The organism is Acinetobacter bouvetii (assembly GCF_902753875.1).
Lineage (GTDB): Bacteria > Pseudomonadota > Gammaproteobacteria > Pseudomonadales > Moraxellaceae > Acinetobacter > Acinetobacter bouvetii_A.
This window is the reverse complement of the sequence record NZ_CADDTS010000040.1, coordinates 1-115,343: the sequence shown is the minus strand read 5'-3', so window position 1 is coordinate 115,343 and position 115,343 is coordinate 1. Positions and strand designations below refer to the sequence as shown.

The window sequence follows — 115,343 nt, the reverse complement described above, 5'->3', positions numbered from 1 at the left end:
ATGGCCATCCAAAACCCCTGCTATAATTTCCAGTTGCCAAGGGGACTCTGCATCATCCATCGCGCCGACACGGAATTGTTCAATCAAGGCAAATTTTTGCTGGGCATCATCATAAATTAATACACCCGCAGCTTCAGGCCGGTGAATCAGTTCACGCTGAATAACGGGGGTAAATTCGGTTTGGTTAAATAAACGATGGCGCAGATGTACTTTTTCAACCTGAATGAAACCGCGAAAAAGGTATTCGCGTGACTGAATTTTGACTTCGTCGTTATTATAGGTGGCTTGTTGAATAATATTCATCTTATAGCCCAGTCAGGATGAAAAACATGCAGTCATCCTAACCGAGAATTTTATGAAAATAAAAGATTTTTTATCGGATTACAGCTTGTGGTACAGTTTTTGACCATGTTCCTGATAGCTGGTTTTCATACTTTCAAATCCCGCTTCAATCTCGGCATCGTTGGCTTGAGACGCAGCAGTATTCTCCTGATTTTTCGCATAATCACGAACATTTTGGGTGATTTTCATGGAGCAGAACTTTGGTCCACACATCGAACAGAAATGCGCTGACTTATGTGCTTCCTTAGGCATGGTTTCATCATGCATGCTGCGTGCCGTATCCGGGTCCAGACTCAAATTGAACTGATCTTCCCAGCGGAATTCAAAACGTGCCTTGGATAAAGCATTGTCACGTACTTGTGAACCCGGATGACCTTTGGCCAAATCGGCCGCATGCGCGGCAATTTTATACGTGATGATGCCATCTTTCACATCTTTCTTGTTTGGCAAGCCCAGATGTTCTTTCGGAGTGACATAGCAGAGCATGGCCGTACCGTACCAGCCAATCATGGCCGCACCAATCGCTGAAGTAATATGGTCATAACCCGGTGCGATATCCGTGGTTAAAGGGCCAAGGGTATAGAATGGGGCTTCCTGACAGACTTCAAGTTGCAGATCCATATTTTCCTTGATCATATGCATGGGCACGTGTCCAGGACCTTCAATCATCACTTGCACATCATGTTCCCAGGCACGGTGCGTCAATTCGCCCAAAGTGCGTAATTCGCTGAACTGTGCTTCGTCATTGGCATCTTGAATACAGCCCGGACGTAAACCATCACCAAGACTGAACGACACGTCATAGGCCTTCATGATTTCACAGATTTCATCGAAATGTGTGTAGAGGAAGTTTTCCTGATGATGCGCCAGACACCACTGTGCCATGATGGAACCGCCACGAGAAACAATACCGGTTAAACGGTTGGCTGTGAGAGGGACATATCTTAAAAGCACGCCGGCATGAATGGTGAAATAGTCCACGCCTTGTTCAGCCTGTTCAATCAGGGTGTCTTTAAAGATTTCCCAAGTTAAATCTTCGGCCACACCATCGACTTTTTCCAGTGCCTGATAGATCGGAACAGTACCAATTGGCACAGGCGAGTTACGGATAATCCATTCGCGGGTTTCATGAATGTTTTTACCGGTAGATAAATCCATGATGGTGTCTGCGCCCCAGCGGGTCGCCCAGGTCATTTTCGCCACTTCTTCATCAATGCTGGAACCTAAAGCAGAGTTACCAATATTGGCATTGATCTTGACCAGGAAATTACGACCGATAATCATCGGCTCAATTTCAGGGTGGTTAATGTTGGCTGGAATAATGGCACGACCTTCAGCCACTTCCTGACGGACAAATTCAGGGGTGATTTCAGTCAGGTTTTTTGCGCCAAAGTTTTGCCCTGCATGCTGACGGGCATCCACGTTTTCCAGCTGGCGCTGGTTTTCACGAATGGCAATATATTCCATTTCCGGGGTAATGATACCCTGACGTGCATAGTGCATTTGAGTGACATTTTTGCCGGATTTGGCACGACGTGGTTTTTGGATATGGGCAAAGCGAATATCTGCCGTGCGAATATCTTTCAGACGTTCCTGTCCAAATTTTGAGGTCAGTGTGCCTAAACGTTCCGTATCCTGACGTTCTTCAATCCAGTTTTCACGCACATGCGGCAAACCTTGATTCAGATCAATCTGCACATTCGGGTCAGTATAAACGCCCGAAGTGTCATAGACCATAATGGCTGGATTGGGTTCACCGCCCAAGCCGGTTGGTGTGTCGGTCAATGCAATTTCACGCATCGGCACTTGCAGGTCCGGACGTGAACCCTGGATATAGACTTTTTTTGACGCGGGTAAAATTCGGGTGAGATCTTTGGCATCTTGCTCGTGTTGAGCAGAAATTTCTGTTGCAGATAGATTCGTTAATTGGCTCATTGCAATGATCCTTATGAATGACATCAACGAATCAAGCACGATCAAAAACGTGGCAGGTTTATCTGCTCTATGAGGTCTGAGATCAAGTTCTCATATCCAGATACAGCGAAACCGGGGGCTTAAGTTTTTAGATGGCTTGATTCCTACGCAGGTCTTAACCTGATCAGGTTCAACGGTACTCACCATCAAATGCCATAGATATCTAAACTGGTATCAATAGTATTTAAGTGATCTCAGCGAGTTGTTACTCGCGCTCCGTCAAGCTATGGGCAAATATTAACATGCCGAACTGCTAAAAAACATTCACATTAAATATCGCTTTTAAGCCATTTATAGAAGCTGTCTGTAAGGGAAGGAGACTTATAGGCATACCGCATCACTAAAACAGTCTCGTGTTGGAGACAGGCTAAGATGTTGTAGCCCTAAATACTGTTCTAATTGTTTGCGTACCAAAAGATTTTTATTTTCAGATGGTGATTCCTGCGCACTGAGCTGGACAGATGTTTCTTTTAAGCGTTGTGGTTCCGATAATTGTAAAAATTGTAGAAATTTTTGTGCCTGAACAGCCAAATGTGAATGTTTCACCTGAGCTAACTTTTCAATTTCATCCAGTGAAGTATTTTGAATGTCATATTTGTCGAGGTAATTGTCTGAAACAGGGGAGTCCGGCAGTCCGATAAATAGAAACAGGCTATACATTTGCAGCAGATATTCTGCATCGCGACGATAGCTGCTTTTTGGATATTGTTTTAAATATTCCTCCCAAAACAGGGCGCGGGTAACAACTTCATGCGGTTCAATGGCTAAAGTTTGTTCCACAAAGACAGGATTGATGTTTTGTGTGGCCAAATTTTCAATAAACACCTGTTCTGCACGCGGCATGTAGGGGGCAAAAATCTTGGCTAGATACTCCGGGCTACGGCGATAGTGCACTAAGCCTTTACCGGCATCAAACAGTTCTACATAAGCCTGCCCCTTGTGTTTTAACAAATATTGGTCGCGTAAGGTCAGTTGTTCAAAATGCTGCTGTTGAATTGTAGGATGTTGTGATAATTCAAAAGCATAGTCTTCAAAGGCAGATTGCTGCGGTGGGGTGCGGTCTACAGTCAGAAAGTTGTCATACATCTGATTCGACAAGGCTAATAAATGTTGTTGGACTGTGAAAGTCGAAAGGGGTAAACAGAGTTTTAAATCCTGATTAATCTGTTCCAAGGCAAAAGTAGTGCGTTCCGAATTAATGGCTGCCATATTTTTTTCAATATTTTTACACAATACCGAAAGATCAACCGTTTCATCTTGCTGTTCTTGCTTTTGTACTTGTTCAGGCATAGGCTGTGGTTCAGGTTTTTGACACCCGAGTAGAAATAAAAAAAGAATAAAAGGAAAGCATCGCTTTACAGAGAATATTGTTTTTAAAGGCACAGTCATTCTATATCTGAATTCATACAGCGATAATTTGATGGATTGAAGGTATTTTATCGCTGAAAATAATTTTTTCTGTGTAGTATTGTGAAGGAGTTTAGTTACTCGCTGTGATTATTCCTTTAGATTGTATTGATAAAAATACTGCACATGAGTAGATTGTAAAAATTAATAAAAATCATACGGAAAATTGAGTGGATCATTTTAGTATTGCATGGCTTTTATTATAAATATGCGTTGTAAATGATCCGGTGTAGGGATTTACCATAAAAAATGAATATTAAAATAGTCATCAGTGCTACTGTTTTATTGCTGAGTCCATGCAGTTATGCCTTGGATTTGGTGGAAGCGTACCAGCGTGCAAAAAATACCGATCCTGACTGGCAAGCCAATCTTTTACAGTATGAAGCTGATCAACTTAATTTGGGGATTGCCAAAGGGAATTTGTTGCCTACCGTGACACTTTCTGGGAATGTGACCCGTAAAAGTCAGGACAGCAATCAAACCACCATTCCGGGATTTCCGGAAAATGCATTTTCTGCATCTTCTTCCACCACCAAGCAAATTGCCATGACAGCCCGGCAACCGATCTTTCGCTGGGATGCCTGGGAAGGATTAAAACAGGTTAAAACTTCACTGGACTTGAGTGAAATCAATTTACAGTTACAGCGTCAGGAACATATCTTAAATGTCTCTGAAACCTATTTTAATGTGCTGCGCCAGCAAAGTTTAACCGCGGCAAACCTGCAAGAAGAGCAAGCCTTGTTGCAACAGCTGAATGTGATGCAGGCCAAATTGCGAGAAGGGCTGGTGGCAAAAAGTGATGTTAGTGAAGCCAATGCACAATATGAAAGTGCGCGTGCCAACCGGATTTCGACTCATGTGCAACTGGTGCTGGCGCAGGAGCAATTGGCACAGCTGATAGGCCCTTATCGAGAAAATTTGGCGGTACTTCGGGATGATTTTCAGTTTCAAAAACCTTATCCGGCGGACCTGGATGCTTGGACGGCTTTGGCACTGAGTCAAAATCTGTCGATTCAGCAAGCCCGCATCCAGCAACATTATGCAGAAGATCAGAAACGGGTCGAGAAAGCCGCTTTGTATCCCCAGATTGAAGCGGTCGGTACCTATGGCTATAGCAAACAGTCACCGAAAAATGTCATTTCCAGTGATGGTCAATTTGACCAGATTGGTATTGAGATGAACTGGAATGTCTATACAGGCGGGCGGACTAAAAAATCCATTCAAAAAGCCGCGGTAAATGTGAAAAAAACTGAGGTGCAACTGGATGCTGCGATTCGTAAAGCCAATACCGATGTGAAAAAATCTTATCTGCAGGTCGAAACTGATCAGGCCAAATTGCAGGCCCGTAAAGCGGCCATGGATTCATCACGGATTGTTTCCCAAGCCTCCAAAGCCCAATATCAGGAAGGTTTAAAAACCATGGTCGATGTGCTGCTGGCGCAAAGAAATGCTTTTTCGGCCAAGCAGGATTATTTAAATGCCCAGTATGATTATTTGATTAATGTTTTGCGTTTAAAAGCAGCTGTAGGCAAATTAACCGAACAGGATTTGCAAGAAATGAATGCCTGGCTCATCGAAAAATCTTTGCCATCCAGCAGCTAATCTTCCTGTTTTTGTCATCAAAGCTTCATATTAGCTGTGCTTTAATATTGAGCAGAATCCGTCATTTTTAAATTGCTGTCGTGGAGTACGTCCCTTGCCAAATAATCCGGTATTAAATCACCATATTTCTTCGCAATTTAATGAAGATTTGCAGGATGTAAATACCAAGTTTATGACCATGGGTGGTCTGGTTGAGCAGCAAGTGGCCAATAGTATTCATGCCTTGCTGGATACCGATGCCACTTTGGCGATTGATGTGCAATTTCAGGACAATGTGGTCAATCGCATGGAAACCGAGATTGATGAAGCTTTAACCCTGATTTTAGCTCGTCGTCATCCTGCTGCCATTGATTTACGTATGGTGATTGCCATGTCTAAAGCCAATACTGACCTGGAACGTATTGGTGATGAAGCGGCTAAAATTGCCCGGATTGCCCAGAATTTATGTGAAGAGGGCAGTTCGCCTCGCGGTTATATGGAAACCCGTCATATTGGTAACCAAGTCCGAGTGATGATTCATGATGCTCTGGATGCCTTTGCCCGTCTAGATGTGGATCAGGCCTTACGGGTCTTGCTGGCCGATGCCGATATTGACCGTGAATATCAATCTGCTACGCGTACTTTAATGACTTATATGATTGAAGATCCGCGCCATATTTCACGTGTGATTAATGTGATGTGGGTGCTGCGTTCTCTGGAGCGGATTGGTGACCATGCACGTAACATTTCTGAACAGGTTATCTATATGGTCAAAGGTCTGGATGTACGCCATACCAGCGTGGAAGAGATTGAAGAAAAAGTTCAGCGCTAAGACTGATGCTGTTTAAAAAGCCTGTTATTTGATAACAGGCTTTTTTATTACCGATGCATTTACGGTAAGGTCATCAGCAGATGATTTATCTTGAATTCAACTACTGGTTTAATAAGGCTGTTGCTTTATATTTAACTATGTGTTTCTTCCTCCGCATCTTCTTCAAAGGTTTTGGCGATTTTTTCAATATTCAGGCTCTTGGCCATGGCATCAAAAATTTCTTTATACGCGCCGTCCTGATGATAGAGCGCATCATGTTCACCGTGTTCTGCAATCCGACCTTCTCTCATCACATAGGTATAATCGGCATCAATAATTTGCGACAAACTGTGTGAAATAATAATGACAGTACGACCTTGCTTGATCTGATCCAGACTATGTTTAATTTGTTCCGAAGCAATCGCATCTAAACTCGCCGTCGGTTCATCCAGAAAAATAATCGGTGGATTTTTCAGGAACATCCGTGCAATCGCAATCCGCTGTTGCTGACCGCCGGACAGCATCAGTGCATCGGCATCATAGCCTTGAGGGAGTTGTAAAATCTGCTCATGAATGGAGGCTTTTTTAGCTGCATCCATGACCTCTTCCAGGCTGGCATCAGTTTTACCGTATCGGATATTGTCAAAAATTGTGCCTTGAAAAATATGATTTTTCTGTAGCACCAGACCAATATGATCACGCAGATACTGGGTATCGATCTGTTCCAGATTCATGCCATCCAGCAGAATTTGTCCGGATGCCGGCTGGTAAAACTTATCCAGCAAACTGATCAGCGTGGATTTTCCCGCACCGGATAAACCGACCAAGGCAGTGATTTTATTGGGTTGAATCTGCATATTGATCTGCTTCAATGCATGGTGACCATTGGGATAATAGAACTCGACATTTTGCAGCTCGAAATTGCCATGGATAAGCGGTTTTTGCCTGCCACTGGGTTCAATTTCATGGTCGGCTTCCAAAATCCTAAAGAAACTTTCGGAGTAAATCATGGCATCATTCACTTCATCATAAATACGATGCAGCGAACGAATCGGTGCGGAAACATTATTAAATAACAGCACATGGTACATAATCATGCCAATGCTCATTTGGCCGTCCAATACAAAATAAGCGGTCAAAATGATGATCAGTACAATCCCGATCTGCTCAATAAAGGTCTTTAATCCGTCAAACAAAAAACTGGTCTGGCGGGTCTGCATCTGATTATCGGTCAGTTCTTTTTGCAGTTTCAGCTGTTTTTCGGATTCAATTGATTCACGGTTAAAAGATTTAATCACGGTAATCGAGTTGATAATGCTTAAAATGCCCTGACTTTTTTTCTCGCGTCCATCCCGTAAATTACGCCGCCATCCGCCCAGTTTCTGAGCCTGTTTATAGGTGAGCCAGAAGTAAATGGGCACAATACACAAGGCCACCAAACCAACATAGAAGTTGGCATAGAACATCAGCCCCAAAGCCACAATGGCACTGGTAAATAACGGTAAAATATCGATAAAGAAAATCTGTACCAGCCGGGTAAGGGAACCGATTCCACGGTCAATCCGGGTCTGCAATTTACCGGCCTGATTGTGATCTTCATTAAAAAACGCCAGCCGATAGGTTAGGAATTTTTCAATGATGCCTTGGGCCAAATCCTGAGAAACAAAAATCCGCAGCTTTTCACCATAAAATTTCTGTCCAAACTGCACGAAGGCATTGATGACTTCTTTGCCCAGTAAAATGACCGAAATATTGATCAGAATATGCCAGCCTTGAGCCAGTCCTTGACCTGATTCAATCAGACGGTTAATGCTGTCTACCGCATATTGTAAGGTGAGGGCATTGACCTGAGCGGTGAACGAGGCAATTAAAGTGAGCAGCAGTGTGGCAACCACCAGCAGGCGATAGGGATGCACAAAGGGGCGAAGTTTTTGAAATAAGTGCCATAAATTCATATGCAATTTTTTTATTATCAGCTGGATTTCAGTCTAAGCCGGTTGAGCCGCTGTCACAAGCGCATACAATGTTTTCAATTGTGAAGCATCACATTTCGCTAAAATAAAATTTAATCTGAGCTATATGTTTAACCATGAACTTTGAATTATTTGAGCCGGAAGCTCAGGCCAATCTATTGCCTTATGATGGGGTGGTTCAGGATTTTGGTCTGATTCTCACACCGGAACAAAGTGAGCAGTATTTACATTATTTTTTAACCCGTTTGGCCTGGCAACATGACGAAGTGATTTTGCATGGGCGTTATTATCAAACCGAGCGCAAAGTCGCCTGGTATGGCGACGAAAACTACCCATATCATTATTCGGGTACCTTTAAACAGGCACAGCAGTGGACACCCGGATTATTTCGTTTAAAGCAGCACATTGAAAAGCTGGTGGGGTATTCCTTCAATTCTTGTCTGGCCAATTTGTATGAAAATGGCACCCAAGGCGTGGGTTGGCATAGTGATGATGAACCGGCCTTGGTGTCGAAAGCCGGTTTAGAAACCGTGATCGCCTCGTTAAGTTTTGGCGCGACCCGAAAATTCAGTTTTAAGCATAAAACCACGCAGCAAAAAGTTGATCTGCTGTTACAGAGCGGACAATTGATTGTGATGTGCGGCAACACGCAGCAGTACTGGAAACATGCCTTAATGAAATCCAGCAAGATTATTCAGCCACGGGTGAATCTCACCTTTCGCTATTTTTATCCCTATGAAAAGCTGTAAATATCTGCCTTGAAGGCATAAAAAAAGCCCATACTGTGATGAGCTGATTTAAGTCTGAGGTTAGGCTTTTAGCCAAGCACCGGATTATCATGGAATAATGGATGCTGAAGAACAATAATCATATTATGAGAATAAGATGGGTATTACAACCATAAAATATCTTTTATTTCGCATAAAATGATACTGGATTGATTATTATTGAATTTTAAGCTTCGTCTTCTTCAGACAGTTCAGCAAATTTTTTCTCAATCAATGCCGCATTTTCTTGCAGAATTTCGATCAGTTTTTGCAGATTGACAAATTCAAAGCGGTTTTTTGAAGCCAGTAAGGTCAATGCCAATGGGGGTTCTTTAGCAGAAAACTTGATCGGAACTGATAAGCCAGACACATTGGGATCAAGTTCACCACTGGAATAATAATAGCCCTGTTTCTTGATCTGCTTCATTTTCAGTAAGAATTTTTCTTCACTTTCGGCAAAATCCACTTCTGAAAGTTCGGCTGAGAAACGCTGGTAATAGTCCAAAATACCCTGTTTGGGTAAATAGGACATGATTACTTTAGGCGATGAGCCGACAAATACAGGACGTGGGCAACCCCGGCCATAAGACAGCAAGGTCACATCTTTAAATAATTCATGATGAATATCGATACATGAATCACGGTTTAAATGGGTCAGCAGACAGCAAAATTCGGTTCGCTCTACAATTTGCTGCATAAATGGAATGCTAATTTGCACCAAAGGATCGGTGGTTCGGGAAATATAATCTAGGACTGCAATTTTAGAACCCAGGGTATAGTCACCTGAGGTCCCGCTCAGGCGTTGTAATAATTCTGTCGAAACCAATTCTTTTAAATAACGGTAGCTAGTCGGTTTAGAAAGGCCTAATTCTTCACTAATGATATCCACATTAATGATTGGGCGAGATACCGAAAAGAGATCCAAAACGGTGAGAATCTTACCAAAACTAGAAAGTGCCATAAGTACCTGCTTGGTCAAAGCATATAAAACAAAAAGGAATAAGCATTACTTTATAACAAAAAAATAGCCAGAGGAGAGCTTTTGTTGGAGTAATCTAATCTTTGCCAGCAGATTAACAAGATTTAATAAAAGTAATGAGAAATTTCAGGGCTATATAATCTATGTTTTTTAATAATATTGGTTAAATTATCATAATGAGATATTTTAATTGACTTAATGTAAGTAGTTTGCAAAAATATACAAAATAAATATCCAATGATGAATTTTTAACCTTTCTGGTTAAGGAATTTTTCTATTTTATTTCGCATAAACATAGGATGCGAAAACTTCTCCATTTGTTTTGAATGACGATCATATCTAATGACATGTTTAGGCATGTATATTTTTTGCTCGATGTGCCTTAAAGGCATATCATGCAGTTGAGTCGTCTTTAAAAATTAGTGCGGTGAAGTCTTAAACCCGAATTTGAGATACGTCGATGCTGCTAACCAAACAATTACTCGCATTTCGTCCCAACAAAATGGACTGGATTTTTGCGATTAAAACTTTTCTGGCAGGCATATTGGCACTTTATGTGGCCTTTTCTTTAAATCTGGCGTATCCCATTTGGGCGATCGGCACGGTCTTTGTCATTGCCAATCCCTATTCCGGGATGACATCGTCAAAAAGTATTTATCGGGTGTTGGGGACTTTGTTGGGCGCGATTGTTTCTATTGTGGTCACGCCACTTTTGATCAACACGCCGTGGTTATTTACCCTGTTTTTGGCGAGCTGGGTCGCGGTCTGTCTGTATATTTCCCTGCTAGACCGGACACCGCGCAGTTATGTATCCATGTTGGCGGGATATACCGCAGTCATTATTTGCTACAATATTATTTATTTTATTGACACCGTTTCTATTTTTGACATGGCCATCGGCCGGTTTATGGAAATTACGATTGGTGTGCTATGTAGCGCTATTGTCACCACGACATTATTTCCCATGCATATTGGGCCTGCGGTAAAAACCCGGGTCAGCAAAACTTTTAAAGATACCAAATCTTTATTTCACCAGATTTTACTGGATTCCAGTCAGCTGAAAAATTACAACAACATGCTGGCGCAGATTACCCGTGATATTGCTGAAATTCATGTCATGGCAGTGCATTTGTCCTATGAAAAGTCAGCCCTACAGGGGATGACCAAACCTTTGCAAGAAATGTTGCATCAAATGACCATGCTGATTGCCAATCTGGTGGCCATGGCCGAGCGGGTTAAACAGCTGGATCTGCTCGATACTGCTTATCGTGAGCAACTGCAGGCTATACATGTACATATTGCAGATTTTTTGCAAGATGAACATGTCATTGATGAAACCCAGCTGAATGGTTTACCTGAAGGTTTTGACGAGGATTTTGCCCGTTTGCAGGCCATGAGTCCGGCATCCCAGCAGGTGATTTTAGGCAGTCTGAAAATGGACGTTCGGCATTTTATCCAAAATATTCGGGCCATCAGATTGATCTGGCAGCGAATTCAGCAAGGGGATGCCTCATTACCGGAAAGTGTCACGCCGCTGACCACGACCTACCCCAATTTACACCGTGATCATGGGGTAGCTGTACGCGGTGGGATTTCGGCTTTTCTGGTGATTTTGCTGGCTACATCCTTCTGGATTGTGAGTGGCTGGAAAGCAGGATTTATGATGGCGGAAATGGCCGCGATCAGTGCCTGTATTTTGACTGCCATGGACAATCCAGTACCGGCCTTAAAAATGTTTATTCGCGCCAATTTGTATGCTGCTGTGATTGTGTTTATTTATGCCTATGGCATTTTCCCGCATGTGACTGCATTCTGGCAGCTGGTGGTGGTGCTGGCACCTTTTATTATCTACTGTTTGATGCTGTTTCCGCATCCGCCGTTGACCGGTATTGGTTTGCCTTTGTTGATGGGCACGGTGATGGGGCTGAATTTACAGAACCGCTATAGTCTGGATCAGGTGTTCTTTTTTGATGCTTCAATTGGGACTGTTCTGGGGCCGCTTATTTCCGTATATATCATCCATCTGGTACGGGCCATGTCACCGGACATTACCGCACAACGTATTTTATCCTTGCACTATAAGGCCATCCGGCAAGCCCTGTATTTGCCTTATGGAGTGCAATTCCGTATTCATCTGCGCAGTATGCTGGACCGGATTGGGGTCTTAAATACCAAAGTCGTGCAGTCAGAACATTTGAAAAAAAACATCCAGTTGGCTTTGATTGAATCCAGTGCGGTGATTGATCTGACCCGGCTGCAAGAATTAATGAATAAACTGCCTGCACAGCATCCGATCCTGATCACACTGGAAGATTTACAACAACTGCTGGATGACTATTTTCGTGCCAAGGAAATCAGTCAAGCCAGCGATGTATTGAAAAATGCCATTCTGGAAAAAATTCAGGCCTTACAAACGGAAGCAGCAACGATTGAGCAACAAGATACCGTACAGCGCTTAAACATTTCTTTAAATAATATTCAAAGCAGTCTATGTCATGTCAATTTGACGGCCACTGCACAATCTGCCGGGAAAGGAGCATAGCGTGGGTGAAGTGAATATATATGGTGTATATGTCCCGATATTGATTATTCAGGCCATGTTTGCTTATGCAATTTTGAGGGTGCTGAACCTGTTGACGGACCGTCTGGTAGAGCAGGGCTGGATTGCCATGCCAAGTATTTTTAATTTATGTCTCTTTGTTGTGCTGCTGTGGTTGGTGCATTGGGGTTTTACACTGTACTTGGGCTAAGTATCAGTCTCTTTTTTGAAATGAACAAGGTTGAACAACTATGACATCCCTAGATTTACGCAAATTTATTCGACCCGTGTTGTTATTGCTGGTCGCAGCCTTGGCAATCATGGCATTGCTGCATATCTGGAATTATTACAACTCAGAACCCTGGACACGGGATGGCCGTGTGCGTGGCGATGTGATTCAGGTATCTTCAGATGTATCCGGATTGGTAACGGAAGTATTGGTACAAGATAACCAGGCGGTCAAGAAAGGTCAGGTGCTGTTTAAAATTGATGTTGCTCGTCAGGCGCTGGATGTTGAACAGGCCCGATCAGATGTGTCCAAAGCCAAAGCTGGTCTGGCTGCTGCAGAAGCCCAATTGGCCCAAGCCAAAGCCAATGTGGTGAAATCTGAAGCCAACATCAATCTGGCAGATAAAAATGCCAATCGTTATTCCAACTTGATGGATGGTGCAATTTCAAAACAAGAGCAAGACCAGATGTTTGCGACTCGCGATCAGTCCCATGCAGAACATGAGCAGATGGTTGCAGCGATTGAACAGGCTAAAGCCAGCATTGGGCAGCAAAAAGCATTAATTGAAGTGGCTACTAGTAATCTGCATTTGGCTGAATTGAACCTGCATCGCTCCGAAGTAGTCGCACCAGCTGATGGGACCTTGTCGAATTTTGAATTACAGGAAGGGAATTACGTCAAAGTAGGGCAGGCGGTTGCTGCGCTGTTAAACCGTCAGCAGCTATATATTGTAGGTTATTTTGAAGAAACCAAACTGGACAAAATTTATGTCGGTGCGCCAGCTACCATTCAGTTGATGGGTGATTCACAAAAATTAAAAGGTCATGTACAAGGGGTGGCATCCGGGATTGAAGACCGTGAACGTAGCTCAACCACAGGTCTACTTGCCAATGTAAACCCAACCTTTAGTTGGGTTCGTCTAGCACAACGTGTTCCAGTTAAAATTGTGATTGATGAGATGCCGAAGAACCAGTTGGCCTTTGTTGCAGGCCGTACCGCCACTGTACATATTTTGAAAAAAGATCAGCCCTAACTCAGCCCTTGTTCATTTCAAAAAAAGCATCCTGAAGGATGCTTTTTTATCTTTAAGGTGCTACACCCTCTGGATTGCGATACCAGCTCTCGATGAATAAGGCCGCGGCAATACTGTCAGCTGCCAGTTTCTTGGCACGTCCCTGAGCCTGATAATGATCCAGTTCATCTCGTGCCTCACGGGTGGTCAGCCGTTCATCTACCATCAAGGTTTCAATATTGGTCTGATGGCGTAAACGTCGGGCAAATTTGCGCGAACGTGCAGAAAGTTCCGACTCACTATCATCCATATTTAAAGGTAAGCCCACCAAAAATAAGGTGGGTTGATACTGTTTGACTATTTTCAGTAAAGCATCCCAGTTCGGAATTCCATCTTTCATGGGGAAAAGGGCGAGAGGATTTGCACTTTCAATCAGCGATTGACCGACTGCCATGCCCATTTTCTGAGTGCCAAAATCAAATGCCATAATCATGTGAGGTTGCGATAAATCAGGCATGTCCAATCTCTGATGATAACCAGGTCCGGTCTACGCCCATCTTTTTATAGGCAGCGTCCCAGCGGTCGTCATAAGGTAAATTAAATATTAAATCCATATCTGAATCACAGATCAGCCAATCACCGCGGGCAATTTCTTCTTCCAGCTGGTTTTTGCCCCAGCTGGCATAGCCTAAAGCAATCTGATAGCGTCCCACACCTTCATTGTGGGCAATGGCGTCCAAGATATCTTTAGATGTTGTGATACAGACATTTTCACCCACGGCAATAGATGAATGCCAGGTCGGTTGTCCCGTATGTAATACAAAGCCTGCCTCAGGACGTAAAGGACCACCTTGCAAAACTGCATGAGGATTAACATTATCTGCTTCAATTTCAAGATCATTCAATAATTCTTTGATTGAAAGACCTGAAGGACGGTTAATGATAATGCCTTGAGCGCCGTCCTCATCATGTCGTGCCAAATAAATGACGGTATGAGCAAAAAAATCATCACCCAAATCAGGAGGTGCTATAAGACAGCGATGTGTCAGATATTGTTTAGTCATCTTAGCCATTCCCCCTTAAAATTCAAAAAAGCTGATTAAATTAATCATGCGCATATAATCAACTTACTAAACTAATTGAGTTTCGCCAATTATTTTTTGTGATTTAAACCTCAAATTTATACCTGTTGAAACTTCAGCTGGCGCAACTGTTTGGCATGTTGCAGGGTTGTGTCGTTAATTTCGACGCCACCCGTCATACGTGCCAGCTCATCAATGCGCTGTTCTTCTGCAAGGTTGATAATGGTGCTGCTGGCCGGATCGGTCTGACGTTTTTTCACCAGCAGATGCTGGTCGGATTGTGCTGCCACTTGGGCCTGATGGGTAATACATAAAATCTGTACATGTTGGGCCAAGTCAGCCAGCAAACGGCCGACCATTTCAGCCGTTCCACCACTGATCCCGACATCAATTTCATCAAACACCAGCACTTCCGATTCGGTTTTTTCCGCATTCATCACTTGCATGACCAAGGCAATACGCGACAGTTCACCTCCGGATGCCACGCGAGCCAACGGCTGCGGTGGTATACCCTTATTGGCGGTAAACAGCAGTTGAATAAAGCTCAGTCCTTCGGCACCGATTTGTTCTAACGGCTCAAACTTGAATTCAAAATAGGCTTCCGGCAAAGCCAGTTGCTTGACCTGTTCGGTTAGTTGTTTGGCCAAAGGTACGGCGGCTTCACGGCGAATTTCATCCAGATATTGGGCTTTAGTTAAAAATTGCTGATGCGACAATTCTACCTGTTCGGCCAGAGTTTCCGGGTCTTCCAGTTGATGCAACTGTTCCAGTTCAGCCTGCCAAGCCTGATATTCTTCTTTCAAACTTTCCGGTTGAGTACGGTATTTACGGGCTAAACGGTGGAAGACTTCCAGTTGTGAATTCAGTTCTTCCATGCGTTCAGGATCGAAACTTTGACGATCGATAAACTGGCGCAGATTTGCCGTTGCATCATCCATTTCACTTTGTGCATTGATCAGTGAATTGTAGATTTCCGCCAGCTGCTCACTACGACCGGCATGCGATTCCAGACGGCGAATAATCGATGACAGTTCCTGAGTCAGATTCTGCTCGGCTTCATCGAGTACATTTAAACTGTAGCCGCAGTCCAGCATGATATGTTCATGATGGCTGAGACGGTCAAATTCCTGTTCAATCTCTTTATAGTCAATCTGGGTGATGTCTTCGAGTTCTTCCAGCTGCAACTCTAAAGTTTCAATACGCTGTTTGCGGGTGGCCTGTGCATCCAGTGCCGCCTGATGCTGACGAATATCTTTTTGCCAGGTGCTATAGGCATCGCGGACGTCTTGTGCCGGCTGATAAAAGTTGCTGTAACGGTCGAGCCAGTGCTTGGGATAGGGCGGTTCTAACAGTTGCTGCTGACTGTGCTGACTATACAGTTGCACCAGTAGACGGCCAATTTCTTTTAGTTCAGATAAACTACTTGGACGACCATTAATCCAGGCTTTGCTCCGACCTGTGGCAAAAATAACCCGTCTTAAATGAATTTCACCTGACTCATCATCCAACTCATGTGCTTTTAGCCACTCTGCTTCCGGACTTTGATCCTGATAACTAAAAATGGCCGTCACATCGGCTTTATCTGAACCAAAACGCACATAATTGGTATCGGTGCGTTCACCTAGACAAGCAGACAAGGCATCCAGTAATAACGATTTACCTGCGCCGGTTTCACCCGTCAGGACATTGAAACCTTGTTCAATATCAATGGCTAAGTGATCTGCTAAAGCGAAATTGATCAGAGTTAAATGTGTCAGCATAAACGCATCCAAGCTGCGAAAAGTTTTAATCTAAGATAGTCAAATTTTGTTTTGGTCACAAGACAGCTTTTATTTTAAAAGGACTTAAAACATCAATATCTTACCTTATAAGGCCAAGGAAAATGAAACTTGCACATTAAAATAGCTAATAAAATTTTCCATCAATAAATTGCTGTTTGCTTGTTATAAAAGATAGGCAATTTGAGCTGCATATTCATTGCATTCTGAAAAGTTGGAATTGGATGAACTATTGTTCAGGATTGAAAGTTGATTTGAAAACTGAATCAATTGTGGCTCATGCTATTCGCCTTTGGTCGGGGCAACATTAAAACCGATTTGTGCGTATAATTCTCCAGTCGCTGGAGGTTCTGCGCAACTCGTCAGATTTTCTCTTTAGCCTGCGAAGCAATATTTGTAAAAATTTGAAAAATATTGATTTAGCTGGATGAAACAGCGATTGATTAGTTGCAAGCTCAGCTTTAAACTAGCTCGAGCAAAAATTATAAATGCGCATTATCTGGAGAATACGCATGTCAAATCAGTTTGATCATGTTTCGGTTGTCAAAAAGTCGAATGTTTATTTCGATGGCTTGTGTATCAGTCATACCGTGCAGTTTGAAGATGGCACCAAAAAAACCTTAGGGGTGATTTTGCCAACTGAACAGGCCTTGACCTTTCAAACGCATGTGCCTGAACGTATGGAAATTATTTCAGGTGAATGTCGTGTGCAAATCGGTGACAAATCGGAAAGTGAATTGTTCCGTGCCGGTCAATCTTTTTATGTGCCAGGTAACAGTCGCTTTAAAATCGAGACCGATGAAGTGCTCGATTATGTCTGCCATTTCGAAGGCTAAGTATTCGTCCTGGATAAGACAAAGAAATTTTAACCTGAATCGGTTAAACTAGATTCAAGCATTAATCCTGTAAAGCCTGCTTTGCAGGATTTTTCTTTTTGCATTGTCACCATAGATTTTAGAGGCCGTTCATGGCAAAACCAGAATATTATTATGGCGTTCACTCAGTGGAGTCATTATTGGAACTCGAGCCTGAGCGCGTACTGACTTTATTTACCTTGAAAGGCCGTGATGACCAGCGTTTGAAAAACGTATTGGCTCTGGCTGAACCGTTTGGGATTAGTGTACAACAAGCCAGCCGTGACAAACTGGAAAAACTGGCAGGCCAGCCTTTTCATCAGGGAGTTGTGGCTGCCGTCCGTCCGCATCCGGTATTGAATGAACAGGATCTGGATACAGTATTGAAACAGAACCCTCAAGCACTGTTACTGGCACTAGACCAAGTGACTGATCCTCACAATTTAGGCGCCTGCATTCGTACAGCTGCGGCGATGGGGGTGGAAGCGGTAGTGGTGTCCCGTGACCGTTCTGCCAGCTTGACGCCGACAGCACGTAAAGTGGCTGCTGGTGGTGCAGAAAAAGTGAAGTTTATTCAGGTGACCAATCTGGCACGTACTTTGGGGAATATCAAAGATGAATTTAATGTGCGTGTGGTGGGTACCATGCTGGATGAAAAAGCCTTACCACTCGATAAATTTGATTTTACCGGTACGGCAGTGTGTGTGGTGATGGGGGCTGAAGACACCGGCTTACGTCCGATTACCCAGTCACAATGTGATCAGACGGTGTATATCCCGATGGCAGGAAACTTGCAGAGTTTGAATGTCAGTGTGGCAACAGGTATGGCACTGTATGAAGCGTGTCGCCAACGTAACGTGTAATTTTATTCTCCTTCATATTTAAAAGTTGTCTGCTATGTCGCCCCGGTCTCAAGGTTATCTGTATGTCGCCATTACCATGTGTATTTGGGGCGGATTTACCATTACCTCTCGTCTGAATGCCCAGTGGGGAATTAGTGCCTGGGATATAACCGCCTTGCGTTTTGCACTGGCATTTTGTATTTTGATGCCGATCTTGATCTATAAAAAAGACACTGCTTTTTTATGGAAAAAAGAGCCTTTTCTACTGGCAATGATTGGTGGGGTGGCATATTGCCTGACTTCATATAGCGCCTTTCATTATGTCCCTGCAGCACATGCAGCCATTTTTCTGAATGGTTGTATTCCGCTGTGTACAGCCTTGGCCGCATTTGTGTTATTTAAAGAACCTTTTGATAAGCATATCCGGATCAGTTTGGTGATTATGCTGACCGCGATTGCTGCCATGAGCTTCCTGATGTACCGGGAAACCGGTGTCGCCTTTGGTTTTGGTGACATGCTATTTTTCCTGAGTGCAATATGGTGGGGCGTATTTACTGTCTTGTTACGCCAATGGAAACTTTCAGCCTGGCATTCTATGGCAGGGGTAGCTATCTGGTCTGCGATCATCTATGTGCCGATTTATTTGCTATTTTTACCCAAACATCTGACTGAACCTACGCCTATGCATTTGCTGGTACAGGTTATTTTTCACGGCATTTTTGTAGTGATTGTCGCTACACTGACTTATGTGGAAGCAATTAAACGTCTGGGGGCATTTAAGACAGGAAGTATTGTCACTTTGGCTCCATTTATGGCGGCAATTCTGGCTGTACCACTTTTAGGTGAACCTCTAAGTCTGGCGATTATTTGTGGCCTGATTGGCATGGCGATTGGTGCTTTGCAGCCGTGGCGCTGGCTCAGCCATCAAGACAGTTTGCAGCAGCAAATCGAGCAACAAAAAAAGCAGTCTTAACCGACTGCTTTTTTTAATTTTAGCGTTTTAAATAAGCTTCATGCAGTGGCTTTAAATGAGTGTAGAGATGGTCAAGATGTCCATCATTCAGCACAATATCGTCCGCAAGACTACGCTTTTGCTCACGTGACATCTGAGCCTGAATAATTTTTTCAATTTGTTCAACGGACTGATGATCACGCATGGCAGCCCGTTGAATCTGCAAATCAATCGAAGCATCAATCAGCAGGGTATGATTGGTCAGTTCGTGCTGGTTGGTTTCAAATAGTAGCGGAGAAACCAGAATCACATAGGGGCTGGTCGCTGCTTGAAGCTGCTGGATAATGGACGCACGAATTGCCGGATGGGTAATACTTTCTAAAACTTTACGTGCACCCGGATCTTTAAAAATATGTTCACGTAAAGCTTGGCGATTTAGCTCGCCATTGTCTAAGAGCACCCAATCTCCAAAAGCTGCTTGAATCTGTTCTAAGGCAGGTTGTCCTTTGGCAACAATTTCACGTGCCACAATATCAGCATCGACTACCGTGATCCCTTGGGTTTCAAACCAAGCACTTGCAGCAGATTTACCACTGCCAATTCCACCGGTTAAACCCAAAATGAACGTCATAAAAATACCTGTATTAATGACCTAAATAGATTTTCATAATTTGCTCGCCCCAGATAAATGCAATCCAGCCGGCAATCGCAATATAAGGACCAAAGGCAAAAGGCTGATTCTCTTTACGAATTTTAAGCAAAATGATGCCAATGATCGCACCGACTAAGGAAGACAGTAACACAATCAATGGAAGCATCAATGGGCCCATCCAGGCACCTAGGGCCGCAAGAAGTTTGAAATCTCCATAGCCCATACCTTCCTTACCAGTAATTATCTTAAACAGGTAATACACAATCCACAAACATAGGAAGCCAATGATATAGCCCCATATAGCAGATGTTGGAGTGGTATAAAGGCCATAACTGTTGATCGCCAGACCTAGTGCTGCCAAGGTTAAGGTATAACGGTCAGGTAGAAGTTGAGTATCAAAATCAATAAAGGTGAGTGCAATTAGCACCCAGGTAAGGACTAAACCAAACAGCATTTGTAGGGTCGGGCCAAAGATTGCCACAATGATCAGGGAACAGATTGCAGTCAACAATTCAATCAGCGGATAACGAATACTGATTGGATTTTTGCAAGCACCACATTTACCGCGTAAAGCCAGCCAACTGATCACAGGGATATTCTGGTACCAGCGAATGGGGGTGTGACAGTTTGGACAGGTTGAATCCGGTTTACTGAGGGTAAATTTTGTTTCATCAATAATAGCCTGTTCCGGATGCAGTAAGAATTGGCAGTCTTGACGCCATTCTTGTTCCATCATTTTAGGCGTACGGTAAATCACCACATTTAAAAAACTGCCGATACAGAGACTAAAAAGTCCAACTGCAATATAGAGTGCAGTTGGGTTAATCATAAAATAAGAAATGAAATCGTGCATTAAATGACAGAACCCATTTGGAAAATTGGAAGATACATAGCAATTACAAGTCCACCGACCAGTACCCCAAGCACGGCCATAATGAGGGGTTCCATCATCGAGGTTAAACCATCTACTGCATTGTCAACTTCATTTTCAAAATGTGTAGCGACTTTATCCAGCATGGCATCTAATGCACCAGATTCTTCTCCAATAGCAACCATTTGAATCGCCATAGAGGGAAACTTATTGGTGACACGCATGGCAAATTGTAGTTGTTGACCAGTGGCAACATCATCGCGGATTTTTAGTACAGCTTCTTCATAGACGACATTATTGGTTGCACCAGCAGTGGATTCCAAAGCATCGATTAAAGGAACACCAGCAGCAAATGTGGTGGCTAGGGTACGGCTATAACGGGCAATAATTGCCTTATAGACCAAGTCACCAAAAATAGGGGCTCTAAGGGCTGCTTTATCCAGAAAATCACGAAATTTTTTACTACGCTTTTTGGCTTCCATAAAGCCAGCAATAATAGCACCCACTGCAATAATCATAATAAACCAGTATTTCTGCATCCAGTCAGACATATTGACTACTATTTTGGTGAAAGCTGGTAAATCTGCGCCAAAGGATGTAAATAGATCCTGGAATACGGGGACGACTTTAACCATCAAAATAATGGTCACAATTACCGCAACCACGATAACGGCCATTGGATATTTCATGGCTTTTTTAATTTTTTGCTTTAAAAGTTCGCTTTTCTCTTTATAAATGGCGACGCGATCTAGCATGGTTTCTAGCGCACCTGACTGTTCACCAGATTCCACCAATGAACAAAACAGATTGTCAAAATATTGCGGATATTTTCGGAGCGCACCAGCAAAGGTATTACCGCCTTCGACTTCACCTTTAATGCCAAGCACCACTTCACGCATGGATGGATTTTCCAGACCTTCAGCCACAATTTCAAAACTTTGTACCAATGGCACACCTGCTTTCATCATTGTTGCGAGCTGGCGGGTAAAAATCGTGATATCGAGAGTAGAGACTTTCTTTTTCATGAAACCTTCAAGAATATTTTTTCTTTTTTCTCGAATGGTTTTAATGGTGATTCCTTGCTTACGTAAAGTCACTTTAGCCAGTGCCATATTACGTGCAGGTAATTCGCCTTTAAGTTTTTCCCCTTTGCGATCAATACCTTCATAACTGAAGATAGGCATCATCTGTGCTTTTTTGACAGCCATGCGTTTATCCTTATTTTAAATTTTCAATCTATTCACTGGTCACGCGATTGACTTCCTGAAGCGAAGTCACCCCCTGCATAACCTTGATTAATCCTGAACGGCGTAAATTATTAAACCCCGATTTTTCAGATGCTGCTGCAATTTCAAGTGCATTGCCATCTTCCATAATAATTTTCGAAATTTCAGGTGTTACTTTCATGACTTCATAAATACCGACACGACCTTTATAACCTTCACGACATTCAGAACAGCCTACGGGCTGATAAACCTGAAAATCTTCCTGCTTCAGATCTTCTTCAGTAAAGCCCATTTCTAATAAACTTGGCTCCGGAATTTCAGCAGGTATTTTACATTGAGAGCATAAACGACGTGCCAAACGTTGCGCAATCACCAAGTTTACCGAGGTGGCAATATTAAATGAAGGAACCCCCATATTACGTAAACGGGTCAAGGTTTCAGGCGCACTGTTGGTATGTAATGTGGACATTACCATATGACCGGTTTGTGCTGCTTTCACAGCAATTTCTGCAGTTTCCAAATCTCGAATCTCACCGACCATGACAATATCTGGATCTTGACGTAAGAATGATTTTAGCGCAGCTGAGAAGGTTAAGCCGACTTTAGCATTGACATTGACCTGATTAATGCCTTCCAAGTTAATTTCTACAGGATCCTCAGCCGTAGAGATATTGGTATCTTCACGATTTAGAATATTTAAACCTGTATAAAGTGATACGGTTTTACCCGAACCAGTTGGACCCGTAATTAGCAGCATACCTTGCGGTTTTTCCAGCGCCTGCATAAACAATTCTTTTTGTGCTGGTTCATAACCCAATGCATCAATACCAAGCATGGCACTGGATGGATCTAAAATACGCAGCACCAGTTTTTCACCAAATAGGGTAGGCAATGAGTTGACACGAAAGTCGATGGCTTTGGTTTTTGACAGTTTGAGCTTAATCCGTCCATCTTGAGGTAGTCGCTTTTCAGAAATATCCATTTGCGACATAACTTTTAGGCGTGAAGCCAAGCGTGTTGCCAGTTGCAAGGGTGGATTGGCAATTTGACGTAGAACCCCATCAATCCGATAACGGACACGATATGATTTTTCATAGGGTTCAAAATGTAAGTCGGATGCGCCCATACGAATGGCATCAATCAATAACTTATTAATATACTTAACAATTGGTGCTTCGTCAGCCTGTTGTTCATTATCGTCTTCATCTTTAGCTGATAAATCTTCCTGTTCCAGGTTTAAGTCGATATCATCATCAGAAAATTCAAAGGAGTCTGCTTCAGCAAAATTCTGTTCAATCAGTTTTTCTAATTTTTGATGTTCTACAATAATCGCTTCAATATTCATTTTACTATTGAAACGGATCGCATCCATTGCATCTATATTAGTAGGATTGCTGGTGGCAACATAGAGTAAATTACCACGCTTAAAAATGGGTAAAATACGATGTTTGAGAACCAGTTTATCGTCAATGCCTTCACGAATAATCTGTGCAGAATCATAAACACTCAGATCAAATAGAGGCTCACCAAATTCTTGCGAAATTTTTTCAGCAATATCGAGAGACGAAAGTTTAAGTTGATCAATCAGGAAAGGAACAATATCTTGATTGGCCTTTTTTGCATTCGAAATAGCAGCCTGCATTTTTTCAGCAGAAACTAAGCCATCTTCAACTAAACGTCGAATAAAACCTGTGAATCTTGGTGAACCTTGTAATGCTGTCATGCTTTAGTATGCCTGCTCAATCAATTTGTTTATAATTGGTATCGTTAAATTATACTTTTGTTATATAAAAATACCATATCTTAAAGTGTTGTCATCTACTTAATATCAGATAAAACTTTGAACCAGTCGTAATTACAACCTAAAGTTTTTTGAATATATCTTGAAAAAGAACAAAGTCATAAAAAAGCAAGATGAAAATTATCTAAAAAAAACGAAATTCCGTGTAGAATATGCGCGGTTTAATGAATTGTTTTTAATAGGTTACTGTATGTCGGGTTCGACTATTACTCCTTGGGTTGTCGGCAATTGGAAAATGAACCCAATGCAGGCGGATGCAAAATCATTACTCAATGATTTTAAAAAATTATTGCAAAATAATGAAATTAAAGAACAAGATTGTTATTTAGGAATTGCGCCGACCATGCTGGCTTTGAGCAGTGTTCAGACGGAATTAACAAGCGCCGTTCGACCTGTATATACCGTGGCACAAAATGTATCACGTATTTCAGGAACAGGAGCATATACCGGTGAGGTGAGTGCTGAACTGCTGAAAGATCATCAAATCAATTTTGTACTGATTGGTCATTCAGAACGTCGCGAGATTTTTGGTGAAACTGTTCAGGTCTTAAATGAAAAAGTTAAAAACGCATTAAATGCGGGTTTAACTATTATTTATTGTGTCGGTGAAAGTCTGGAACAGCGTGAAAATGGTCAGGCTGAACAGGTGGTGTTGCAACAGATTTGCGATATTGCTGCGGTTGTACAAGCCGAGCAGTGGAAAAATGTTGTGGTGGCTTATGAGCCGATCTGGGCAATTGGTACAGGTAAAACCGCTTCTCCAGCAGATGCACAAGCCATGCATGCAAAAATTCGTGAAGGTTTAACCCAAATTACCGCCTTTGGGTCAAGCATTGCCATTTTGTATGGTGGTAGTGTTAAAGCTGAAAATGCAGTAGAGTTGGCAGCCTGTCCAGATATTAACGGTGCGCTGGTTGGTGGTGCATCTTTAAATGCAGAGTCGTTCTATAAAATTGCTCAGGCTTTTGCAAATACAAAATAATTAGGAGTTCAGCATGCAAACTTTTGTGCTGGTAGTACATATTATCTTAGCCATTTTAATGATTGTATTGATTCTGGTACAACATGGTAAAGGCGCAGATGCAGGTGCGTCATTTGGTGGCGGTGGTGCTGCAACCGTTTTTGGTGCTTCAGGTTCAGCGAATTTTTTAACCCGTTTAACTGCAATTTTAACCGCTTTGTTTTTTGTCACCAGCCTGACTTTAGCCGTGTTTGCCAAAAAACAAACTACAGATGCTTATAGCTTAAAATCGGTGCAGACAACAACGCCTGCACCGGCAAATTCGACTGAAACTTCACCAGTTGCACCGAAAACAGGCGAATAAATTTATTTAGTTCTTTCCTTTTGTACCTGATCCGACTAGAATGCGTCACAGCTGCGGTGGTGGTGGAATTGGTAGACACGCTACCTTGAGGTGGTAGTGCTTTCGGGCGTGGGGGTTCAAGTCCCCCCTTCCGCACCAACTTATAATCCAGAACATAAGTTGGTGTGAGCAGCAAATCTGTTGATGCGGGATGGAGCAGTCTGGTAGCTCGTCGGGCTCATAACCCGAAGGTCGTTGGTTCAAATCCAGCTCCCGCTACCAATCAATCTTGTTTTAGATGCAAACTAAAATAAGCACCTTGATAGTGAAAGGTGAGATAATTTTTTGCAATGTTGATGCGGGATGGAGCAGTCTGGTAGCTCGTCGGGCTCATAACCCGAAGGTCGTTGGTTCAAATCCAGCTCCCGCTACCACTTTTGATTAAGGTGCAACTTAATCAAGGCAAGTAGAAACGATTTAGATTGAAAAATGGTTCCTATTTGTATATAATTTTTGCACGTTGATGCGGGATGGAGCAGTCTGGTAGCTCGTCGGGCTCATAACCCGAAGGTCGTTGGTTCAAATCCAGCTCCCGCTACCAAGTTTCTAAAAGGCTCACAAAAAGGTGGGCCTTTTTGCACAGTGGACTTTGGTTTTTCTGTGTAAATAGGGGCGATTACGCCCTTTTTTATTGGCTATCGTGTAGTGTCGACATTTAAAATGGTCAAATCGTCATGTTTCACTACTAATATAGTTGAGTTGGTCTGAACCGGTCATCGTGACCATTGAATCGCACAATTGACGAGAGTAAATGAAGCTATCAAATAAAACTCAAGCACTCCAAGACTTAATCGCTCCTGCAGTGCAAGCATGCAATGTAGATCTTTGGGGAATCGAATTTCTTCCTCAAGGCAAGCGTTCTTTATTACGTATCTATATTGATAAAGCAGATGAAAGCAATGAGCAACCTGTCATCAATGAAGATGGGGAGCTTGAGCAAGGTCGCGGAATTGGTGTACAAGACTGTGTTCGCGTAACGCAGCAAGTGGGTGCCATGCTTGACGTGCATGACCCAATTTCAGGTGAATATTCACTAGAAGTCTCTTCTCCTGGCTGGGATCGTCCATTCTTTCAACTTGAGCAGATGCCAGCCTATATTGGGCAGCAGGTTGCATTACGCCTGATTAGTGCTGTAGATAACCGCCGTAAATTTCAAGCGAAACTGGTTGCAGTAGACCTTGAGAATGAAATGATTCAAGTGGAAGTCGAGAAGCAACAGGTCCTTGAAATCGATAGTCATAATATCGACAAAGCAAATTTGATTTACCAAGATTAATTTATCCAATAAATAAGAATCTGAACGAATAGGTGACTTATGGCACGTGAAATTCTTACCGTAGTAGAAACGGTTAGTAACGAAAAAGGTGTAAGTCGTGATGCAATTTTTGAAGCACTTGAACAAGCTTTAGTTGCTGCGACTAAAAAGAAATTTTACGAAGGCACAAACTCGGAAGAAGCACGTTTACGTGTGGAAATCGATCGTAAAACTGGCGATTACCGTACTTTCCGTCAATGGGAAGTGGTTGCCGATGAAGATCACGAAATGCCGGCATGTCAGGATGCCATCTCTGATGTAGATCCTGCAAAATGGTCGATTGGCGATATTCGTGAACTTGAAGTGGAATCGATTGACTTCGGTCGAATTGCAGCACAAATTGCCAAACAGGTCATTGTGCAAAAAATTCGTGAAGCTGAACGTGCGCTAATTGCAGATGCCTACGAATCTAAAGTTGGTGAGCTCATTTACGGTGAAGTGAAAAAACAAACCAAAGATGGTTTCATTATTGACTTAGGTGACAATGCTGAAGCTTATCTGGCACGTGAAGAAATGATTCCTAAGGAAATTCTTCGTCCTAAGCAACGTGTGAACGCGATTTTATATAGCGTGAATCGTGAAGGCCGTGGTGCGCAACTGTTATTGTCACGTTCACGTCCTGAAATGCTGATTGCCTTGATGAAAAAAGAAATTCCTGAAATTTCTGAAGAAATCATCGAAATTAAAGCAGCTGCACGCCAACCGGGTGTTCGTGCTAAAATCGCGGTGAAAACCAACGATCACCGTATTGATCCAGTCGGTGCATGTATTGGTATGCGTGGTACACGTATCCAAGCGGTTCAGTCAGAGCTGAATGGTGAACGTATTGATGTGGTGGTGTGGTCTGATGATCCGGCACAGTACATCGCCAGCGCTTTAGAACCTGCTGATGTATCCAGTATTGTGATTGATGAAGATGTGCACAGCGCAGACATCATTTTCGCAGCAAGCGATCAGTTGGCACGTGCGATTGGCTCGCAAGGTCAAAATGTCCGTTTAGCCTCTGAATTGACAGGCTACAAACTGGATATGATGCTCGAAGAGGAATTCTACGCGCGTCAACAAAACGAAGCTCAACAATATCTGGATATGTTTGTTACCCGTCTTGATATTGACGAAGATTTGGCAATGGCTTTGGTTGAAATGGGCTTTACTTCTTTGGAAGAGATTGCTTATGTGCCAGCTGAAACATTCGATGAAATCGAGCTAGATGCTGAAACTGTTGAATTATTGCAAAGCCGTGCGAAAGAAATTACATTGGCAGATGCTTTAAAACAACAAGAAAACATTCAGGAACCAAGTGCTGAACTTGTTGCAATGCAAGGGATGACACAGGAAATCGCGTATGCACTTGCTGCTCGCGGTGTGGTAACCGTAGATGATTTAGCTGACCAAGCCACTGATGATATCGCTGATATTGAAGGTTTAGGTGCGGAAAAAGCTGGTCAACTTATTATGAAAGCGCGCGAATCATGGTTTAACTAGGAGGAAATATATGACGGACAAGTCGATTAAAGAGTTAGCGCTTAGCGTGGATCGTCCCGTTGAGAAGCTCCTAGAGCAGGTTCGTGACGCAGGTTTACCGCAACGTAAAGCTGAAGATATTATTTCCACTGAACAACAAAATACCCTTGTCAACCATTTGAAGAAAGTTCATGGTCAGGATGATGGGCATGCAGGAAAAATCACGTTGAAACGTAAAACAACCGGTACTGCTAAAGTGGCAAGTACATCAGGTAAGGCCAAAACCATTAATGTAGAAGTGCGTAAAAAGCATACATTTGTGAAGCCTGACCCAGAGCAAATTAAAGCTGAAGCTTTAGCCAAAGCACAAGCTGAGCAAAATACACGTGAAGCTGAGCCTAAAGCGACAGCTGAAGAGCCTAAGCAAGGCGTATCTAAAGCAAAACAGGCTTTAGAAGCAATGCGTGCTGCAGCGAAGCAGGAAACAGCTAAGCAAGAAGTACCTAAAGCTGCTGTTGTGGTAAAACGTAAGTCAACCAACAAGCCGATTGTGAAACAAGCGGTTAAAGTGACTGAAACTCCAGAGCAAAAGAAAGCTCGTGAAGCGCAAGCTGCACAATTGAAAGCAGTTGAAGAAGCAGCACGTCGTAAATCGGCTGAAGAAGCACAACAACGTACGCTTGAACAAATGCGTCAGATGGCTTCTAAGTATTCTTCTGAAGAGACTACAACTACCATTCGTGTGATTGATGATTCTCCGCTTGCAGCCGGTCTGGTTGGTCAGGCTTATGAAGATTCATTTGCCAAAGAAGACCGTGAAATTAAACGTGGTGGCAACACCACCAGTGCACGTGCACCGAAGAAAGGTGGCCGTCGTGGTCAGGAAGAGCAATCTTTCAGCCATAACCAGCATAAACGTGGTTTGAAAACCAGTCAGGCCAATAAGCATGGTTTTGAAAAACCTGTTAAAAAACAAGTTTATGATGTTGAAATTGGTGCCACAATTGTTGTAGCAGATCTTGCGCAAAAAATGGCAGTTAAAGTTCGCGAAGTTATCAAATCACTCATGAAAATGGGCGAGCTTGTCACTCAGAACCAAGCCATTGACCAGGAAATTGCTGCGCTTGTAGTTGAAGAAATGGGCCATAATCCGGTTCTTGTTTCTGATACCCAAACAGAAGATACCTTGCTTGAAGCAGCTGAAGAAGCACGTGGTGAGCAAACGACCCGTCCACCAGTTGTGACGATTATGGGTCACGTTGACCATGGTAAAACATCTCTGCTTGACCGTATCCGTCGTACAAAAGTGGCTGCAGGCGAAGCTGGCGGTATCACACAGCACATTGGTGCTTATCATGTGAAAACTGATAAAGGTATTATTACCTTCCTGGATACCCCGGGACACGCAGCATTTACGGCAATGCGTTCACGTGGTGCCAAAGCGACTGATATCGTGGTTCTGGTCGTTGCTGCAGATGATGGTGTCATGCCGCAAACTGCTGAAGCAATTGATCATGCTCGTGCCGCAGGTACACCAATTATTGTTGCTATCAACAAAATGGATAAAGAATCTGCAGATCCAGATCGTGTATTGAATGAATTGACCACTAAAGAAATCGTGCCTGAACAATGGGGCGGTGATGTTCCAGTGGCGATGGTTTCAGCGCACTCTGGTATGGGGATCGATGAACTTCTAGACCTGATTTCAATTCAAGCAGAACTTCTTGAATTAAAAGCATCTGAAGAAGGTGCTGCACAAGGTGTCGTTATTGAAGCGCGTGTGGACAAAGGCCGTGGTGCAGTCACTTCGATTCTTGTTCAAAATGGTACATTGAATGTAGGTGACCTGGTTCTTGCCGGTGCATCATACGGTCGTGTTCGTGCCATGACTGATGAAAACGGTAAACGTATTAAATCAGCGGGTCCTTCAATTCCTGTAGAAATTTTAGGTCTTCCTGATGCGCCAATGGCGGGTGATGAAGTTCTGGTTGTGAATGACGAGAAAAAAGCACGTGAAGTTGCTGATGCTCGTGGTGACCGTGAACGTCAAAAACGTCTTGAGCGTCAATCTGCAATGCGTCTTGAAAACCTTATGGCGTCTATGGGCAAGAAAGATGTGCCTATCGTCAACGTTGTATTGAAAACAGATGTACGTGGTACTTTGGAAGCGTTACACGTTGCACTTGCTGACTTGGCAACTGATGAAGTTAAAGTTCGTATTATTGGTTCAGGCGTAGGTGCAATCACTGAATCTGACGTGACACTGGCTGAATCTTCAGAGGCTGTACTTCTAGGCTTTAACGTACGTGCTGATAACACTGCACGTCAAAAAGCTGATGCTGATGGTATCGACATCCGTTACTACTCTGTCATTTATGAATTGATTGATGACGTGAAAGCAGCAATGAGCGGTAAGTTGGCTCCTGAGCATCGTGAAACAATTCTGGGTGTTGCTGAAGTACGTGAAGTATTCCACTCAAGCAAATTCGGTGCGGCTGCAGGCTGTATGGTGCTTGAAGGTGTATTACACCGTAACAAACCGATTCGCGTATTGCGTGAAGATGTGGTGATCTTCCAAGGTGAGCTTGAATCTCTTCGTCGCTATAAAGAAGTGGTTGAAGAAGTTCGCGCCGGTATGGAATGTGGTCTTGCGGTGAAAGGCTATAAAGACATCAAACCTCAAGATAAGATTGAAGTGTATGATGTTCAATTGATTAAACGGAGTCTTTAATGGCGGGTAGTCAACGTCTTAAGCGCATGGGGGATACCGTACAACGCGAGTTGTCCGAGTTGATCCGTCAGGAGCTGAAAGATCCACGCTTAGGTGGTCTAGTGACCATCTCTGCGGTGAAAGTTAGCCCAGATTTAGGATATGCCGAAGTTTATGTAACGGTGATGGGTCGTGAGCTTGGCGATGAGCAAAGCGAAGCTGCAAACAAAGACACTTTAGAGGTTTTGAATAAAGCCTCTGGTTTCTTGCGCCACGAACTCAGTCGTCGTATCAAGACGCGTATAACACCTCGTTTGCGTTTCCATTACGACAAAACCAATGCATATGGCAACTATATGTTTGGTCTGATTGCAGAAGCAGTCAAGGACTTACCTCCTGCTGATGATGCAAAAAAAGATGATGAATAATCACTAAAAAGAAAAGCCACCTTCGGGTGGCTTTTTTTATTTCGATTACTTTTAGTGATCTTATACTTTCATTATTTCTTTCAATCACTTATTTATATAACTAATTTACACGCCACTTAACAGGCTTGATAGATACATCATTCTATTGCGCGAGATATAATGTTATGAATAAGCTCTTTTTTATCGTTTCTGTACTTCTTATTTCCAGTTGCTCAAGTGTACCGCCTATTCAGTCGGCTTTAAAAAGTAAGTCTTCATTTGAAAATGCAGTATTTGGTGGGGAAACTGTGATATTGGATCAGCCAATAAAAAATAGTGAAGAGTCCTATCGTATTTTTCGAAAAGCAGCTACTGGTTTTGTATCCTTACAAACTGTGCGAGAAAATGCGGAACATGCATCAATTACTTTTTGTGAACGTAAAAATAAAGCAATGCATAGCCTTACTGAAACTGCTGCAAGACCTCCATATATATTGGGAAATTTTCCACGAATAGAACTAGTGTTTGAGTGCATTGAGAAAACTGAGAATGGAAATAATAATAACCCAGTAGGTAAATATGAGAAACTTACAGCCTTAAAAAAATTATTAGATGATGGTGTTCTTACTAAACAGGAATTTGAAAAAGAAAAGGCTAAAGTTTTGGCTGAAAATTAATTAAATTGACTCAGTCTACTGTAACTTCAACTGAGTATAAATTTTAATTAAAATCAAAATCTTAATATAAGTTAAGAGAAATAGCCTGATTTCATGCGAGATCATCATGTGAGTCATTTTTGGCTTTTGGATTGCGACGACGGGTACGTTGCCAGGGTAAAGGACGATCCAGCGCTTCGGGAACTTCACCACTGGTTGAACGCAAACGCAGATGTAAGGCGGCCTGTGCCATTAAATTGGCCGACACGGGTGCGGTAATGAACGCTAATAAGGTCAGTAGCAGTTCAGCGAAACCAAAGCGTCCTTGAAAGGCTGCGAAAATCATCGCTGCAATCAAAAAGCTCCCCAATCCCAAGGTACTGGATTTGGTGGGTGCATGTAGCCGCATAAACAAGTCAGGCAGTCGTATCATGCCAATGCCGCCCACCAGCATAAAGAATGAGCCAATCAATAAAAAAATCGAGACCAGAATTTCCATTGTTATTTGCATGTCGTGTCTCCTAATCGACCACATGGCCAGTGGTAAAATAGCGTGCCAGAGCCGCAGTAGAGACAAATCCCAGCATGGCTACTAGGAGGGCACCTTCAAACAGCGAGGTACTGGCCCAATAGATGCCCAGAATCACCACCAGACAGGTAGCATTGAGAAACAGGGTATCTAAAGCCAGCAGACGATCCACAATGGAAGGACCCATGACCAGACGGATCAGGCAAAAAAACATGGAAATGGTAATGGCGACCATACAGATTCCCAATGCATAGGGCAAAATACTCATGAGTCTTCTCCTATTTCCACATCAAAAATGGCCATCAGGGCTTTTTCATAGCGATTTTTAATTTCCAGAATATCAATTTCAGCATTGTCGGTGCTTAAAGCATGAACCAGAATATCTCCGCGATCATGGTCAATCCCGGCAGTGACCGTACCTGGGGTGGTGGTAATAATCAGGGCCAGTAAAACATTGACCTGTTCATGCTGGGTTTCTAAAGGAACCCGAAACCATTGCGGATGCAGTTTGTGGGTCGGTCCAAGCACCAGTTTAGCCACCTGAATATTACAGATGATAATGTCCCACAGTACGACAAAGAATAATTTGATCGCCAACACCCAGTTGATATTCGGGGTACGACCAATAAAAGGCTTCACCAGACGTGGAATCACAATCCCCAGCAACAACGCCATCAGCAATGTGGCAGGGTCGGCGCTGTGTGCTAGCATGATCCAGCTTAAAGCCACAATAACGGAAACAAACGGATGTGGTAACCACTTTTCCCAGAACGATGTTTTAGACATGGTTAAGGCTCCATCGGTTTAAGTTTGGCATTATCTGCATCAGCGGGTTGTTGTCGCTGCTGCTGGCTGATCTGACGTTGCTTATATTCTGAAATGTGCCCGCCTTCCAGAGTATCTTTGGGGATGATATATGGAATCAGATGGGCATTCGGGTCTACCGTTTCACCGCCATATTTGGTTTCAGGTAAATTTTCAGGATCATAAGGCTGTACGCTAATCACCTCATTAAGCTCATCTTTGTGCAGAATAATGCTTTCATACAAGACATTATTCTGGATCTGTTCAGCCGTTTTAAACATATATTGCTGAATCGGATGGGCACAGATCATATATAGCACTAATCCGGACAGGAGGAGATAAATCGTTTTGTCATTTCGTGCAGGAGATTGTTCCGGTAAAGCCTGATAGGCTTTAAACGCATCGCTATGGGGATTGTCTTCCGGTGTGGTGGCACGCCAAAACAGCACAAAACCGACCCGGGTAAAGGCAATAATACTGAGCAGGCTGACCACAAGGACCACAGCAATAATCACACCTTGATAAGGGGAGTGTGAAGTCGCTTGCAAGATAAACACTTTGCCTAAAAAGCCACTGAATGGCGGTAAGCCAGCCATCATTAAGGCAATTAAAAAGAAGGTCAGTGACACCGCTGTTTGCTGTTTCATTTGCGGGGCAATATTGAAATGATCCTTGAAGCTGCCGCGTTGTGAGGTAATCCAGCCACTAAGTAAATAAAATGCTGCCGCAATAATGGTACTGTGCACCAGATAATACAGTCCCGCCGCCCATGCCAGGGTATTAAACAGGGAAATGGCAATCAAGATCGTACCGACTGAAGACAAAATCATAAAGCCGACAAAGCGTCGCAAGCGTTCAGCGCCAATCGCGCCAATCACGCCATACACCGAGGTAATCAAACCAATCGGAAGTAACCAGTTGGCCAGAATGCTGTGGCTTAAGTCATCTTCAAACAGGGTGCCATTGACCCGAAGAATGGCATAGATCCCGACTTTGGTCATGATGGTAAAAATGGCAGCTACTGGCGTCGTGGCCACAGCATAGGTTTTCGGTAGCCAAAAACCGACCGGTAGCATGGCGGCTTTAATCCCGAACACGACAAATAACAGTAAGCCACCGGCAACAGCCAGTTTATGCTGATCAGGCTCTAGCAGGGGAATAAGACGTGCCACATCGGCCATGTTCAGACTGCCAACACTGCCGTAGATCATGCCCAGACCAATCAGAAAGAGTGCGGAAGCCAGCAAATTAATGGTGACGTAATGAATGCCCAGTTGGAAACGGGCTTTGCCTTGCCCGTGTAACAGCAACACGTAGGAAGCCATCAGCAAGATTTCAAAGAACACAAATAAGTTAAATAAATCACCGGTTAAAAACGCACCGCATAGGCCCATGAGCAAGAAATGGAACATGGCATGGAAATAACGCCCTTTGGAATCCCATTCACGACTGGCATACCACAGGATAGGCGTGGCTAGTACATAGGTGAGTACCAGCATCAATGCGGACAGTTGATCCAGAACCAGCACAATACCGAACGGTGCAGACCACTCGCTCAAACTATAGATACTGATTTGACCAGTGCTGGCCAAAATCAAATACAGGATGGCCGTGGTTAAGCCTAAAATGGAAGACACATAGCTAATGCCACGCCGCCAGGGTTGGCGCCAATCGCGTGATAAGGAACCGGCACCCGGATTGCCTAAAAGCACCAGTAAAAAGCCGGTCAATGCTGGAATTAAAATACTGAAAATCGGGGTATGTTCAGTCCAAAACTGGATGACAGCATTCATCAAGGCTCATCCTCACGCGGGTCAATCTGGGGTATTTCTTCTTTTGAGTCAACGTGATCGGTCCCTGTTTCATAACGACTACGCAAAGCCAGCTGGATAATAAAAGCAGTAGTTGCAAAACCAATCACAATGGCCGTTAATACCAGTGCCTGAGGTAAAGGATCCGTGGCCTTGCTGGTTTCGGTCAAAATGGCCGGTGCATTGACCTGAATCCTGCCCATGGCAAACAGAAACAAGTTGACCGCATAGCCAATCATCGCCAGTCCTAATACCACGGGAAAAGTACGGGCACGTAAAATTAGATAAATACCTGTAGCTGTGAGTAAGCCAATTGCCGAAGCCAATAAAAATTCGAGACTCAACATTTTATTCCCCCTTCAATACTGGACCAGACATGCTGGAATGGCGCGAGTCGCCCAAGACCGAAATCATCAGCATGGTTGCACCAAGCACCGTCACATAGACCCCGACATCAAATAATGCCGCTGAAGCCAGATGGATTTCGCCCAACACCGGGGGCGAGATATAGATATGCGCACTGGTGAGGAATGGACGACCCCAGAACCAGGCGCCCATTCCGGTCAGCCCTGCAATGGTGAGACCCGAACCAATCCAGATTTCATATAATCGTCCGGACTTGGCTTTCAGCATCTGTTCAGCCTGATCTTGACCCAGCGCAATATATTGAATGACCAGCGCCAGAGAGGTAATTAAACCGGCAATAAATCCACCGCCTGGCAGGTTATGTCCTCGCAGGAAGATATAGAGGCTCACCACCAGTGCCAAGGGTAACACCCAGGAGGCGGTAATACGGAACATCAGCGGGGAGGGGTTAAAACGATAGGTCAGACCTTGGGTCATGGTGGTACCGTGCGCACGCATACCGTCCATTAAACACAAGGTACCAATGGCTGCAATACCCAATACGGTAATTTCGCCGAAGGTATCGAAACCACGGAAGTCGACCAGAATGACGTTGACCACATTGGTTCCACCGCCCAGTGGAATGGACTGCTGCATGAAGAACCATGAAATGGAGTTGTGGTCACGGGTTAAAATCAGCCAGGCAATCCAGCCTATGCCCAGTCCGCCACCAATGGCAATCAGGGCATCCCGCCAACGCCGTGAAACACTGGATTCATAAGGCGTGAGCTGTGGCAGAAGTGACAGGCTCATCAGCAATAACACCGTGGTCACGACATCCACGGTAATCTGGGTTAAAGCCAGATCAGGTGCAGAAAGCGTGACAAAAACCATGGTCACCACCAGACCAACTGCACCACTAATCAGTACAGCTTTAATCCGTTCATGGTGGAACCAGAGCATCATCCAGCAGGCTGAGAACAAGAGCAGCCACAGCACAATGGCAATGGCAGGGGCATGCGCCAGCTCACGTGTCCCGGTACTGAGTCCCTGATTGATTAAAGGCATTGCCACCAAGGCTGCACTAAAGATCACAATCCACATTAAATAGCTTTGCAGGGAACCATTTTCGGTTTTGCGCTTGAATTTTCGCGAGTTCAGTAACAGGTGTTTTAAAAATAAATCAAACAGCACTTTGCCCTGAAATTTACCCAGCAGGGGATCCAGGTCAATGTCACGAATGCGGCCATCTTTGGCTAAGGAGAAATAGAAAATCACACCGCCCAAGAGCGCGATGATGCTCATCACTAAAGGCAGATTAAAGCCATGCCAAATTGCGAGATGAGCGCCTGTAAAGTCAGCCATTTGCGTGCTGGCACGGGCGGTTGCATTGACGATGTTTTCGACCAGTAGGGCAGGTGCCAGACCAACGAGGATACATAACACCGCCAGAAAAATTGCCGGAGCACGCATTCCCAAAGGCGGTTCATGGATTTTTGAATTCGGCACATTCGGTCCCACCGGGCCATCGAAAAATACGCCGTGCACCAGACGGATGGAATAAGCTACCGCAAAGATGCCGGCAAGTGTGGCCACAATGGCAGAAAAGATCAGGGCAGATCCGGAAAGATTGGCCACCAGTTCGGTAAAGAACATTTCTTTGGACAAGAACCCGTTCGTCAGGGGGACACCGGCCATCGACGCCGCCGTGATCATGGTCAGGGTGGCGGTAAAAGGCAGGAATTGCCAGATGCCACTGAGTTTGCGTAAATCCCGGGTGCCTGTTTCATGGTCAATGATCCCGGCAATCATGAACAATGCGGCTTTAAAGGTGGCGTGGTTAATAATATGAAAAATCGCTGCTGCAATCGCCAGTGGTGAACCAATGCCGAGCAAACAGACAATTAAACCTAAATGACTGATGGTGGAATAGGCCAGCAAGCCTTTTAAATCTTCTTTGAAAATGGCAAAGAAGGCGGCCATACATAGGGTGAACAGCCCGATAAAAGTGACAATGTTGTGATACAGCGCTGCCCCGACAAAAATTGGGCTGAAGCGGGCCAGTAGGAAAATCCCGGCTTTGACCATGGTGGCAGAGTGTAAATAGGCCGAAACCGGTGTCGGGGCCGCCATGGCATTCGGTAGCCAAAAGTGAAACGGAAATTGCGCACTTTTGGTAAAGGCTCCCATCAGAATGAGCAGCAAACTGGGAACAAACAGCGAGTGACTTTGAATTTGGTCCTTCATCGTCAAGATCTGGTCAATCTGGTAGGTTCCAGTGATTTGACCGAGCAGAATAAATCCACCCAGCAGACACAGCCCCCCCATGCCGGTAATGGTGAGCGCCATACGCGAGCCGCGCTGTGCCGCTTCATAATTGCTCCAGTAACCGACCAGCAGGAAGGATGAAATACTGGTCAGCTCCCAAAAAATAAGTAGTAAAATCAAATTATTAGACAGGGAAATGCCAAGCATGGATGCCATGAACAGCATCAGCAGAACATATAATTTACTGAGAGAATTTTTCGGACTCAAATAATAATAGGCATAAATATAAATGAGTGTGCCAATACCGCTAATCAGCAGGCAAAATAACAGGCCCAGGGCATCCAGACGAAAGCTTAAATCGATGCCCAGCTGCGGTAACCAGGCCCAGGTTTGGGTGATGGTCTGGCCATTCAGGACATCTGGGGCTTGCATCAATAACAGGGTCAGACTACTCAGGCTGACCCCGATGGCGGCTAAAGCCGTTAGCCCGCGTGAAAATTGCTTCAGCCACGAAACAAGGGTGGTGCCCAGTACTAACGGTAACAGGATAATAATCGGTAGCACACTCATATCCAATGTCGTGAGTTAGGTGATAAAAACCTAAACGTGAATCTTATCTTTCAAGGATTACAGGACCGCAAAGAGCGATCCAAACTTCTCAATCTTGAAAGCCGGTTTGAGTTAAAAAATGCAAAACAAGCTGTGTTGCGCAACTTGAAAAAAGTCCTAGTAAAATCGGATTTTACTATTAAACTTCAAATATACATGATTTTATTACATGAGTAAAATAACATCAATTATTTTTGCGCACACACTCGGGATTATCGACAGTTCATAAATGGCTTATGTTGCTAATGCTGCCAATAAACCCTATTTATTATACGCCCCTCAAGGCTGAAGGGGCGTAGCGTGTTTAGCCAGATGGAACCCTAAAAACCATTTTTTGAAAGATGACCACGATTTTCTAAGATGATTCAATCTTTTCTACTAGGGGATCGGGTGAGAGGAAGATGTATCATCCTGTTGTTTCATTAAGTGCAATAATTCGGTTTGCTGCTCAAGTGTGAGATGCTGCTGAATTTGTTGCCACAGGCTTTGCGGCGTAATGTTGTCTATGACCGGTTCCGGCTCCTGCAAAGTATCGGTTTCAATCACTTCTTCATTAAAAACCAGATTTTCATAAATGGAATCAAACTCTTCCTTGAGCGGTTGCAGTTGCATATCCAGAATCTGTTTATTTTCCAGTTTTAAGCACTGATAGTCCGCAGCATGTTCCAGTAATTCGATGCGGTTACCTGTGGCGATAATCTGTAAACGCGGAAAAGCCTGATGCAAGCGTTGTAAAATCACCTGCGAGGTATTTTGATCCAGTTGATGATCAATCGCGTCGATTAGCAAAATACCATCGCCTTCCAGACAGGGATACAGGCTGTTGGGATTGAGCAGACATAAGCGACGTACAATATCACCCACCAGCGCAATCCAGTTTTTGACACTATTGGACAGTTGTTGATAAAGCATGGTTTTGGACTGGTAGTTGACCATCAGCTGCAATTTGGGCTGATATTGCACATAGATGTCTTGTAAGGCAGGAATCACTTTACTTAGAGCCTGTTTCAGGGCATCCAGACTGGGGGCATTCATCTGCCTTTGGGCATTTACCAGCTGTTGCAGGAAGTCATTATCCTGATTTTTCTGAACAGTCGGGTTGGAAACCACTTGTTGAAATAGCTGTGCCAGCTGGGCATTTTCAATATCGCTAATTTCACGAAACCACTCAAAAAAACGGGTAAAGGTGGTATAGGGAATGGTGGAAATTTCATAGGCATGCGCGCTTTGGAAAATCACTGGATTATTCTTGCTCAGAATATTCATTTCATTGACAAAGCGTTCTGCCGGGTAATAGGCAATGAGGGGGAGGCCCTGTAACTGATCGCGTTTCAGTGCTTTATGATACAGCTCGACCAGATTTTCCAGCTGCTGGGTTTCTGCTTTACTGGTGCCAATACCGTGGCTGTTTAAGGTCTTGTAAAGTTGCCAGTCACAATAAGACAGCGCTTTGTCTTCAGCTTCACTGGATGCGGTCAAGGTGCCAATATCGGGAGGAATGCGCACCCGAATATCAATTTTGGATTGCAGGCGGGTAAACATGATGTCCTGATCCAGCATCACCACACCCGCAGCACGTAAATCTTTATAGCGCGCGGCAAACCAGGTCAGTGCCTGATAGGTGAATTTGAGAATGCCGGTTTTTCCGGAGCCTTGATCGCCCAGAATCAGGGTAATGGGCTTGTCATTAAATTTCAGCTTGAGATCAGCAAAATGTAGCGCGTGTTTGAGTTGAATCGAGTCAATTTTCATAAAACACCTGCCTTGCAAAACTGAAATTATTCTCCCACGGCTTTACGCAGCGATACCGGCATCTGTCTTTTCAGTTGTTGCACCAGATCGTAAATGTGGTGAATATTTAAACTTACTTTAGCACGTGTACAGGCTACGTAAAGCAATCTTAACTCTTCGTCACTAATTTTATGGTCTTTTTCATTGACCTTGAATTGATAGTCATCTTCGATGTGCACCCGGTCCCATTCCAGACCTTTGGCCTTGTGGGCAGTCGAGATGATGTAATCAGCCTGTTCAATCGGGGTAATTTTGGCCAAGGCTCTTTTTAAGGGATCGGTTCCGTGATCATCCACCAGTTTGACCAGCGGTTTAATGTCACTACCATCATTGGTTTCGCAATATTCATGCACGTCGTGCCATGAATTAAACCAGGCCAGTTCAGGGACATCAGTCACCCGGCGGCCCTGTTTCAGCATGCTGGCAGCATCGACAAAACGGTTCAGTCTGGCATGATCCGCCTGCAAGCTGACTTTATCGCCGTGGACTAAACCGGACAGTAACAGTTCCATGGCCCGGGCATTGGTTCGGCATAAAATCGCATCGCGTTGTTTGGTATGCGGCTTATTCACCACTTTGGAATTGAGCTGCGGATTACCCAGTAAGGGCACGGTTTCATTTAAGGCGCCCAAAATGGCATTGGCATTCAAGGCAATCTCTTCACCAAAACGGAACGAGGTAGTCAGGCGAGATTCCGGCAAAGGCAGTTGCTGCATGGCATTCACCGCACCGCGCCAGGCATAAATCTGTTGATGGGCATCGCCGACATAAATCACCTGGGTGTTTCTTTGTCGCAGCAAAATGCCCAGCATCAGCGGGTCAGCATCTTGTGCTTCATCAAATAACACATAGTCCGCCGGAATATTCGGTTCAGACAGCGCCCACAGTTTCAGATAAATATCATGCCCAATACCCGCCTGATGATTGGGATCAATTGATTCCAGCCAGCGTCGTTCAATGGCAGGGTAAAGATGTTTTTGTAATTCTTCAATATCGTCCGGATGCAACCAGCTGGGTGCCTGCAGATGGCGTGGCGCAGGATATTGCGAACTGGTCGAGCAGAAGTAGCTGACGGCATTGGCCACCAGACTGGCCAGACGCGATGGCATCATCACATATTTTTCATAGCGTCCACCCATCATCCGTCGCAGGGTAATGGGCTGTAGCCGATATTCTTTGGCAATAAAACTTGGACTTAAACGGGGGAGACGTAGTTTATCGGTGATGCCACGTGGCACACTGCGAAAAGCCAGCGAGTGAAAGGTCCGACAGTCGACATTGCCATGAAATTTACTCTGTGCCTCACTGGCAATGGCTTTGTTGAATGCCAGATACATGCCACGGCGCTCAGGCATGGCATCGCTGATCATTTGCAGGGTTGTGGTTTTACCTGTGCCAGCATAGGCAATCACCTTGAAGGAATTGCCCAGACGCGCATTATCTATGGCAAGGGCTTGCTCATAGGTCGGATTGGGTTTCACAGTTCTTGGTCTACTTTTTAATGCTGACGGTTGGCTTTTTCAACCAGACCGGACAAGCCTTGGCGACGTGCCAATTCGTTTAACACCAGCTGCGGTTCAAGATCGAAATAACCCAGCATTACAATGGTATGGAACCATAAATCTGCCACTTCATAGATCAGGTCATTTTTATTATCTTCATTGGCTTCAGATTTCAAATCTTTGGCAGCGATGATGGTTTCAACGCTTTCCTCACCGACTTTTTCCAAAATCTTGTTCAGGCCCTTGTGGTACAGCTTGGCCACATAAGAAGAATCTGGATCGGCAGATTTACGTTCTGCCATCATTTTGCCCAGATAATCCAAAACTTCGACCTGTTCAGATTGAGCCGTAGAGGCGTTCATGGCAAGGGTATGCGGATTTGCCGATTTTTCACCATAAATCTGGCTTGGATCTTTTAATTGTGCATCGACAATTTCCCAGCCATTGGCAGTTAACTTACGATAGAAACAAGATTCACGGCCCGTATGACAGGCAATGCCGCCGTGCTGTTCAATTTGCAGCACAATCACATCTGCATCACAGTCCAGACGAATTTCATGTACGGTTTGAAAATGACCGGATTCTTCACCCTTATGCCATAATTTTTGGCGTGAACGTGAAAAATAAACCGCCTGATTTTTTTCTGCTGTCAAAGCTAGCGCTTCACGGTTCATCCATGCCACCATCAGGATACGGCCGCTTTGATGATGCTGTGCAATGGCAGGGATTAGACCTTGTTCGTTAAATTTTACTTCATCGAGCCATTGCAAGTTGTTCATGAGAATTTCACCAAAAATATATTCAAAATAGAAAACAGCGCATTCAAATCGCCCCTACATAGTGTACGTGATTAGCAGCTGTTTGAGAAAAAAATATACGCATGATCCTTTTGATTTCTTATCACAGGCAGCGTAGCAAGGTCATACAATACGATTTTTATTTTTCTATTGTGCAAATCCTAAAAAAGAATCGCTGGGCACGTCAATATGAAAAGAAGTCTATTCATCAATAGACTTCTGAGACGGATATTATAAATCTTGTATAAATTGCGGAAAATTCTGTTTTTCCACCATTTCTAAAAATTCATCCCCTAAGCGCTGACTTTCCGCCACGCATTGATTCCACATCTGAATGCGCTGCTTTTGATCCAGCCCTTTTAAGGTGAAATCTTTACGATCCGGTAAGCGTCCTAGAGGTAAAGATTGCAAATATTCCGCAGAGGGAGAGAGCAATAAGGTTCGGGCGTGATTTTCCGGATTGGCCTTGCGCTTGGTCAATATTTTATCGAACCATCCCGGCGTGATGCTGTCCGTAAAGTGTGGATACAGCACAATTCCCTGACTCTCAAAGGGTAGGTCGATGTGATAGTCAATCAAACCACCATCACGGTAACTGCCTTTCGGTGCATCGGGAATATCGCGAACCGCAGCCATCACGCCTGGGATGGAAGCTGAAGCCATTAACCAAGGTGTAACGTTGCTCAGGTTTAAGGTTTGATAATGGGTCACAAAGTCATCTTCTACCTTAAACTGCGGGCCTGTTGCTGGCTGGCTGATGACCCGTTGCATAAACAAGCGGTTGTGCTTGCGCGCCAAAGCATTGCTGCCAATAATTCCGGCAACCGAGGCCAGTAAAGGCAGCGATTTGTCACTTTGGAAAATGTGCTGGGCTTTCACTGAAATAACGGTGAGATGATAGTCCGGATGTTCAACCAGTTGCTGTTCTTTGCCTTCAATCAGATCAATTAGCATGTCACGGCAAATATTGCCCACTTCCTGACGGGACATTTTTTTGTGGAAATACAGGTTGGTATAAAGTTCGGAAAGACGCTGAGTTCCTGCTTTAGCGCCCCAAGCTGCAATACTGGCAAAACGCCAACTGCCAATTGAAGATCCGACTAGGGTTCTGCGCTGGGGCGCTTGTGCAAAAAAATCACCGAAAATGGCTTGATCGAGTCCCTGAATGCCAATGCCTTTAGGACCGCCAGCCGCGCCGGGAATAGTATCGACAAAACTGGCCTGTAAGCCTTCTTTTTCAATCAGTTGGCGTGCCAGATGACCCGCACGGATGGTTAAGGAAGGCGGACGTTTTTGCAGGATTTGCGTCATGATTCAGGATTCAATATACACATGTACTATTATTCTAGAGGGTCATGTTTATGGCGCAATGGCGAGATAAATCACAAATTGACTGTCGAGTCATTTATAGGCATTTTGAATAAAAAAGCCAGCATATTGCTGGCTTTAAACAATACAGAAGTTAAAACAAATGAAAATTTATCCCTAAAGTTGCCAGTCCATAACGTTTATCTAAGCGAGATGCTGTAACACCATTATATAAAAATGGAATTTGACCCACAAAGTTGCTTTGGTAAATTTCACCTTGCATAAATCCGGTTACTCGTGGTGTAAAGTCATAGCTGAATTTTGCACCAAGCGTATGATTGTCTTTAATGGCTGTGTTGCCAAAATTGCTGATACGGTCATCAATTTTATCTCGCCACAAATACTGATATTGGTACGCAATCTGGCTTTCGAATTTTTTATAGCGCCAGTTCCATGAACCACCTAGACCAGCAAAGTAACTTTCATAATTTAAGTCTTGCTGTATATCTAATCCAAATTCATTGGCATAGCCTTTGATATCTAATTTAGTGATCGTTATTCCACCATTATTACAGGGTTGGGCCAGACTTCCTGCATATTGGTTTTGGCTATTAATGTTGATATTCATTAAACAGCCTTGCTGCGAAGCTTGAATGTGCAAATCATTCACTTCAACTTTACTGTAGCCGATACTGGCAAACGCATTGAGCTGATTCATTGGATCAAGTTTTCGGGAAAAAATACCATCAAACTGAAACTGAATGTCTTTAGGGTCTTCTACATTGACCTTTTGTAGCGTGCGTTGATTCACTTTCGTTGGTGTAGATTTAGTTAATGAGTCCGCAGTATTGCCCCAAAAGCTGGCACGGAAACTGACAGCATCATTCTTGTTTAAATTCAGATTGGGTGTAAAGCGTGCAGCAAGTAGCCCACTTTGGATTTTGTTGGTATCTTGAGCATAATCAATCTCGCGATGCCAATACGTCCCTTCAATGGACCATTGTGGATTCAAGTCATATTTTGCCGAGAGATGGAAGCCTTGGTAATCACCGGCAGATTTGTCAGTAATCCCTTCGCTTTGCCGCATGTTTAAAAAATCAATGCTGTCATTTACAGCATCAACGGCAAGTGTCATTTGTAGAGGAGAGGTATATTTTGCATTAAAATCTTTTGCGCTAAGAAATGGGTCATTGGGTGCAGCAAAACATTGTGCAGCCGCCGCCGAGCATGCGCACAAACATAAAAATCTAAGATACATAGTTCAGCATCACTGTTAAAAATAGGAATTAAAAAAGCCAGTTCGGAAACTGGCTTTGATCGAGTGATTAGTTAAGTTTGAAATATGCAGTTAGTGTTGAACCAACGAATTTTTCATTATTGAATTCAGCTGTATCGGTTGGTAAATTCAATGCTGCATCAACGACATAAGTGATTGGTAGAACAAATGCTGTCACCTTGATAGCATCATTTGCAGCCAATTTGCCATAGAATTGGTTATAGTAGCCTTGCAATTTGTCACTGCTGTTAATGAGCTGTTGCAATGAAATGGCACCATTTGATGACGCAATATTGATGTCATGGTCGATTTGGAATGACACGCCTTGTACGGTATTAAATGTTGATGTAATTGCTACAGTCGTATTAGCAGGAATGACAGCAGACTTAATAGAACCATCCAGATTGAAGTTAACCTTAATATTATTTACGGTCACATTCAGATCTTCTTGTTGTGAACTGCCTCGAGTACCATGCATTTTGAAGGCGAATTTCACTGTGTCAGTCAACTCGCTTTTTGCATTATTTAACTTGAAAGATACCAACAATGCACTGCTAAGCTGGCTCAGGCTGATGCTCATTGGGCTGGTGCTTGATGAGTTTTGAATCTGACTGATGCTGTAATTTGCCAAGTTGAAATCAGCATAAACAGGTGTTTTTAGCTGTTCACTAATAGAGGTTTGGATACCTCCTTCGTTATTTTGCAGTTTGGTTTGCAATTGCGCGCCCGTTAAACTGCTATTGTTTGTAACAACGGTATTTAAGTCTGCTGACACTGTGCTGATGTTGCTATCAATTTGTGAAATGACACTTGGATCAATGTCAACTTTAGAGTCATTGATGGCAGTTTCTGCATTTGCTACGGCTGTTGTAAGAATGTTTTGTAGCGCAGTAGAATCGATTTGAGCTGTGCCAGAGGTAAACAAACTACCTGTTTCAAGCTGTTTTACAATTGCACCAAATGCAATTTCAGTGGCTTTGCTGGCAGTTAGTGCTGTTGAACCATCAGATTTGTTGACTGCTTGTAAGCTATCTTCAATTTGGGTAGCAAGCTGTTGAACGACGAAAATGATCGCCATATCTTTTGCGCTAGCATCGACTACAGGGTTAAATTTTGCAAGGTCAAAATTAGCCGCCTGAAGTTTAGACATTGCGTCAGCAGACAAACCTAAACTGCTAAGCAGAGTCTGAATATTTGCTGCACCAGAGTACACCTGTAATGTGGTCAGTGGACTTACCACAAGCGTATTACTGCTGAGTTTCTGTAAGTCTGTCGCTTTGAGTTTTAATGTTCCGGTAAAGTTTAGATTCGTCGCAATATCAACACCACCCGTAATGGTAATTGGTGAGTTTTGACAGGACTGAGTTGTGGAAAACGTAAACTGACCTTGAGGACCTGTTGTAGTGGTAACAGTTGAACCATCTGGGTTCTTACAGTTATCAAATTGAACGGTGGCATTTTTTAAGTAAAAGTCTACAGCCGTGCCTGAAAAGGAGTTTGAGCTAAAAGGTGCTGTAGAGTTTCCACCGCCACCACCGCCGCCGCCACAACCCGCTAATAGGGCGGTTAAGGACATTACTAATACAGAATGTTTTGAAAATTTAGAAACCATGAATTACCCCAGCAAAAAAGTGCATAAAGATTATACTTATATCAAGAAAAGTATAAAAAAAATACAGATGAGCTTAAAATATTTGAAAAATGTTAATTTTTGTTGAAATATAATTAATATGTGATTGGTTTATCAATTTATAAGATTGAAATTAAAACAAAAATAAATTTTAAAATGGAAATTACAGATTTTTATAACTTCCATTTTAAAATGAGGTGAATTATTTAGCCAGACGCCAAACAGCCAATAAGCTTGCCAACACGATCAGCACAATCGAGACATACCACGGCGCAATAATCGCAATCGACAGCAATATTGCCATGATACTGCCAAACATCCAGCTACGTTTTTGCTGGTGTTCCATTTGCAGACGCATGCTTTGCAATTCATTTAACTGTCTGGAATGCCAGGCCGACTGATTTTTTAAGCCGTTCAGACTGTCTATCATTAGACTTGGCAAGTCCTGTGCACCCAGTAACAGATCAGGAATTTGCTGGCCAATCTCCTTCATATTTTTCACTGGATTCATATTGGCTTTAATCCAGTCGGTCAGGATGGGCTTCGCCAGTTTCCAGATATCAAGATCCGGGTAGAGGTCTGTACCCAAGCCTTCCACATGCACCAATGTTTTGAGCAACAACATTAATTGTGGTGGTATTTCCAAGTGGAAACGACGGGCAATATCCATGACCTGAATCAGGATGCCGGCAAAGTCCAGTTCGCTCATCGGTTTAGAAACCATAGGACCCACCGTGCGGCGCATTTCACGTGCCAGAGCATCCTGATCGGTACCCGGTGGAATCCAACCGGCCTGATGCACAATCTGGATCAGCTGCATGAAGTTGCTGTTCATGACCGCCAGTAACATGCGCGCCACGGTCATTTGATCGTGTTTGGACAATTCACCCATAATCGCACAGTCCAGCGCAATAAAGCGTGGATTGGCCGGATTGATGGTTTCGACAAACACGTTACCGGGATGCATGTCGGCATGGAAGAAATTGTCGCGGAACACCTGGGTAAAGAAAATGGTCAGGCCTTTTTCTGCCAGATCCGCACGATTCATCCCCATCTGGTCAAAAGTCGCGGTATCGGAAATCGGAACGCCGGTGATGCGTTCAGCCACCATCACATCTTTGCTGTCCATATACACTTCAGGCACATACATCATGCTAGAGCCAGTGAAGTAATGGCGCATGCGACGGGTGTTATCTGCTTCCAGGGTCAAATCCAGCTCATTCAAAATGATCTGACGATAGTCCTGAATAATTTCCGATAAATGCAGGGCGCGGGCAGCTTCCAGACGTTTTTCTAAAGTAGCACCTAACCATTCCAGAATTTCAAAATCTTGCAGAATTTGAGTGCGAATGTCGGGACGGGTGACTTTCACCACCACTTCGCGGCCATCATGCAGGGCAGCCGTATGGACTTGTGCAATCGAGGCAGCGGCCAGTGGTTGAGCATCGAATCGGGCAAATAGCGTGTTGACATCGGCTTTTAGCGATTGCTGAATGCGTGCTTTAGCCACATCGCTATCAAAGGGCTTGACCCGGTCTTGCAATAACACCAGTTGCTGTAAAACTTCAGGTGGAATCAGGTCACGACGGGTGGAAAGCAGCTGTCCCAGTTTAATTGCCAGCGGCCCCATTTCCTCTAAAGCTTCTTTCAGCTTGAGCGGATTTTTACGCTCACGACTCGACCATGCTGCCGGGTGTAGTCGTATGAAATTTAAGGCATGACGTGCTTTTTCAGGTAATTCTTCCGCAGCAAATAACGTGTCGAGTCTATAGTGCGCGGCGATGCGCCAAAGTTCGAGTAAACGTGAAATGTGCGGGATCATATATGTGGTTACCTAATCTTGAGATGAAGCAGAATTTGGATCTAAATCGGCATTGATCTGCGCCTGAAGCTGTTGAATCTTGGCTTCGGCACGATCTAAATTTTGATTGAAAATTCGGGTATCTTGTTGTAAATCATTCATTTGCCAGCGAGGGGCAAACACTCCGGTATCTTCTTTTAAGGCATCTTCGGCAAAGAAAGCATAACTTTCAAGTGTGCGTTTTAAATGTTTCGGTGCCAGCTGGATTTTGCCCAGTTCATGTGCCAGGGTAGGGCCAATCCAGGGACTTAAATGCGACGCCAAATCCGGTTCAGCCTGTTGCATAATGCGCTGAATATCCTGTAACAGATGATAGTCACCTTGCAGTGGAATATTGCCCACATCATCTGCCAACAGCAGTTTGATCAGCTCGACCACATTTTTGACCTGCAAGGTCGCTGTCGCTTCCGAGATTTGTTCATTTTTATCGAACCTTGCGAAGCTTGATAGCTTCTCATGTTCGAAAATGGATGCACTTTCGCTCTGTCCGGTAATGGTAGGTTCCAGACGGACTTTATTTTCGTCAAAAAACACATCGACAGACAGCTGAGGTGAATCAATCACCACACGCAGCATCTTACCTTGCAACTGATTGAGCTGAATACGGGTAATCGCATCCAGATCAATCACATGATGAATTAATCGTTCAACTGCACCGAGTGCCAGAATCGACCACATAGCGTAAAACCTTAAAGCTTAAAGCCGCGGTGAACCGCTACAATACCACCGGTCAAGTTGTGGTAATCACAGTTTTGGAAACCGGCATTTTCCATCATGCCTTTTAAGGTACGTTGGTCCGGGTGCATACGGATAGATTCGGCTAAATATTTATAACTTTCAGAGTCATTGGCAATGATTTTGCCCATGATCGGTAAAGCGGTGAATGAATACAGGTCATACAGTTTAGAGAACGGTTCAAACACCGGTTTAGAGAATTCCAGCACCAATAAACGACCGCCTGGTTTCAATACGCGGTACATCGCAGCAAGGGCGGCATCTTTGTCGGTCACGTTACGTAAACCAAAGCTGATGGTTAATAGGTCAAAGCTGTTGTCTGCAAATGGCTCTAGCGTTTCAGCATTGGCCAACACGAAATCGACATTGGTACAGCCGGCATCAATCAAACGGTCACGACCGACATTCAGCATCGACTCATTAATATCCGACAACACCACATGACCGGTCGGGCCAACTTCACGGCTAAAGACTTTGGCCAAATCACCTGTACCACCGGCAATATCGAGCACCTGCTGACCACGGCGCACACCAGACATATTAATGGCAAAACGTTTCCATAAACGGTGAATACCGAAAGACATCAAGTCATTCATGATGTCATATTTGCTTGCCACCGAATGGAAAACTTCTGCCACTTTTTGCGCTTTATCTTCACTGCTGACGGTTTGATAACCGAAGTGAGTGGTTGCACCGACGTTGCCGGTATTGGCACCACGCGGCAGATTGTATTTAGGCACTGAACCGGTCACTGGCGTATCGGTCAACTGTTGTTGTAAAGATTGTTGCTGGCCTTGGGCAGTGCCTTGAGGAAGTGGTTCAGTTAAGAAAGGACTCACTTTGTCTGTATTTTGTGCCGACTCAGGGGTAGAGGTAGGCGTTTGCTTTTCGTTAGACATTAGAGTCACTCCTAACATAAAAATAGGGTTAATGTTGCAGTGCTTGCATGATGACAGATTCTAGGACGTTGTACAGCAATCCGCATGCAATTGTTATGAATAATATACAGAAAATCTGAGCAGTGTTTTTATTCACTGCACAAATTTGTTATTTCCATCATCATATCCATGACTGTTAAAAGTTACCGAAACGGATATGGATCGCCTGCATGGACTTTTTCGATAATTTGACGTTCAACCGCAGTAAAATCTTTAACAAACTTCTCTGCCGACTTTAACGGTTTCATCGCCAAAAAGCCATCCTGCATAAACTCATACATGACATCGAAGTTATATTTACTGGCGGCACCCTTACACATTTTAAAGGCGGTGTGGACCATGAATGAGCGCATGTATTTGTCCAGACTCAAGCCGAGCTGATCAAGCAATTCCAGTTGTTTTAAACGCTGTTGACCCTGATCCAGTTTAAGATAGGTCAAACGCATCATTTCATCATTTAAGTGTTCATGCGGATGGAAATCTTCCAGCAGCTGTATGGCGACCTGCTCATCCAGCTGAACAGCAAGAATTGCCAGAGATACACCAGATGTTCCTGTTTTCACGGCATTTTCAGGAATCAGTTTTTCAGCTTTATGCGCATATTTCATTAAACGCGCAATTTGTTCAGCCAGAGCATCAAAATCGGGACCGCCATACAAACGGTTCAGAAAATATTCTGACATCAACACATTGTGCTTTTCCGCAAACTGTTTGCTGTGGGTTGATTGCATACGCTGCTTTTGCCAGGCCTGTACATCTTGCAAACGCTGAAAAACGTCAGGGTTTTGATGATAATTCAATTGATAATACAACTCTAAAAGATCATCCAATGCAGCCAGTTTCGACATTCTGTGTCTCTATTATTTTTTAGATGGCTAAATCTTAGAGGTAGATGAGCAAACTCGCTATGACAAACTGCAAGAAAAATGCTTTAAATAAGGTCAGTTTGATGGAGAACTAGGCAATGAACAGCAACAAAAACGCCACGTTTTCAAATTCTGCCTTGTTCTATGCTTGAATAGACTGAAATTCATAACAAAATGGGGAAGACATATGGCTGCCGAAAAACTAGAAAAAGCACTGATGGATGAAGATGAGCTGTCCTTAAATCTGATTGAAGCACAATATCTGTTAAAAAATACCCGTGACCAGAAAAATGGGAAAAGTGTGCTGATATTGGTCAATGGAATTGAGCTGGCCGGTAAAGGCGAGGCAGTCAAGCAACTGAGGGAATGGGTCGATCCACGTGATTTGCTGGTCAAAGCCGATGCACCGAATCCCTTTAATCACAAGCAACCTTTTTGGCAGCCTTACGCAGATTTTATTCCAGCTGAAGGTCAGATGATGGTGTGGTTTGGCAACTGGTATAGCGATTTGCTGGTGACCGCGCTGAATGCTTCCAACTCTCTGGATGACACCCTGTTTGATGCCTATGTTGAAGATATGCGGGCTTTTGAACAGGACTTGAAAAACAATCATGTTGATGTAATCAAGATCTGGTTTGACCTGTCCTGGAAATCCTTGCAAAAACGGCTGGATAATATGGATCCCAGTGAAGTGCAATGGCATAAATTACATGGTCTGGACTGGCGTAATAAAAAGCAATACGACAATGTGCAAAAGCTCAGTCAGCGCTTTCTGAAAGATTGGCAAGTGATTAACTGTGAAGATGAAAAAGCCCGTGATCAACAGTTTGCACAGATTATTTTAGGTGCTTTAAAGGATTGCCCAGAACATTTGAGTAAAGGTGAAGTCAAATGGAAGCAAGCCGCTGTTCCAGAGGCTTTATTGCATCCTGAAAATGAATTTGAGGATAATGAAGACTATAAAAAAGAGTTAAAAAAGCTGTCACTGAAAGTTGCAGAAGCCATGCGTGCTGATGATCGTAAAGCGATCGTGGTTTTAGAAGGTATGGACGCTGCAGGTAAAGGAGGGGCAATTCAGCGCATTGTTAAAAATCTTGATCCACGTGAATATGATATTCACTGTATTGCAGCACCTGAGAAATATGAACTGCGTCATCCCTATCTATGGCGTTTCTGGACCAAGTTGCAAACTGACGAGGATATTACGATTTTTGACCGTTCCTGGTATGGGCGGGTATTGGTCGAGCGCGTTGAAGGCTTTGCCAATGAGGTGGAGTGGCAACGAGCTTATGATGAAATTAACCGTTTTGAAAAGGATCTGGTCAATAGTCAAACCGTGGTGATCAAGTTGTGGCTGGCCATTGGTAAGGATGAACAGGCTGCCCGTTTCAAAGCGCGGGAAGAAACACCGCATAAACGCTTCAAAATTACCCCAGAAGATTGGCGTAATCGTGAAAAATGGGATCAATATTTAAGTGCTGCGGCAGATATGTTTGAACGCACCAGTACCGACTCTGCACCCTGGTACATTATTGCCACCAATGATAAAAATACGGCGCGCCTAAAAATATTAAAGGCCATTTTAAAACAACTGAGAGCGGAATAAGCTCTCAGTTGTAAGATTATCAGTCTTGATCAATTCAATGCTGATCACAGAAAGTTTAATGCACCACTTGGGCTTTTTGTTTTTGCTGGATGCCTTTGGCAATTTTGTAACAGTCTTCGACATGGGCATCCGCAACTTTTTTCATCACCATATAGCCTAAACTGGCTGCAATAATCTGGCCGCCTAGGGGAATAAATTTCGTCACTTGTTTGGCAATGACCTTGGCTGCCACGTTGTTCAAGGATTGTTTCACCGCAGTACGAGCGACCACCAGTCCGGAAAATTCGACGCCGCGTTTGCGTAATTCATTCCAGTGCACCTGTTTGGTTTCCGGGTCATAGACACTGATTTGTTCAGGCGCCAAACCAAAACGCGCATTCACTTCCGGGATCAGTTGTGACAAAATTCCAACATCGATCACCACATCGAAAAATGGAACCGGAATGACGGCTGCACCTGCTGAGAAGTAAGCCCGTTTTTTCACCATTTCTAGGCATTCTGTTCGAATGGTGTCTAAATTTAATTTTGGGTCTATTGCGTCTGGAACTTTATCTATTTTCATGGGTAAATACCTTAAACTTCGTATTATTTGTTCTATTCAACCATCATTAAGATGTGAATTTCAAAGCATTTTTAAAGTTAATCTACATTTAAAAGTGACATAGACAGATAGCATTGTATAGTAAATAATCTTTATGCTTTTGTAGGCATTCCATTTTGAAAAATAGCGGAAAAAGGTGAGTAATGGCCATTCATGTGATTCAAAGTCAGCGTATTGATGTGCTGGTGCACGCGATGCTGACGACCGTGAAGAAGCCCGCCACCACACCGTTTCAGGTTTTACAGAAGCAACATTTTATTGTGCCGTCGCATGCGGTTGAAGCCTGGCTGACTCAAAAGCTGGCAGAACAAAAAGGCATTAGCGCGAATACCCAGTTTCATCACCGGATTCGTGGTTTCCAGTGGTCTGCTTATCAATGGGTTTTGGTCGATCAGAAAGAGCAAGTCCGAAAAGCCAATATTCCGCGAATCATTATCAAGTGGCGCGTATTTCAGGCCTTAAAATCCTTTATTCAGGCCGAACACAATCCTTTAGAGCTGGATCATCCTTTACATTCCATCGTACAGCGCATTTATGACAGCGCTGACCGTCTGGAACAGGGCATCGAAAAACAGCTGAAAAAACAGGGCATGCTGTATTGGGTGGCTGAGCAGGTCTCACGTTTATTTAGCCATTACATGGAATATCGCGGACATTGTCAGAAAAACTGTCCTCCAAATAGGTGCACTTGTCCGACCAACTGGCTACAGGCCTGGGGACAAAACCGGGAACTCGCCATTGAGGAGATGTTCTTTAAAACCAATACAGACATTTCTGAATTTACCCTGAATCAGGCACGTGAACTGGAAGCCTGGCAGCGCTGGCTGTGGCAGGAAGTGTTTCATCAGGACTTTGAGCAGATGCAAAGTATTGATGCTATGTTCTGGGAGATACTGGATGATCCTGAGACTCGTAAAGCGGCATTAAAAAAATTGCCGCAGCAGCTGGTGATTTTTACCCTGCTGGATTTGCCGCCGATGCAGCTGGAGTTTTTGCATCGTTTGGGGCAATACCTCGACATTTATATTCTGCATTACAACCCTTCGCAGGAATATTGGGCCGACAGTGTCGATCCAAATTGGAAAGCGCGTTATGACCTCAGAGTTAAAGAGCGTTTTATTGCCAAAAATCCCAAAGCCAGCGATGCCGATATTGAACAGTTTTTCCAGGAATTTACACTAAATTTCAATGCAGAACAGCGTGAGTCACGACATCCTTTATTGACCCGTTTTGGCAAGCAGGCGCGTGATCATTTCTCATTGCTCTCCAACTTGTCTTCGGGGGAAGATGGGGTTTGGGCAGATGCTTTTGTGGATGAATATCAACAGAATTTACTCGGTAAAATCCAATCCGATGTGTTGTATCTGGTCGAGCCGGAGCAGCATCAATACGTGCTGGATGAACAGGATGATTCGATCCAGATTCATGTCTGTCATTCCAGTTTACGCCAATTGGAAGTATTAAAAGAGCAGCTGATTCACTGGCTGGCCCAAGGCACAAAAGATGCACCACGTAGGCCAAGTGATATTCTGGTACTCAGCCCAAGCCTGAGCGAGCTGGAACCGCTGATCCGCAGTGTATTTGCACCGCCGCCAAGTGAGCGTGACCTTATTCAGCAGAAAGCCGGCAGCAGTCATCAGCTCTCCAAAGACAGCGTGTATTTACCGATTAAAATTGCCGGTGTGACTCAGCTGGATGCGCTGAATGCGTGGCGCGCCGTGCTGGGCCGCATTGAACTGATTCAAGGGCGTTTTAGCATTGAAGATTTTGCCGACTGGCTCAGTCTGAGCGCCACCCAGCAGCGTTACAGTCTGGAAGTGAACGCGATTGAGCGCATTACGGAATTGCTGATTGCTGCCGGTTTTAAACGCGGACTGGATGCCGAGCATTTAAAACGCAGCCTGTGCGAGGGCGATGAAGACTATCGCTTTAGTTTTAAATTTGCGCTCGACCGTCTGGCTTTGGGGATTGCGATTCCTGAACATACCTTATTTCAAGGCACGCTGAGTTTTGCCCAAGTCTTGCCCAGCGATTTTGAACTGATTGGCACACTGATCCAGATTTATCAGGATTTTGATGCACGCCGTGACTGGATGATTGCCCATGAACAAGGCCAAAATGTACCAGTTGAACAGTGGCTTAAATGCCTGATGCAGGATATTGCCGAGTTTGAAGAAACGGGCGTAGAGTCGTTATCGACAGTTTATAAAATCATAAAAAAACAGGAACGGATGCTGACGCTCGCCAGCTTCTATGATGAGCAGGATCATCATGCCTTGCGCAGCTTAAGTTTACCGTTACCTTATCTATTAGCCGAAATTAACAACACGCTGGAAATGCAGCTGGATCATGCCGAACCGACCGGGCAGATTACCTTTAGCCAAATCGGTCAGATCCGTCCTGTGCCGTATAAGCTGATCGTGATGCTGGGACTGGACAGTGGCAAGTTTCCAAATCGTAGCCAGCATTTACCTTTCGATTTAATGGACCTGCTCAAACCACAGCTTGGCGATCGTTCCCGTCTGGAAGATGATCAGGGGGCCTTTTTAGATCATCTGCTGTTGGCGCAGGACAACCTGTGGCTGTTTTATAATGGCTTCGATATTAATGATGGTGAAGTGCGTGATCCATCGACCGTGTTGCAGGAACTGGTGCAACATCTAGCTTTTATTGTTCAGGGCAAACAGCCCGATACAGAAGCGGATGCCACTGTAGAGATCAATGGCGTAGAAGTGCCTGAGCAACTCCGGTCACTGTATCATGTGCACCCCTTATTGCCTTTTGATCCGCTGGGATTTGAATCGGCCAAACCGGTGCGTTATCAGGATCAGTGGTTCTGTGTGGCGGGGCAGCTTCGTCATGCCACTGGGCAGCGTTCAGCGTGGGTGAATACGCCTTATCAACATTTGCAGCAAGATGTACAGGTGCTGGACAGTCATCAGTGGATTCAGGATGTCACTTTCCCGGCGCGACTATATTTAAAAACATTAGGCGTGGAAAATCTGCGCCCTGAAGATTTGCCAGCGGTACAGGAACCCTTGCTACTGGATGGTTTAGGGCGCTATGCCGTGCGTCAATTCCTGCAAAAACAGGACGGGGCAGTCCAACCTGAATTATTGATGGATCAGTTGCCGATTGGAAAACTGCAACAGGGCAGCTGGCAAATGAGTGTGGTAGAGCAAGAACGTTTAAAAGACCGCTTGCTGAAATATGCTCCTGAAGTCACGCCGACCACGCAACAGGTCTGGAAAGTGAATGACCATGTGTATATGAACATTTACCTGCCGAAAAATGGCGCAGAAAAATGGGTCAGTCTGGATGCCTCAAGTGCGCGTGCCAAACGCCGTGCCAAAGTCTGGCTGGAATATCTGCTCTGGCTGGCCTACCTGAATCTGGGTGATGGCGGCGAAAAACTGGCGCGAATCGTGGTGTTTAGTGACCGAACCATTTTATGTCACGGGGTGACTTCCAATAAAGCGCGCGAGTGGCTGGATCACTGGCTTACAGCCTGGAAATATGGGCAAAGCCAGCCGTTGGTGTTGCCTGCGGCTCTGCTACTTAAAATTGCGGAAAAAGATAAACAGCATAACTGGCAAGCCAATGCACAGAACCAGATGTGCATTGACGATATGGATGCGATCTATAAAGAATGGCATGAAGATGGCAAATTTACTGGTTTTTCCGTGGCCGATAATGAAGCCACCTACATGCACCGCGACTGGCAGTTTATTTTACAGGAACAGGATGCCACTGCTTTGCTGGAACAGGCTTGTGAGCAATTCTCTTACCAACTGTATCAGCCGGTATTTTGGCATCAACAAGTGGTTGAGGAATAAGAAGAAATGAATCATCCTCAAAACCTGAACAAGATTTCGTTTCAGCCGATTGTTGACATGCAATTTCAAGGTCTGCACTGGATTGAAGCTTCGGCCGGTACCGGCAAGACCTTTACCCTGTCTAGTCTTATGGTGCGGATTTTTCTGGGGTCGTATCTGCCCAATCAGGTGATTGCCACCACCTTTACCCGTGCAGCCGCCGCAGAATTAAAGAACCGGATTCGGCTGCGTTTGGTCGAAACCTTGCGTTATTTTGACAACTGTCAAACCCTGACCCAGGCGGAAATTCAGGCCAAAATCGCGGCTGAATCTGATCCTTTATTTCAAAAAGTGTTGCAGGATTATGCCACGCGTGTTGATTTTGCCCGTGAACGTTTAAAACTGGTGATTGATCAGCTGGATGAACTGTTTGTTGGCACGCTGGACAGCTTTAGCCAGAAGTTATTACGCGAGTTTTCCTTTGAAAGTGGCAAAATTGAACGGGCTGATATTACCGATGATGCCAAAAGCTATACCCATCAGCTGATTCATGATGTCTTGCGTGAATGGATTCAGCTGCAACCGCAAAATGTGGTGAATTACTTACTGCTCAACCAAAAGTTGAAGTCGCAGGATGCTTACGTTCCGGTGGTGGAAAATAGCCTGAACTTTGCTTCGGCGCAGTTCCAGGAAGTGCAGGCGCCCGAGCTGGATTTAAACCAGTTTGAACGGCTGGTGGATGACTTTATCCAGCTGGATTTAAGCCTGATTCCCAGCTTAAGCGATTATTATTCGGAAGATGGACAATATCATGCGGTCATTGGTAAAAAATGGCGCACAGATGGCCTGATGCAACGCACCTTGTGTGAAGATTTACCGGCTTTTATTCAGGCTTTGGCTGAACAGCGCAGCTATGCCTTATTTGCCCCGCATTTTGAAAAGACCCTGAAAAATCTGACTGAACTGGCAACCAAAAAAGTCCTGAATAAATGTGCCGAAGAGGTACTGAATCAGTTTAATCAGCATGTCCTGATTCGAGCACTGAAACATTTTTGCGAGGCGCTATCCAAACTCAGTCTGGATCTGGATCTGCTGGATGCCTATCTCAAATTTTATTTAAGTCGGGAAGTCAAAAAACGATTGCCACAAGTGCTGCAGCAGAAAAGTGAAACCACTTTTGCCCAGCAAATTCGAACCCTTTCGGAAGCCTTGCAAGGCGAACAGGGGCTGCGTTTTGCCAAGTTTGTGCAGGCGCGTTATCCCCTGATTTTGGTGGATGAATTTCAGGATACCAACCAGGATCAGGACAATATGCTCGCGCGGATCTGGCGGGACCAGAAGCGCTATATGCAGGGCTGCATGATTATGGTCGGCGATCCGAAGCAGGCGATTTATGGCTTTCGTGGCGGCGACATGTTGACCTATAACAAAGCCCGTGCCGATGTCTTGTCCAAACAGGGACATGAATATAGCCTGCGCCACAATCACCGGTCGGTCAAAGTCTTGGTCCAGGCCGTGGATGCCTTGTTTCAGCGACAGATGGATTTTGGTGAAGAGGTGACGTATAGCCCGGTTGAAGCCGGTTCGCGTCCGCATCCAGCACTTATCGATGCAGTGGGTGAAAATCATCAGCCGCTACGCTGGTTATTACTGAATGATAAAAAGGATGAGTCGCTACAGGTGGCTTGGAAAATCCGCGATTTACTTAATCAGGGCATTGAAGAAAAACTCTATCTGGCAGAAAAAACCGGCCCCAAATACCTGATTGAAAACGACATCGCCATTTTATCAAAAAATCATGACGGTCTGGATAAAGCCCAATATGAACTGGAACGTTTAGGCATTCGAGTCAATCGTCCTTCCAAGCGCAGTGTGTTTGATCATGCTGTGGCCAAAGATGTCGGCGCCGTGCTCACGGCGATTATGCATCCTTATGATGAAGGCAAAATCAAGCGGGCTTTACTCAGCCGTTTATTGGGCTTTAATTTACAGCAACTGATGCAGCTGGAAGCCCAAGCCGATGGCTTAAGCCAGTTTATTTACGATTTCGACTGCATTCGTGAAATGTGGCTGGAAAAAGGCTTTTTAACCGCATGGCAATATTGTCTGAATTTATTTCAGGTCTGGAAAAATCTGGTGGCGACCCAGAGCCGGGATAATGAGCGCAGCGTGGTGAATTTACGCCATCTGACCGAGTTGCTCAGTCAGCACAGTGAACAGTATCAAGGTGCACAAAAGCTGTATCACTGGTATCTGAAACAGCTGCAATCTCCGGCAGAACGCGAGTGGGAACTGGAACGCAAACTGTCCAATGAGGCCGGGGTACAATTGATGACCATCCACCAGTCCAAAGGGCTGGAGTTCAAAATTGTGTTTTTATTGGGGGCAGACAAGCCACCCAAGGAAATGAATAAAACCCTGAATTTTTCCACCGTTGAGCATGTGCATCCGGTCACAGGAAAGGTGGACATTCAGCGTGTGGTTGCAGTGAATGACAAGCACTTGCTCGATCAAAGCGCGATTGATCAGCACAATGCCCGTGCTGTGGCAGAGCAGCATCGGCTCTGGTATGTGGCCCTGACCCGGGCCAGCCATCGGGTCTATGCCATGTTGCATGATCAGGAAGGCAAGTCCAATCATGGCTTGGCATTCTGGCGTGGGCAAGCTCCGGAAATTTTTAGCCATGCGGCCAGTGCAGATGAGGCGCTATTAAATGACAGGCCCATTAAGTTGCAGGCCAAGCATCAAGCTGAACCTCTACCTTTACAGGCTTTGGAGTTTCCGGCACAGCGGTTTTATCCACGTTCCAAAACCAGTTTTAGTGCCTTGGCCCAGCATTTAAGCCGTAAACAGGCCATGGATGCTTTGGCGGTTAATACCGAACAAATGTCCAGTGCCGCCGATGAAATCCATCTGCTTGAACCGGTTGAAACTGTGGCCACTCAGCCGCTGTCCTGGATCAAACGCAATTTCCCGATGGGCACAGTGGCAGGAACTTTCCTGCATGAAATTTTTGAACATATCGATTTTAAAGATCAGCAAGACTGGCCGCTGGAAATTCGCCGCCGTTTTAAAAATGATTATCCGGGTTTATGGTCAGAACTGACTACAAAATATGAGCAGGAATTTCAGCAAGCAGATGAAGAACAGCTGATTGGCTGGATGGGAGAATGGCTGGCAGAGGTGTTAACGACACCCTTGCATCAGAATTTCCAGTTGAATCAACTGGCTGAACATACATATCTGGCGGAATTTCCGTTTTATCTGTCCCTGTCGGATCATGTCTTAGCCATTCAGCGGATTCATCAGCTCTATGCAGAACATGGCATCGACATGCTGGATTTTAACCCGGCCAATTCGGCACGCTATCTCACCGGATCCATCGATTTGGTGTATTTTGATGGTCTGCACTATCACATCGCCGATTATAAAAGTAACTTTTTAGGTACAGATCAATCGCATTATCGGGATGGGGAAATTCGGCAGAGTATGTCGCAGGCCAGCTACTGGCTACAGGCCGGTTTGTATCTGGTGGCGCTGCATCGTTATCTAAGTGTACAGATGCAGGATTATGACATTAGCAAACATTTGGGCGGCGCAAGTTATCTGTATTTGCGCGGCATGAACGGGCAGGCCGAGCAGGGCTTTTATCACTGGAAGCCGGATGCTGAATTCATCCTGCGGCTTGATGCTATTTTGGGCTATTTTACTGAAGATAAAAGCAGCAAAATCGCCTGATGGGGCAAAATTAATGGCTTGTAAACAATAGATTAAGCTGTGGATAACTTTGAGGATAACTGTGTGGAAAATAAACAATATAAAGATGATCAAAGCGCTGAATGGATCAGCACTTGGAGTCGGTTTATTCGCCAGCAGCCTTTTAGTCACGCAGCACAGCAGGAAAATAGCAGCGATATTATTCAGCAAATTCTGGAAGCAGTTCAACAAGGGGATAGTTGTATTTCTGCAACTCAGGCACAGGCTGATACCCTGAATGATTTGGTGGTGCCGGTCGAGCAGATTCAAGAGCAGTTAGCTCCGTTTGTTTTTGATCATGATCGCCTCTACCTGTATCGCTATTGGGCATTGGAACAGTCTTTGGCACAGCAGGTGGCACGTTTAAAACAGCAACAGATTGACGCTGTGGATCTTGCTGCTTATCCGGATTTACTCACCGATCCATACCAACGGCAAGCCCTGAGCATGGTGGCGAAGCAGGCCTTGAATATCATTACCGGCGGACCCGGTACCGGAAAAACCTATACGCTGGCCAGGATTATTGCCGTGCTAAATCAGGCCATACCCAATATCCGTATTGCGATGGCAGCACCGACCGGTAAAGCGGCACAGCGCATGAAAGAAGCCCTGCAAAAATCATTGAATGATGAAAAATTGCAAGATCTGGTGACCGATGAACTCAAGCAGCTGAATCCGATCACCATTCATCGCCTATTGGGACTGGGAACCACCGCTCAACCACGTTTTCATGCCAAACAGACTTTACCTTATGATGTGATTGTGGTGGATGAAGCCTCGATGCTGGATCTCAGCCTGGCCAATATGTTGCTGTCAGCCGTGCCGGATCAGGCTCGACTCATTTTATTGGGTGATGCAGACCAACTGGCAGCGGTCGATGTTGGCTCAGTACTGGCGGATTTACAACAAGTTCCCGCTTTGGCTGAAAATCGGGTCAACCTTGTCACCAGCCGCCGTTTTAAAGAGGGGGCATTGATTGGGCAGATGGCAAAATTTATTCAACAGCCGCATCCGCAGCAATCTGGCGTTGCTTTACTTGAGCAGTTTGCCCTGCAGGTCGTTGCACCATCTGAAATTCAGTCTGTGCTGCTGCAAGATGCAATGCCAGATCAGATTCAGCTGGAATATCTGCCTGCCCAGTTGTCTCCGCAATCTGACCGGAGCGGGTATTATGACAAGCTGATGTTGGGTTATCAGGGTTATGTTGCTGTATTAAAAAGCTATTTAACCGCAGATGAACCTGAACTTTGGGTGTCGCATGTGATCAAAGTCTTTGATGATTACCGGATTTTAGCCGCTATTCGCCATGGTGCATTTGGTTTAAGACAACTGAATCAGCAAATGGAACAGCGTTTATTGGAAGCCTTGTCTTTACAGATGAGCAAGCAGGGAGACTGGTATGTCGGCCGGCCGGTGATGATGACTTATAACGATTATCAGCTGGGACTGTCGAATGGTGATATCGGAATCTGTTTTAAGCGCAGCCGCGATGGACAGTCGCAGTTTGAGGTCTATTTCCCCAGTCTGGAAAAATGGGTTCCTGCAACCCGCTTACCGAAAAACATTGAAACGGCCTATGTGCTGACGATCCATAAATCTCAAGGCTCGGAATTTACCCATACCGCCGTAGTTCTGGATGAAGCTGCAAAAAATCTACTTAGTACAGAACTGCTTTACACTGCAATCACCCGTGCCAAAAAAGTGGTGAGCTTATTGGCAGATACTGAGGCTTTGGTGCAATCATTAAGTATTAAAACCAGTAGACAAAGCGGCGTGTTAGACAAGCTTAATAATTTTTTAAATTGTTAATTAAAAATAAATAATTCTAATTTTTGTAAGTAAATGCTTACACTGATTCGAGAAATTAGCGCATAGAGCTTTATAAGTCTTTTTGAGATGATGGCTGCACATAAAAAGCTCAACACGGAAAGTTGGGTAATATCGCCATAACATAATAATAATGTCGAAAGACAGCGAACTTACAGTGAAGTAAGTGAAAGAGGAAACTTACAGCCGCTAAGCCTTGTAGTTTTGGGAGAGACTACAGGGCTTTTTTATGGCTAAAAAATGCTGTTGATGAAAAATCATATGGCATGATGTGACAATATTTGTCAGTTTTATGGTTTGTTTTATGTTTCGTTAGGCTGTAAATATACGCTTGTGTAAAGATAATACATGTATTTTAATTAAATTATTGTTTTTAAATATAATTTATGGGTGTTTTAATTACAGGAATAATAAGAAATATTAATTAATGTACGAAAAAACTTACAAGGAGATACGAAAAAGTCGACTTCTTTACACAGACCTTTGTGGCACAATTTGACACATAGGGACGTAAAAGTTAACACAAGGATTGTTAATAATAATAAGCGCATGAATGCGCAGATTACTATAATAAATAAAATAACAATAATTAAAATATAAGAAACTACAGCGCAAAAAAGCCCAAGCCTAGCTTGGGCTTTTTTTTATGCAGTTTATATATTTGCTGCTAAATAATTCAATTAGCATCTATTTTAATACTGTCATTCATTTGTGGAACTGCATTTCTGTTTGCATTTTAAGGTTGCATTAATAAGTTAAATTTAAAGATAAAAAATACAAAACCATTGCTTTATCAAGTAATTGATATAAAAAACTGAAAACAGCGTTCTCTTTTTGCAATCCCCCTGATTTTCCCTTAAAATAACGCACTTGCTGTAGTGATGCACGGCAGTCAATTGAGAAATCAATTGATTTTTATCAAATGTAATTTTTTAAGCATCTCGGAGAAATCGAATGGCTTTAACAAACGCAGATCGCGCAGAAATCGTAGCTAAATTTGCTCGCGCTGAAAACGACACTGGTTCACCTGAAGTTCAAGTAGCTCTTTTAACTGCCCAAATCAATGATTTGCAAGGTCACTTTAAAGAACACAAACACGACCACCATAGCCGTCGCGGTCTTATCCGTATGGTTAACCAACGTCGTAAGCTTCTTGACTACCTTAAAGGTAAAGATACTACTCGTTACAGCGATTTGATTGCTGCTTTAGGTTTACGTCGTTAATTCGATTAAACTTATTTTTTCGGACTATTGCATGTTAAGTGCTGTATGGCTGAAAATTAAAGTATACCTAGCTTTGCTTAGGTAATGGGGAAGGGGCGATTGTTTCGCTCCTTCTTTGTGTCTTAAATTCAAATTTTACTCTTTTTGGGTAATTAATTGTCTGGTGAGGTCGGCTTCTAAGCTTTGTCATTTAAAACTATGTTGTGAATGCCAAACCTTAGGGGTCTCCACTAGAATAATTGTTCACAAGAACTAGGAAAAATAAAACATGTCGATGTTTAATGTTATTCGTAAAGAATTTCAATATGGTCAGCACCAAGTTGTACTTGAAACTGGTCGTGTTGCGCGTCAAGCCAACACTGTTCTTATTACAATGGGTGGCGTAACTGTATTGGTTGCTGTTGTTGCCCAGCCTACAGCTAAAGCGGGACAAGATTTCTTCCCACTTACTGTAAACTATCAAGAAAAACAATATGCTGCGGGTCGTATCCCGGGTGGTTACGGTAAACGTGAAGGCCGTGCGTCTGAAGCTGAAACTTTAATTTCACGTTTGATTGACCGTCCAATCCGTCCATTGTTCCCAGAAGGTTACTACAACGAAATCCAGGTGACTGCGACTGTTGTATCTTCTGACAAAACCATGGACGCTGACATTGCTGCAATGTTGGGTACTTCTGCTGCACTTGCAATTGCTGGTACACCTTTCCGTGGTCCAATCGGTGGTGCACGCGTTGGTTTAATCAACGGTGAATACATTCTTAACCCAAATTTAGAGCAGTTAAAAGAATCTGACCTTGACCTTGTGGTTGCAGGTACTGAAGCTGCAGTATTGATGGTTGAATCAGAAGCGAAAGAACTTTCTGAAGACCAAATGTTAGGCGCTGTGCTTTTCGGTCATGACGAAATGCAAATTGCGATCCAAGCGATTAAAGAATTTGCTGCAGCTGCTGGCGCAACAGAGTCGACTTGGACTGCACCTGCGAAAAACGAAGACCTTCGTGCGAAATTGAAAGAAGCATTTGAAGCCAAAATCTCTGAAGCATACACAATCGCTGTTAAACACGATCGTTATGCAGCACTTGATGCACTTCAAGCTGAAGCTGTTGCTCAATTTGTTCCAGAAGAAGATGTTGACGGTATCGCCGACGACTTGAACGAATTGTTCGAAGACCTGAAATACCGCACTGTACGTGACAACATCTTGTCTGGTAAACCACGTATTGATGGCCGTGATACCAAAACTGTTCGTGCCCTTGACGTACAAGTGGGCGTATTAGATCGTGCTCACGGCTCTGCATTGTTCACACGTGGTGAAACTCAGGCGTTGGTAACAACAACTTTGGGTAATACACGTGATGCGTTGATGGTTGATACCCTTGCTGGTACTAAAACTGACAACTTCATGTTGCACTACAACTTCCCTGCATACTCTGTAGGTGAAACTGGTCGTGAATCTGGTCCTAAACGTCGTGAAATTGGTCACGGTCGTCTAGCACGTCGTGGTGTTCAAGCTGTTCTTCCAGCAGCTGACCGCTTCCCGTATGTGATCCGTATCGTATCTGACATCACTGAATCAAATGGTTCATCTTCAATGGCTTCTGTATGTGGTGCTTCTCTATCACTTATGGACGCAGGTGTTCCACTTAAAGCACCAGTTGCGGGTATCGCAATGGGTCTGGTGAAAGAAGGCGAGCGTTTCGCAGTACTTTCTGACATCTTAGGTGACGAAGACCACCTTGGCGACATGGACTTTAAAGTAGCCGGTTCTGCAAACGGTATTACAGCGCTTCAAATGGATATCAAAATCGAAGGTATCACTGAAGAGATCATGGAAGTTGCATTGAACCAAGCATATGCAGGTCGTATGCACATCCTTAATGCAATGAACCAAGTGATTTCACGCGCTCGTCCTGAAATTTCAATGCACGCGCCAACATTCCAAGTGATCAACATCAACCCTGATAAGATCCGTGACGTGATTGGTAAAGGCGGCGCAACAATCCGTGCGATCACTGAAGAAACTAAAGCAGCGATTGATATTGAAGACAATGGTACAGTTCGTGTGTTTGGTGAAACTAAAGCGGCTGCATCTGCTGCGGTTGCTAAAATCCAAGCGCTTACTGCTGAAATCGAACCAGGTACAATCTACACTGGTAAAGTGATTCGTATTGTAGAATTCGGTGCATTCGTAAATATTCTTCCAGGTACTGATGGCTTGCTTCACATCTCTCAAATTTCTAACGAACGTATTGCCAATGTTGCAGACGTATTGAAAGAAGGTCAGGAAGTGAAAGTACAAGTTGCTGACGTTGACAACCGTGGTCGTATCAAATTGACCATGAAAGACATCGAACAAGCTTAATTGTTCTAAGTCTTTAAAAAAGCCTTGAGTTTGCTAAAGCTCAGGGCTTTTTTTTATGGTTAAAATAAAATTCAAATGAAAAGAGGGGAACTTAGTTGTATGTTATGGCTTAATGTTGCAGCTCAGCCCATCTTTTTCACTCCATGGATGGATAAATTGTTGAAATTTCTATCAGCCCCACAAGAATAAAGCACACTAGAGAATTATTTTCATGCAGGTTTATTACTTTTACCAACATCCCACTGAACAGCATATTTTTGTACAAAAAGCGCCAAGTGCTGAAGCTGAACTTGAATTTGTATGGATTGACTGCACGCGTGAGGATGTGGTGAACCGTGCAGAGGCCTGGCAAAAAGAAATCTACCAGCATACCCAACTGGTATTAAATGAATTTCATCTCAAAGATATTCTCAACTTAGAACATCCTTGTGCTTTTGACACAATGGAAGATTACGATTTATTGATTTTCCGCAAACTGATTACTCCAGATGATGATATCAAATCAGGTGAACAAGCCCTTGAACAACATGAAAAGCTGTTTGGTTTAGCCACCACCCCGATCAGTTTTATCATGACCCCGCAGGTGCTGATTACCGTGCGTGAACAGGGGCATCGAGCCATTGAAAATTATATTTCCAAAATTGAGACCAACTTTATCCGTTCTGGGCAAGAACAGAATAAGTTGCGGAAAATTCCGCTTACGCCTCTGGATTTGGCTTTGCGTTTGTTAAATAGCATCGTAGATGGTTATCTGGATTTACGGGTACCACTGACCCGTCGGGTTGAGTTCTGGCAGCAAGAGTTGTTGCAAGGTCACCGTCGATTTACCAAGTGGGATCAGCTGTTACAGGAAAGTATGTCGTTTCAGCAGGTCGAAAATCTGTGTGAAGAACAGATCGATGCCCTGCAAGAACTGCGTGATGAAATTGTCGATAATTATCCGCATTTAAAAGGCAAGAAGAAGTCTGAACGTCAGGATATCATGCTGGTCCGTATCAATGATCTGGTTAGTCATGTTGGCCGGATTCAAAAGCATACGGTTCGGCTGCGTGCTTCCATTCAAGCGGCCATTGATTTACATTTTTCTGCCATTGCCAATCAGACCAATGAAAATATGCGGATTCTTGCGATTATCACTGCAATCTTCGCACCTTTGACTTTATTAACTGGTATTTATGGCATGAACTTTGAGTTTATTCCCGGATTAAAATCTCCCACCGGTTTCTGGAGCATGTTGATGGTGATGCTCATTACGACAGTCTTGTTGGTTTATTATTTTTACCGCAGACATTTGGTAGGACGAGGGGAAAAGAGCGTGATTGATTTGTTGGCTCAACAGCATAAAGATCAACACGTGAATCTGTTGTGGTTTTTAGATTATGAGCCGATTAAGCAATCTGTCAAAGTGACCATGAAAGAAGTAGAAAAATTAACCAAACTAAAATAACAGGGCTTTGGGATCATCAATGTGATTTAAAGCCCGGTTATTTAAAAACACAATCCAATTGAGACTGTCCAAGTCGACTTGGTTCATCAATCACGCTTCTTGTCGATGATAAGATTAGCTAGGCTGAATATTCTGTGTCAGTATTCTATAAATTTCATCTTTCATTTTGAGCTTCCTGCGTTTTAATGACTCAATATCATGATTGATCAGATTGACCGGATTGAGTTCAAGCTGAGTTATTTCTTTATCCAGATCCTGATGGCTCTCAAATATTTTCGCGAAATGAGGGTCATCATGGCGCAGTTTATGAATGAGTTCCTGATGTTCAGGAAACATTCTTTTGACTTTTTTATTACATTCCTTGGTTTTCATAAGTCTAGATTATTCTCCAGAGTTAGATTTTAGAAAAATTACCATATCCTGCGAGAAGCTTAGCATCCGCAAGATTTAGTAATCCAAGACGAATTAAGCATCTTTGAAATTTAGATGCTTGACCTGTTTACGTAATTGTTGCACTTCATCAATCAGATCTAACATCATTGCCACGGCAGAAAAACTGGCATCAAAGTCACGTTGTAAACGATAGGCACGACGGGCACGGGAAACATCGTCACCAAAGAACTGGTGAATGCGCGCTTCGGGACGAGTATTTAAAATATCGTATTCTAGAAGCTGCAGTACCCATTCTGGACTTTGTCCACATGCATCAGCAAAATGCTTTAAATCAAAACTATGCTGCTCATCAATGACTTCAGCCTGATTAAAATCATCACATACAATTTCACGATAATGAATAGTGCTCATGATGTTCTCCTTAAGCATTGCGCGGCTTAAAATTTGAAAAACTGTCTGCAAATGCCTGATAAGCCCGCTGCTCGTGCTCGTTGTGCACAGTAGGGTAGACAATATTTAAAACCAGATAGAGATGCCCCGGAATTTTGCTTGGAATACCTTTATCTTTTAAACGTAATTGCTGACCAGTTTTGGCATTTTTTGGCACATTGACCTGCAGTTTGGTACTTTCAGGTGTTTGTATTTCAATACTTTGTCCCAATGCGGCTTCCCATGGGGACACATTCACAGTGTAGTAAATATCAGCGCCTTCCACCCGAATTCGTGCGGTATCCTTATAGTGAATCTCGATATAAAGATCGCCATTTTTTCCGCCATTGACCCCACTTTGTCCTTGCCCCGTAAGACGGATGCTTTGTCCTTCTTTCATGCCTTTGGGGATTTTGACCTGTAAGGTTTTGCGCTGAACTTCAGGCTCGCCATAGGCATTTAGAGTTGGAATTTGTAAAGTGATATGCTGCGTTGTACCGTGATAGGCAATTTCCGGGTCAACTTCTATGCTGGCGTGCTGGTCTTCACCCTGATAACTACGCTGTTGCTGTCTTTGTTGGTTTTGATAATGGTAATTTCCTCCACCAAAGCCTGAGCCAAAACGGCCAAACAGGTCTTCAAAACCACTAAATTCTGAATGACCCTGTTGGTTAAATCCCTGACGGTAAAAATTGGACTGATCAAAACCCCCTGTACCTGTATGTGCACCAGATTGATAAAAGGCTTCAGGGTGATCGAGCTGAAAATCATATTCGGTTTTCTTTTCTTCATGACTCAACGTATCATAAGCCACATTAATGGCTTGCATTTTTTCTTCCGCATCCGTTTCTTTACTTACGTCGGGATGATATTTTCGAGCCAGTTTCCGATAGGCTTTCTTAATTTGATCTGGCGTGGCATTACGGTTAACGCCAAGAGTTTCATAATGACTTTTAGGCATAAAATGACAAGCTGAAATTGATTATCTTTTAATCATTATTATGTCTTTCATCAAACTGCAATAGTAGAGAACTGTACCTTATTGTTTCAAAAAATGACAAAAAAGGCTCCTGATCAGGAGCCTTAATAAATCTCTAGAAAGATTAATATTTAATCCATGTCACACTACGACCAATGACGGATACACCGACATAACCACGCAGGTTTAAGTGCTTGCCGCTGGCGCTAAGACGTGCTTTACCTTTATAAACTTTACCACTGATTGGATCGAGTATACGTCCGTTATTAAATTCACGTGGATTATCCGGATTTTGTTTAAAGCCCCAAACAAAAGGTAAGCCAATAAAAGGTTTGTTTTTTAATTCGCCTGGACAGTTAGAACATACAATCATTTTCTCTGTACCCGGTACGCTACGGGTCGCAACGATAACTCCTTCATAGGTTCCATCAGGTTTTTTACTAATTTCAACATCGGCACGTGAATAACCAGTACGGTCATCGATGGTTTTCCATTTGCCGACTATAAGATCATTGTCAGCAAAACTGAATGAAGAAAGTGCTGCTAAAATGATACCTGCAAAAATGCCTTTATATGAATTCTTCATCAACGTCCCCTTGAAATGAATCGTTTTTTAATTTTAGAGTAAAACGCCTAATTTATAGCGATAATCACATATAAAATCAAATGATTAAATTGATATACCTGTCACATAAATAAATGATTGTGCAGTTGGGTTTGTTTTTTATAAAAATTTTGATTAAAAAATCGGATCAGATGCTAAAAATTTTATCCCGTTAAGACTCGAACGAAATTTAATTGTGATGGAAATAAAAAAATCATGATTTAGAATATGATGAATCATGAGTGGTGATTTTATCATTTGATATATTTAAGTTAATAATATAAAAAATTTATTATTTAAATTATTTATAATTTCATGCACAAGCTTTTATCTGAAAAGGCTAAAAACTTGTGCTGATTAAAAAGCAGTTTAATCTACTCTAATCCAGGATACGGTTCGGCCAAGTAAACTGGTTCCGATAAAGCCACGTAAAGTCAGGACATTACCTCGTGCATTCAGGCGACCTTTGCCTCGATAGACATGACCTGAAAGTGGATCAAGTACCTGACCCCCAATAAATTCGTCGGATTTTTTAGGATTTTGTTTAAAGCCTGACAAAATAGGCAGTCCAATCAGTGGAGCATTTTTCAGTGTTCCCGTACATTTTTCACAAAACTCGATCGCGGTACGATTGGGAATTGCATGGACTTGGGTGATTGTGCCCACATAACTGCCATTGTCTTTTTTGCTGATGACAACGTCAGCACGTGCATAGCCAGTTTTATCATCAATGGCTTTCCATGTCCCCGCCAAATCAAGCGTTTTGGCATGAATAAACGGGCAGCTTAAAAGTAATAATATACTCAGCATTATTTTTGTGTTCATGTCGTTATTTCACTCAGTCATTTATTTTTATGCAGTCAAAATAAAAAATTATTTTGCTTTATTTGGGTTCGGAATTTTACTTTAAAATATTAATATTACAAGTTTATAAATTGTTATAAGAAAAATAATGTATTTTTTGCGAATAAAAAAGAGCAGCTTTTTAGTATAGCTGCCCTAATGTCATTGACCTGAATCAACTTAACTTAGATGTTTACCAAACAAACCAAAGGCTTCTTCTGCGGTAAATGTGTAGCGGGTGCTACAGAACTGGCAATCCATAGTAATCGGATTTTGAAATTCCAGCGTTTCACGGACGGCTTCTACCCCAATTTGCAATAGGGCATTGGCACAACGTTCTCTAGAACAGGTACAGCCAAAGCTTAATTGTTCTGCTTCAGGCAAGCGGACATCTTCTTCATTGTACAAACGGTACAGAATTTCAGTCGGTTCCAGATCGGTCAGCTCTTCCGCTTTTAAGGTTTCAGTCAACATGGTCAGACGCGGCCACAGGTCTTCATCTACACGTTGCTGTTCCTCTTCGCTATTGCGTGGCAGGAGTTGAATCAGCAAGCCACCTGAGCGTTCAGTGGTGCTGGCCAGAACAATTTTTGTCGGGATTTGTGCAGATAAATCATAATATTGCATCAAACAACCGGCCAAAGTTTCGTGTTCTAGGGCAATGATCCCCTGATAGCGTTCACCAAATTCAGGTTCAATATTAATAAACAGCACCGGATTCACCAGGGCATTCAACACCGTGCTGCTGTTTTCTGCCTGAAAGAAGCGAGGATCTTCTTCATAGTCAGCAGATGCACGTAGCTCGCCTAAATGGTTGCATTCCGCCATTGCCCATTTGAATGTGCCCGCTGCCTGAATTTGCAGGCTGATCCGGCCTTTAATTTTCAGGGTACTGGCCAGCAAGGCTGTAGCACTGAGCATTTCCCCCAAAAGGATCTGAATCGCCTGTGGGTAATCACGTTGTGCCAGAATAGTTTGAAACACATTTTCCAGATGCACCACTTCACCACGAATCGGGCAATTTTCAATATAAAAGCGTTGACGTAATTCAGACATAAATTTCTCCAATAGCCCGTGTTAATGGTGTCTATATTGTAAAACACAAGCTAGTTACTATCATCTCTTGTGACATCAATGCGCTGATGTGCTAAGCCGCGTTGCAAATTGACGCCTGTCGGTTCTTGACGAATCTGGGCATCGCTTTCAAATAAGTGTTCCAGTTCGGCCAGTGCATTACGATGGGTTTCATAAATCTTCTGTTCATCGGTATAGACCCGTTGTTGCTGAATCAATAATTTTTCATCGTAATCACGGAACAGTTCAATACTTTTGTAAGCATCAGCTTCACTGATATCCAGTTCACGCAAAGCCCGGTAGGCCATACCCAGTGAGGACAGATAGGTTTCTCGCCAGATATGTTCGACGCCTAAATCCCGCAGCAGATGCACATGATGGCGGTCACGGGCACGAACCAGAAGCTTCAGCTGAGGATAGTTTAAGCGAATATGGCGTGCCACATTCATTGAATCTTCAATATCATCAATAGCTAAAACAAAAACCTTGGCATGCGCTATACCAGCAGAACGCAAGATATCTGGTTGCGTTGCATCCCCATAGTATAACGTACCGCCATACTTTCGTACGAAATCGACTTTTTCTAAATTACTGTCAATCGCGGTAAAGGATTGATGCTGTAAATGGGCAATCCGGGCAATAATCTGTCCAAAACGGCCAAAGCCGGCAATGATCATGGGATTATGTACGTCCGGAATCTCATCATACACCGGTGCTTTTTCTTTATCGATAACAGGAATGATCCAGCGACTGATCAGCCAGTACAACAGCGGCGTCAGGACCATGGAAAGGGTCACGATCAGGGTTAGCGGTTCAAGTATGCTCTTGGTGAGGACCTGTTCACTGCTGGCCACTTTAAACACCACAAAGGCGAATTCACCGCCTTGCGCCAGACAGGTCGCAAGCAGCAAACTGTTACGCCATGAATATTTTAAATAACGGGCAATGGTGGTCAGGGTGAGGCTTTTGACTAGCATGAGAATCAGTGCACCGCCAATGATCAGCCCTGGCATATCGACCAACAGTGACAGCTGTGTGGTCATACCGACGGTCATAAAGAACAGACCTAAAAGCAGCCCTTTAAAGGGCGCAATACTGGCTTCCAGTTCATGGCGGAATTCAGAGTCGGCGAGCAGTACCCCAGTCAAGAACGCGCCCAAAGTGGTACTAATACCCAGCACATCCATCAGTGCCACCACGCCCAAGACAATAAATAAGCCCACCGCTGTAATCAGTTCATGGGCACCACTTTTCGCGACAAAACGGAAAAAGGGCCGCATCATATAACGGCTAAACAGGAACAGGCCGCTAAAGGTGGCAATAATCGCAGCGAAATAGGCAATCCCATGATGGGTCGATTCATTGCCGGCCAATAAGGGAATAATGGCCAGCAGCGGAATTGCCGCAATATCCTGAAACAGTAAAATGGAAAACGATTGTTGTCCGAAGGTGGTATTGAGTTGCTGCTTTTCTGCAAGCAGTTGTAGTAAAAATGCGGTAGAAGATAGCGCCAGTGCCATGCCAATCACAAAGCTGGCGGCTAGGTTTTGCTGTAAGGCAAAAAATGTCACTATGGCCAGGATGATGCCGGTGATTCCGACCTGTAAACTGCCCATCATAAAGATGGATTTACGCATTTCCCAAAGCCGCTGTGGGCGTAGTTCCAGACCAATAATGAACATCAGTAAAATGACGCCAAATTCCGCGAGTTCCTGAATGGCTTCAGGGTCGCTGGCCAGATTCAGAACACTGGGGCCGAGTAGAATCCCTGTAAACAAATAGCCGAGTACCGTGGCGATTCCAAAGCGCTTGGCTAAAGGAACCAGAAGCAACGAAGCTCCCAGGAAAATCGTAATTTGTAACAATAACGACATTGGTCTGTCCTAGTGTTTATTTTTAATGTCAAAAAATCAGGCAAATAAAGCAGCTGAACTTAGCTTAATTCTTGAGGATCTATATCTAGTGTAAGTTTCATGGTTGAAGGCTTTTGATGCAACATATTTTGCCACCAAGCACGCATATAAAAGTGTAATCGGGCACGATCTTGTGACAAGAGCACCATATGCGCCTGATAACGTCCGGCTTTGCGCTCCATCGGCGCGGGAATGGGACCCCAGATATCAATCAGGTTCTCAGAAACCTGTCTTAAGGCCTGAGCCTGCTGCTGCAAAAATGCCTGATTCTGTTCCTGACTTTTCGATTCACAGCGAATGAGTGCGGCATAGCGAAAAGGCGGTAATAAAGCCATCTGACGTTCTTTTAGGGTCTGCTGGGCAAAATGACGGTAATCTTGCTGAATCAAGGTATTAAGTAAAGGATGATCTGGGCGAAGGGTTTGCAGATAGACTTCACCTTTACGTTCGCCGCGTCCTGCGCGTCCAGCGACCTGTACAATCAGTTGCGCCGTGCGTTCGGTGGCGCGAAAATCGACACTGAGTAAGCCGGAGTCTATATCTAAAATCGCCACTAAAGTGACATAAGGAAAGTGATGTCCTTTGGCCAGCATTTGCGTGCCGAGCAAAATCACCGGTTCACTTTTTTGAATCTTGTCATAAATTTTTTGCCAGCTGCCGACCCGACTGGTCGAGTCGCGATCAACCCGGATCACCTCAAAGTTGGGAAAAAGCTGTTGCAGCTGTTCTTCCACTTTGGCTGTGCCCATACCTATCGATTTCAGTTCGTTATGATTGCACTGCGGGCAATGCTCCGGCATGCGGTGAATGGTGCCGCAGTGGTGACAATGCAAATGCTGATAGGGTTGCCGATGCACGGTAAAGTTGGCATCACAATGCGGACACTTGGCTTGCCAGGCACAGCTTTCACAAATCAGCACTGGCGCATAACCACGGCGGTTCAGGAATACCAAAACCTGTTCTTTTTTATCTAGTCGTTTTTGCATTTCATCAATCAGGCTTTGACTGATGCCATTTTGTTTTTGGGCAATTTTCAGATCAATCAGATGAATCTTGGGCATGACTGCCACACCTGCACGCTGATTGAGTTCCAAACGGGTCATTTTCCCGGATTCAACCAGTGCATAACTGTCAATGCTTGGCGTGGCTGAACCTAAAATGATCGGGCAGCTCTCCAGATGGGCACGATACATCGCCACGTCACGGGCATGGTAGCGGAAGCCTTCTTGCTGTTTGAAGGACAGGTCATGTTCTTCATCGAGAATGATTAAGCCCAGATTCGGCAGCGGGGTATAAATGGCAGAGCGGGTGCCTAAAATAATCGAGGCTTTACCAGTTTGTGCGGCTTGCCAGGCTTGTAAACGTTTCGAGTCATTTAGTCCGGAATGCAGCAACACAATATTGCCATGAAAACGAGACTGGAAACGGCTAATGGTTTGTGGTGTTAACCCAATTTCAGGGACTAAAACCAAGACCTGTTTGCCCTGTTTCAGCACCTCTTGCATGATTTGCAAATAGACTTCGGTTTTACCACTACCGGTTAAGCCATCGAGTAAAAAAGCCTGATATTTTTTCTGGGCTTTCAATACCTGTTGTATGGCTTTCTTTTGATCATCATTGGCCGTGAGCGGCATTTGTGCCAGAGTCACGGGCTGTGAGCTAAAATCCTGATTCTCTAAAACACATTCCACAACAGCTTTTTTTTCTAAAGCTTTCAGTGTCGCTGTTTCAATGCCGGCCAGATTTAAGATATTTTCAGTGGTGCCTTGAGGATGTAATTTCAGGATTTTATAGGCTTCTTGCTGTTTTTCAGAACGTGTCAGTTTGGCTTCGGCAGTTAAATCCAGAACTTTCCACATCCGCGCCAATAAATTGTAGGGTTTGCCCTGACGTAAAAAGGTCGGTAGGGCGGTCTGGAACACTTCGCCCACCGGAAACTGATAATACTGCGCTGACCAGTTTAATAAATTCAAGATTTTGGCATCTAAAATAGCCTGATCATCCAGCAGTTCAGTAATGGCTTTGAGCTTAAAGCGCGGATCAATCGGGGTATCGGCAGTCAGTTTTTCAACAATAATCCCGACCAAATTCTGTCGTCCAAACGATACGGCAACCCGCGCACCGACTTCAGCCTGTTGATATTGTTCAGCGGTGAGCAGGTAATCGAAGCAGTCATAAATATGCACCGGTACGGCAACACGAATACGATAAAGGTCAGTTGAAGTCGATGTGGTATTTGGCATAAATAAGGGTGCAATGGTCCTGATCAAATTTCGTCGTGCTCAAGATCGAGTTATGTTAGAGTGAGCAAATCATTCATGTTGAAGAATATGAATGATTTTGGTGGTCAGACGCAACAGCGCTGAAGCAAATTTTAGAAAATTAGAGCATCACAATGCCTGCATATCAATTTACTGCCATTGATGCTTCAGGGAAGCAGCAAAAAGGCGTGTTAGAAGGGGATTCTGCACGTCAAATCCGTCAACAGCTCAGAGACAAAGCGCTGATTCCGGTAACGGTCGATCCGGTTGAGCAAAAAGATAAGCATCATTCCGCAGGCTGGTTTCAGAAAAAAATCACGGCCTATGATTTGGCGCTGTTTACCCGGCAACTTTCAGTTTTGGTGGCAGCAGCTATTCCGCTGGAAGAAGCACTTCGAGCGGTGGGAAAGCAAAGTGAAAAAGCCCATGTGCAAAACTTATTGATGTCGGTGCGTTCCAAAGTACTGGAAGGACACTCACTGGCCAATGCCTTGCAGCAATCCGGACGTTTGCCGGAATTGTATATTGCCACCATCGCGGCCGGGGAGCGTTCCGGACATCTCGATCTGATTCTGGACCAGTTGTCAGATTACACTGAAAACCGTTTTGCCATGCAGAAAAAAGTGCAGGGCGCGATGATTTATCCCATTATTTTGATGCTGATGTCCTTTGCTATTGTCATGGGACTGATGACCTATGTCGTGCCTGACATTGTCAAAACCTTTGACCAAAGCAAACAGGCCTTGCCGTGGATTACCGTGGTGCTGATGAAAGCCAGTGATTTTATTCGGGTGGCTTGGCCATTTTTGCTGGTGGCGAGTGTGGTGGGTTTTATTGTTCTGGCGCGTTTTTTAAGAACAGCAGCCGGTCATTATGCATTTGACCGTTTAACCCTCAAATTGCCATTATTTGGTAAATTATCGCGTGGTATAAATGCAGCACGTTTTGCCAGTACCTTGTCCATTTTGACCCAGTCCGGCGTGCCTTTGGTGGATGCCCTGAAAATTGGGGCAGCAGTCAGTAATAACTGGGTGATTCGGGATTCGGTCAATCTGGCGGCAGAAAAAGTCACCGAAGGCGGCAATCTGGCTACACAGCTGGAGCGCAGTGGTTATTTCCCACCGATGATGGTACAAATGATCAAAAGTGGTGAAGCCTCGGGCGAGCTGGACCGGATGTTGCAGCGTGCCTCCACCATGCAGGATCGGGAAGTGACCACACTCATTTCAACCTTGCTTGCCTTGCTTGAACCACTGATGCTGGTACTGATGGCCAGTATTGTGCTGGTGATTGTGATTGCGGTCATGCTGCCGATTGTGAATATGAATAATATGATTTAAGCCATTTTTATAAAGATAATGATTTTACGAGAGAGAAATATGCACGGTAAAAACTATCAAGCCAAGCAGACTGGCTTTACCCTCATTGAAGTGATGGTGGTGATTGTGATTTTGGGTGTATTGGCAGCCCTGATTGTTCCGAATGTGATGGGACGTGGTGAAAAAGCCAAGGTAGATACTTCTGCCATTACTTTAAAAGGGGTGGCCGGGGCTTTAGACCAATATAAACTGGATAATGGTAAATACCCATCCATGCAGGATGGCGGTTTAGATGCTTTGGTGAATCAGCCGGCTTCTGCGAAAAACTGGATGCAGGGTGGTTATGTCAAAGGTGGCTATCCTAAAGACAGTTGGGACAATGATATTCAATATGTCATTCCAGGTGCTGATGGTCGACCATTCGATTTATATTCATTTGGTGCCGATGGCAAAGAAGGCGGTGAAGGTACGGATGCCGATATTTATTATCAGCCTTAATTGAGAATCATTATTTATTTTCAGTTGATAGAATATATCACTTCACTGAATTGGATTATTCAATACAAGGTGAAGTGATAATAAATCTTAATTATAAAAATAATATTAAATATTTGAATTTAAATATAATTACATAATAATGTTTATTTGAGATTTATAATAAGAATTATTTCCATATTTGATGGTTACAATAATCATGAATCGTGAAGAAAAATAGGCTTTCTATTTATCCAAAAGCTTGCATAATGTTCCTAAGGACAATCATTTAGTATTAGGGGGATGGAATGAAAGCATTAATAATTTCAGATGAAATCAATCAATTTCATTGGGCAATGCTCAAATCTGTTCTTTTAATTTTGAGTTTGCTTCCAATGAGTCAGGGTATTCTAACTTTATGGAATGCTACCGAAGGAAGTAGCCAGATTATGGTAGGCTTTTTTGCCATCAGCCTATTTAGTGCATTATTTGTATTGTGTTTCTGGTCTGCATTAAAAGCAACCGTCTTAAATTTAAAACAAGAACAACCTTCAGTTTTAGAACAAGGTGTCGTGAAAATTTATCGTTATATTCCGATGCTGTTTTTAACCGGCATGATGTCGTATTTAGTGACCCAGTTATAAAAGCAATGAAATAAAAAAACCGAGGCATTGACCTCGGTTTTTTTTCAGTCTTATTTTCCCTCTCCTTTTGGAGATGAGAAGCACTGCTTCGCAAGGGAGAGGTTATTTAAAGTTATTTGGCTTAAATCCTTTCTCATAGCATGCGGATCAATCCCCCTTTGGAAAAGGGGGACTTTCTCTCCCTTTAATACGGGAGGTAAGAAGGAATTTTAACGCCGTGATTTAAACGAAACATCCACCTTACGGGGGCGATAAATCCAGCCTAAAAGCAGCAACAGTAATGAGAAACCAAGAACCGGCCAGTCACTCAGACGCATATACAAGGTTTCACCCTGCATTGCAGGAAGCTCACCCCGCAATACTGCGGTTTGATCGGTCGGTGCCTGTTTCACAATGTGTCCGTGATGATCAATAAATGCCGTTACCCCGGTATTGGTTGCACGGATAAACCAGCGGCCATTTTCCTTGGCGCGCATTTGTACCATTTGCAAATGCTGCCAAGGTCCGGCTGTACCGGTAAACCAGGCATCATTGGACACAGTCACCAGATAATCACTTTGGCTGGCATTGCGACGGGTCAAATTAGGATAGGCAACTTCATAACAAATGGCAGCACCCAGCGCATGATTTTTTACATCTAATGGTTTCTGGTCACGTGCCCCACGAGAAAAACCACTCATGGACGGGTCATTCTGTAATGCAGGTAAGACCCAACTCAGCCAGCCAGATAAAGGCACATATTCACCAAACGGGACTAAGCGCTGCTTTTTGTACAAGCCTGTTGATTTATCTCCCGAAGCCATAATACTGTTGTAGTACATTGGACGGTTTTCGATTTTGGATTCTTTCAAATCCCAATACGGAAGTCCGGTGACCCATGCAGTTCCTGTTTTGTTTGCCTGAATTTTCATGGCATTCAGAAAGGGTTTAATATCGGTCTGGAACATTGGAATGGATGATTCCGGCCAGACAATCAAATCACGGCCCCATTCAGTCCGACTTAAGTTGGCATAGATCATCAAGGTTTTGACCTGATATTCTGTCAGCCATTTCAGGTCTTGCGGAATATTGCCTTGAATCAGCGACACTGAAAGCGGCTTCTCATCTTTTGGTTGCACAAAGTTGAGGAAAGAAGCTCCCCATGCACCCAGCAGCAAAATGGCGGAGGGAATAATCCAGAACACGCGTTTATTCAGGATTTCAACCAGCGCGCAGGCCAAGAGGATCACCACAAACGAAACCCCGAAAATCCCGAACAAGGGCGCATAGTTATCCAGAAAGCGTTCAGTGAAGGCATAACCGACAAATAGCCAGGGAAAACCGGTAAATACCCAGGTTTTTGACCATTCAAAGAATACCCACAGTGGTGCGAAAGTCAGCGGGGTTTCCGGGAAGAAACGACGGTAGATCCAGGTTTGTAATGCGGTAAAAAGTCCCATGACCAAGGCCATAAAGGCAATCATTAAGACACTTAAAAAGGAACTGGTATCACCATAAACATGGATTGAGGTATAGAGCCAGAACGCGCCAACAAACCACAAGCCAAAACCATAGGCCCAGCCAATCATAAAGGCCTGTGGCGCAGTGCGTTTACGCAGTGAAGCATACAGCAAGGCTGGGGACAGCAGTGCTAGCCACCAGTAGTAATAAGGTGCCAGCGCAAAACTGAACATGGCACCTGAAAATAACGAAATTAAAAAAGGATAAATTAAAGGGAGCTGCTTGTTTTGTTGAGATGAAGTTAACAGCTTATCAAAGTAGGTTCTCATTTACGGACAGCTCGAATCAGATGAATAGTACGTGCATCTGCTTCTACAATGGTAAATTCCCAATTTTCAAGTTCAATTACTTGACCTTGTAAATCGCTGACTAGACCAATTTCTTGAAGCAATAAACCGCCGACAGTTTCTACCTCATCATCAGAAAATTCAGCATCTAAAACATTGTTAAAGTGTTCAATTGGTGTAAGTGCTTGAACCAGCCAGGTATTTGCTGTTTTCGGGTCTTCATCGGGAATAATGTACTGTGCTTCTTCATCGACCTTGTCGTGTTCGTCTTCAATTTCACCGACAATTTCTTCCAGAATATCTTCTAAAGTAACCAGACCTGAGGTGGTACCGTATTCATCAATGACTACAGCAATGTGGGTCTGGGTATTTTTTAGCATCCGCATGACCTGATCGGAACGGGCACTTTCCGGTACAAACAGCGGTTGGCGCATGAGGGCTCGAATATCCACTTTGGATGTCGGTTCGGTCAGGAAGGGCAGCAGGTCTTTGGCCAGCAAAATACCCACGACGTTGTCCGGTTGATCGGATGAAAATACAGGAAAACGCGAATGTGCAGACTCAACCAGAACATGCAAAATATCAAGCAGTTGATCATCTTCTTGTAAGCTGATCATGGAGGTGCGCGGGGTCATGACCTCACGAATTTTAGTGGCAGGCAGGTCAAGCACGCCTTCAAGCATGGCCACCGTATCGGGTTCTAAAAAACGACGTGAATCTTGTACTAATTTTAGCAGTTCGTCGCGAGTTTCGGGTGCTGTACCTAGCCATTTGCGTAAGCCGCGCATGCCCCACGACGGGCCTGATTCCTCGTGCATGATCTTTCCTAAAGACTCTTAATATCTAAAAAACATAATTTTAATCATACCGTAGAAAATACACTTGTCTATCGCAAATATGCATTTGAAGTGTGGTCGATTGAGTCAGTTAAAAGCATTCATGCAGTGCATTCTGCTAGACACCAATCTCACATGATGTTTATGTTAAAATAAAGACAGATTTTAAACCTGAGTTTTCTGATGTCTGAACCCTCTGTCAACCCCAGCATTCAATTGAATACCCGTGGATTACGTTGCCCTGAACCTGTAATGATGCTGCATCAGGCGATTCGTAAATCCAAATCTGGTGATGTCGTTGAAGTCTTTGCAACAGACAATTCGACTTCTTGGGATATCCCAAAATTTTGTATGCATTTGGGTCATGAGTTGCTGTTACAAGAAGAGCGTTTAGATGAAAATGGCAATAAAGAGTTTCATTATTTGGTGAAGAAGGGCTAAAGCTTCAGTTATTGCTGTTTAATTCTTTGATGATGAGAGTTTTTAAAATCATCTGATTTAAGCGGCATGCTTTCACTGCCATAATTTTTCAATAAAATTGAAAAACATTTGTGTAGATAAAATCTTACTTTTGAGAGGCTAAAATGAGAACCTCAAAATATATTTTGAGTTCGCAAGAAAAGCCCTTGTTACGCATACACAACATCCTGAGCCAGTTTTAAGCGCTGCTTTAAAATGCAGCGCAAGGGTGGGTAACGTGTGGCATCCTTGCCACATCGTATATCCAACGTTTGCTGAAATTAAGCTATGGGACAGTAATAAAGCTTCAGTCCCTTTTTCTCGTGACATAAAAAATCCCCTCATTTGAGGGGATTTTTTTATTGCATATTCGGACACTAATTACATGTTAGGATAATTAGGACCACCGCCACCCTCAGGTGTTACCCAGGTGATGTTCTGAGAAGGATCCTTGATGTCACAGGTCTTACAGTGCACACAGTTAGCTGCGTTAATTTGGAAACGTTTAGAACCGTCATTCTCTTCCATAATTTCATAAACACCGGCAGGACAGTAGCGCTGCGCAGGCTCATCCCATTTAGGTAAGTTTACATTTACAGGAATAGACGCATCTGTCAGTTTCAAGTGAGCAGGTTGGTTTTCTTCGTGTACGGTATTGGATACAAACACTGAAGACAAACGGTCAAAGGTTAGCTTGCCATCCGGTTTCGGATAGTTCGGCTTGAAGTTTGCAGCATCTACCGTTTTCAAGGCACTGAAATCAGGCACAAGGTCATGCAGGGTAAATGGCACTTTAAAGACGTTCTGATCAACAAAGTTGAACGCACCACCGATCCATTGACCAAATTTGTGCATCGCTGGACCAAAGTTACGTGAGTTATATAACTCTTCTTTCAGCCAGCTGTTGTTGAATTTGTCAGTATAAGCCGTGAGTTCCTTCGCGAAGAAATCTTCACCTTCAGTCACACGTGCAACTGCTAAATCACCACCTTTTTCTACACCGGCAGCAATCGCTTCAAATACTGCTTCACCACACAGCATGCCAGATTTCATTGCCGTGTGAGAGCCTTTGATTTTGGCAAAGTTCAAGAAACCTGCATCATCACCAATTAACGACCCACCTGGGAAGGTAAATTTAGGTAGAGAGTTGAAACCCCCTTTCACCACAGCACGTGCGCCGTAAGAAATACGTTTACCACCTTCAAGGTACTGTTTGATTAGTGGATGAGTTTTCCAACGCTGCATTTCCATGAACGGATACATGTGTGGGTTGGTGTATGACAAGTCAACGATCATGCCCAAAGTCACCTGATTGTTTTCAGCGTGGTATAACCACCAACCGCCTGAAGAACCGGTTTCAGATAAAGGCCAACCTGCACCGTGCATCACCAAACCTGGTTTGTGTTTTGCAGGGTCGATTTCCCACAGCTCTTTAATACCAATACCGTAGTGTTGTGGGTCAGCATCTTTGTCTAAATTAAACTGAGCAATCAGACGTTTACCTAAGTGACCACGGCAACCTTCGGCAAAAATGGTGTATTTCGCATGAAGTTCATAACCCGGAGTAAAGTTGTGCGTTGGCTCGCCATCTTTACCAATGCCCATGTCACCGGTTTGAATGCCTTTCACTGAACCATCTTCATGGTAAAGGATTTCAGATGCTGCAAAGCCCGGGAAGATCGATACTTCCAGTTCTTCCGCTTTGGTGCCTAACCAGCGCACCACGTTGCCCAGTGAGATGACATAGTTGCCATCGTTATGCATGGTTTTTGGTACCATCCAGTGCGGCGCTTCCTGTGATTTTTCATCCGACAGCAAGAAGTAAGTTTTGTCTTCGGTTACTGGAACGTTGAGCGGTGCACCTTCTTCTTTCCAGTTCGGGAACAGTTCATTGATGGCACGGGGTTCAAGCACGGCACCAGAAAGGATATGCGCACCGACTTCAGAGCCTTTTTCCACGACACAAACCGACAGATCATTCAGGTTGTTTTCAATTGCAAGTTGACGAATTTTGATCGCTGCAGACAGACCGGCAGGGCCTGCGCCTACGATGACTACGTCAAACTCCATTGATTCACGTTCGATGTGTTCCATGTAGGACTCCTCATATTATTAGAAGGTGGCAACCGTAATTGTTTAACCCGGTGCTGCCATGAGTGTTCTTGATGCCCAGACACAATTTTATTATCGTGTCTTTTATATTGTGGGCTAGTATAGTTTTAAACCTTGATCTAGCCAATTGGCTGAATCATATTATTTTTCCGTCAGCAGGGTCTTTAGCTATGATTAATCAAAATAATTTACTAAATCCGACGGAAAAGCTCGCTATTTCGGATGATAAAAATTTAATGGACATTGCACAATACTTAAAAGATGCACAGGCCGGTCACAAAAAGTCAACTCTGCCTTTGGAGCAATGGCATCCAAAGCTTTGCGGTGCAATGGATTTGAAGATAAAAGCCAATGGAGAATGGTGGCACGAAGGTCAATTGATTAAACGTCAGGCATTGATTGAACTGTTCGCGAGCGTACTTTGGAAAGAAGACAATAAGTTCTATTTAAAGACCCCGGTTGAACAGATTGAAATATCCGTCGAAGATGAACCTTTATTTGTCAATCAGGTGGATCAGGTACAAATTGAGGGTAAGACTTATATTCAACTGACCACTACCACGCAAGACCTGGTGATTGTGGATCCGGAACATCCCGTTTTTATGCGTGAATATGAAAGTGAATTGCGTCCTTATGTACATGTGCGCTTTGGGATTAATGCTTTAATTCAACGTTCTGCTTTTTTTCATTTAATTGAAATGGGACAGCTGCTTGAAAATGACAAAAATGAAACCATTTTAAGCTTACAAAGTGGTGATTTTCACTTGCAATTAGGCACCTGAGGTTTAAGCTTTGATCTTCTCATTTCCTGAACTGTTTAAAGTGAAGCTATGACAGCCATTCATCCTATTTATCCCTTAATCGATCCCATGCCCAAGGCCAAGCCTGATGCACCCATTGGGATTTTTGATTCTGGAATAGGTGGTTTGTCGGTCGCACAGGAAATTGCCAAACATTTACCTAAAGAACGTATTGTTTATTATGCTGATACCGCCCATGTTCCTTATGGTCCAAGGGATGATCAGAATATCCGTGAGCTGAGTGCGCATGCAATTGAATGGCTGTATCGCCAGGGCTGTAAAGTGGCCGTTGTCGCATGTAATACAGCTTCTGCCTTTAGTCTGGATTATTTACGTGAACATTATGGTGAAAATTTTCCGATTATTGGCTTGGTGCCTGCGCTGAAACCAGCGGTCTTACAAACCAAATCTAAAACCGTGGCGGTACTGGCCACACCTGCAACCTTCCGTGGCCAGTTGATTAAAGATGTGATGCAGCGTTTTGCACTACCTGCCCATGTGAATGTGATTCCGGTCACTTGTCTGGATTTGGTGCCCTTTGTCGAAAGTGGCTTACAAATGAGTCCAGAATGTTTGTCTACCTTAAAACAAATTCTGCAACCAGTGGTTGATCAAGGCGCCGATTATTTAGTTTTAGGATGTACACATTATCCCTTCCTAAAAGCTGCAATTCAGTCTATATTTGGTCAGAAACTGACATTAATTGACTCTGGACTGGCAGTTGCGCGACAAACAGCCCGTATTTTGATCAAAAATGAGTTATTATTTGAGCAAGATCAAAATGATGGCTTAAGTATCGAATGTTATGTTAGTGGCAATAATGCGGAAAGTTTAAGACCTGTATTGCAGAACCTGATTCAGGAAAATTTGAATTGGGATGTGCGCAATATTGGTGTTGAATGAGTTTTAAAGTACTTAGTCTTTTGAAATATATCAAAAAAATATTTTATATTGGGGCCGTTGATTTACCTTGTAACTGATTCTTGTTGTTTTAGTTCAACGGTAAGATGCAATAGGAAGAGGATAACCAATGCTCGATAAGCGTTATCAGGTTTTTATTTCTACTTCTGGTAGTGAAATGCAGCCAGAACGGATGATTTTGGCTCAAACTTTAGTGGGTATGGGTTTCTTTTCTTGGGGATTAGAACAAAGAACGCCTTTAAGCACGGCATTTGCACGTCGTCAAATTGATGACTGTGATTATGTGGTGCTGCTTTTGGGCAGCCAATATGGTGAACAATCTGTTTCAGGTGTGGGTTATATGCATCTGGAATATATTTATGCCGTTACTAAACAGAAGCCGATTATTGTCTTTATGCATGACGACCCAGCATCGCGGGATTCGTCTTTGCATGATCAGAAGCCTGAACTACGCGAGAAATTTTTAGAATTCCGTAAGCTGTTACAACAGGAAGTCGATCAAGTGTTTACCTATCGCAGCATACGTGATCTGGAAATGGCAGTTCGTTTTAACATGCCGCAAATGCTGGAACGTTATCCTGTGACGGGATGGGTCAGACCACAGAACACTCAGTCTTTACATGATGAAATTGATCAGCTGAAAGCTAAAATTGAGCAGCTTGAAACCGAAGTAGGTAAACGTGAAGTAGATCCGTTCCTGTCTTTACCAAAAGTTTCCATGCACGAGTTATTTTCTTTTGAATATCGTATGCATGCTTACCAAGACGGTAATTTTAAAGAACTGAAAATTCAGAAAAAACTGACTTGGGCACAGTTACTTGGCATTTTGGGAACGATGTTTGTTAATCCTACTCCGGAAGAATATTTCTCTAAATGTATCAATGATTATTTAAATGATACCGGTTTGGCCGATGCCCGTATAGAAATGCCACGCGCCCATGCCGTTGCTCGTGCCCAGATTAATATTCGTGCCTTGCACAGTATTAAAATGCAAATGCGTCAAAATGACTGGATTATTCAATCGGGTCGGGATGATCGTCAACGCATGTTGTGGCAATTGACGCCCAAAGGTCAAAAGTTACTTGAAAGTAATTTGCTAGATAATGATCGCGTTTTCCAATTTAAATCTGCGTTTTAATCCATATAGAGAACGTGTAGAAAACTGTTAAAGTAAAGCAGTATATTTCATTGGAACAGGGTTTGATGTCATCTGCACCTAAAACGAAAGTCACCATTATTTTGGCCAATTTGGGTACGCCAGACGAACCCACTGTTGCGGCGGTACGTCGTTTTCTGAAGCAGTTTCTTTCTGATCAGCGGGTGATTGAAATTCCAAAACCCATTTGGCAACTGATTCTGCGACTGTTCATTTTACCCTTTCGTCCCAAGCGCGTGGCGCATGCTTATGAACTGGTCTGGCAGAATGACTCGCCAATGCGCGAAATATTGTTGCATCAAGTGGCGGCTGTGCAAAAGGCATTTTCAGGACAGTATCCAGACTTTGAACTTAATGTGATTCCGGCCATGACTTACGGCAATCCGGGTATTGATGCCGCCTTAAATACCTTGTCTCATGATCCACAAGATCACATCATTTTATTGCCCTTATTTCCGCAGTATTCAGCCACCTCTACCGCACCTTTGTATGATGCTGTGGCGAAGTGGATTTTGACCCAGCGTAATTTGCCGGGCCTGTCGATTATTCGTGATTATTATCAACACCCTGCATTTATTCAGGCTTTGGCGCAAAGTGTCCGCGACTTTCAGGCAGAACACGGACAAGCTGAAAAACTTTTGATGTCTTTCCATGGTATTCCGCAGCCCTATGCAGATAAAGGTGATCCCTATGCAGACCGCTGCCGCAGGACTGCACAGTTATTGGCAGATAAATTAGGTTTATCGGATGATCAATGGGCCATCAGTTTCCAGTCGCGTTTTGGTAAACAGGAGTGGGTCAAACCCTATACCGATGCCTTACTTGAAGAGTGGGGCAAGCAAGGGGTGAAATCGGTTCAGGTGCTGAGTCCGGCCTTTTCTGCAGACTGTCTGGAAACGCTGGAAGAGCTCGCGCTGCAAAATGCCGAAACCTTTAAGTCAGCCGGCGGCGAACAGTATGCTTATATTGCAGCCTTAAATGATCGTGAAGATCACATCGCATTGCTCACGACTTTACTTCAGGCTAATCTGGATGCATTAACGCAAACATTGGCTCACTAATTTTTTGAGGTTTCATCATTATGCTGCAAGTTAAAATTGTCCCTGTCACGGCATTTCAGCAAAACTGTTCTATCGTCTGGGATAGTGACAGCAAAGAAGCAATTTTGATTGATGCAGGTGGCGAGCCTGAAAAATTAAAAGCTGAAGTTGAGGCCTTGGGGCTAAATGTGAAAGCGTTATGGCTGACCCATGGTCATCTGGATCATGCTGGTGCGGTAGGGGCCTTGAAAAAAATCTGGTCTGTACCGGTGATTGGCCCGCATAAAGAAGATGCTTTCTGGTTGGACATGATTCAGGAAGTATCTCAGCGCTACGGTTTTCCTATTCCGGAAAAAGTGGATGTTGATCAATGGCTGGAAGGTGGCGAAGTTTTAAAACTGGGCGAAGAAGAATTTGAAGTGCGCTTCGCACCGGGTCATACCCCAGGGCATGTCATGTTCTATAACTCCAACTATGGTCTGCTATGGACAGGTGATGTCTTGTTCAAAGGCTCGATTGGACGTACTGATTTCCCGCGTGGTAATCATCAGCAATTGCTTGATTCCATTCAACGTGAATGCTTTAGCTTGCCGGATGAAACGCAATTTATTTCAGGACATGGACCATTAAGCACCATCGGTTTTGAAAAACAGCATAATCCTTTTATGGCAGGCAAAGCGGGTTAAGATCGTGGTAAAGAGATTGATGAAAGCTGTTCATCAATCTCTTTGAAATGGGCTGCTTCTTAATTGTTTAAGTTCTAACGTAATGATAAATGTGGCAAAAACAAATAACAGTCCAATCGCAATAATAATGCCGTCATGAATATAGAAGCCGAAACTAAACGCGACCATACTTAAAGTGGCAAATAGAAAAAATAAAATTTTTAAACACCAAAGTTCCATAGCCATTTCCTTTTTTTATAGTTATGAGCCAGATAATAATTAAGATCTAGCAGTTTGATTTGACGCTTGGATAACCCAGATATTTGTTTGGTGGCTCTAAGGTGTTCTCAGGTCAAAATTATTTTTATGTCTTGAGTATAGGTTAAAAATTGTGCAGTGGTTATTCTTTTTATTGATGAATGAGCATTTTGACCATGTATAAAAAGAATGTTTTTTAATCGTTTTTTTAGATCAAAATTAATTACATATTGAAAAATAAAGAAACTATTTTTATACAATATGCTAGACATTTCATTCTTTTCCATTTAAAAAGCTGATTAGATCACGGTAATTCAAATTATTTCAATGGATTGGGAGTAGAGATGAAATTTTGGCTGATCAAGGCAGTACTATTAATCTTTAGTGTGGGTGTAGTGCTGTGTCTAGGATTTGGTTTCTATCATCAGGATTTACTGATTACAGCAGTTGGTATCTTGCTGATTTTTTGTATTATTCTATTGGCTCTAGAATATAAAAAGATGGATTCGAATCCTTTTGATTAAGGTCCGTGGATATCCTTTTATTGGCTATATTATTGTTTAAAAATGTCCAAAATCCGAAATTTTAAATTGGTATGCTGCCAGTTCTTGATCATTTTTTTGCCTAGGCAATATTTATATTTCTTAATAAAATCAATATTTTAAAATATATTTTAATTCCGCAAAAACCTTTTGTTCCCTATAGATGAATTTCTGAATCAAGCCTAAGTACTGCTTTAACGTGCAATGCAAGGGATAAGGTTGCGTGGCATCCGTGTCATTTCATATATCCCGTAGAGGAACTCTTTTCTATGTTCTGGTCACATGAATGATTTATGCGACCGGTCTATTCTCTAAACTACACTTTAAAAGGGATCATTTTCACCACTGTCTTCTGCTTGTGGCGCATCTTGAGTCAGCAGTTTATATTCATCATTTGCCCAAGCTCCCAAGTCAATCATTTTGCAGCGCTCAGAACAAAAAGGACGAAATTCATTGTCTTCCCAAGTGGTCTGTTTGCCACAACGCGGACAAGGAAAAGTACGGGGCATTTGATTCTCCATATAAAAACAAGGATTCGATTAGGCAAATACAGTTGCTCTTGTTAGACTTGAGCGGATTTTTGTTAGTTTGATCTGATTATGCCAATTCGTCAATTTCAAGCACAGCGTATGCATGCGCCACGTGATTTTCAAATGATTTCTCCTGAGCCGGTTTGTGTGGAAATTGGGGCAGGCAAAGGTAAACATGCCTTGCTATTTTCAGCGCAAAATCCTGAAAAGAAATTGATTGCAATTGAGCGGACACGTGAAAAATATCTGGCCATGCAAAAGCAGCATGCCCTTGAAGGTCAAACTAATTTACAGGTCATTCATGCCGATGCCATGCCTTGGATTGTGCATGCGTTATTACCGCAGCAAATCCAGCAGTTTTTTATTTTATATCCCAATCCTGAACCACATAATCCGGCACAGCGCTGGTTAAATATGCCATTTTTTGAATTTTTACTGTCGCGTTTACAGGTCGGTGGAACGGTGACTTTGGCTAGTAATATTCCTGAATATATCGCAGAAGCACAGCAACAGTTAATCGATGTCTGGAAATTGCCTTTTATTAAAGAAGTCATTCCAGCGACATCGGCACGCACCCATTTTGAAATTAAGTATTTGGAGCGCGGTGAATTGTGTCAGCAACTGATCATCAGTAAACCTGAAGGTTATACGACCCGTTTTGATGATTTTCAGCCTTTGCAAGGTCAAAATTCAGCGCAAGCTATGGCCTTAACCCACGATTCTCAAGACGCTGAATGAGCCTGCCATGAAAAAGCGTGTTGCGATTATTGGGGCAGGCCCTGCGGGATTGATGGCTGCGGAAGTCTTAAGCCAGTACGATTATGAGCTATCTGTTTTTGAGCAGAAACCTTCGGCTGCACGTAAATTTTTGATGGCCGGAAAAACCGGTCTCAATATTTCCCATGCTGAACCGGTTGAACAGTTTATTCAGCGCTATGATCAAGCTGAATGGCTTGCACCCTGGATCAAGCAATGGGATGCCCAGTGGATTCAGCAGTGGATGAAAGGCTTGGGCATTGAATCCTATATCGGTTCCTCCGGTCGGGTGTTTCCGGTTGAAATGAAAGCCGCGCCGCTACTGCGTGCCTGGTTAAAGCGCTTAACTGAGGAAGGGGTGAAATTTCACTATCGCCATCAATGTTTAGGCTTGGCAGACGCTACACTGCACGTTCAAAATTTAGTTACTGAACAGGCTATGCAACTGCCTTTTGATGCCATTGTGATGGCCTGTGGTGCGGTTTCATGGTCACGTCTGGGCAGTGATGGCGCCTGGCAACAATGGCTGGATACTGATGAAATTGAATCCTTTCAAGCCAGTAATGCAGGGGTGGAACACGTCTGGTCCACGTTTATGCAGCCGGTATTTGGTCAGCCCTTAAAACGGGTAGCTGCTTGGGTGGGTGAACAAACGAAAACCATGGGCGATATTGTCATCACGCATTATGGTCTGGAAAGTGGGCTGATCTACAAACAAGGGCGGGCACTGCGTCAGCAGGTGAAACAGGGGCAGGCCATGCAACTGTATCTGGATTTGCTGCCCGACCAAAGCATTCAGCAACTTGCCCAGAAGTTACAACCGAGTAAAAAACAGTCGCTGAGTAATGTCTGGCGTAAAGCAGGACTGGATAGCGCCAAAGCCAGTTTAGTACGTGAACTGGTGGCGAAAGATGTATGGCATGATCCACTGGCTTTGGCCCAGCAGATTAAACATTTGGCTATTCCTTTAACTGGTTTTCGCCCGATTGAAGAGGCGATTAGCTGTGCCGGTGGGGTGAAACGCGAAGTTTTGTCCAATCAGTTGCAATTAAAGTCAAATCCGCAGGTGTTTTGTTGTGGGGAAATGCTGGATTGGGATGCACCAACTGGCGGTTATTTATTAACGGCGTGTTTTGCGACAGGTCGTGCTGCCGCTGAAGGGGTGCATGCTTATCTTGCTGAGAAAAAATAATTGTGCAAACTGTGAACGATGAATTTGAGACATGTTAAGTTAAGGCTCATTTTGATTAAAAGAAGTCGATATGTCTGAACCGAAGCGATATACAGGAAGTTGTTTGTGTGGCGGTTTGCGCTATGAAATTCACGGTGAAATTGGGGAGATTGTGCAATGTCATTGTCAGCGCTGCCGTAAGGCCAATGGCAGTGCATTTGCCACCAATGCCCCGATTCGTAAAGCCGACTTTAAGATTGTACAAGGTGAGCATTTATTGAAAAAATTTCAGTCTACTGAAACCACCCAGCGCTGTTTTTGCAGTGATTGTGGATCACCGATGATCAGTATTAAGGCTGAAACACCGGATCTGTATCGTTTGCGAATTGGCACACTGGATACGCCATTGCAGCAAAAACCGACGCAGCATATTTTTGTGGCGTCAAAGGCAGAGTGGGATACGATTTGTGATGGCCTGCCACAATATGCTGAGCGACCTTAAACAAATCACCTTTTTCTAATCAGGGATCCACAGATCCCTTTTTTATGAGGCCGTTTCAGTGGTTTTGGCCTTCGCTGCTTTTGGGTATTGAGACTGCCAGTGTTCCAGTTGTTCTTGTGCATGTAAAAATTCACCTAAACCTTTGACTTGATCTGCTGAATTTTTTATTTCTTCAGTTTTGCTGTCTTTATGTGCATCATATAGTTCAGCCTGATTTTGCCAATATTTTGCAATTAAGCCCTGAATATAACGCCCTTGCTCGGTTTTGAGATTCAGGTCTTTCAACATATTCAACGCTGACTGAATATTGTCACGCTTACGGTTATGAGCAAATTCATCGGTCAATGACCCTTCATCATGCATTTTCACCAGCTCATCTTCCATTTCATCACTCATCTGGTTAAACCGTGTGTCAAAATCAGTGAGTAAAGCAATATCGTGTTGATCATTTGGGGTTTTTTCGAAAGCCTTCACCGGTTCGGTAATTAACTCCTGCATTACTTTATCATCAGGCTGAATTTTATCGCTTTGAGATGCTGTATCCTGACTATTGTTACAGGCACTCATGAGTAAACCTGAACAGAGTAAAACTGGAAGACCCAATTGTTTGAATTGAAGTTTTATCATGATGGCTCCTTTATTTCTGATCTATTTTCTTGAAGTCATAGGCATAGGTGATATAGGGAAATGCAATTTCCTCCTGCGGTTGTTTGCCTGTGTACTTTAAAACAATCTGTTCAAATTGAGTTTTTAAGCGTTGTTGTTCATGTTCGGGCATTGCGGCAATAAAACTGGTGGACAGCAGCCGTTTAGAAACCACCTGTTCTACAGTGCCAATATGTTGCTGCCGAAAAATGGCAGTATTGGCCAACTGAAACAGGGATTGATCTTCAAAGACCTGTTTCCACTGAGCACTATGATAACGCGGGGTGTTACCCTCCAAAGGTTCAATCAGATCGGCGAGTGCTTTGACCCAATCAATATCCACATCGCGCTGATTCCAGATCAAGGTTAAATGCCCTTCAGATTTTAAGACTTGATGAATTTGCCCTAATGTTTCAAGATTGGCAAACCAGTGAAATGACTGTGCACAAATCACTGCATCTATACTATTTGCCAGAATAGGTAAATGTTCACTCGAGGCCTGTAATGTCTGAATCTCCGGATAAGCCTGTCTTAACTGCTCAAGCATGGCAGGAATAGGTTCAACAGCAAGGATGTGTGAAGTCAGCTGTTGCAGATAAGGTAAGAATTTGCCAGTACCGGAGCCAAGATCTATCACTTTTGAATTTTGATTCAGTTGAATCTGCTGGGCTAGCCAAGGCACGATATCTTGTGGATAATTCGGGCGCACCTGTTGATAAAGTTCAGCGGCAGAACTGAAGCCTTTTTGAGCAGCGGGATGGAGTGATTGTGTCATATTTTGCGCTTTTTAATCTGCTGAGCATCTATAAAATAACATATTCGCTTTTCGTAAATAGGCAATGTCTATTTGTTTCATTGACTGTCATAACAAGGGCCGATTTGCCTCGGTGTGGAAATGGATAAACACATTATTTTTGAAGACGAACAGATTCGTGTAATCTTTCTCAAAGGCTCATCGGATGAGTTGATTTTCTCATTTGGCGATTTGATCACCCGCGCCAAAGGCCTGTCCATTAATGCCGAGAAATCGCTATTTAAATATCACTTTAATGTGATTGGCATCATGCCCAAACAGAAATCCTGGTTTCCAGAAAGTTCCATGCGGGCCATGCTGGCCCAGATTCAGGAGCTGATTGCGCCGTTCAAAACCCGGATCGGTTATGGCGGTTCAATGGGTGGCTATGCCGTAATCAAGTATTCCAACCTGCTGGACTTGAAGCGGGTGGTGGCTCTGGTTCCGCAGTATTCCATCAATCCGGCAGATGTCGAAGACCCGCGCTATAACATGTTCTATCATCCTGAAATCAATGCCAATATGTGTATTAAGGCAGAGGATGTTGCGGCTGAACGTGAATATATCGTGGTCTATGATCCCTACTGTCCGGAAGATCGTGCGCATTATTTAAAACTGGAGCAGGTACTGCCTAAAATTCAGACCCTGAATTTACCATTTACCGGGCACGATGCTATTGCGGTCCTGGCCAGTTCCGAATTGCTGCGTGATTTTATTCTGCATGAATTTGATGCGATTTATTTTTATAAAAAAATCCGTCAGGTCAAAAAGAACAGCAAATTTTATTATCGTAAGGTCATTGAAAACCTGTTGCCCCGCCATCGCGATGCCTTGGGCTCGATTCTGGTCAATAATGATTTGCAGCTGGATAACCAGTTTTTTGATTCTAAATTAAAGCAGAATTTATTAAGAGAATTGCTCAGCAACAAGCAAGTCAGTCAGCAAGATTTATTGAAACTGGGCATTCAGGTCAATTTGCCGCAGGAAAATCGCAGCCAGTTAATGGATTGTTTTGGACATGGCTTGGTATTTAATGTCATTAGCCAGAAGATTGAAAGTTATGCCGCCAGTGCGATTGCCTTGAATCATAAATTCCTGATTCCGGTTTTTGCCAAAGGCAGTGGTTTGCTGCAAATTAGCCTGAATGATGAGCGTTATATTGTGGCGATGAATGACCGGGAAGTGATGAAACTGTTTAAGGAACAAGAGCCTTTAGCAGTGGGCATGCATCCGCTAATCATTAAAAAATATAGTGATTATTATGTGCTGAGCTATAAGCATCTAAACTTGAGTAATAATGAATATGGCGGTCATAACTTTATTGAGGATACGCCTGAAACTACACAATTTATCACTCAACCGGAGCAGCCTTAAGCTTTTAGGCTGCATGTTATGGTTTAAAATAAACATGATGTTTGTTTAAATTTTAATCTCTTGCTTTATATTTTAATCGGACTAAGATAGGAAATATAAGGCAGATTTAATCGGCTTTATATTTAAAAATAAACAATAACAGGTGCCTAAGGATGAAACATGATGTTCTCCCTGCTGTGCTACTTACTTTGATCACAATCACTTTACCTTCATATACATTTGCCCAAAGTCCGGAAGGGACTTATATTATTATGGGCGGGGGATTGCTACTGGTCTTTACCTTAGCAATTTACGTGTTTTATGAAATCAGGAAGTCGATTCAACTGCATATCAACAAACCCACTAAATAGTGGGTTTTATATTTTTAGCGCTTAAATTGAGTTGAAAAAGAGCCCAAATCTGGCTTCTAATGTCTGGGTAATCATTTAGATCTCCCTCAAACTCAGCCAAGGATAGCCGCATGAAAGCCGTATTTTTAGATTATGCTTCACTTGATAAAAATGATTTGGACTTCAGTGCGCTTGAAGCTGCATTCGATCAGCTTGAACTGTTCCCGACGACCACTCCTGCACAGTTGCTGGAACGGGTGCAACATGCTGACGTCGTGATCAGTAATAAAGTGGTCGTGGATGCCGCCACCCTTCAGCAATGTAAAGCCTTAAAACTGATTTTAATTTCTGCCACCGGCACCAATAATATTGATCTGGTTCAGGCGCGTGAGCAGGGTGTTGTGGTGTGCAACTGTCAGGGTTATGGCACGGCAGCGGTAGCACAGCATACGCTCAGCCTAATGTTGGCTTTAGCAACCTCATTACTCAAATATGATCGTGCAGTAAAACAGGGGCAATGGAATAAAGCCTCGCAATTCTGTCTGCTGGATTTTCCGATTATCGAGCTCTCCGGAAAGACGCTGGGTATTATTGGTTATGGTGAATTGGGTCAGGCGGTTGCCAAACTGGCACAAGCCTTTGGCATGAAGATATTAGTTGGCTCATTACCCAAGCGTCCAGGTGATGCAACGCGAGTGCCTTTTGCTGAGTTGTTGCCGCAAGTAGATTTTCTTAGCCTGCATTGTCCTTTAAGCGATGACACCCGTGATTTAATTGATGCTCAGGCTTTTGATGCCATGAAACCAAGCGCATTTTTAATTAACTGTGCGCGTGGCGGCATTGTCAATGAAACGGCGCTGGCCGAGGCTTTGATACAAGGCAAAATTGCGGGGGCAGCAACCGATGTACTCACGGTGGAACCACCGAAGGATGGCAATGTATTGTTGTTAGAAGATATTCCAAATTTAATTATTACCCCGCACAGTGCATGGGGTAGTGTAGATGCACGACAACGCATTGTGCAGCAGATGCTGGAAAATGTAACTGCCTTTAAAGCAGGACAACCCATTCGTCAGGTGAATTGATTGATCTCAATCAATTTTGATCCATACAATGAAGCCTCTATCGTTAAGACAGAGGTTTCGGACTTTAATAAGTGCTTACTGCACGGTTTGCAGTGTATTAACTTGCCGGTTGCACTGGTACAGATGAACTTTCTGTTGAGGACTGGCTTAAAGGACGAGAAACAATAGGTGCTGGCTGATCATTTGGGCTACCTAAAATAGTATCTTTGGTTTCATTGAGTTTTTTGTTGACGCTCACTGCCGCTTGCTGAGTTTTTTCTTTGGCCATTTCTGATTTTTCAGTTGCGAATTCTTTGCTGTTTTCCCAGGCATTTTCAACTTTTGGCTTAACTTTGGCGACGCCTTTCTGTAATCCATGATCCACTTTTTCCGCCGTGTTCTCTAGGCTTTGCTGTGCCTTATGTCCTAGTACCTTAAAAATATTGGGATTATCGCCATAAGGTGCGACCTGAGTTTGGCTGGCAGTGCTTTCAGTTGCAGTGGTGGTTTGAGCCCAAAGGGGAGTAGTTGCCAAAATGGTGCTGCTTATCAATATCGTCTTCATCATTTTCATTGTGAGTGTTATTCCTGTTTTAGAGATCGTTAAAAGTCTTGTCATCATCTATAGAATTTTATTCTAAGGGCTAGTTTTGCTTGAAATGTGAAGTTTGGCGAAATTAATACAGATTCATTACATTTAGGATAAAGACGATATACACCTCAAAATACACATCAAAAAAAAAGCTCATAGAGATGAGCATTTTTAGGGGCTGGTTTAAAAGGTTGATTGATTACTCAGATGTTTTGGTTGAAAAACCTGAATGAGGGCGTCCAGTCATATTTTCTAACTCAGCATGAGTTTGACCGTTAATATCCATATTACTTGGGTGTGAACTAGTTTCTTTGTTGTTCTGAGCTTTTTCACCAGCAAGGTTCTTGTTATTTGCTGAAGAGTTTTTGCTGGCAGCTCGAGTGGTATGGGTGTTTTTTGTTGCCGCCTGATCGACTTTTTTAGTACCTGGTTCTGCTTTGACATTATTTGCTGCCTGAACGGCGGTATGTGTCAAAACCAAGGAAGTGGTTAAAAGGATAGCTGCGGTCAATGTTGTTTTGATCGTTTTCATAGCGCGATTTATCCTGTATGACAGAACCCGAATGTCTCCGAGTCATAAGTTAACTATCATATTCGGTTTAATAGGGAAATCATTCACTTGAGAATAAATTCAAACGTTTTAGCAACAGCGAATTAACATTCATTCCGTGTATGTGAAAATGATTTACAATCGCAATTGGTTAAGATTTTGAATCCTTGATAGTTTTATAAAATCAGGATTTTTTCAGATACAAATGCAGGTTTAAGCACACTGAATTCCGTGCACAGTGAAAGGAATTTGAATTGACGTTAAAGTTTGGGTAATGGAGAGATGGATTGAGTGAGCTCTATAAAGGATGATAGATAAACGTAATACAGGGCGATGCTGAGAAGGGCAGAATCACCGGGTCAAAGTTGAGCCGATGATTCCTGATGAGATTAGTCACATTGTGCCAAAGCATCTTTATGGAAGTTGTTGCGCAGGGCAAGGAAGTTCTTTTTCACTTCCGGAGCATTCAGGTCAAAGTTCTGTGCGGTGCTTGTCCCGTCCTTAGCAAAGGTTGCTGCGCCACCGGACATGAGGGTTAAACCTTTAAATGACCATTGTTCTACCGATTTTCCTGCGGCAAGGTTGCCGGTAAATTCAATCACGCATTTGTCGAAAAATTTAGTCAGTTTGGCTTTGTTGTTGGTGGTATCCGGATAGACATCCAGGTTTTCAACTTCTTGTAGAACACCAGTTTCCAGTTGTGGGATTTTAGGAGCAGTTGTACACGCCGTAAGAGCAATACCCGCAAGACCTGTCAAAATAATCGTTTTAAATTTCATATGATTCTTTCTTGTTGAGTGTTGTTAGTTTGAGTATAGGGAATTGATGAATTATTGGCTATAACAAATAGTCTAAATATTGTTTGGGTTGAAGATGTTGTATATCTTGATTTACGACATCAATTTTTTTCGTATTTGGAGCAGATAGAAAGCTTATAGACCCAACTATAATGAGTACAAAAATTAATACTATCGCGTGTCGTAAGCGGAAAACTTTTAGATCACGAATATAGATTAGCTTTAAATGTTCATAAGCTAATTCTTTTGAAATATCTAGAGATACATCTTCAATTTCATTTTTGTAGTCTTGGACAGATTTTGAGGCAAAGTTCTTTGTTCGCCAAAATATATTTATTAATTTAAATTGAAATAAACCACCATTGAAGTAAAGACCATTTTGATCTGTATTATCTTTAATATGTTTGGCTGGGTTATCAATTGCTGATAATGCAGAAAGTAGAATAAGAACTATGGCTAGCCAAATTACAAAAATAATAGCTGCAATAGCGTGTTGCCACCAAAGATCATTCGTTAGGAAGAACTTAAAAATGTCTCGTATTTGAGGAAAGGGAACGATAGAGCCTGCTAATAAAGCTCCGATTTTAAAATCTACAGCACGAATATTTTGTTGAGTGTCTTGGATAGCTGAATGAAGAAAATCAAGTTTATCCATTGTCTTGAACCCATGTATCCATCAATGTATTTATAACGTCGCACTCATGAAAATCCGTATAAGGTACTTTGTTACATAATTTTTTGTTGTCATCATTTAAATTTTGATGGAAAACATCAGAAAGAATGATCGGTTTGCGCCATCCTTTGTTAGCATCATTGCAATATTGAGCCGTTTTTCCAATTAGCTCACCAATCCAAGTAACTTCATTGATACCACTACCTTTATAGCCAGCTTTTATAACTAAAGCTTGCCCATAATGAAGTCCAATACCAACTTTAAGCTGAGTATAATTTTTTTTCTTAAGTTTTATATTTAAAGTATGAATTAGTGAATTAGCTTTAGCAGCTGTATTGAATACCTCATTGATTTGAACAATTGTTTCAGTATTAAATACCCCCCAAACACAATCACCCTCAATATAGATTTGCTGGATATTTAGATTACCGTTGAGGAGAGCAACCAATTCGGAAATATATGCTCTATATATTTTTGCTAAGACCTTTTTTTGATGTTTAGTAGCTAGTTCTTTTGAACCACGTAAATCAATAAATAGAGCAGAGCAATTTATATGATAGCCATTGTTATACGTTAGATCATCAATACTAGGTACTTTATTACTCTCTTGATAATTATTATCGGAAGAGTCTAATATTTCATCTATCCTTTCACGACTTTTTTCAAAATCATAAACTTTATAGTTAGCTTGCATTTTATTTATCTATTAAAAAACCCCACTAATTTATAGCGGGGTTTCTTTTAACTTTCAAGCAATTATGGCTCAGTGCTGCAACACTGAAATATCTGCAACACTGGTAAACAAACCACGTAATTGAGCAAGTAAACGCAAACGGTTTGCTTTCAGTTCTGCATCATCTGCCATCACCATGACACCGTCAAAGAACGCATCAATAGGGGCACGCAGTGCAGCTAACTTAGAAAGTGCTTCTGTGTAGTCTTTCGCAGCAAGTAATGGCTCAACCACAGGTGTGATTTTCGCAAGTTCAGCGAACAATGCTTTTTCAGCATCTTCAACCAGATTTGCCTCAACCACAGCACCTGTAGGTTCAGCTTCTTTCGCCAGAATGTTGGCAACACGTTTGTTCGCAGCCGCAAGCGCAGCAGCTTCAGGCAGGTCACGGAAGTGATTCACCGCATTTACGCGTTTGTCAAAATCAAGTGGAGATTTTGGCGACAAGGCTTGAACCGCTTGAATCACGTCAACCGCAACACCTTGGTCTTCGTATTTCGCACGGTAACGACCTTCAAGGAATGCAACCGCATCTGCCAAAGTCTTGTCGTGGTCTTTCAATACATCGCCATAAGCAGCCAAAGCCAACTTGATTAAATCTTCTAAAGACACATCAAGATTGTTTTCAGTCACTAAACGCAAAATACCAATTGCAGAACGACGTAGTGCAAACGGGTCTTTAGAACCTGTAGGTGCCTGACCAATCCCGAAAATACCAACCAAAGTATCAAGACGATCAGCAAGCGCTACCGCAGTACCGGTTTTGGTTTTTGGCAATACATCACCAGCGAATTTAGGTAAATACTGTTCACCTAGTGCTTCAGCAACTTCGTCATTTTCGCCTTCAATGCGTGCGTAGTAAGTACCCGCAATACCTTGAAGTTCAGGGAATTCACCGACCAATTCAGAGGTTAAGTCGCATTTTGCAAGCAAGGCAGCTTTTTCTGCATCTTCCGCTTTCGCACCAGTGATCGGCGCTAATGCTACAGCCAATTTCGCAATACGTTCAGACTTGTTCCATAGTGTGCCAAGCTCTGCCTGGAATACCATGTTTGCCAGTTTCTCTTTACGCGACGCAAGCGGCTGCTTTTGATCTTGTAAGAAGAAGAATTCAGCATCTGACAAACGCGGTCGAACAACTTTCTCATTCCCTTCAATAATTTGAGTCGGATCTTTAGACTCAATGTTTGAAACGGTAATAAAGTAAGGTTGAAGTTTGTTGTCAGCATTTACCAAGCAGAAATACTTTTGGTTGTCCTGCATCGTGGTGATGAGTGCTTCTTGAGGAACAGCAAGGAAACGTTCTTCAAAGCTGGCACGAAGCGCAACAGGCCATTCAACCAATGCAGTCACTTCGTCACGAAGATCGCTTGGTACAATCGCAATCGCATTCACTTCATCCGCAAGTGCTTTCACTTGCTCGTTGATGATCGCTTGACGTTCTTCAAATGAAGCCACAACGTGCGCTGCTTTTAACTTCGGTAGATATTCTTCTGCATTTGCCAAAGTAATGGCTTCAGGTGCATGGAAACGGTGACCATAAGTCAGGTTGCCTGCTTTGTGATCTTGAATCGTTGCATCAATCACATCGTTATCTTTCAACAACACAACCCATTTCACCGGACGTACAAATTCAGTACGGCTTGCCGCAGAACGCATACGTTTTGCAATTGGAAGATTGTCCAAAGCCGTTTGTAAAATTTGTGGCAGTAAAACGTCAAGGCTTTGACCTTTGACATCTTTTAAGTAGCAAACTTTTTCAACTTTACCTGCTTGGAAAGTCGATACTTGATCAACAGTAATGCCTTGACCACGCATAAAGCCTTCAAGCGCTTTGGTTGGGTTGCCTTCCGCATCAAATGCTGCTTGTTTAGCAGGGCCATCAAAACGTTTTTGTGTGTCTGCTTGTGCGCCATCAACATTGACAATTTTAAGCGCAAGACGACGTGGTGCTGCATAAGCTTCGATTGAATCAAACGCTAAGCCAGCATCTTTTAAGCCTTTAACGGTTTCTGCTTGCAGCGCATCACGTAATTTTTTTAAGCTTTTTGGTGGAAGTTCTTCACAACCAAGTTCAAATAAAACTGTATGTGTCATTTTCAAATGTCTTCTTTAAATGTCGATGTATCAAATTCAGTTGATTTAAACATCAACTTTAAATCCTAAAGGAACATCACAGGCTGCCAGTCCTCCACGGATTCCCCAATTTTCCAGAGGAATGTCACGCACAATAATGGTGACATAGGTCGGTGGAATACCAAGCAACTTAAGATTATCTACAATACCTTGATAAAGTGCGCGTTTTGCTTCAACAGAACGCCCAGCAAAAGCATCAATAATAATTTGAGTGTAAAACTCAGGTTGATCTTGATGCGGTGGACAGGCAAAACGATGCGGTAAATGAGCAAAGAAGCGAATGTGCTTGTCCTTTTCAGGAATCTTAAAGTGTGTCACCAAAGCAGATTGAACCGCTTCAATAATGGCAATTTCTTGCTCGACTGTATATTCGCGTCTTACTTCAATGGTCACACTTGGCATAGCTTCACTTCCATTTCATTATTGTTTTATCAAATTGTTAACCTTGCTGTGCTTCTGCTTCAACTTGTGCTTTTAGCTGTGCAAGCACTTCATCACGTAGGTGTGGTTCCGCCATCGGGAAACCAAGTTTCGCACGTGCTGCCACATAACTTGTTGCGATTGAACGCGCCAAAGTACGTACACGTAAAATGTAACGTTGACGTTCAGTCACCGAAATCGCACCGCGTGCATCCAGCAAGTTAAAGCTATGCGATGCTTTGATCACCTGTTCATAGGCTGGCAGTGGAAGTTCAGCTTCAATTAAACGTGTTGCTTCAGCTTCATAGAAGTCGAACAGTTCAAACATCTTGTCGACTGGTGCATATTCAAAGTTATAGGTCGATTGCTCAACTTCGTTTTGATGAAATACGTCACCGTAAGTCACTGTACCAAACTGACCTTTGGTCCAAACCAGATCGTAAACTGAGTCTACACCTTGCAGGTACATGGCCAGACGTTCAAGACCGTAAGTGATTTCGCCTGTTACCGGGTAACACTCAACACCGCCCACTTGCTGGAAGTAAGTGAACTGAGTCACTTCCATACCGTTGAGCCAAACTTCCCAACCTAAGCCCCAAGCGCCCAGTGTTGGCGATTCCCAGTTATCTTCCACAAAACGGATGTCGTGAGTGAGGGTATCAATACCAATGGCTTCTAACGAATCCAGATACAATTGCTGGATGTTGTCCGGGTTTGGTTTCAGCACCACCTGGAACTGGTAGTAATGTTGCAAACGGTTCGGGTTTTCACCATAACGGCCATCTTTGGGACGACGTGAAGGTTGTACGTAAGCCGCGTTCCATGTTTCTGGCCCTAAAGCACGAAGGAAAGTTGCAGTGTGGAATGTCCCTGCACCCATTTCCATATCGTAAGGTTGTAACACCACACAACCTTGTTCAGCCCAGTAGTTTTGTAAGGCAAGAATTAAGCCTTGAAATGTATCAATATGCGATATGGCGCGACTCATGTAGCATCCATTAAAATTAGAGAAAAATTGGCTCTAAGTATAAGGATTTTGGCGGTGAGTGGCAAAGGGTATCCATGAAATCTACGCAATCAGATGTCATTGTTTTTGATATTTTCCCTATGACTGCGCAGGCTTAAAAAGATAAAAAGTCCGACTGTAGGTAAGGTAAAAAATGAAAACTTATAAATTGAATTCAGTAGGTTATTAGGGCTTATGCTATAAGCAAAAATGAAAATGGCTAAAATAGCGCCTAGGATAATGCTGAATAATTGAAAGAATTTAAAATGTTGTAATAACAAAAAGTAAATGATCAGTGGGGGATAAATGAATAAAACATAGAAAAGGATAGCAGGGATAAAAATAAGAATGTATAAACTCAAGACTATATTGATCTCATTGTAGAGATCTTGGAATACAGCCGCTAATAATAAAATAGGTAAATCTACGAACAAGAAGCTATTTATCGGGGCGAGCAATAAATTGAGCGCAATACGTTTTTTGCTTTGAACTAAAGGGCGAAACAGAAGTTGCATAAGTTAAGCATCTTTTTTAGTTTATTTTAAATGTTTGAGATCATTGGTTTTTGTGGCATCTATCTCATCATAAGTAGGAAAATGAATTTAGAAAAGATATAAAATAAATACACCTTTATATTACCTCATTCTATAATTCCAAACTTCCACCCAAAATAACAAAAGGTGCACTGTGTTCCATCCCCAACGCGAATGGCTGAATACCCTCAAGCCCAATTTCAAGATTCTTCCCTTAAAAGATCGTCTGTTGTGTGGCATTGGTGCATTGCTGGGGTTGGCGCTCTCTTCCTTGATCAGCTGGTGGGTGCTGGGCGATATCAATGCCTGGTATATCGCGCCGATGGGAGCCTCATCGGTATTGCTGTTTGCCGTGCCTGCCAGTCCGTTGGCACAGCCTTGGAATATGGTGGTCGGAAATACCATTGCGGGAATTATTGGGGTGACCTGCGCCATGTATATTCCAAACCTGACAGAAGCGTTTAGTGTGGCAGTCGGCCTTGCTATTATTTTGATGATGAGTACAGATTCCTTGCATCCACCGAGTGGGGCCGTGGCCATTACTGCGGTACTGGGTGGGGAAGCGGTACATGAGTTGGGATATCACTTTATCTTTTATCCGGTGTTGTTAAATTCACTGCTGTTGCTGGTGATTGCGATCGGGTTTAACCGTGTGTTGGGTAAACAGTATCCACAAGTGGCACAAGTGAATCAGCGTTCCAAAGACCCGACACCAACGCAAAAAGTCACCATTCAACCGCAAGATATTCAGGAAGCACTGGGTCAGCAAACCGAGCTTTTGGATATTAGTGAATATGACCTGCAAAAAATCATTTTAAAGGCTCAGGAAAAAGCCAATGCCAGAGGATTAAGTCAGTTCAAATGTCAGGACATCATGAGCAAAGATGTCATGAGTCTGAACGAAAATGAGGATATTCATTCCGCGCTGGATAAATTCAAGGACATGAATTTAATGAGTCTGCCGGTGGTGAATGCCCAGCAGCAATTGGTGGGGACGCTGGCTTTATATGAAGTGGTGGAATGGTTTCAGCGTGCGACTGATTTAAGAACCACCTGGCAGCGGCAAGTGAAGGATATTATGGTACGCCAAGTCGTAACGGTAAAACCGGAGCAGCCGATTCAGGATTTGGTTCCGTATTTTGTGGAACGCTCATTTAACTACATTCCAGTGGTAGAAAATTACCACATGGTTGGAATTATCAGCCGGGCCGATATGATTGCGGCATTAAATCAGCAATTGAATCTGGTGGCATAAATCAAAAGCAAAAAAAGCCACGACTCTTTGGGGGAAAAGCCGTGGCGAAAAAGGATCAGTGTTTAACGATATGGATTAGCATCCTGATTTACCGTCCGAACCGGATTTTGATAGCCTGCTGCTGGATCTATAAGAAAGGGCTGTTTAGGAATCACCAGCCACAAAATCAGATAGACTAAAATGCCCGGGAATGCTGCACTCATGACAGAAACAAGGACAAAAATAATGCGAAGTAAAGTAGCATTCCAACCAAAACGTTCAGCAATACCACCCATTACACCGGCAATCATGTTCTGGCGATTAGAGCGATATAAACCAACATTGGCCATCTAGGTCTCCTTAAAAATAACAAAACAGTTAAAAAATTTGGTGATGATAAAAAGATGGAGATGCGATATCCATTTTTAAAGTGCTAAATACTAAAAAATAGTTAAGTTATGTAAATGCATATTGGTAATTGCTAGGAATGAGACCTAAAATTCGGTTATCTTAAAAAGGTTGATTAATATCAATAAAAATCAACCATGTGAATTGCATTTCAATAGAATTAATCCTGTTAATTATTCCTGTCAGTCAGTGAATATATACATAAGCAGTCGAAAAAAATTTATGATTTGAGAGGCTATGGGTGTTGCTAAAAGCAGATTATCATCAATGTATATTTGTTGTACTTATTGCAGGATTGACAGGTTGTCAGCAACCTGTAGAAGATTCTGTGGCCAAACAAATGGATACCACAACTTCTGCAGCTGCAGCGACTCAAGGTAAAAAATTAACAGATGTGGCAGGGCAGGCAACTATTCCTGTGCAGCAAACAGAGTCAAAGATCAAAAAAACAATTCCGAAAATTGCTGAGCCCTATATTGGCCGTTATCAAACCACCATCAGTTGCGATGATCCTTTTGTGAATTGCAAAGGAGGGAGTTCTGATTTTGTGGTGAATTTACTTGAAGATGGCACTGCTCATCGCACCATGATTCATTCGGGGCAAATCACCTATACTTCAAATATGTATTATCATCAGGATCGTTGGTCTTATGATCCGGTATACCATCAAGTGATTTTACATCGCTCAAGTGGTGTGGATTTTTTTTATGATGTGGATAAGCAGTCTAATCTGGTGATGAATCTGGATAAAACTGCATATGCTACAGAAATCAATAAACAATATTTTGCTGAAGGTAATCCTTTTCCCAAGCAGGCTTATCGGTTAAAGAAAGAAAAATAAACTCAAGATAAGTTAGGGTCTGTTGACATTTCATAAATGGCTTGCGTTGTAGGCCAAAATTGAGCAATGAGATGTATACATCGTAAAAATGAAATGCAAAGAATGGTGGTTCCATTTTTAAATTTCATGACGCAGTTTGAGATAATTTTAGCCCCAACCCTTCGGGACTAGAGTATTTTTTGACGCTACGTCGTTGTGAACTACGCATTTAGAATGACTAAATTTTGTAGTTCACGCCTTGTATCCTCTAAAAAATACTCGTAGTCGCAAACATAGACGAATTGTCAACAGACCCTAAGTGATTAATAAAGTTTTAATAAGAAAATATGCGCTTATAGGGCGCATTTTTATATGATCCGGAACAGATCGGAATTAGCATGGAATCTGGTGGGTTGTGAGGGGCTCGAACCCTCGACCAATAGATTAAGAGTCTACTGCTCTACCAACTGAGCTAACAACCCTGAGTCAGGATTAGTGAACTTAAAGCATTGCTTTAAGGGTTCACCCGAGTGCAAGAAAAAATCAAAGATTTTTAAAAGTGCATTGAAGCACTGTATTTTGCAACATCGATATAGCAAAATTTCGAGAATGGCGAATCAACCGAAACGGTGTGGTTTGTCTTGGTCGGAATATTGCAGGTTTCGTTTCTATTGTAGTACAGAAAGAAGCCCTAAGAAAGAATGGTGGGTCGTCCGCGATTCGAACGCGGGACCAACGGATTAAAAGTCCGCTGCTCTACCAGCTGAGCTAACGACCCATTCAAAAGACGCTTTTTAAAAGCTAAAAAAGCTTCATGTCAGAAGCCTTTTAAAAGATGGTGGGTCGTCCGCGATTCGAACGCGGGACCAACGGATTAAAAGTCCGCTGCTCTACCAGCTGAGCTAACGACCCATCTCTAGGTTGATCAAATTAAGTGGTGGGTCGTCCGCGATTCGAACGCGGGACCAACGGATTAAAAGTCCGCTGCTCTACCAGCTGAGCTAACGACCCTGAACCAACATTCAAGCTAGACTTGAATGTGCAGTGCAAGAAAATAAAGAGTTTTCTCAACACCACTTCGTTTGATGGAGCGTATTGTAGCAAGATATCAAACGAGCGCAAGTAAAAATTAGCAAACTTGTTGATGTTTGATTATAAATACAACAAATTTGCTATATCTAGCCAAAAAACACTCGCTTTGAAATTAGAAGCGATATTGATAGGCTTGAATATTGTTGAATATTTCTGCACTTAATTCACAATATTCTGTGGCATTGGGCAGTAAAACCAGCATACGCTCATCGGTTTTATTGGGATCAAAGCCTTGTTCTTTGAGCTTGTTCTTTTGATATTTGAAGGTGCCCGTGGTTTCCACTTGTGCCTGAACACGTAAAAATACCGGAACGGCATAAGCAGGCAGGCATTTTTTAAATGCTGTCGCCATTTGCTGCAAATCTGCGGCGCTTAATTCCGCATCGGCATTCAGGGTAATGGCTGCCATGCCAGCTCGGCCATTGGTATGTGGAATTTCCACGCCATAGACCACGGCTTCAGCAATTTTTTCATATTCGCTAACCACATTTTCGACTTCTGTTGTGGAGACATTTTCGCCTTTCCAGCGGAACGTATCGCCCAGACGGTCTACAAATTGCGCATGACGGAAGCCGATATCTCGAACCAGGTCGCCAGTGTTAAAAAAGGCATCACCCTGTTTAAACACGTCTTTTAGAATCACGGATTTATTCTTTTCCGGGTCGGTATAACCATCAAAAGGTGAACGACGGGTAATTTTGCCCACCAGCAAACCGACCTCGCCTTTTTTGACTTTTTTACACCAGCCTTTGGCGTCCTTCACAGGTTGGTTGGTTTCTTTGTCAAATTCAATAATCGCATATGGTGTAGGGGAAAAACCGACAGTATTGTCAAAGTTAAACACGTTGCTGAAACCAACATTGCCTTCGCTTGAAGCATATAACTCCAAGATTTCTTCGATGCCAAAACGGTCCTTGAATTTGTCCCAGATATTCGGGCGCATACCATTGCCGATCATCTTTTTAACACGATGGCCTTTTTCCAGTTCAGATGGAGGTGCATCCATCAGGTAACGGCACAGTTCACCGACATAACCAATCGCGGAAGCATCAAATTTTTTGACATCTTTCCAGAACGAAGAGGTTGAATATTTGCGACGTAAAGCCAAGGTTGCACTGCTGGCAATCACTCCGCACCAGCACACCACAATACCGGTAGCGTGATAGAGTGGTAGTGTGCAGTACATGACATCATTGGGTTTTAAATCCAGTACATGACCGTAGGTACCATAGGCCAAAGTCCAGCGGCTATGGGTGAAAATAACGGCTTTCGGTAATCCGGTCGTGCCAGAGGTATAGATGTAAAACAAGCCATCTTTACCCTGAATGGTATGCGTGGTCGGCGTATTGAATTTTGGAAATTGATCAACTTTTTCAGCCAGATTGGCCCAACCCTGAGGTGCTGTGCCTGCATTTGTTTGAGTGGGTTGATCGGCAAACCAGTGGAAACGGTCTGCTGCAAGTTCCAGATCCTGGCGAACTTCTTCGACTGCTGCGCGGCATTCTTCACCTGCAATTACAGCAATCGGTTTGACCAGATTAATACTGTGGGTCAGTGCTTTACCGGTCTGTGAAGTATTGACCAAAGCGGCGGTCACACCAATTTTTGCCAGGGCAATCACTGTGGCAATCAGTTCCGGACGGTTTTCGACCATCACGGCAATCACATCGCCTTTTTTTGCGCCTAGAGACAAATAAAAGTGGCCAATTTGGTTGGCCCATTCATTCAGTTTTTCATAACTGAATTTTTGATCTTCGAACAATAATGCGGTACCTTGCGGATTACGTTGAACGGCCTTTTCAAAGGCAATTCCCAATCCTGCCGGAGTATTCGGTGTACGCAGATAGGCCTGTTTAAGCCCGCTCAATAAATGAGGAAGTTTACCCATAAACTGGGGGAGTTTTGCTGCGACATCCGCAATACCGATAAGATCGCTCTGAGTAGTCTGGTTCATGTGAATCCTATTTATTTTTCGTAATCCAATACGCTCTTTTGTTCGCAATTAAGTCTTGCAGTCATTTGCGCACTTGTCTTTTAATCGTTTAATTCTAGTGCAATCAACCTAATCCGACAAAAGTATCAAAAAAAACCTAGTCACCGAAATGACTAGGTTTTTTTATTTCGATAAATTAGAGCTAATTATGACTCATTTGCAGGAGTCGCTTTCTTTGGTGGACGACCGCGAGGACGACGAGGGCGAACAGGTTTGTCAGCTTCTTCACCTTCAGTTTTTTCAATTCCTGGTTTAGGCTCTGCCGTTACATCCTGCTGGTTTTCGACTGCCAATTCAGCTTGTACCGCTTCTGGCTTGGTCACTGGTGCAACCTCGGCCACGGTTTCGCTGACAGCTTCAGCAGGAGCGTCAGTGATCACAGGCTCAACCACTTCTGCTGTCACAGTTTCTTGCTCTGCCACAGGAGTCACTTCAGCTGCAGCTGTTTCAGGCACAACTTTAGCGGCTTCAGGTTCGTGTGCTTGCTTCGCTTGTTCTAAAGCTTGCTCAGCAGCCTGTTTAGCCAAACGGCGACGTTCACGTGGGTCATTGGCTACACGGTTGTCAGACGCCGGTTTTGGTGGTGTCAGATCAAGCACAGGTGCAGGTTCTGCTTCAGGCGCAGCTTTGATAACTGCAACATCACGAGTCACTGGCTGTGCAGGTGCTTCTGCTTCAGTAGCTTGATGCGCGATCGTCTCAGCATACTGCTCGGTGAATTTCACCAAAGCACGATTGAAGGTTGGAATTAATCCAAACTGTTCAATCAGTACTGAACAATCTTCACCGTAAACATGGCGAATTAAACTGCCCACTGTATATTGACCTAAAGTTGGCACTTGAGAAGGGCTTAACTTCGGTGCTTGAGCCTGTTTAGCCTGAGCTTCGCGTTTATGGCGACGACGCATACGCGGATCGTTGCTGGCACGTTTGTCTGCAGAACGCGGTTTGTGCGACTCTTGCATTTCAGTGCTTGCAGCAGGTTTTTCATCCTGAGCAACCACTGGTTTTTCACTTGCTGCAGCTTGAGTTTCAGCAGCGACCGGTGCTGCAGAAGCGATAGGCGCTTCAGCAACTACAGCAGCAGTTGAATTCAACGCGACGATTTCACTTTTCGCCTGATCAACATTCACCACTAAAGCCGTTGGAAGTACGTCCTGACGAGGTGTATCAATCACTTCGACTTTAGGTTGTTGTTCGTTTACAACAGCAGGAGTGGCAGCTTGAGGCTGTGCCTGTTCGTTCAATACGCTTTGATCGCGGTGGCGATTTGGACGCTCTGGACGTTGCTGGTTGCGACGGTCACGGCGTGGAACAGCATTTTGTTCTGCTTGATTATCAGCCTGTTGTTCCGCATGTTGACGGCGGTTCGGACGCTTGTTTTCACGTGAATCCTGACGCTGTTCTTGGCGCTCTTGACGTTCCTGGCGAGAAACCTGAACCACTTCTTCATGCACTTGATTGTCGTGCTGAGTTTGTTCACGTTGCTCTTTAGGCTTATTGCTACGTTTTTTATTGTGACGTTGCGATTTTTCTTCTTTATCAGAATATTTATCTGCAACTTCACGTTGTTCCTGTTTATGGCTTACAGGAGCAGTTGGCGTCAAGTAAGCATTGCTGCTTGTTGCAGCGGCTGCTGGAGCAGAGACAGCGGTCGTAACCTGACCCAATTGACCACGACTTACCGCACCGGCATTGACCATTTGCTCAATCGCAGCAGCGGCATTATTTGCAGTACGGGATTGGTCTACAGTAGCTGCCTGTTTTTGTACAAACAGATTTTCTAACCAGGCACATGGACTAGATGCTGGCGCAGCTGGTGCTGCTACTTGAGCAGACGCAGGTTGTGATCCTTGATTTTTTTGCTTTTTATGGCCGCGCTCTTGTTGAACAGGCGCTTGAGCTTGGAGAGCCGCTTGCTGTTCTTCTTCCAGATGCCATTCAGATGCTTCGTAGCCCAATTCTTTTTCACTAGAACGGGTTGCTTCAGTACGTTCATAGCTGGTTGGCGCAAAGCCTTCCGGATTGTAGGAAATTTCGTAATGTGGTGTTTCCAGGTGCGGGTGAGGCAACACGGTGACACGGACATTAGAAGTTTGTTCCAGGTAAACCAGGCTGTGACGTTTTTCATTCAATAGGAATGCTGCAATCTCAACCGGAACTTCAACTTGCACTTCACCATGACGTTCGCGCAGGGCAATTTCTTCCACTTTACGCATGATAGAAAGTGAGAGAGAGCGCAGGTCACGAACCATACCTGTGCCATGACAGCGTGGGCATACATAACCAGTGGCTTCTTCAAGCGATGGACGTAAGCGTTGACGGCTCATTTCCATTAAACCAAAACGTGACAATTGGCCGAACTGGATACGGGCACGGTCGCTTTGAGTCGCTTCACGCAGTTTCGCTTCAACCATGCGCTGGTTGCGGTCTTTGGTCATGTCGATGAAATCGATTACCACCAAACCACCGATATCACGTAAACGCAATTGACGGGCAATTTCTTCAGCGGCTTCTAGGTTGGTATTGAGCGCTGTGTCTTCAACGTCGTGACCACGTGTTGATTTAGCCGAGTTAATATCGATAGAAACCAAAGCTTCAGTCTGGTCAATCACGATTGAACCACCAGAAGGCAGTTTTACTTCACGTTCATAAGCAGTTTGAATTTGGCTTTCAATACCAAAGTGAGCAAATAAAGGCTCATTTAAGGTATAGGTTTTGAGTTTGTCGATTTGACGTGGCATCACGGCTTTTACGAAGTTATAGGCTTCGTTATAGGCTTGCTCTGAGTCAATTAAAATTTCAGCAACATCATCACGCAGGTAGTCACGAATTGCACGTGTGACCACACCGGCTTCTTGATGAACCAGCATTGGTGATGGGCCTGAACTTGCGGTGTTCTGGATTTGCGCCCAAAGGTCGAGTAAGTGTTGCAAGTCAAGTTGTAATTCTTCTTGAGAACGGCCAATACCCGCAGTACGCACAATCACGCTCATGCCGCGAGGCACATTTAAAGAGGCCAACATTTCTTTCAATTCTTCACGAACTGAACCTGAAATCTGACGGCTAATACCACCACCTTTCGGGTTGTTTGGCATCAACACCAAATAGCGACCGGCAAGTGAGATAAAGGTAGAAAGCGCAGCCCCTTTATTACCACGTTCTTCTTTTTCCACTTGTACTAAAAGTTCGGTACCTTCAGTGATCAATTCACGGATATTGGAAGTTTGACGAGGGTCAGCCTGATAATATGAGTTTGCGATTTCACGCATCGACAGGAAGCCTTGACGGCCTGCACCATACTCAACAAAAACGGCTTCTAAAGAAGGTTCTACGCGAGTGACGTGACCTTTATAGATATTAGATTTTTTTTGTTCACGGGTACGATTTTCTAAATCAAAATCGTAAAGACGCTGACCAGTGACAAGTGCAACGCGAATCTCTTCGGCATGTGTTGCATTAATCAACATACGTTTCATGGGTGTAACACCTAATAGTGATACACAACAAAACATCGCTATTCACGTAGCGAACATCACACATTACGGATCAACACCCAGATCTCAAAATGACGCAATTGTGGTCTGAGCTTTCTTACCGGCCTTTTAGGTGGGCTTCGGTTTTTGATTCACGTATTGAAGATGGCAATACGGCTTCAATCTTTAAACGATTAAAGTCACCTGAACGATTCACTGGCGGACAAACGGTGCATTAGATGTGAGTAACTTTCACTGTCACGTAGCTTGAAGATCATCCCTTCCTTAAAGATAGAGCGTCTTGATACGGAATTATCATCGTATCGGTGCTTTATGTGCAGATCCAATGCATCAACGTTGTAGCCTGAATGCGACTTCAGGGTGCGACTAATCTGATGTGTATCAGTTTACGTTTAAAAACCAACTAAGTTGGCGACATATTTTTTAGGGCAAACTGATTTATGTACCTAAGTACAATTAAACGCAACAGTTTGCTTTTTTGCCGATATAATAAGCCTTCGGCGTCGGCATATTCTTTAGGGACCTTTCCGCATTTAGTGTGAATTGTGAAATTTAAGATTCGGCTTCAAAAATATTGAAGTGATTAAATTTTTTCCCACTAACGGTGGTATCCGTGCGCTGACTATATCAAACCTTGCATCATCTGCCTATGGGCTAAGCTTATCTTTCTTGTGTAAAGCATAGCCTAAATGATCAGTTTTTAATCAATTTTAGTATTTTTTGGGTCATCGTAACTGTATGAATTCTACGCAAGAATGGCAAAGTGTCACTTGGTTTGAAGTGGACGAGCATCAATCAGGCCAACGCATCGATAATTTTTTATTTTCCAGACTTAAAGGTGTGCCTAAAAGTCGGATTTATCGTTTGATTCGTGAAGGACAGGTTCGGGTCAATAAAAAGCGGATTAAGGCGGAGACCAAGTTGAATATTGGCGATCAAATCCGCGTTGCACCTATTCGCTATGAACAAAAAGATGAAACCGCTGCGCCTATTTCAGACAAAGTGGCGCAAAGCTTACTCAGCCGTGTAGTGTATGAAGATGAAGGCCTGATGGTGGTGAATAAACCTTCAGGGATTGCCGTGCATGGCGGTAGTGGCGTGGCATATGGCCTGATTGAGGGTTTGCGTGCCGCCACTGGCAAGAAATATCTGGAACTGATTCATCGTATTGACCGTGATACTTCCGGTCTGGTGATGATCAGTAAAAAGCGCAGTACCTTAAAAACATTGCAGGACATGCTGCGTGAACACAAAATCCAGAAAACCTATGCAGCGGTCGTGAAGGGCGTGGTGAGTCTGGATAAACAACTTATTGACCAGCCTTTGCACCGTTATGAGCTGGCCAATGGCGAGCGTCGTGTACGTGTATCTAAAGAAGGTAAGGACAGCAAGACCCAATGGAAGGTTGCTGAGCGTTTTATGCATGCCACTTTGGTTTATGCATCGCCGCTTTCAGGCCGGACACATCAGATTCGTGTGCATGGTTTGAGTATTGGTCATCCGCTTGTGGGTGATGAAAAATATGGTCATGAAACTGAATATAAAGGGCCGAAGCCACGTCGTTTGTGTTTACATGCCATGCGTCTGGAAATTCCGGGTTATCCTGTGATTGAAGCACCTTTGCCTGAAGATATGCAGAGTTTGGTGGCGCAGTTAAGAGCGCAGAAGAAAGATAAAGAGTCTTCTTAATTTTTAATTTCCCTCTCCTTTAGGGAGAGGTGATTAGAATGATATAGCCTCTTCTTATTATCTTGGCTTGAATTATTATCGCGTAGGCATTGCCTTACTTTTCAAAGATGAGAAGCACTGCTTCGCAAGATAAAAATCTTTTGTTGATCTGATGGTGCATCCTGAACGAGCTTTAAAGCGGAGTGCAAGACAGATCAACGGCGGCATCCATGTCGCCTTCATATGGCAAATTACGTGCTATAAATTGTTATTGTTGAGAAGGAGAAGGTTTAGTTTATTTGCTGAGCTTTACCTCTCCCTTGAACAGCAGCGCTGCTCATCTCCTAGGAAGGAGAGGGCTTTAATGCACTGAATCAAACGTTGGAACAAAAACATGCAACAACCTGTAGAACTGATTATTTTTGACTGGGATGGAACCTTATTTGATTCCGTGGGACAAATTGTCGCTAGTCTGCAATTTGCAGCTCAGCAGTTTAATCAGCCTTTAACCCATGAAGCAGCAAAAAGCATTATTGGTTTGGGTTTGCCTGAAGTAGCTCAAGTTCTATTTCCATCAGTTCCAGAGTTGCATGCAGAAATTTTGCAATGTTATGCCGATCACTATGTGGCAAATTCAAAAAATGATGCCTGGTTTGATGGTATAGCAGACATGCTTTTTGACTTGAAATCTCAAGGCCTGAAACTTGCTGTGGCGACCGGGAAAAGCCGTAAAGGTTTAGACCGTGTACTTAATCAAACTGCCAGCCGGGAATTATTTGCAGCAACGCGTGCGGCTAGTGAAACCAAGTCCAAACCTGATCCTTTAATGCTGACTGAAATTCTACAAACCACGGATATTCAGGTTGAAAATGCGATCATGGTGGGCGATACATCCTACGATTTGGAAATGGCACAAAATATTGCCATGCCGCGTGTTGGGGTGAGTTATGGTGTGCATACGCGTGAAGTGCTGACACAATATAATCCGCTTGGTATTGCCGATGACGTTGCCAGTTTGCATCAGCTTTTACTCAATCATGTGAATTTAAAACAAGCGGGTTGATTCAATGGGATCAATAAAAAGGGAGGTGATCCCACTGCTGTCCCACAAATATCACAATAGGAACCTCAATTGAGGTTCTTCTTGTTTTAGCCATTTTTTATCAGGCAGAAAGAGTGACCTTAAGAGCTTCCTTTCGAATAAATTTAGTTGAATAATTCT

At 43.4% G+C, this 115,343-nt stretch carries 98 protein-coding genes, 8 tRNA genes and 1 riboswitch (1 of these 107 running past the window's edge); of the genes, 47 read left to right on the top strand and 59 right to left on the bottom strand.

Annotation, left to right across the window (positions count from 1 at the left end; all coding sequences use genetic code 11):
- The 3 genes from FB6_RS12185 to FB6_RS12175 form a co-directional block, all read right to left on the bottom strand.
- Positions 1 to 303, bottom strand: partial view of an NUDIX domain-containing protein gene (locus FB6_RS12185; RefSeq protein WP_174560247.1) — the start only. Its footprint begins 318 nt before the window's first position; the window shows 303 of its 621 coding nt (coding positions 1-303); it begins with the start codon at positions 301 to 303; its stop codon lies off the left edge, out of view.
- Between the two features lie 78 nt (positions 304 to 381).
- Positions 382 to 2,277, bottom strand: coding sequence for a phosphomethylpyrimidine synthase ThiC (gene thiC, locus FB6_RS12180; RefSeq protein ID WP_174560246.1), 1,896 nt, complete (start codon positions 2,275 to 2,277; stop codon positions 382 to 384).
- A 123-nt stretch (positions 2,278 to 2,400) separates the two neighbouring features.
- A riboswitch (TPP riboswitch) is annotated at positions 2,401 to 2,545 on the bottom strand.
- A 92-nt stretch (positions 2,546 to 2,637) separates the two neighbouring features.
- Positions 2,638 to 3,705 (bottom strand): hypothetical protein, encoded by a 1,068-nt coding sequence (locus FB6_RS12175; protein ID WP_174560245.1) that lies wholly within the window; start codon positions 3,703 to 3,705, stop codon positions 2,638 to 2,640.
- Between the two features lie 267 nt (positions 3,706 to 3,972).
- Here FB6_RS12175 and FB6_RS12170 point away from each other — a divergent pair, with 267 nt between their 5' ends.
- The gene (locus FB6_RS12170) at positions 3,973 to 5,325 is read left to right on the top strand and encodes a TolC family outer membrane protein (protein WP_174560244.1); all 1,353 of its coding nucleotides are present in this window, start codon (positions 3,973 to 3,975) and stop codon (positions 5,323 to 5,325) included.
- 94 nt (positions 5,326 to 5,419) lie between these two features.
- Positions 5,420 to 6,136: a phosphate signaling complex protein PhoU gene (phoU, locus tag FB6_RS12165; protein ID WP_174560243.1), complete on the top strand. Its 717-nt coding sequence runs from the start codon at positions 5,420 to 5,422 to the stop codon at positions 6,134 to 6,136.
- 131 nt (positions 6,137 to 6,267) lie between these two features.
- Here phoU and FB6_RS12160 read toward each other — a convergent pair whose 3' ends face one another.
- Positions 6,268 to 8,070 carry an ABC transporter ATP-binding protein gene (locus tag FB6_RS12160; protein WP_174560242.1) on the bottom strand — a complete coding sequence of 601 codons (1,803 nt, stop codon included), beginning with the start codon at positions 8,068 to 8,070 and terminating at the stop codon, positions 6,268 to 6,270.
- 134 nt (positions 8,071 to 8,204) lie between these two features.
- On the opposite strand from FB6_RS12160, the gene FB6_RS12155 reads away from it, so the two are divergent.
- Positions 8,205 to 8,837: an alpha-ketoglutarate-dependent dioxygenase AlkB family protein gene (locus tag FB6_RS12155; RefSeq protein WP_174560241.1), complete on the top strand. Its 633-nt coding sequence runs from the start codon at positions 8,205 to 8,207 to the stop codon at positions 8,835 to 8,837.
- A 205-nt stretch (positions 8,838 to 9,042) separates the two neighbouring features.
- On the opposite strand, the gene FB6_RS12150 is transcribed toward FB6_RS12155, so the two are convergent.
- Entirely contained in the window at positions 9,043 to 9,816 is a 774-nt protein-coding gene (locus FB6_RS12150) for an IclR family transcriptional regulator (protein ID WP_174560240.1), read from the bottom strand.
- A gap of 478 nt (positions 9,817 to 10,294) precedes the next feature.
- On the opposite strand from FB6_RS12150, the gene FB6_RS12145 reads away from it, so the two are divergent.
- From FB6_RS12145 to FB6_RS12135, 3 genes are read left to right on the top strand one after another with little or no spacing between them, the layout of a single operon-like run.
- Positions 10,295 to 12,376 carry an FUSC family protein gene (locus tag FB6_RS12145; protein ID WP_174560239.1) on the top strand — a complete coding sequence of 694 codons (2,082 nt, stop codon included), beginning with the start codon at positions 10,295 to 10,297 and terminating at the stop codon, positions 12,374 to 12,376.
- Position 12,377: 1 nt separating this feature from the next.
- The gene (locus tag FB6_RS12140; RefSeq protein WP_174560238.1) at positions 12,378 to 12,584 is read left to right on the top strand and encodes a DUF1656 domain-containing protein; all 207 of its coding nucleotides are present in this window, start codon (positions 12,378 to 12,380) and stop codon (positions 12,582 to 12,584) included.
- Positions 12,585 to 12,624: 40 nt separating this feature from the next.
- Positions 12,625 to 13,635: an HlyD family secretion protein gene (locus FB6_RS12135; protein ID WP_174560237.1), complete on the top strand. Its 1,011-nt coding sequence runs from the start codon at positions 12,625 to 12,627 to the stop codon at positions 13,633 to 13,635.
- A gap of 52 nt (positions 13,636 to 13,687) precedes the next feature.
- Here the strand turns inward: FB6_RS12135 and ruvX are convergent, their stop codons facing one another.
- The 3 genes from ruvX to recN form a co-directional block, all read right to left on the bottom strand.
- A complete protein-coding gene (ruvX, locus tag FB6_RS12130) occupies positions 13,688 to 14,131 on the bottom strand; it encodes a Holliday junction resolvase RuvX (RefSeq protein ID WP_174560236.1) in 444 nt (147 codons plus the stop codon).
- The gene (locus tag FB6_RS12125; protein ID WP_174560235.1) at positions 14,124 to 14,678 is read right to left on the bottom strand and encodes a YqgE/AlgH family protein; all 555 of its coding nucleotides are present in this window, start codon (positions 14,676 to 14,678) and stop codon (positions 14,124 to 14,126) included. The genes ruvX and FB6_RS12125 overlap by 8 nt, the downstream gene beginning before the upstream one ends.
- 116 nt (positions 14,679 to 14,794) lie before the next feature.
- Positions 14,795 to 16,456, bottom strand: coding sequence for a DNA repair protein RecN (gene recN / locus FB6_RS12120; protein ID WP_174560234.1), 1,662 nt, complete (start codon positions 16,454 to 16,456; stop codon positions 14,795 to 14,797).
- A gap of 530 nt (positions 16,457 to 16,986) precedes the next feature.
- On the opposite strand from recN, the gene FB6_RS12115 reads away from it, so the two are divergent.
- From FB6_RS12115 to FB6_RS12105, 3 genes are all read left to right on the top strand, one after another.
- Positions 16,987 to 17,310, top strand: a complete 324-nt coding sequence (locus tag FB6_RS12115; protein ID WP_174560233.1) for a pyrimidine/purine nucleoside phosphorylase — start codon at positions 16,987 to 16,989, stop codon at positions 17,308 to 17,310.
- A gap of 131 nt (positions 17,311 to 17,441) precedes the next feature.
- Entirely contained in the window at positions 17,442 to 18,191 is a 750-nt protein-coding gene (gene rlmB / locus FB6_RS12110) for a 23S rRNA (guanosine(2251)-2'-O)-methyltransferase RlmB (RefSeq protein ID WP_174560232.1), read from the top strand.
- A 34-nt stretch (positions 18,192 to 18,225) separates the two neighbouring features.
- Positions 18,226 to 19,143, top strand: coding sequence for a DMT family transporter (locus FB6_RS12105; RefSeq protein WP_174560231.1), 918 nt, complete (start codon positions 18,226 to 18,228; stop codon positions 19,141 to 19,143).
- A 19-nt stretch (positions 19,144 to 19,162) separates the two neighbouring features.
- Here FB6_RS12105 and coaE read toward each other — a convergent pair whose 3' ends face one another.
- The 4 genes from coaE to pilB are packed head-to-tail and all read right to left on the bottom strand — an operon-like array spanning position 19,163 to position 23,594.
- The gene (gene coaE, locus FB6_RS12100) at positions 19,163 to 19,753 is read right to left on the bottom strand and encodes a dephospho-CoA kinase (protein WP_174560230.1); all 591 of its coding nucleotides are present in this window, start codon (positions 19,751 to 19,753) and stop codon (positions 19,163 to 19,165) included.
- 13 nt (positions 19,754 to 19,766) lie between these two features.
- Positions 19,767 to 20,627, bottom strand: a complete 861-nt coding sequence (locus FB6_RS16665) for a prepilin peptidase (RefSeq protein ID WP_174560229.1) — start codon at positions 20,625 to 20,627, stop codon at positions 19,767 to 19,769.
- Positions 20,627 to 21,853 carry a type II secretion system F family protein gene (locus FB6_RS12090; RefSeq protein WP_174560228.1) on the bottom strand — a complete coding sequence of 409 codons (1,227 nt, stop codon included), beginning with the start codon at positions 21,851 to 21,853 and terminating at the stop codon, positions 20,627 to 20,629. The genes FB6_RS16665 and FB6_RS12090 overlap by 1 nt, the downstream gene beginning before the upstream one ends.
- Before the next feature lie 28 nt (positions 21,854 to 21,881).
- Positions 21,882 to 23,594 (bottom strand): type IV-A pilus assembly ATPase PilB, encoded by a 1,713-nt coding sequence (gene pilB / locus FB6_RS12085; RefSeq protein ID WP_174560227.1) that lies wholly within the window; start codon positions 23,592 to 23,594, stop codon positions 21,882 to 21,884.
- A 268-nt stretch (positions 23,595 to 23,862) separates the two neighbouring features.
- On the opposite strand from pilB, the gene tpiA reads away from it, so the two are divergent.
- From tpiA to FB6_RS12030, 11 genes are all read left to right on the top strand, one after another.
- Positions 23,863 to 24,654 (top strand): triose-phosphate isomerase, encoded by a 792-nt coding sequence (gene tpiA / locus FB6_RS12080; RefSeq protein WP_174560226.1) that lies wholly within the window; start codon positions 23,863 to 23,865, stop codon positions 24,652 to 24,654.
- A 13-nt stretch (positions 24,655 to 24,667) separates the two neighbouring features.
- Positions 24,668 to 24,997 (top strand): preprotein translocase subunit SecG, encoded by a 330-nt coding sequence (gene secG / locus FB6_RS12075; protein ID WP_174560225.1) that lies wholly within the window; start codon positions 24,668 to 24,670, stop codon positions 24,995 to 24,997.
- A 53-nt stretch (positions 24,998 to 25,050) separates the two neighbouring features.
- Positions 25,051 to 25,135, top strand: a tRNA-Leu gene (locus FB6_RS12070).
- A 46-nt stretch (positions 25,136 to 25,181) separates the two neighbouring features.
- Positions 25,182 to 25,258, top strand: a tRNA-Met gene (locus FB6_RS12065).
- Positions 25,259 to 25,333: 75 nt separating this feature from the next.
- Positions 25,334 to 25,410, top strand: a tRNA-Met gene (locus FB6_RS12060).
- A 90-nt stretch (positions 25,411 to 25,500) separates the two neighbouring features.
- Positions 25,501 to 25,577, top strand: a tRNA-Met gene (locus FB6_RS12055).
- Positions 25,578 to 25,787: 210 nt separating this feature from the next.
- The gene (gene rimP / locus FB6_RS12050; protein WP_174560224.1) at positions 25,788 to 26,312 is read left to right on the top strand and encodes a ribosome maturation factor RimP; all 525 of its coding nucleotides are present in this window, start codon (positions 25,788 to 25,790) and stop codon (positions 26,310 to 26,312) included.
- Between the two features lie 39 nt (positions 26,313 to 26,351).
- The gene (gene nusA, locus FB6_RS12045) at positions 26,352 to 27,836 is read left to right on the top strand and encodes a transcription termination factor NusA (protein WP_174560223.1); all 1,485 of its coding nucleotides are present in this window, start codon (positions 26,352 to 26,354) and stop codon (positions 27,834 to 27,836) included.
- A 10-nt stretch (positions 27,837 to 27,846) separates the two neighbouring features.
- The gene (gene infB, locus FB6_RS12040) at positions 27,847 to 30,546 is read left to right on the top strand and encodes a translation initiation factor IF-2 (RefSeq protein WP_174560222.1); all 2,700 of its coding nucleotides are present in this window, start codon (positions 27,847 to 27,849) and stop codon (positions 30,544 to 30,546) included.
- The gene (locus FB6_RS12035; RefSeq protein WP_174560221.1) at positions 30,546 to 30,953 is read left to right on the top strand and encodes a ribosome-binding factor A; all 408 of its coding nucleotides are present in this window, start codon (positions 30,546 to 30,548) and stop codon (positions 30,951 to 30,953) included. Before infB ends, FB6_RS12035 begins: the two co-directional genes overlap by 1 nt.
- A 164-nt stretch (positions 30,954 to 31,117) precedes the next feature.
- Positions 31,118 to 31,609 (top strand): SHOCT domain-containing protein, encoded by a 492-nt coding sequence (locus FB6_RS12030; RefSeq protein WP_174560220.1) that lies wholly within the window; start codon positions 31,118 to 31,120, stop codon positions 31,607 to 31,609.
- Positions 31,610 to 31,700: 91 nt separating this feature from the next.
- Here the strand turns inward: FB6_RS12030 and FB6_RS12025 are convergent, their stop codons facing one another.
- The 16 genes from FB6_RS12025 to FB6_RS11950 all read right to left on the bottom strand — a co-directional run bounded on the left by FB6_RS12025 (position 31,701) and on the right by FB6_RS11950 (position 50,640).
- Positions 31,701 to 32,099 (bottom strand): Na+/H+ antiporter subunit G, encoded by a 399-nt coding sequence (locus tag FB6_RS12025; protein WP_174560219.1) that lies wholly within the window; start codon positions 32,097 to 32,099, stop codon positions 31,701 to 31,703.
- Between the two features lie 10 nt (positions 32,100 to 32,109).
- Positions 32,110 to 32,385: a monovalent cation/H+ antiporter subunit F gene (locus FB6_RS12020; RefSeq protein ID WP_174560218.1), complete on the bottom strand. Its 276-nt coding sequence runs from the start codon at positions 32,383 to 32,385 to the stop codon at positions 32,110 to 32,112.
- Complete coding sequence (locus FB6_RS12015) at positions 32,382 to 32,903, bottom strand: Na+/H+ antiporter subunit E (RefSeq protein ID WP_174560217.1); 522 nt, start codon at positions 32,901 to 32,903, stop codon at positions 32,382 to 32,384. Before FB6_RS12015 ends, FB6_RS12020 begins: the two co-directional genes overlap by 4 nt.
- Before the next feature lie 2 nt (positions 32,904 to 32,905).
- On the bottom strand, positions 32,906 to 34,714 hold the full coding sequence (locus tag FB6_RS12010; RefSeq protein WP_174560216.1) for a monovalent cation/H+ antiporter subunit D: 1,809 nt from the start codon (positions 34,712 to 34,714) through the stop codon (positions 32,906 to 32,908).
- Positions 34,714 to 35,079, bottom strand: coding sequence for a Na+/H+ antiporter subunit C (locus tag FB6_RS12005; protein WP_174560215.1), 366 nt, complete (start codon positions 35,077 to 35,079; stop codon positions 34,714 to 34,716). The genes FB6_RS12010 and FB6_RS12005 overlap by 1 nt, the downstream gene beginning before the upstream one ends.
- A 1-nt stretch (position 35,080) precedes the next feature.
- Positions 35,081 to 37,921, bottom strand: coding sequence for a monovalent cation/H+ antiporter subunit A (locus FB6_RS12000; protein WP_174560214.1), 2,841 nt, complete (start codon positions 37,919 to 37,921; stop codon positions 35,081 to 35,083).
- 411 nt (positions 37,922 to 38,332) lie between these two features.
- Positions 38,333 to 39,706: an ATP-binding protein gene (locus FB6_RS11995; protein ID WP_174560213.1), complete on the bottom strand. Its 1,374-nt coding sequence runs from the start codon at positions 39,704 to 39,706 to the stop codon at positions 38,333 to 38,335.
- A gap of 26 nt (positions 39,707 to 39,732) precedes the next feature.
- Entirely contained in the window at positions 39,733 to 41,226 is a 1,494-nt protein-coding gene (locus FB6_RS11990; protein ID WP_174560212.1) for a UvrD-helicase domain-containing protein, read from the bottom strand.
- Positions 41,227 to 41,243: 17 nt separating this feature from the next.
- Positions 41,244 to 42,026, bottom strand: coding sequence for a bifunctional phosphoribosyl-AMP cyclohydrolase/phosphoribosyl-ATP diphosphatase HisIE (gene hisIE / locus FB6_RS11985; protein ID WP_174560211.1), 783 nt, complete (start codon positions 42,024 to 42,026; stop codon positions 41,244 to 41,246).
- 249 nt (positions 42,027 to 42,275) lie between these two features.
- The gene (locus FB6_RS11980; protein WP_174560210.1) at positions 42,276 to 43,355 is read right to left on the bottom strand and encodes a patatin-like phospholipase family protein; all 1,080 of its coding nucleotides are present in this window, start codon (positions 43,353 to 43,355) and stop codon (positions 42,276 to 42,278) included.
- A 151-nt stretch (positions 43,356 to 43,506) separates the two neighbouring features.
- On the bottom strand, positions 43,507 to 44,589 hold the full coding sequence (locus tag FB6_RS11975) for a hypothetical protein (RefSeq protein ID WP_254592238.1): 1,083 nt from the start codon (positions 44,587 to 44,589) through the stop codon (positions 43,507 to 43,509).
- Positions 44,590 to 44,677: 88 nt separating this feature from the next.
- Positions 44,678 to 46,240, bottom strand: a complete 1,563-nt coding sequence (locus FB6_RS11970; RefSeq protein WP_174560208.1) for a hypothetical protein — start codon at positions 46,238 to 46,240, stop codon at positions 44,678 to 44,680.
- Positions 46,241 to 46,460: 220 nt separating this feature from the next.
- Entirely contained in the window at positions 46,461 to 48,080 is a 1,620-nt protein-coding gene (locus FB6_RS11965) for an ABC1 kinase family protein (protein WP_174560207.1), read from the bottom strand.
- 12 nt (positions 48,081 to 48,092) lie between these two features.
- On the bottom strand, positions 48,093 to 48,797 hold the full coding sequence (locus FB6_RS11960) for a ubiquinone biosynthesis accessory factor UbiJ (RefSeq protein WP_174560206.1): 705 nt from the start codon (positions 48,795 to 48,797) through the stop codon (positions 48,093 to 48,095).
- A gap of 11 nt (positions 48,798 to 48,808) precedes the next feature.
- Positions 48,809 to 49,753 (bottom strand): bifunctional demethylmenaquinone methyltransferase/2-methoxy-6-polyprenyl-1,4-benzoquinol methylase UbiE, encoded by a 945-nt coding sequence (gene ubiE / locus FB6_RS11955; RefSeq protein WP_174560205.1) that lies wholly within the window; start codon positions 49,751 to 49,753, stop codon positions 48,809 to 48,811.
- Positions 49,754 to 49,935: 182 nt separating this feature from the next.
- Positions 49,936 to 50,640: an FFLEELY motif protein gene (locus FB6_RS11950; RefSeq protein WP_174560204.1), complete on the bottom strand. Its 705-nt coding sequence runs from the start codon at positions 50,638 to 50,640 to the stop codon at positions 49,936 to 49,938.
- A 205-nt stretch (positions 50,641 to 50,845) separates the two neighbouring features.
- Here FB6_RS11950 and pap point away from each other — a divergent pair, with 205 nt between their 5' ends.
- Positions 50,846 to 52,264: a polyphosphate:AMP phosphotransferase gene (pap, locus tag FB6_RS11945; protein ID WP_174560203.1), complete on the top strand. Its 1,419-nt coding sequence runs from the start codon at positions 50,846 to 50,848 to the stop codon at positions 52,262 to 52,264.
- A 55-nt stretch (positions 52,265 to 52,319) separates the two neighbouring features.
- On the opposite strand, the gene FB6_RS11940 is transcribed toward pap, so the two are convergent.
- Positions 52,320 to 52,826, bottom strand: coding sequence for a hypothetical protein (locus FB6_RS11940; RefSeq protein ID WP_174560202.1), 507 nt, complete (start codon positions 52,824 to 52,826; stop codon positions 52,320 to 52,322).
- 182 nt (positions 52,827 to 53,008) lie between these two features.
- On the opposite strand from FB6_RS11940, the gene FB6_RS11935 reads away from it, so the two are divergent.
- The 6 genes from FB6_RS11935 to FB6_RS11910 all read left to right on the top strand — a co-directional run bounded on the left by FB6_RS11935 (position 53,009) and on the right by FB6_RS11910 (position 67,296).
- Entirely contained in the window at positions 53,009 to 56,701 is a 3,693-nt protein-coding gene (locus FB6_RS11935) for an exodeoxyribonuclease V subunit gamma (RefSeq protein ID WP_174560201.1), read from the top strand.
- A 6-nt stretch (positions 56,702 to 56,707) separates the two neighbouring features.
- Positions 56,708 to 60,418 (top strand): UvrD-helicase domain-containing protein, encoded by a 3,711-nt coding sequence (locus tag FB6_RS11930; protein WP_174560200.1) that lies wholly within the window; start codon positions 56,708 to 56,710, stop codon positions 60,416 to 60,418.
- Positions 60,419 to 60,481: 63 nt separating this feature from the next.
- Positions 60,482 to 62,245: an exodeoxyribonuclease V subunit alpha gene (recD, locus tag FB6_RS11925; protein ID WP_174560199.1), complete on the top strand. Its 1,764-nt coding sequence runs from the start codon at positions 60,482 to 60,484 to the stop codon at positions 62,243 to 62,245.
- A gap of 972 nt (positions 62,246 to 63,217) precedes the next feature.
- The gene (rpsO, locus tag FB6_RS11920) at positions 63,218 to 63,487 is read left to right on the top strand and encodes a 30S ribosomal protein S15 (protein WP_174560198.1); all 270 of its coding nucleotides are present in this window, start codon (positions 63,218 to 63,220) and stop codon (positions 63,485 to 63,487) included.
- 274 nt (positions 63,488 to 63,761) lie between these two features.
- Complete coding sequence (pnp, locus tag FB6_RS11915; protein ID WP_174560282.1) at positions 63,762 to 65,849, top strand: polyribonucleotide nucleotidyltransferase; 2,088 nt, start codon at positions 63,762 to 63,764, stop codon at positions 65,847 to 65,849.
- Positions 65,850 to 66,060: 211 nt separating this feature from the next.
- The gene (locus FB6_RS11910; RefSeq protein ID WP_174560197.1) at positions 66,061 to 67,296 is read left to right on the top strand and encodes a magnesium transporter CorA family protein; all 1,236 of its coding nucleotides are present in this window, start codon (positions 66,061 to 66,063) and stop codon (positions 67,294 to 67,296) included.
- A gap of 114 nt (positions 67,297 to 67,410) precedes the next feature.
- On the opposite strand, the gene FB6_RS11905 is transcribed toward FB6_RS11910, so the two are convergent.
- The 8 genes from FB6_RS11905 to FB6_RS11870 all read right to left on the bottom strand — a co-directional run bounded on the left by FB6_RS11905 (position 67,411) and on the right by FB6_RS11870 (position 75,774).
- The gene (locus FB6_RS11905) at positions 67,411 to 67,668 is read right to left on the bottom strand and encodes a YdcH family protein (protein WP_174560196.1); all 258 of its coding nucleotides are present in this window, start codon (positions 67,666 to 67,668) and stop codon (positions 67,411 to 67,413) included.
- Positions 67,669 to 67,761: 93 nt separating this feature from the next.
- Complete coding sequence (locus tag FB6_RS11900; protein WP_174560195.1) at positions 67,762 to 68,100, bottom strand: chaperone modulator CbpM; 339 nt, start codon at positions 68,098 to 68,100, stop codon at positions 67,762 to 67,764.
- A 10-nt stretch (positions 68,101 to 68,110) separates the two neighbouring features.
- Positions 68,111 to 69,079: a DnaJ C-terminal domain-containing protein gene (locus FB6_RS11895; RefSeq protein ID WP_174560194.1), complete on the bottom strand. Its 969-nt coding sequence runs from the start codon at positions 69,077 to 69,079 to the stop codon at positions 68,111 to 68,113.
- A 142-nt stretch (positions 69,080 to 69,221) separates the two neighbouring features.
- Positions 69,222 to 69,683 (bottom strand): DUF2147 domain-containing protein, encoded by a 462-nt coding sequence (locus FB6_RS11890; RefSeq protein ID WP_174560193.1) that lies wholly within the window; start codon positions 69,681 to 69,683, stop codon positions 69,222 to 69,224.
- A gap of 387 nt (positions 69,684 to 70,070) precedes the next feature.
- Complete coding sequence (locus tag FB6_RS11885; protein WP_174560192.1) at positions 70,071 to 70,526, bottom strand: DUF2147 domain-containing protein; 456 nt, start codon at positions 70,524 to 70,526, stop codon at positions 70,071 to 70,073.
- Between the two features lie 198 nt (positions 70,527 to 70,724).
- Positions 70,725 to 71,600: an Hsp33 family molecular chaperone HslO gene (locus FB6_RS11880; RefSeq protein ID WP_174560191.1), complete on the bottom strand. Its 876-nt coding sequence runs from the start codon at positions 71,598 to 71,600 to the stop codon at positions 70,725 to 70,727.
- Positions 71,601 to 71,650: 50 nt separating this feature from the next.
- Positions 71,651 to 73,492, bottom strand: coding sequence for a monovalent cation:proton antiporter-2 (CPA2) family protein (locus FB6_RS11875; RefSeq protein ID WP_174560190.1), 1,842 nt, complete (start codon positions 73,490 to 73,492; stop codon positions 71,651 to 71,653).
- A 59-nt stretch (positions 73,493 to 73,551) separates the two neighbouring features.
- Complete coding sequence (locus FB6_RS11870; RefSeq protein WP_174560189.1) at positions 73,552 to 75,774, bottom strand: primosomal protein N'; 2,223 nt, start codon at positions 75,772 to 75,774, stop codon at positions 73,552 to 73,554.
- Positions 75,775 to 75,926: 152 nt separating this feature from the next.
- Between FB6_RS11870 and gspF the strand changes: the two genes are divergently transcribed.
- From gspF to FB6_RS11855, 3 genes are all read left to right on the top strand, one after another.
- Positions 75,927 to 77,132, top strand: a complete 1,206-nt coding sequence (gene gspF, locus FB6_RS11865; RefSeq protein WP_174560188.1) for a type II secretion system inner membrane protein GspF — start codon at positions 75,927 to 75,929, stop codon at positions 77,130 to 77,132.
- Positions 77,133 to 77,171: 39 nt separating this feature from the next.
- On the top strand, positions 77,172 to 77,609 hold the full coding sequence (gspG, locus tag FB6_RS11860; RefSeq protein WP_174560187.1) for a type II secretion system major pseudopilin GspG: 438 nt from the start codon (positions 77,172 to 77,174) through the stop codon (positions 77,607 to 77,609).
- 284 nt (positions 77,610 to 77,893) lie between these two features.
- Positions 77,894 to 78,229, top strand: a complete 336-nt coding sequence (locus tag FB6_RS11855; protein ID WP_174560186.1) for a hypothetical protein — start codon at positions 77,894 to 77,896, stop codon at positions 78,227 to 78,229.
- Between the two features lie 209 nt (positions 78,230 to 78,438).
- Here FB6_RS11855 and lnt read toward each other — a convergent pair whose 3' ends face one another.
- Positions 78,439 to 79,998, bottom strand: coding sequence for an apolipoprotein N-acyltransferase (lnt, locus tag FB6_RS11850; protein WP_174560185.1), 1,560 nt, complete (start codon positions 79,996 to 79,998; stop codon positions 78,439 to 78,441).
- The gene (locus FB6_RS11845; protein WP_217427341.1) at positions 79,995 to 80,834 is read right to left on the bottom strand and encodes an HlyC/CorC family transporter; all 840 of its coding nucleotides are present in this window, start codon (positions 80,832 to 80,834) and stop codon (positions 79,995 to 79,997) included. Before FB6_RS11845 ends, lnt begins: the two co-directional genes overlap by 4 nt.
- Positions 80,835 to 81,035: 201 nt before the next feature.
- On the opposite strand from FB6_RS11845, the gene tusA reads away from it, so the two are divergent.
- Positions 81,036 to 81,293, top strand: coding sequence for a sulfurtransferase TusA (tusA, locus tag FB6_RS11840; protein ID WP_174560184.1), 258 nt, complete (start codon positions 81,036 to 81,038; stop codon positions 81,291 to 81,293).
- Positions 81,294 to 81,692: 399 nt separating this feature from the next.
- On the opposite strand, the gene FB6_RS11835 is transcribed toward tusA, so the two are convergent.
- Positions 81,693 to 83,405, bottom strand: a complete 1,713-nt coding sequence (locus tag FB6_RS11835; RefSeq protein WP_174560183.1) for an electron transfer flavoprotein-ubiquinone oxidoreductase — start codon at positions 83,403 to 83,405, stop codon at positions 81,693 to 81,695.
- Between the two features lie 188 nt (positions 83,406 to 83,593).
- Between FB6_RS11835 and FB6_RS11830 the strand changes: the two genes are divergently transcribed.
- The 5 genes from FB6_RS11830 (at position 83,594) to FB6_RS11810 (ending at position 88,026) form a co-directional block, all read left to right on the top strand.
- Positions 83,594 to 84,205: a DUF1285 domain-containing protein gene (locus tag FB6_RS11830; RefSeq protein ID WP_174560182.1), complete on the top strand. Its 612-nt coding sequence runs from the start codon at positions 83,594 to 83,596 to the stop codon at positions 84,203 to 84,205.
- Between the two features lie 48 nt (positions 84,206 to 84,253).
- Positions 84,254 to 85,126 (top strand): glutamate racemase, encoded by an 873-nt coding sequence (gene murI / locus FB6_RS11825; protein ID WP_174560181.1) that lies wholly within the window; start codon positions 84,254 to 84,256, stop codon positions 85,124 to 85,126.
- A 127-nt stretch (positions 85,127 to 85,253) separates the two neighbouring features.
- Positions 85,254 to 86,282 (top strand): DUF4062 domain-containing protein, encoded by a 1,029-nt coding sequence (locus FB6_RS11820; RefSeq protein WP_174560180.1) that lies wholly within the window; start codon positions 85,254 to 85,256, stop codon positions 86,280 to 86,282.
- A 65-nt stretch (positions 86,283 to 86,347) separates the two neighbouring features.
- Positions 86,348 to 87,361, top strand: coding sequence for a ferrochelatase (hemH, locus tag FB6_RS11815; protein WP_174560179.1), 1,014 nt, complete (start codon positions 86,348 to 86,350; stop codon positions 87,359 to 87,361).
- 20 nt (positions 87,362 to 87,381) lie between these two features.
- Positions 87,382 to 88,026 (top strand): MBL fold metallo-hydrolase, encoded by a 645-nt coding sequence (locus FB6_RS11810; RefSeq protein ID WP_174560178.1) that lies wholly within the window; start codon positions 87,382 to 87,384, stop codon positions 88,024 to 88,026.
- Positions 88,027 to 88,059: 33 nt separating this feature from the next.
- Here the strand turns inward: FB6_RS11810 and FB6_RS11805 are convergent, their stop codons facing one another.
- Complete coding sequence (locus FB6_RS11805; RefSeq protein ID WP_174560177.1) at positions 88,060 to 88,245, bottom strand: hypothetical protein; 186 nt, start codon at positions 88,243 to 88,245, stop codon at positions 88,060 to 88,062.
- A 362-nt stretch (positions 88,246 to 88,607) separates the two neighbouring features.
- On the opposite strand from FB6_RS11805, the gene FB6_RS11800 reads away from it, so the two are divergent.
- Positions 88,608 to 88,787: a hypothetical protein gene (locus tag FB6_RS11800; RefSeq protein ID WP_174560176.1), complete on the top strand. Its 180-nt coding sequence runs from the start codon at positions 88,608 to 88,610 to the stop codon at positions 88,785 to 88,787.
- Between the two features lie 341 nt (positions 88,788 to 89,128).
- Here FB6_RS11800 and FB6_RS11795 read toward each other — a convergent pair whose 3' ends face one another.
- Positions 89,129 to 89,314, bottom strand: coding sequence for a DNA gyrase inhibitor YacG (locus tag FB6_RS11795; RefSeq protein WP_174560175.1), 186 nt, complete (start codon positions 89,312 to 89,314; stop codon positions 89,129 to 89,131).
- 84 nt (positions 89,315 to 89,398) lie between these two features.
- Between FB6_RS11795 and FB6_RS11790 the strand changes: the two genes are divergently transcribed.
- The 3 genes from FB6_RS11790 (at position 89,399) to FB6_RS11780 (ending at position 91,764) form a co-directional block, all read left to right on the top strand.
- Complete coding sequence (locus FB6_RS11790) at positions 89,399 to 90,073, top strand: rRNA adenine N-6-methyltransferase family protein (RefSeq protein WP_174560280.1); 675 nt, start codon at positions 89,399 to 89,401, stop codon at positions 90,071 to 90,073.
- Positions 90,074 to 90,080: 7 nt separating this feature from the next.
- Positions 90,081 to 91,283: a TIGR03862 family flavoprotein gene (locus FB6_RS11785; protein ID WP_174560174.1), complete on the top strand. Its 1,203-nt coding sequence runs from the start codon at positions 90,081 to 90,083 to the stop codon at positions 91,281 to 91,283.
- A gap of 70 nt (positions 91,284 to 91,353) precedes the next feature.
- Complete coding sequence (locus tag FB6_RS11780) at positions 91,354 to 91,764, top strand: GFA family protein (protein ID WP_174560173.1); 411 nt, start codon at positions 91,354 to 91,356, stop codon at positions 91,762 to 91,764.
- A gap of 42 nt (positions 91,765 to 91,806) precedes the next feature.
- On the opposite strand, the gene FB6_RS11775 is transcribed toward FB6_RS11780, so the two are convergent.
- Positions 91,807 to 92,391 (bottom strand): hypothetical protein, encoded by a 585-nt coding sequence (locus FB6_RS11775; RefSeq protein WP_174560172.1) that lies wholly within the window; start codon positions 92,389 to 92,391, stop codon positions 91,807 to 91,809.
- A gap of 10 nt (positions 92,392 to 92,401) precedes the next feature.
- Positions 92,402 to 93,184, bottom strand: a complete 783-nt coding sequence (locus FB6_RS11770) for a class I SAM-dependent methyltransferase (protein WP_174560171.1) — start codon at positions 93,182 to 93,184, stop codon at positions 92,402 to 92,404.
- Positions 93,185 to 93,304: 120 nt separating this feature from the next.
- Between FB6_RS11770 and FB6_RS11765 the strand changes: the two genes are divergently transcribed.
- A complete protein-coding gene (locus FB6_RS11765; protein ID WP_174560170.1) occupies positions 93,305 to 94,576 on the top strand; it encodes a hypothetical protein in 1,272 nt (423 codons plus the stop codon).
- Positions 94,577 to 95,036: 460 nt separating this feature from the next.
- Complete coding sequence (locus FB6_RS11760) at positions 95,037 to 95,990, top strand: 2-hydroxyacid dehydrogenase (protein WP_174560169.1); 954 nt, start codon at positions 95,037 to 95,039, stop codon at positions 95,988 to 95,990.
- Positions 95,991 to 96,087: 97 nt separating this feature from the next.
- On the opposite strand, the gene FB6_RS11755 is transcribed toward FB6_RS11760, so the two are convergent.
- The 8 genes from FB6_RS11755 to glyQ form a co-directional block, all read right to left on the bottom strand.
- Positions 96,088 to 96,543: a hypothetical protein gene (locus FB6_RS11755; RefSeq protein WP_174560168.1), complete on the bottom strand. Its 456-nt coding sequence runs from the start codon at positions 96,541 to 96,543 to the stop codon at positions 96,088 to 96,090.
- A 217-nt stretch (positions 96,544 to 96,760) separates the two neighbouring features.
- Positions 96,761 to 97,093, bottom strand: coding sequence for a hypothetical protein (locus FB6_RS11750; RefSeq protein ID WP_174560167.1), 333 nt, complete (start codon positions 97,091 to 97,093; stop codon positions 96,761 to 96,763).
- Between the two features lie 407 nt (positions 97,094 to 97,500).
- Positions 97,501 to 97,890 (bottom strand): hypothetical protein, encoded by a 390-nt coding sequence (locus FB6_RS11745; protein WP_174560166.1) that lies wholly within the window; start codon positions 97,888 to 97,890, stop codon positions 97,501 to 97,503.
- 58 nt (positions 97,891 to 97,948) lie between these two features.
- Positions 97,949 to 98,563, bottom strand: coding sequence for a hypothetical protein (locus tag FB6_RS11740; protein WP_174560165.1), 615 nt, complete (start codon positions 98,561 to 98,563; stop codon positions 97,949 to 97,951).
- Complete coding sequence (locus FB6_RS11735; RefSeq protein WP_174560164.1) at positions 98,556 to 99,275, bottom strand: adenylate/guanylate cyclase domain-containing protein; 720 nt, start codon at positions 99,273 to 99,275, stop codon at positions 98,556 to 98,558. The genes FB6_RS11740 and FB6_RS11735 overlap by 8 nt, the downstream gene beginning before the upstream one ends.
- A gap of 69 nt (positions 99,276 to 99,344) precedes the next feature.
- Positions 99,345 to 101,411, bottom strand: a complete 2,067-nt coding sequence (glyS, locus tag FB6_RS11730) for a glycine--tRNA ligase subunit beta (protein WP_174560163.1) — start codon at positions 101,409 to 101,411, stop codon at positions 99,345 to 99,347.
- Positions 101,412 to 101,456: 45 nt separating this feature from the next.
- Positions 101,457 to 101,852, bottom strand: a complete 396-nt coding sequence (locus tag FB6_RS11725; RefSeq protein WP_174560162.1) for a tautomerase family protein — start codon at positions 101,850 to 101,852, stop codon at positions 101,457 to 101,459.
- Between the two features lie 37 nt (positions 101,853 to 101,889).
- Entirely contained in the window at positions 101,890 to 102,858 is a 969-nt protein-coding gene (gene glyQ, locus FB6_RS11720) for a glycine--tRNA ligase subunit alpha (RefSeq protein WP_174560161.1), read from the bottom strand.
- Positions 102,859 to 103,563: 705 nt separating this feature from the next.
- Here glyQ and FB6_RS11715 point away from each other — a divergent pair.
- Positions 103,564 to 104,664: an HPP family protein gene (locus tag FB6_RS11715; protein WP_174560160.1), complete on the top strand. Its 1,101-nt coding sequence runs from the start codon at positions 103,564 to 103,566 to the stop codon at positions 104,662 to 104,664.
- A gap of 62 nt (positions 104,665 to 104,726) precedes the next feature.
- Here FB6_RS11715 and FB6_RS11710 read toward each other — a convergent pair whose 3' ends face one another.
- A complete protein-coding gene (locus FB6_RS11710) occupies positions 104,727 to 104,993 on the bottom strand; it encodes a PspC domain-containing protein (protein ID WP_174560159.1) in 267 nt (88 codons plus the stop codon).
- Between the two features lie 299 nt (positions 104,994 to 105,292).
- Here FB6_RS11710 and FB6_RS11705 point away from each other — a divergent pair, with 299 nt between their 5' ends.
- Complete coding sequence (locus FB6_RS11705; protein ID WP_174560158.1) at positions 105,293 to 105,892, top strand: hypothetical protein; 600 nt, start codon at positions 105,293 to 105,295, stop codon at positions 105,890 to 105,892.
- A 385-nt stretch (positions 105,893 to 106,277) separates the two neighbouring features.
- Here FB6_RS11705 and FB6_RS11700 read toward each other — a convergent pair.
- From FB6_RS11700 to FB6_RS11675, 6 genes are all read right to left on the bottom strand, one after another.
- Positions 106,278 to 106,353: transfer RNA gene (locus FB6_RS11700), tRNA-Lys, on the bottom strand.
- 220 nt (positions 106,354 to 106,573) lie between these two features.
- Positions 106,574 to 106,649: transfer RNA gene (locus FB6_RS11695), tRNA-Lys, on the bottom strand.
- Positions 106,650 to 106,707: 58 nt separating this feature from the next.
- Positions 106,708 to 106,783 (bottom strand) — tRNA-Lys (locus FB6_RS11690).
- A 23-nt stretch (positions 106,784 to 106,806) separates the two neighbouring features.
- A tRNA-Lys gene (locus tag FB6_RS11685) sits at positions 106,807 to 106,882 on the bottom strand.
- A 193-nt stretch (positions 106,883 to 107,075) separates the two neighbouring features.
- Positions 107,076 to 108,917 carry a long-chain-acyl-CoA synthetase gene (locus FB6_RS11680; RefSeq protein ID WP_174560157.1) on the bottom strand — a complete coding sequence of 614 codons (1,842 nt, stop codon included), beginning with the start codon at positions 108,915 to 108,917 and terminating at the stop codon, positions 107,076 to 107,078.
- A 185-nt stretch (positions 108,918 to 109,102) separates the two neighbouring features.
- Positions 109,103 to 112,435, bottom strand: a complete 3,333-nt coding sequence (locus FB6_RS11675; RefSeq protein WP_174560156.1) for an Rne/Rng family ribonuclease — start codon at positions 112,433 to 112,435, stop codon at positions 109,103 to 109,105.
- 89 nt (positions 112,436 to 112,524) lie between these two features.
- Between FB6_RS11675 and FB6_RS11670 the strand changes: the two genes are divergently transcribed.
- From FB6_RS11670 to FB6_RS11660, 3 genes are all read left to right on the top strand, one after another.
- On the top strand, positions 112,525 to 112,671 hold the full coding sequence (locus FB6_RS11670; protein WP_174560155.1) for a hypothetical protein: 147 nt from the start codon (positions 112,525 to 112,527) through the stop codon (positions 112,669 to 112,671).
- Positions 112,672 to 113,191: 520 nt separating this feature from the next.
- Positions 113,192 to 114,142 carry an RluA family pseudouridine synthase gene (locus tag FB6_RS11665; protein WP_174560154.1) on the top strand — a complete coding sequence of 317 codons (951 nt, stop codon included), beginning with the start codon at positions 113,192 to 113,194 and terminating at the stop codon, positions 114,140 to 114,142.
- Between the two features lie 373 nt (positions 114,143 to 114,515).
- Positions 114,516 to 115,184: an HAD family hydrolase gene (locus FB6_RS11660; RefSeq protein WP_174560153.1), complete on the top strand. Its 669-nt coding sequence runs from the start codon at positions 114,516 to 114,518 to the stop codon at positions 115,182 to 115,184.
- The last annotated feature ends 159 nt before the right edge of the window (positions 115,185 to 115,343 follow it).

Excerpts from the sequence above, each read along its gene's own strand:
- FB6_RS11885 (WP_174560192.1), bottom strand. The coding sequence starts at position 70,526 with ATGAACACAAAAATAATGCTGAGTATATTATTACTTTTAAGCTGCCCG.
- tusA (WP_174560184.1), top strand. The coding sequence starts at position 81,036 with ATGTCTGAACCCTCTGTCAACCCCAGCATTCAATTGAATACCCGTGGA.
- FB6_RS12030 (WP_174560220.1), top strand. The coding sequence starts at position 31,118 with ATGAATAAGCTCTTTTTTATCGTTTCTGTACTTCTTATTTCCAGTTGC.
- FB6_RS11765 (WP_174560170.1), top strand. The coding sequence starts at position 93,305 with ATGGATAAACACATTATTTTTGAAGACGAACAGATTCGTGTAATCTTT.
- FB6_RS11960 (WP_174560206.1), bottom strand. The coding sequence starts at position 48,797 with ATGTGGTCGATTCTGGCACTCGGTGCAGTTGAACGATTAATTCATCAT.
- FB6_RS11820 (WP_174560180.1), top strand. The coding sequence starts at position 85,254 with ATGCTCGATAAGCGTTATCAGGTTTTTATTTCTACTTCTGGTAGTGAA.
- FB6_RS11800 (WP_174560176.1), top strand. The coding sequence starts at position 88,608 with ATGAAATTTTGGCTGATCAAGGCAGTACTATTAATCTTTAGTGTGGGT.
- hemH (WP_174560179.1), top strand. The coding sequence starts at position 86,348 with ATGTCATCTGCACCTAAAACGAAAGTCACCATTATTTTGGCCAATTTG.
- FB6_RS11665 (WP_174560154.1), top strand. The coding sequence starts at position 113,192 with ATGAATTCTACGCAAGAATGGCAAAGTGTCACTTGGTTTGAAGTGGAC.
- recN (WP_174560234.1), bottom strand. The coding sequence starts at position 16,456 with ATGCTGACACATTTAACTCTGATCAATTTCGCTTTAGCAGATCACTTA.
- gspG (WP_174560187.1), top strand. The coding sequence starts at position 77,172 with ATGCACGGTAAAAACTATCAAGCCAAGCAGACTGGCTTTACCCTCATT.
- FB6_RS11750 (WP_174560167.1), bottom strand. The coding sequence starts at position 97,093 with ATGAAAACGATCAAAACAACATTGACCGCAGCTATCCTTTTAACCACT.
- FB6_RS12035 (WP_174560221.1), top strand. The coding sequence starts at position 30,546 with ATGGCGGGTAGTCAACGTCTTAAGCGCATGGGGGATACCGTACAACGC.
- FB6_RS11760 (WP_174560169.1), top strand. The coding sequence starts at position 95,037 with ATGAAAGCCGTATTTTTAGATTATGCTTCACTTGATAAAAATGATTTG.
- lnt (WP_174560185.1), bottom strand. The coding sequence starts at position 79,998 with ATGAGAACCTACTTTGATAAGCTGTTAACTTCATCTCAACAAAACAAG.
- FB6_RS12020 (WP_174560218.1), bottom strand. The coding sequence starts at position 32,385 with ATGAGTATTTTGCCCTATGCATTGGGAATCTGTATGGTCGCCATTACC.
- glyQ (WP_174560161.1), bottom strand. The coding sequence starts at position 102,858 with ATGAGTCGCGCCATATCGCATATTGATACATTTCAAGGCTTAATTCTT.
- FB6_RS11660 (WP_174560153.1), top strand. The coding sequence starts at position 114,516 with ATGCAACAACCTGTAGAACTGATTATTTTTGACTGGGATGGAACCTTA.
- FB6_RS12150 (WP_174560240.1), bottom strand. The coding sequence starts at position 9,816 with ATGGCACTTTCTAGTTTTGGTAAGATTCTCACCGTTTTGGATCTCTTT.
- FB6_RS11810 (WP_174560178.1), top strand. The coding sequence starts at position 87,382 with ATGCTGCAAGTTAAAATTGTCCCTGTCACGGCATTTCAGCAAAACTGT.
- FB6_RS12005 (WP_174560215.1), bottom strand. The coding sequence starts at position 35,079 with ATGTTGAGTCTCGAATTTTTATTGGCTTCGGCAATTGGCTTACTCACA.
- FB6_RS12170 (WP_174560244.1), top strand. The coding sequence starts at position 3,973 with ATGAATATTAAAATAGTCATCAGTGCTACTGTTTTATTGCTGAGTCCA.
- hisIE (WP_174560211.1), bottom strand. The coding sequence starts at position 42,026 with ATGAACAACTTGCAATGGCTCGATGAAGTAAAATTTAACGAACAAGGT.
- rpsO (WP_174560198.1), top strand. The coding sequence starts at position 63,218 with ATGGCTTTAACAAACGCAGATCGCGCAGAAATCGTAGCTAAATTTGCT.
- FB6_RS11910 (WP_174560197.1), top strand. The coding sequence starts at position 66,061 with ATGCAGGTTTATTACTTTTACCAACATCCCACTGAACAGCATATTTTT.
- FB6_RS11830 (WP_174560182.1), top strand. The coding sequence starts at position 83,594 with ATGATTAATCAAAATAATTTACTAAATCCGACGGAAAAGCTCGCTATT.
- infB (WP_174560222.1), top strand. The coding sequence starts at position 27,847 with ATGACGGACAAGTCGATTAAAGAGTTAGCGCTTAGCGTGGATCGTCCC.
- FB6_RS12105 (WP_174560231.1), top strand. The coding sequence starts at position 18,226 with ATGTCGCCCCGGTCTCAAGGTTATCTGTATGTCGCCATTACCATGTGT.
- FB6_RS11905 (WP_174560196.1), bottom strand. The coding sequence starts at position 67,668 with ATGAAAACCAAGGAATGTAATAAAAAAGTCAAAAGAATGTTTCCTGAA.
- FB6_RS12090 (WP_174560228.1), bottom strand. The coding sequence starts at position 21,853 with ATGGCTGTCAAAAAAGCACAGATGATGCCTATCTTCAGTTATGAAGGT.
- FB6_RS11995 (WP_174560213.1), bottom strand. The coding sequence starts at position 39,706 with ATGAAAATTGACTCGATTCAACTCAAACACGCGCTACATTTTGCTGAT.
- ubiE (WP_174560205.1), bottom strand. The coding sequence starts at position 49,753 with ATGTCTAACGAAAAGCAAACGCCTACCTCTACCCCTGAGTCGGCACAA.
- nusA (WP_174560223.1), top strand. The coding sequence starts at position 26,352 with ATGGCACGTGAAATTCTTACCGTAGTAGAAACGGTTAGTAACGAAAAA.
- FB6_RS11835 (WP_174560183.1), bottom strand. The coding sequence starts at position 83,405 with ATGGAACACATCGAACGTGAATCAATGGAGTTTGACGTAGTCATCGTA.
- FB6_RS11710 (WP_174560159.1), bottom strand. The coding sequence starts at position 104,993 with ATGGCCAATGTTGGTTTATATCGCTCTAATCGCCAGAACATGATTGCC.
- FB6_RS16665 (WP_174560229.1), bottom strand. The coding sequence starts at position 20,627 with ATGCACGATTTCATTTCTTATTTTATGATTAACCCAACTGCACTCTAT.
- FB6_RS11785 (WP_174560174.1), top strand. The coding sequence starts at position 90,081 with ATGAAAAAGCGTGTTGCGATTATTGGGGCAGGCCCTGCGGGATTGATG.
- FB6_RS11670 (WP_174560155.1), top strand. The coding sequence starts at position 112,525 with ATGACGCAATTGTGGTCTGAGCTTTCTTACCGGCCTTTTAGGTGGGCT.
- FB6_RS11675 (WP_174560156.1), bottom strand. The coding sequence starts at position 112,435 with ATGAAACGTATGTTGATTAATGCAACACATGCCGAAGAGATTCGCGTT.
- ruvX (WP_174560236.1), bottom strand. The coding sequence starts at position 14,131 with ATGCCTGATTTATCGCAACCTCACATGATTATGGCATTTGATTTTGGC.
- FB6_RS11950 (WP_174560204.1), bottom strand. The coding sequence starts at position 50,640 with ATGTCGAAACTGGCTGCATTGGATGATCTTTTAGAGTTGTATTATCAA.
- FB6_RS11770 (WP_174560171.1), bottom strand. The coding sequence starts at position 93,184 with ATGACACAATCACTCCATCCCGCTGCTCAAAAAGGCTTCAGTTCTGCC.
- FB6_RS11845 (WP_217427341.1), bottom strand. The coding sequence starts at position 80,834 with ATGCACGAGGAATCAGGCCCGTCGTGGGGCATGCGCGGCTTACGCAAA.
- FB6_RS11725 (WP_174560162.1), bottom strand. The coding sequence starts at position 101,852 with ATGCCAAGTGTGACCATTGAAGTAAGACGCGAATATACAGTCGAGCAA.
- FB6_RS11895 (WP_174560194.1), bottom strand. The coding sequence starts at position 69,079 with ATGCCTAAAAGTCATTATGAAACTCTTGGCGTTAACCGTAATGCCACG.
- FB6_RS11805 (WP_174560177.1), bottom strand. The coding sequence starts at position 88,245 with ATGGAACTTTGGTGTTTAAAAATTTTATTTTTTCTATTTGCCACTTTA.
- pap (WP_174560203.1), top strand. The coding sequence starts at position 50,846 with ATGGCTGCCGAAAAACTAGAAAAAGCACTGATGGATGAAGATGAGCTG.
- FB6_RS11745 (WP_174560166.1), bottom strand. The coding sequence starts at position 97,890 with ATGAAATTTAAAACGATTATTTTGACAGGTCTTGCGGGTATTGCTCTT.
- FB6_RS12160 (WP_174560242.1), bottom strand. The coding sequence starts at position 8,070 with ATGAATTTATGGCACTTATTTCAAAAACTTCGCCCCTTTGTGCATCCC.
- FB6_RS11970 (WP_174560208.1), bottom strand. The coding sequence starts at position 46,240 with ATGGTTTCTAAATTTTCAAAACATTCTGTATTAGTAATGTCCTTAACC.
- gspF (WP_174560188.1), top strand. The coding sequence starts at position 75,927 with ATGCCTGCATATCAATTTACTGCCATTGATGCTTCAGGGAAGCAGCAA.
- FB6_RS12025 (WP_174560219.1), bottom strand. The coding sequence starts at position 32,099 with ATGCAAATAACAATGGAAATTCTGGTCTCGATTTTTTTATTGATTGGC.
- FB6_RS11935 (WP_174560201.1), top strand. The coding sequence starts at position 53,009 with ATGGCCATTCATGTGATTCAAAGTCAGCGTATTGATGTGCTGGTGCAC.
- FB6_RS12175 (WP_174560245.1), bottom strand. The coding sequence starts at position 3,705 with ATGACTGTGCCTTTAAAAACAATATTCTCTGTAAAGCGATGCTTTCCT.
- glyS (WP_174560163.1), bottom strand. The coding sequence starts at position 101,411 with ATGACACATACAGTTTTATTTGAACTTGGTTGTGAAGAACTTCCACCA.
- FB6_RS12010 (WP_174560216.1), bottom strand. The coding sequence starts at position 34,714 with ATGAATGCTGTCATCCAGTTTTGGACTGAACATACCCCGATTTTCAGT.
- thiC (WP_174560246.1), bottom strand. The coding sequence starts at position 2,277 with ATGAGCCAATTAACGAATCTATCTGCAACAGAAATTTCTGCTCAACAC.
- FB6_RS12015 (WP_174560217.1), bottom strand. The coding sequence starts at position 32,903 with ATGTCTAAAACATCGTTCTGGGAAAAGTGGTTACCACATCCGTTTGTT.
- rlmB (WP_174560232.1), top strand. The coding sequence starts at position 17,442 with ATGGCAAAACCAGAATATTATTATGGCGTTCACTCAGTGGAGTCATTA.
- FB6_RS11965 (WP_174560207.1), bottom strand. The coding sequence starts at position 48,080 with ATGATCCCGCACATTTCACGTTTACTCGAACTTTGGCGCATCGCCGCG.
- FB6_RS11780 (WP_174560173.1), top strand. The coding sequence starts at position 91,354 with ATGTCTGAACCGAAGCGATATACAGGAAGTTGTTTGTGTGGCGGTTTG.
- FB6_RS11775 (WP_174560172.1), bottom strand. The coding sequence starts at position 92,391 with ATGATAAAACTTCAATTCAAACAATTGGGTCTTCCAGTTTTACTCTGT.
- FB6_RS12115 (WP_174560233.1), top strand. The coding sequence starts at position 16,987 with ATGTCAAATCAGTTTGATCATGTTTCGGTTGTCAAAAAGTCGAATGTT.
- FB6_RS11930 (WP_174560200.1), top strand. The coding sequence starts at position 56,708 with ATGAATCATCCTCAAAACCTGAACAAGATTTCGTTTCAGCCGATTGTT.
- FB6_RS11875 (WP_174560190.1), bottom strand. The coding sequence starts at position 73,492 with ATGTCGTTATTGTTACAAATTACGATTTTCCTGGGAGCTTCGTTGCTT.
- rimP (WP_174560224.1), top strand. The coding sequence starts at position 25,788 with ATGAAGCTATCAAATAAAACTCAAGCACTCCAAGACTTAATCGCTCCT.
- FB6_RS12155 (WP_174560241.1), top strand. The coding sequence starts at position 8,205 with ATGAACTTTGAATTATTTGAGCCGGAAGCTCAGGCCAATCTATTGCCT.
- pilB (WP_174560227.1), bottom strand. The coding sequence starts at position 23,594 with ATGACAGCATTACAAGGTTCACCAAGATTCACAGGTTTTATTCGACGT.
- FB6_RS11855 (WP_174560186.1), top strand. The coding sequence starts at position 77,894 with ATGAAAGCATTAATAATTTCAGATGAAATCAATCAATTTCATTGGGCA.
- FB6_RS11755 (WP_174560168.1), bottom strand. The coding sequence starts at position 96,543 with ATGAAAATGATGAAGACGATATTGATAAGCAGCACCATTTTGGCAACT.
- FB6_RS11940 (WP_174560202.1), bottom strand. The coding sequence starts at position 52,826 with ATGAAAATAGATAAAGTTCCAGACGCAATAGACCCAAAATTAAATTTA.
- murI (WP_174560181.1), top strand. The coding sequence starts at position 84,254 with ATGACAGCCATTCATCCTATTTATCCCTTAATCGATCCCATGCCCAAG.
- FB6_RS11795 (WP_174560175.1), bottom strand. The coding sequence starts at position 89,314 with ATGCCCCGTACTTTTCCTTGTCCGCGTTGTGGCAAACAGACCACTTGG.
- FB6_RS11870 (WP_174560189.1), bottom strand. The coding sequence starts at position 75,774 with ATGCCAAATACCACATCGACTTCAACTGACCTTTATCGTATTCGTGTT.
- tpiA (WP_174560226.1), top strand. The coding sequence starts at position 23,863 with ATGTCGGGTTCGACTATTACTCCTTGGGTTGTCGGCAATTGGAAAATG.
- FB6_RS11900 (WP_174560195.1), bottom strand. The coding sequence starts at position 68,100 with ATGAGCACTATTCATTATCGTGAAATTGTATGTGATGATTTTAATCAG.
- FB6_RS11740 (WP_174560165.1), bottom strand. The coding sequence starts at position 98,563 with ATGGATAAACTTGATTTTCTTCATTCAGCTATCCAAGACACTCAACAA.
- FB6_RS11880 (WP_174560191.1), bottom strand. The coding sequence starts at position 71,600 with ATGTCTGAATTACGTCAACGCTTTTATATTGAAAATTGCCCGATTCGT.
- FB6_RS12145 (WP_174560239.1), top strand. The coding sequence starts at position 10,295 with ATGCTGCTAACCAAACAATTACTCGCATTTCGTCCCAACAAAATGGAC.
- FB6_RS11735 (WP_174560164.1), bottom strand. The coding sequence starts at position 99,275 with ATGCAAGCTAACTATAAAGTTTATGATTTTGAAAAAAGTCGTGAAAGG.
- secG (WP_174560225.1), top strand. The coding sequence starts at position 24,668 with ATGCAAACTTTTGTGCTGGTAGTACATATTATCTTAGCCATTTTAATG.
- pnp (WP_174560282.1), top strand. The coding sequence starts at position 63,762 with ATGTTTAATGTTATTCGTAAAGAATTTCAATATGGTCAGCACCAAGTT.
- FB6_RS11890 (WP_174560193.1), bottom strand. The coding sequence starts at position 69,683 with ATGAAGAATTCATATAAAGGCATTTTTGCAGGTATCATTTTAGCAGCA.
- FB6_RS11680 (WP_174560157.1), bottom strand. The coding sequence starts at position 108,917 with ATGAACCAGACTACTCAGAGCGATCTTATCGGTATTGCGGATGTCGCA.
- FB6_RS12125 (WP_174560235.1), bottom strand. The coding sequence starts at position 14,678 with ATGACTAAACAATATCTGACACATCGCTGTCTTATAGCACCTCCTGAT.
- FB6_RS11980 (WP_174560210.1), bottom strand. The coding sequence starts at position 43,355 with ATGACGCAAATCCTGCAAAAACGTCCGCCTTCCTTAACCATCCGTGCG.
- FB6_RS12135 (WP_174560237.1), top strand. The coding sequence starts at position 12,625 with ATGACATCCCTAGATTTACGCAAATTTATTCGACCCGTGTTGTTATTG.
- coaE (WP_174560230.1), bottom strand. The coding sequence starts at position 19,753 with ATGACGTTCATTTTGGGTTTAACCGGTGGAATTGGCAGTGGTAAATCT.